85 protein-coding genes and 1 tRNA gene (2 of these 86 only partly in view) are annotated in these 115,343 nt (G+C 49.9%); 49 read left to right on the top strand and 37 right to left on the bottom strand.

Going from position 1 to position 115,343, the window contains the following annotated elements; all coding sequences use genetic code 11:
- The 6 genes in view from AC2YIT_RS04560 to AC2YIT_RS04585 are tightly spaced (at most 59 nt apart) and all read left to right on the top strand, a layout consistent with a single transcriptional unit that may run on beyond the window.
- On the top strand, nt 1–1,282 hold the 3' portion of the coding sequence (locus AC2YIT_RS04560; RefSeq protein WP_487278366.1) for a TonB-dependent receptor. It extends 944 nt beyond the left edge of the window; only the last 1,282 of its 2,226 coding nucleotides appear in the window; its start codon lies off the left edge, out of view; its stop codon occupies nt 1,280–1,282.
- Between the two features lie 7 nt (nt 1,283–1,289).
- The gene (locus AC2YIT_RS04565) at nt 1,290–1,859 is read left to right on the top strand and encodes a helix-turn-helix domain-containing protein (RefSeq protein ID WP_430841986.1); all 570 of its coding nucleotides are present in this window, start codon (nt 1,290–1,292) and stop codon (nt 1,857–1,859) included.
- A 59-nt stretch (nt 1,860–1,918) separates the two neighbouring features.
- The gene (locus AC2YIT_RS04570) at nt 1,919–2,155 is read left to right on the top strand and encodes a heavy metal-binding domain-containing protein (protein ID WP_487278367.1); all 237 of its coding nucleotides are present in this window, start codon (nt 1,919–1,921) and stop codon (nt 2,153–2,155) included.
- Nucleotides 2,156–2,175: 20 nt separating this feature from the next.
- Nucleotides 2,176–2,517, top strand: a complete 342-nt coding sequence (locus AC2YIT_RS04575; protein ID WP_487278368.1) for a heavy-metal-associated domain-containing protein — start codon at nt 2,176–2,178, stop codon at nt 2,515–2,517.
- Between the two features lie 18 nt (nt 2,518–2,535).
- Nucleotides 2,536–3,921, top strand: a complete 1,386-nt coding sequence (locus AC2YIT_RS04580; protein ID WP_487278369.1) for a hypothetical protein — start codon at nt 2,536–2,538, stop codon at nt 3,919–3,921.
- Between the two features lie 49 nt (nt 3,922–3,970).
- Entirely contained in the window at nt 3,971–4,711 is a 741-nt protein-coding gene (locus AC2YIT_RS04585; protein ID WP_487278370.1) for a class I SAM-dependent methyltransferase, read from the top strand.
- Here the strand turns inward: AC2YIT_RS04585 and AC2YIT_RS04590 are convergent, their stop codons facing one another.
- From AC2YIT_RS04590 to AC2YIT_RS04605, 4 genes are all read right to left on the bottom strand, one after another.
- A complete protein-coding gene (locus tag AC2YIT_RS04590) occupies nt 4,712–5,230 on the bottom strand; it encodes a DUF6691 family protein (protein WP_430841976.1) in 519 nt (172 codons plus the stop codon).
- Between the two features lie 12 nt (nt 5,231–5,242).
- Complete coding sequence (locus AC2YIT_RS04595; RefSeq protein WP_430841974.1) at nt 5,243–5,818, bottom strand: YeeE/YedE family protein; 576 nt, start codon at nt 5,816–5,818, stop codon at nt 5,243–5,245.
- Between the two features lie 108 nt (nt 5,819–5,926).
- Nucleotides 5,927–7,318 carry an MBL fold metallo-hydrolase gene (locus tag AC2YIT_RS04600; protein ID WP_487278371.1) on the bottom strand — a complete coding sequence of 464 codons (1,392 nt, stop codon included), beginning with the start codon at nt 7,316–7,318 and terminating at the stop codon, nt 5,927–5,929.
- Between the two features lie 318 nt (nt 7,319–7,636).
- Entirely contained in the window at nt 7,637–9,022 is a 1,386-nt protein-coding gene (locus AC2YIT_RS04605) for an MATE family efflux transporter (RefSeq protein ID WP_487278372.1), read from the bottom strand.
- 336 nt (nt 9,023–9,358) lie between these two features.
- On the opposite strand from AC2YIT_RS04605, the gene hflX reads away from it, so the two are divergent.
- The 10 genes from hflX (at nt 9,359) to AC2YIT_RS04655 (ending at nt 19,220) form a co-directional block, all read left to right on the top strand.
- On the top strand, nt 9,359–10,594 hold the full coding sequence (hflX, locus tag AC2YIT_RS04610; RefSeq protein ID WP_430841968.1) for a GTPase HflX: 1,236 nt from the start codon (nt 9,359–9,361) through the stop codon (nt 10,592–10,594).
- Nucleotides 10,595–10,705: 111 nt separating this feature from the next.
- A tRNA-Arg gene (locus tag AC2YIT_RS04615) sits at nt 10,706–10,780 on the top strand.
- A gap of 183 nt (nt 10,781–10,963) precedes the next feature.
- On the top strand, nt 10,964–12,148 hold the full coding sequence (locus tag AC2YIT_RS04620) for a site-specific integrase (RefSeq protein ID WP_487278373.1): 1,185 nt from the start codon (nt 10,964–10,966) through the stop codon (nt 12,146–12,148).
- A 13-nt stretch (nt 12,149–12,161) separates the two neighbouring features.
- Nucleotides 12,162–12,926 carry a hypothetical protein gene (locus AC2YIT_RS04625; protein ID WP_487278374.1) on the top strand — a complete coding sequence of 255 codons (765 nt, stop codon included), beginning with the start codon at nt 12,162–12,164 and terminating at the stop codon, nt 12,924–12,926.
- Between the two features lie 125 nt (nt 12,927–13,051).
- Entirely contained in the window at nt 13,052–13,297 is a 246-nt protein-coding gene (locus AC2YIT_RS04630; protein ID WP_487278490.1) for a helix-turn-helix domain-containing protein, read from the top strand.
- Nucleotides 13,298–13,459: 162 nt separating this feature from the next.
- Nucleotides 13,460–14,719, top strand: coding sequence for a tyrosine-type recombinase/integrase (locus AC2YIT_RS04635; RefSeq protein WP_487278375.1), 1,260 nt, complete (start codon nt 13,460–13,462; stop codon nt 14,717–14,719).
- A gap of 339 nt (nt 14,720–15,058) precedes the next feature.
- The gene (locus tag AC2YIT_RS04640) at nt 15,059–16,249 is read left to right on the top strand and encodes a VapE domain-containing protein (RefSeq protein ID WP_487278376.1); all 1,191 of its coding nucleotides are present in this window, start codon (nt 15,059–15,061) and stop codon (nt 16,247–16,249) included.
- Between the two features lie 337 nt (nt 16,250–16,586).
- Complete coding sequence (locus AC2YIT_RS04645; RefSeq protein ID WP_487278377.1) at nt 16,587–17,507, top strand: toprim domain-containing protein; 921 nt, start codon at nt 16,587–16,589, stop codon at nt 17,505–17,507.
- A gap of 283 nt (nt 17,508–17,790) precedes the next feature.
- The gene (locus tag AC2YIT_RS04650; RefSeq protein WP_487278378.1) at nt 17,791–18,867 is read left to right on the top strand and encodes an ATP-grasp domain-containing protein; all 1,077 of its coding nucleotides are present in this window, start codon (nt 17,791–17,793) and stop codon (nt 18,865–18,867) included.
- An 80-nt stretch (nt 18,868–18,947) separates the two neighbouring features.
- The gene (locus AC2YIT_RS04655; protein WP_487278379.1) at nt 18,948–19,220 is read left to right on the top strand and encodes a hypothetical protein; all 273 of its coding nucleotides are present in this window, start codon (nt 18,948–18,950) and stop codon (nt 19,218–19,220) included.
- 99 nt (nt 19,221–19,319) lie between these two features.
- Here the strand turns inward: AC2YIT_RS04655 and AC2YIT_RS04660 are convergent, their stop codons facing one another.
- Entirely contained in the window at nt 19,320–19,541 is a 222-nt protein-coding gene (locus AC2YIT_RS04660) for a hypothetical protein (protein WP_487278380.1), read from the bottom strand.
- A 365-nt stretch (nt 19,542–19,906) separates the two neighbouring features.
- On the opposite strand from AC2YIT_RS04660, the gene AC2YIT_RS04665 reads away from it, so the two are divergent.
- The gene (locus AC2YIT_RS04665) at nt 19,907–21,049 is read left to right on the top strand and encodes an AAA family ATPase (protein WP_487278381.1); all 1,143 of its coding nucleotides are present in this window, start codon (nt 19,907–19,909) and stop codon (nt 21,047–21,049) included.
- Nucleotides 21,036–23,273, top strand: coding sequence for a S8 family peptidase (locus tag AC2YIT_RS04670; RefSeq protein ID WP_487278382.1), 2,238 nt, complete (start codon nt 21,036–21,038; stop codon nt 23,271–23,273). The genes AC2YIT_RS04665 and AC2YIT_RS04670 overlap by 14 nt, the downstream gene beginning before the upstream one ends.
- A gap of 259 nt (nt 23,274–23,532) precedes the next feature.
- On the opposite strand, the gene AC2YIT_RS04675 is transcribed toward AC2YIT_RS04670, so the two are convergent.
- From AC2YIT_RS04675 to AC2YIT_RS04685, 3 genes are all read right to left on the bottom strand, one after another.
- Nucleotides 23,533–24,501 (bottom strand): Clp protease/crotonase-like domain-containing protein, encoded by a 969-nt coding sequence (locus AC2YIT_RS04675; RefSeq protein WP_487278383.1) that lies wholly within the window; start codon nt 24,499–24,501, stop codon nt 23,533–23,535.
- Nucleotides 24,502–24,626: 125 nt separating this feature from the next.
- Nucleotides 24,627–25,514 carry a hypothetical protein gene (locus AC2YIT_RS04680; protein ID WP_487278384.1) on the bottom strand — a complete coding sequence of 296 codons (888 nt, stop codon included), beginning with the start codon at nt 25,512–25,514 and terminating at the stop codon, nt 24,627–24,629.
- 316 nt (nt 25,515–25,830) lie between these two features.
- Nucleotides 25,831–26,256 carry a hypothetical protein gene (locus AC2YIT_RS04685; RefSeq protein WP_487278385.1) on the bottom strand — a complete coding sequence of 142 codons (426 nt, stop codon included), beginning with the start codon at nt 26,254–26,256 and terminating at the stop codon, nt 25,831–25,833.
- Nucleotides 26,257–27,328: 1,072 nt separating this feature from the next.
- Between AC2YIT_RS04685 and AC2YIT_RS04690 the strand changes: the two genes are divergently transcribed.
- Nucleotides 27,329–28,549, top strand: coding sequence for an inositol-3-phosphate synthase (locus AC2YIT_RS04690; RefSeq protein ID WP_487278386.1), 1,221 nt, complete (start codon nt 27,329–27,331; stop codon nt 28,547–28,549).
- A 41-nt stretch (nt 28,550–28,590) separates the two neighbouring features.
- On the opposite strand, the gene AC2YIT_RS04695 is transcribed toward AC2YIT_RS04690, so the two are convergent.
- Nucleotides 28,591–29,358, bottom strand: coding sequence for a DeoR/GlpR family DNA-binding transcription regulator (locus tag AC2YIT_RS04695; protein ID WP_430841964.1), 768 nt, complete (start codon nt 29,356–29,358; stop codon nt 28,591–28,593).
- Between the two features lie 400 nt (nt 29,359–29,758).
- Between AC2YIT_RS04695 and AC2YIT_RS04700 the strand changes: the two genes are divergently transcribed.
- The 10 genes from AC2YIT_RS04700 (at nt 29,759) to AC2YIT_RS04745 (ending at nt 44,785) form a co-directional block, all read left to right on the top strand.
- A complete protein-coding gene (locus AC2YIT_RS04700; RefSeq protein WP_487278387.1) occupies nt 29,759–32,932 on the top strand; it encodes a TonB-dependent receptor in 3,174 nt (1,057 codons plus the stop codon).
- A gap of 30 nt (nt 32,933–32,962) precedes the next feature.
- Nucleotides 32,963–34,219: an MFS transporter gene (locus AC2YIT_RS04705; RefSeq protein ID WP_487278388.1), complete on the top strand. Its 1,257-nt coding sequence runs from the start codon at nt 32,963–32,965 to the stop codon at nt 34,217–34,219.
- Nucleotides 34,220–34,524: 305 nt separating this feature from the next.
- A complete protein-coding gene (locus AC2YIT_RS04710; RefSeq protein ID WP_487278389.1) occupies nt 34,525–35,529 on the top strand; it encodes a 2-hydroxyacid dehydrogenase in 1,005 nt (334 codons plus the stop codon).
- Between the two features lie 10 nt (nt 35,530–35,539).
- Entirely contained in the window at nt 35,540–36,991 is a 1,452-nt protein-coding gene (locus AC2YIT_RS04715) for an FGGY-family carbohydrate kinase (RefSeq protein ID WP_487278390.1), read from the top strand.
- Between the two features lie 252 nt (nt 36,992–37,243).
- Complete coding sequence (locus tag AC2YIT_RS04720; protein WP_487278391.1) at nt 37,244–38,701, top strand: FGGY-family carbohydrate kinase; 1,458 nt, start codon at nt 37,244–37,246, stop codon at nt 38,699–38,701.
- A 2-nt stretch (nt 38,702–38,703) separates the two neighbouring features.
- Entirely contained in the window at nt 38,704–39,306 is a 603-nt protein-coding gene (locus AC2YIT_RS04725) for a histidine phosphatase family protein (RefSeq protein WP_487278392.1), read from the top strand.
- A gap of 13 nt (nt 39,307–39,319) precedes the next feature.
- The gene (locus AC2YIT_RS04730) at nt 39,320–40,258 is read left to right on the top strand and encodes a glycerophosphodiester phosphodiesterase family protein (protein ID WP_487278393.1); all 939 of its coding nucleotides are present in this window, start codon (nt 39,320–39,322) and stop codon (nt 40,256–40,258) included.
- A 185-nt stretch (nt 40,259–40,443) separates the two neighbouring features.
- The gene (locus AC2YIT_RS04735; RefSeq protein ID WP_430841946.1) at nt 40,444–40,797 is read left to right on the top strand and encodes a PadR family transcriptional regulator; all 354 of its coding nucleotides are present in this window, start codon (nt 40,444–40,446) and stop codon (nt 40,795–40,797) included.
- Nucleotides 40,798–40,800: 3 nt separating this feature from the next.
- A complete protein-coding gene (locus tag AC2YIT_RS04740; RefSeq protein ID WP_487278394.1) occupies nt 40,801–43,455 on the top strand; it encodes a permease prefix domain 2-containing transporter in 2,655 nt (884 codons plus the stop codon).
- Between the two features lie 133 nt (nt 43,456–43,588).
- A complete protein-coding gene (locus tag AC2YIT_RS04745) occupies nt 43,589–44,785 on the top strand; it encodes a L,D-transpeptidase family protein (RefSeq protein WP_487278395.1) in 1,197 nt (398 codons plus the stop codon).
- Here the strand turns inward: AC2YIT_RS04745 and AC2YIT_RS04750 are convergent.
- The 3 genes from AC2YIT_RS04750 to AC2YIT_RS04760 form a co-directional block, all read right to left on the bottom strand.
- On the bottom strand, nt 44,758–45,525 hold the full coding sequence (locus AC2YIT_RS04750; RefSeq protein WP_430841940.1) for a murein L,D-transpeptidase catalytic domain family protein: 768 nt from the start codon (nt 45,523–45,525) through the stop codon (nt 44,758–44,760). The genes AC2YIT_RS04745 and AC2YIT_RS04750 overlap by 28 nt on opposite strands.
- A gap of 240 nt (nt 45,526–45,765) precedes the next feature.
- Nucleotides 45,766–46,623 carry a prephenate dehydrogenase gene (locus tag AC2YIT_RS04755; RefSeq protein WP_487278396.1) on the bottom strand — a complete coding sequence of 286 codons (858 nt, stop codon included), beginning with the start codon at nt 46,621–46,623 and terminating at the stop codon, nt 45,766–45,768.
- Between the two features lie 27 nt (nt 46,624–46,650).
- Nucleotides 46,651–47,808 (bottom strand): pyridoxal phosphate-dependent aminotransferase, encoded by a 1,158-nt coding sequence (locus AC2YIT_RS04760; RefSeq protein WP_487278397.1) that lies wholly within the window; start codon nt 47,806–47,808, stop codon nt 46,651–46,653.
- Nucleotides 47,809–47,972: 164 nt separating this feature from the next.
- Here AC2YIT_RS04760 and modA point away from each other — a divergent pair, with 164 nt between their 5' ends.
- The 8 genes from modA to AC2YIT_RS04800 all read left to right on the top strand — a co-directional run bounded on the left by modA (nt 47,973) and on the right by AC2YIT_RS04800 (nt 64,437).
- Nucleotides 47,973–48,725: a molybdate ABC transporter substrate-binding protein gene (modA, locus tag AC2YIT_RS04765; RefSeq protein WP_430841934.1), complete on the top strand. Its 753-nt coding sequence runs from the start codon at nt 47,973–47,975 to the stop codon at nt 48,723–48,725.
- Between the two features lie 226 nt (nt 48,726–48,951).
- Nucleotides 48,952–49,626: a molybdate ABC transporter permease subunit gene (modB, locus tag AC2YIT_RS04770; RefSeq protein ID WP_430841932.1), complete on the top strand. Its 675-nt coding sequence runs from the start codon at nt 48,952–48,954 to the stop codon at nt 49,624–49,626.
- Complete coding sequence (locus AC2YIT_RS04775) at nt 49,607–50,500, top strand: sulfate/molybdate ABC transporter ATP-binding protein (protein ID WP_487278398.1); 894 nt, start codon at nt 49,607–49,609, stop codon at nt 50,498–50,500. Before modB ends, AC2YIT_RS04775 begins: the two co-directional genes overlap by 20 nt.
- A gap of 75 nt (nt 50,501–50,575) precedes the next feature.
- Nucleotides 50,576–51,253 carry an SGNH/GDSL hydrolase family protein gene (locus AC2YIT_RS04780; RefSeq protein WP_430841928.1) on the top strand — a complete coding sequence of 226 codons (678 nt, stop codon included), beginning with the start codon at nt 50,576–50,578 and terminating at the stop codon, nt 51,251–51,253.
- A gap of 196 nt (nt 51,254–51,449) precedes the next feature.
- The gene (locus AC2YIT_RS04785) at nt 51,450–55,469 is read left to right on the top strand and encodes a T9SS type A sorting domain-containing protein (RefSeq protein WP_487278399.1); all 4,020 of its coding nucleotides are present in this window, start codon (nt 51,450–51,452) and stop codon (nt 55,467–55,469) included.
- Nucleotides 55,470–55,618: 149 nt separating this feature from the next.
- Entirely contained in the window at nt 55,619–59,695 is a 4,077-nt protein-coding gene (locus tag AC2YIT_RS04790; RefSeq protein WP_430841924.1) for an FG-GAP-like repeat-containing protein, read from the top strand.
- Nucleotides 59,696–59,869: 174 nt separating this feature from the next.
- The gene (locus AC2YIT_RS04795; RefSeq protein ID WP_487278400.1) at nt 59,870–63,964 is read left to right on the top strand and encodes an FG-GAP-like repeat-containing protein; all 4,095 of its coding nucleotides are present in this window, start codon (nt 59,870–59,872) and stop codon (nt 63,962–63,964) included.
- Nucleotides 63,965–64,143: 179 nt separating this feature from the next.
- Nucleotides 64,144–64,437 carry a hypothetical protein gene (locus AC2YIT_RS04800; protein ID WP_487278401.1) on the top strand — a complete coding sequence of 98 codons (294 nt, stop codon included), beginning with the start codon at nt 64,144–64,146 and terminating at the stop codon, nt 64,435–64,437.
- On the opposite strand, the gene AC2YIT_RS04805 is transcribed toward AC2YIT_RS04800, so the two are convergent.
- Nucleotides 64,434–64,742, bottom strand: a complete 309-nt coding sequence (locus AC2YIT_RS04805; protein WP_487278402.1) for a hypothetical protein — start codon at nt 64,740–64,742, stop codon at nt 64,434–64,436. The two genes, AC2YIT_RS04800 and AC2YIT_RS04805, sit on opposite strands and share 4 nt — an antisense overlap.
- A gap of 96 nt (nt 64,743–64,838) precedes the next feature.
- On the opposite strand from AC2YIT_RS04805, the gene AC2YIT_RS04810 reads away from it, so the two are divergent.
- Both AC2YIT_RS04810 and AC2YIT_RS04815 read left to right on the top strand, forming a co-directional pair.
- The gene (locus AC2YIT_RS04810) at nt 64,839–68,264 is read left to right on the top strand and encodes an FG-GAP-like repeat-containing protein (RefSeq protein WP_487278403.1); all 3,426 of its coding nucleotides are present in this window, start codon (nt 64,839–64,841) and stop codon (nt 68,262–68,264) included.
- A gap of 175 nt (nt 68,265–68,439) precedes the next feature.
- A complete protein-coding gene (locus tag AC2YIT_RS04815; RefSeq protein WP_487278404.1) occupies nt 68,440–72,486 on the top strand; it encodes a T9SS type A sorting domain-containing protein in 4,047 nt (1,348 codons plus the stop codon).
- A 113-nt stretch (nt 72,487–72,599) separates the two neighbouring features.
- On the opposite strand, the gene AC2YIT_RS04820 is transcribed toward AC2YIT_RS04815, so the two are convergent.
- The 4 genes from AC2YIT_RS04820 to thrA form a co-directional block, all read right to left on the bottom strand.
- Nucleotides 72,600–73,499 (bottom strand): nucleotidyltransferase family protein, encoded by a 900-nt coding sequence (locus AC2YIT_RS04820; protein WP_487278405.1) that lies wholly within the window; start codon nt 73,497–73,499, stop codon nt 72,600–72,602.
- 135 nt (nt 73,500–73,634) lie between these two features.
- Nucleotides 73,635–73,961 (bottom strand): HesB/IscA family protein, encoded by a 327-nt coding sequence (locus AC2YIT_RS04825; protein WP_430841914.1) that lies wholly within the window; start codon nt 73,959–73,961, stop codon nt 73,635–73,637.
- Between the two features lie 370 nt (nt 73,962–74,331).
- On the bottom strand, nt 74,332–75,261 hold the full coding sequence (locus tag AC2YIT_RS04830) for a homoserine kinase (RefSeq protein WP_430841912.1): 930 nt from the start codon (nt 75,259–75,261) through the stop codon (nt 74,332–74,334).
- Nucleotides 75,262–75,277: 16 nt separating this feature from the next.
- Nucleotides 75,278–77,734, bottom strand: coding sequence for a bifunctional aspartate kinase/homoserine dehydrogenase I (gene thrA, locus AC2YIT_RS04835; RefSeq protein ID WP_487278406.1), 2,457 nt, complete (start codon nt 77,732–77,734; stop codon nt 75,278–75,280).
- A gap of 374 nt (nt 77,735–78,108) precedes the next feature.
- Here thrA and AC2YIT_RS04840 point away from each other — a divergent pair, with 374 nt between their 5' ends.
- Together AC2YIT_RS04840 and AC2YIT_RS04845 are read left to right on the top strand one after the other, a co-directional pair.
- Nucleotides 78,109–81,246, top strand: coding sequence for a SusC/RagA family TonB-linked outer membrane protein (locus AC2YIT_RS04840; RefSeq protein WP_430841908.1), 3,138 nt, complete (start codon nt 78,109–78,111; stop codon nt 81,244–81,246).
- 25 nt (nt 81,247–81,271) lie between these two features.
- Nucleotides 81,272–82,732 (top strand): SusD/RagB family nutrient-binding outer membrane lipoprotein, encoded by a 1,461-nt coding sequence (locus AC2YIT_RS04845; protein ID WP_487278407.1) that lies wholly within the window; start codon nt 81,272–81,274, stop codon nt 82,730–82,732.
- An 81-nt stretch (nt 82,733–82,813) separates the two neighbouring features.
- Here AC2YIT_RS04845 and AC2YIT_RS04850 read toward each other — a convergent pair whose 3' ends face one another.
- Nucleotides 82,814–83,578, bottom strand: a complete 765-nt coding sequence (locus AC2YIT_RS04850; RefSeq protein WP_430841904.1) for a hypothetical protein — start codon at nt 83,576–83,578, stop codon at nt 82,814–82,816.
- Nucleotides 83,579–83,788: 210 nt separating this feature from the next.
- Between AC2YIT_RS04850 and AC2YIT_RS04855 the strand changes: the two genes are divergently transcribed.
- Nucleotides 83,789–84,049 carry a hypothetical protein gene (locus AC2YIT_RS04855; protein ID WP_487278408.1) on the top strand — a complete coding sequence of 87 codons (261 nt, stop codon included), beginning with the start codon at nt 83,789–83,791 and terminating at the stop codon, nt 84,047–84,049.
- 4 nt (nt 84,050–84,053) lie between these two features.
- On the opposite strand, the gene AC2YIT_RS04860 is transcribed toward AC2YIT_RS04855, so the two are convergent.
- Nucleotides 84,054–87,005 carry an FAD-binding and (Fe-S)-binding domain-containing protein gene (locus tag AC2YIT_RS04860; protein ID WP_487278409.1) on the bottom strand — a complete coding sequence of 984 codons (2,952 nt, stop codon included), beginning with the start codon at nt 87,003–87,005 and terminating at the stop codon, nt 84,054–84,056.
- 186 nt (nt 87,006–87,191) lie between these two features.
- On the opposite strand from AC2YIT_RS04860, the gene AC2YIT_RS04865 reads away from it, so the two are divergent.
- A complete protein-coding gene (locus AC2YIT_RS04865; RefSeq protein ID WP_487278410.1) occupies nt 87,192–88,664 on the top strand; it encodes a TlpA family protein disulfide reductase in 1,473 nt (490 codons plus the stop codon).
- A gap of 149 nt (nt 88,665–88,813) precedes the next feature.
- Here the strand turns inward: AC2YIT_RS04865 and AC2YIT_RS04870 are convergent, their stop codons facing one another.
- Together AC2YIT_RS04870 and AC2YIT_RS04875 are read right to left on the bottom strand one after the other, a co-directional pair.
- A complete protein-coding gene (locus AC2YIT_RS04870; protein WP_430841898.1) occupies nt 88,814–90,073 on the bottom strand; it encodes a sensor histidine kinase in 1,260 nt (419 codons plus the stop codon).
- On the bottom strand, nt 90,070–90,747 hold the full coding sequence (locus AC2YIT_RS04875) for a response regulator transcription factor (RefSeq protein ID WP_487278411.1): 678 nt from the start codon (nt 90,745–90,747) through the stop codon (nt 90,070–90,072). Before AC2YIT_RS04875 ends, AC2YIT_RS04870 begins: the two co-directional genes overlap by 4 nt.
- A 156-nt stretch (nt 90,748–90,903) precedes the next feature.
- On the opposite strand from AC2YIT_RS04875, the gene AC2YIT_RS04880 reads away from it, so the two are divergent.
- The 4 genes from AC2YIT_RS04880 to AC2YIT_RS04895 all read left to right on the top strand — a co-directional run bounded on the left by AC2YIT_RS04880 (nt 90,904) and on the right by AC2YIT_RS04895 (nt 97,471).
- Nucleotides 90,904–92,358 (top strand): TolC family protein, encoded by a 1,455-nt coding sequence (locus AC2YIT_RS04880; protein WP_487278412.1) that lies wholly within the window; start codon nt 90,904–90,906, stop codon nt 92,356–92,358.
- A 118-nt stretch (nt 92,359–92,476) separates the two neighbouring features.
- Nucleotides 92,477–96,847, top strand: coding sequence for an efflux RND transporter permease subunit (locus AC2YIT_RS04885; RefSeq protein ID WP_487278413.1), 4,371 nt, complete (start codon nt 92,477–92,479; stop codon nt 96,845–96,847).
- A gap of 99 nt (nt 96,848–96,946) precedes the next feature.
- Nucleotides 96,947–97,240: a type II toxin-antitoxin system HigB family toxin gene (locus tag AC2YIT_RS04890; RefSeq protein ID WP_430841890.1), complete on the top strand. Its 294-nt coding sequence runs from the start codon at nt 96,947–96,949 to the stop codon at nt 97,238–97,240.
- A 3-nt stretch (nt 97,241–97,243) separates the two neighbouring features.
- Nucleotides 97,244–97,471, top strand: a complete 228-nt coding sequence (locus AC2YIT_RS04895; protein WP_430841888.1) for a hypothetical protein — start codon at nt 97,244–97,246, stop codon at nt 97,469–97,471.
- Between the two features lie 53 nt (nt 97,472–97,524).
- Here AC2YIT_RS04895 and AC2YIT_RS04900 read toward each other — a convergent pair whose 3' ends face one another.
- Together AC2YIT_RS04900 and AC2YIT_RS04905 are read right to left on the bottom strand one after the other, a co-directional pair.
- Nucleotides 97,525–98,100: a DUF4136 domain-containing protein gene (locus AC2YIT_RS04900; protein WP_487278414.1), complete on the bottom strand. Its 576-nt coding sequence runs from the start codon at nt 98,098–98,100 to the stop codon at nt 97,525–97,527.
- Between the two features lie 312 nt (nt 98,101–98,412).
- Entirely contained in the window at nt 98,413–99,780 is a 1,368-nt protein-coding gene (locus AC2YIT_RS04905; protein ID WP_487278415.1) for a Gfo/Idh/MocA family protein, read from the bottom strand.
- A gap of 160 nt (nt 99,781–99,940) precedes the next feature.
- On the opposite strand from AC2YIT_RS04905, the gene AC2YIT_RS04910 reads away from it, so the two are divergent.
- Together AC2YIT_RS04910 and AC2YIT_RS04915 are read left to right on the top strand one after the other, a co-directional pair.
- On the top strand, nt 99,941–100,384 hold the full coding sequence (locus tag AC2YIT_RS04910; RefSeq protein WP_430841882.1) for a DUF6934 family protein: 444 nt from the start codon (nt 99,941–99,943) through the stop codon (nt 100,382–100,384).
- Entirely contained in the window at nt 100,381–100,551 is a 171-nt protein-coding gene (locus tag AC2YIT_RS04915) for a hypothetical protein (protein ID WP_487278416.1), read from the top strand. Before AC2YIT_RS04910 ends, AC2YIT_RS04915 begins: the two co-directional genes overlap by 4 nt.
- Nucleotides 100,552–100,554: 3 nt before the next feature.
- On the opposite strand, the gene AC2YIT_RS04920 is transcribed toward AC2YIT_RS04915, so the two are convergent.
- The 14 genes from AC2YIT_RS04920 to AC2YIT_RS04985 all read right to left on the bottom strand — a co-directional run.
- On the bottom strand, nt 100,555–101,499 hold the full coding sequence (locus tag AC2YIT_RS04920; protein ID WP_487278417.1) for a sugar ABC transporter substrate-binding protein: 945 nt from the start codon (nt 101,497–101,499) through the stop codon (nt 100,555–100,557).
- A 98-nt stretch (nt 101,500–101,597) separates the two neighbouring features.
- Nucleotides 101,598–102,530, bottom strand: coding sequence for an ABC transporter permease (locus tag AC2YIT_RS04925; RefSeq protein ID WP_487278418.1), 933 nt, complete (start codon nt 102,528–102,530; stop codon nt 101,598–101,600).
- Nucleotides 102,531–102,669: 139 nt separating this feature from the next.
- Nucleotides 102,670–104,172 (bottom strand): sugar ABC transporter ATP-binding protein, encoded by a 1,503-nt coding sequence (locus tag AC2YIT_RS04930; RefSeq protein WP_487278419.1) that lies wholly within the window; start codon nt 104,170–104,172, stop codon nt 102,670–102,672.
- 81 nt (nt 104,173–104,253) lie between these two features.
- Complete coding sequence (locus AC2YIT_RS04935) at nt 104,254–105,414, bottom strand: Gfo/Idh/MocA family protein (RefSeq protein ID WP_223399946.1); 1,161 nt, start codon at nt 105,412–105,414, stop codon at nt 104,254–104,256.
- Nucleotides 105,415–105,556: 142 nt separating this feature from the next.
- Nucleotides 105,557–106,591, bottom strand: a complete 1,035-nt coding sequence (locus AC2YIT_RS04940) for a sugar phosphate isomerase/epimerase family protein (RefSeq protein WP_430841874.1) — start codon at nt 106,589–106,591, stop codon at nt 105,557–105,559.
- Nucleotides 106,592–106,698: 107 nt separating this feature from the next.
- Complete coding sequence (locus AC2YIT_RS04945; protein WP_430841872.1) at nt 106,699–107,913, bottom strand: hypothetical protein; 1,215 nt, start codon at nt 107,911–107,913, stop codon at nt 106,699–106,701.
- 114 nt (nt 107,914–108,027) lie between these two features.
- A complete protein-coding gene (locus tag AC2YIT_RS04950) occupies nt 108,028–109,113 on the bottom strand; it encodes an aldose 1-epimerase family protein (RefSeq protein ID WP_487278420.1) in 1,086 nt (361 codons plus the stop codon).
- 86 nt (nt 109,114–109,199) lie between these two features.
- A complete protein-coding gene (locus AC2YIT_RS04955) occupies nt 109,200–110,012 on the bottom strand; it encodes an alpha/beta fold hydrolase (RefSeq protein WP_487278421.1) in 813 nt (270 codons plus the stop codon).
- A 130-nt stretch (nt 110,013–110,142) separates the two neighbouring features.
- The gene (locus tag AC2YIT_RS04960; RefSeq protein WP_487278422.1) at nt 110,143–110,970 is read right to left on the bottom strand and encodes a sugar phosphate isomerase/epimerase family protein; all 828 of its coding nucleotides are present in this window, start codon (nt 110,968–110,970) and stop codon (nt 110,143–110,145) included.
- Nucleotides 110,971–110,998: 28 nt separating this feature from the next.
- Nucleotides 110,999–112,048, bottom strand: coding sequence for a ThuA domain-containing protein (locus AC2YIT_RS04965; protein WP_487278423.1), 1,050 nt, complete (start codon nt 112,046–112,048; stop codon nt 110,999–111,001).
- Between the two features lie 26 nt (nt 112,049–112,074).
- The gene (locus tag AC2YIT_RS04970; protein ID WP_487278424.1) at nt 112,075–112,926 is read right to left on the bottom strand and encodes a sugar phosphate isomerase/epimerase family protein; all 852 of its coding nucleotides are present in this window, start codon (nt 112,924–112,926) and stop codon (nt 112,075–112,077) included.
- A 94-nt stretch (nt 112,927–113,020) separates the two neighbouring features.
- Nucleotides 113,021–113,761 (bottom strand): 3-keto-disaccharide hydrolase, encoded by a 741-nt coding sequence (locus AC2YIT_RS04975; RefSeq protein WP_487278491.1) that lies wholly within the window; start codon nt 113,759–113,761, stop codon nt 113,021–113,023.
- 315 nt (nt 113,762–114,076) lie between these two features.
- Nucleotides 114,077–115,222 (bottom strand): glycoside hydrolase family 130 protein, encoded by a 1,146-nt coding sequence (locus tag AC2YIT_RS04980; RefSeq protein ID WP_487278425.1) that lies wholly within the window; start codon nt 115,220–115,222, stop codon nt 114,077–114,079.
- 102 nt (nt 115,223–115,324) lie between these two features.
- Nucleotides 115,325–115,343 carry the final stretch of a YceI family protein gene (locus AC2YIT_RS04985; protein WP_430843789.1) on the bottom strand. It continues 581 nt past the right edge of the window, so 19 of the gene's 600 nt are visible here — the last part of the coding sequence; its start codon lies off the right edge, out of view — the gene reads right to left on this strand; its stop codon occupies nt 115,325–115,327.

A 115,343-nucleotide genomic window follows, 5' to 3' on the forward strand; every position in this document is an offset into this window, starting at 1 on the left:
TGAAGACCGCCTGGGTGGCCAAAAGAGCTTCGAACGTGAAATGAAAGGCACTACCCAAGCCTATGGTTTCGGTGCCAAAGTGAACCGCTACGAGTTTTTCTCGAAAATTGCACGGTTGTTCCCCGAGCAGCCCTACAAAGGACTTGGCTTGATTCTGAATGCCTCTATTCATGATTCGAAATCCTATTTTGGACTAAATAACTATGATGGAACGCAAAAAACACTTTACGGAAACCTGATTTACCAATCGATTATTGGCAATACCAACCACTCCTACAAAACCGGTATCAGCTACATGCTCGATAATTATGATGAGGTTTACAAGGATATCCGTCTGAAACGGAATGAATCGGTGCCGGGCGCATTTTTTGAATACACTTATAATCACCTCGATAAATTTGTGATGGTAGCCGGCGGACGTGTGGATTTCCACAATCTTTATGGCACGCAATGGACGCCGCGGCTGCATTTGAAATACAACCTTACCGACCAGACGACTTTACGCGCATCAGCGGGCCGGGGGTTCCGGGTCTCAAATCCGCTGGCGGAGTACTATGGAAACCTCGTGAGCTCGCGCAATGTGATTTTCCGCGAAGCCATCCGCCCCGAAGTGTCGTGGAACTACGGTGCCAGTGTTACACAGGAGTTTAAAATCGGTGAAATGAGCGGGAATTTCATCATGGATTTCTACCGGACGGATTTTGAAAACCAACTCGTGGCAGATATGGAAGATCCTCGTTACATTCGCTTTTATAACCTTGAAGGAAAGGCTTATGCCAATAGCTTCCAGGCCGAAGCGAACCTGACGCCCGTCAAACGACTCGAACTGAAACTCGCATACCGCCTTTTCGACGTGAAACAAAGCATCCGCAATGTGTACGACGAGAATACTCTACAGCCGAGAATGATGGTGAGCCGCGACAGGGTACTTTTCAACGCCGGGTATGCCCTGCCTTACGACAAATGGAAATTCGACGCCACTGTGCAGTGGAACGGCAAAAAACGGATTCCCTACATGGGACACGTTCCCGACCACCACGTGCCGACAGACCTGACATCGACCTGGGCTCCATCGTTCTACAATTTCAACGCGCAAATCACACGTACATTCCCAAAATGGGATATTTACCTCGGTGGCGAAAACCTCGCTAATTTCCGTCAGAAAGACCCGATCATGGGTGCCAGCGAGCCATTCGGCCAGCATTTTGATGCGGGAATGGCCTGGGGGCCGGTTGTAGGGCGAATGATTTATGCAGGAATGCGTTATAAGATTATCAGATGATTTGACTATGAAGTTATATATCAAAAATATGGTGTGTGACCGCTGCAAGCGGGTGGTGCGGGAAGAACTGAACGGGCTGGGAATTGATTTGACTTTCGTCGAACTTGGCGAAGTGGAAACCGTAGCGGAGGTAAATACCGATAAGTTGCAACAGGTGAAAACGGTGCTGGAAGCGAATGGTTTCGAGTTGCTCGATGACCGCCGTCTGGCTCTGGTGGAGCATATCAAAACGCTCGTGATCGACGAGGTACAGAATTTGAAAGGTAACAAACCCGCTCAGATGAATTTTTCGGATTATCTGTCGGAAAAGATCGGCTATGAATATTCGTACCTGAGCAACCTGTTTTCTTCCGAAACCGGGCAGACGATCGAGCAATATATCATCGCCCAGAAAGTGGAAAAAGTAAAGGAATGGCTTTCCTACAACGAACTGACTTTAAGCGAAATAGCATGGCGTCTTTCGTACAGCAGCACGGCGCATTTGAGCAACCAGTTCAAAAAAGTGACCGGCATGACGCCCGGAGAGTTCAAAAAAGGCGCACTACAGCGTACTGCGCTCGACCAGGTGGGGAATTAATGATCGGTATCCAATTATTATAAAATATTCGCTATTAATTATTATTAAATTTCCATTATATGAACAAAATCATTGTTACCTCCCTGCTGTTCTTATCCGTTGCATGTTCGGGAAACAAATCTGAAAAAGAGGGCGCGGCTACCGAAACACACGCCGTGAGCGAGAAAAAGTATGCCTGCCCGATGAAATGCGAAGGTGAAAAGACGTATGCAGAGGCTGGCAAATGCCCGGTTTGCAAAATGGAGTTACAGGAAGTAGCACTGGCGGAAACCGATACAACAGCACATCAACACTGATTTTTTAAATTGACCAGATTATGAAAACGACCATTTTGAGCATTATTACCGCCCTGTTGCTGGGCCTGAATATCGCCTACGCCGATGGTACCAAAGAGGTGAAAATCAAGACTTCGGCCATTTGCGAAATGTGCAAGGCGCGCATTGAGCGCAACTTGGGCCTTTCCAAAGGCGTGAAAGAATCGAATCTCGATCTTTCCAGCAAGGTGATTACCGTGAAATATAACCCGGACAAAACCACCGCGGAGGCCATCAAGGCGACGATTAACAAAACCGGCTATGACGCCGACGAGCTACCAGCCAATCAGAAGGCACACGACAAGCTTCCGAACTGCTGCCGCAAAACTGCCGCAGCACATTAGTCACGAAATTACTTCGTCATGTTTCTCAACAAACTCATCTTATTGACGACAGCCGCCGGAATGGTGGCTGCCACAGTCCCTGCATTTGCTCAGCACGAACACCATCAAGAGCCTGCGAAAGACACTACCGGCCATGAAATGCACGATATGAAAAGCATGGATCATGCGCAAATGAGCCACGAGAGCTCATCACACATGACGCATAGCTTCTCATTGAGCCTGCCCATGACCCGCAATGGCTCCGGTACCGGCTGGCAGCCCGACGCCACGCCCATGTACGCCTACATGAAGCATGGGAGTAAATGGAATTACATGCTGCACGGAAGTATTTTCCTGCGGTATACCACCCAAAATTTCAATAACGACGGCAAAAGAGGTTCGGACTCAAAGTTCAGCGCCCCCAACTGGTTTATGGGAATGGCTCAGCGACAGGTAGGCAAAAACGGTTTGCTGAACCTCCGCGCGATGGTTTCTCTCGATCGACTCACCGACGGAGGCGCGGGCTACCCGCTGCTTTTCCAGACCGGCGAGAGCTGGAAAGGCGAGCCGCTTATCGACCGACAGCACCCGCACGACCTTATTTCGGAACTTTCTGTCGGTTATACCCAGCGGATCAATGATAAGGTCGACCTGACGATTTACGCGGGCTATCCCGGCGAGCCAGCGCTTGGCCCTACGGCGTTTATGCACCGGATGTCGGCATTCAACAACCCCGATGCGGTGCTCGGCCATCATTGGCAGGACGCTACGCATATTACATTTGGTGTGGTGACGGCGGGTGTCCGCTATGGTAAATTTAAACTCGAAGGCTCCTCATTTACCGGTCGCGAACCGAACGAAAACCGCTTTGACTTCGATAAGCCGCGCTTCAATTCTTACAGTTACCGGCTATTGTTCAACCCGTCAGCCAATTGGGCGTTACAGGCCTCCAGAGGTTTTATCAAAAGCCCCGAGCCGCGCGAGTCCGACGAGGATGTAGACCGCACGACCGCTTCGATACAGCACTCGGGTAATTTGGAAGGAAAAAACAGATGGATTTCCTCTACGCTTGTATGGGGTTTGAATGATGCCGGCGAACACCACAAGGAACATTCTGTTCTGGCTGAATCCAATCTGCAACTCGACAAATGGGCTCTTTATGGCCGCTATGAATGGGTGCAAAAAAGTGTCGGTGAGTTGGGGTTGGATACAATCTACGGCAGACAGGGGTTCGTAACCCTGCCAGTTTCCATGTTTTCTCTCGGTTTGAACCGGCAGATCGCCTCGTTCAGCAATACTTTATTGCAGGCCGGAGCTCAACTGAGCTTATACAAACCAGATCACCAGTTGGAGCCTTTTTATGGCAAAACGCCGCTTTCCGGGCAGGTGTACCTGCGCATAACTCCCGCGCTCATGCGTATGTGAGGGGGCTTTTTTAGTAGTTTTGGGTTTTAATTTAAACCAAAATACCGCCGTGGCCTGGTACCATACCTATTTCAAAGGACTCCCGCAACGCGCCTGGAAACTGAACCAGGACGAAGAATACACTGATTACGAGGTCGATTTCCTGCGGGATGTACTTGAAATAACGGCGGACAGCAAAGTACTCGACGTATTGGCCGGCTATGGAAGGCACGCTATTCCGCTCGCAGAGCAAGGCACGGCATTGACCTGTATCGATATTTCACAGGAATATTGTGAGGAATTACAGGACATCAGCAGTAAGCAGCAACTGCCGATAGAAGTCATTTGTGCGGATGTGTTGAACTACCAACTCCCCGAAGCCTCATTCGACGCCGCATATTGCTTTGGAAATAGTTTCAGCTTTTTCCCACGGGGAGATATGCAGCTATTTATCAACCAGATTGCCGCAGCATTAAAACCGGGCGCTCACATCGCGATCCACACCGAAAACCTCGCCGAAAGCATCTTGCCTAATTTCCAGACGCGCAACTGGATGCCGGTGCAGGACGACATTGTTTACCTGGCGGAAAACGAGTACCGTGCCGAAGGCAGCTACATTGAGGCTGAACAAACCTTCATTTCCGGCCCTGAGAAAGTGACTCACAGCGTCCGCCAGCACATTTACACCCTCGGCGAGCTTACTTATATGTTTGAACTGGCCGGACTACTCGTGGTAGGCACATTCAGCAACCTCGAAGCGGACCCGTTCATGCTAGGCGATGAGCAATTGTACCTTGTGGCGCGCAAGTAATCAATGCGGGAGCCGCGCGCGGACTAAACCGTAAATCCACGTTCCCGCAATGGCGCTCAGCAAAGTAATGGACACAGCCAGGTAACCTGCACCAATCTGCGCAAACAATGGCCCCGGACAAGCGCCGGTGATGGCCCAGCCGGTACCGAAAAGCACGCCGCCGTAAATCTGTCCTTTGTCAAACGTTTTGTCGGCGATGCTCACCATTTCGCCCGATAATGTTTTGATATTAAACTTCTTAATGAGCCAAATCGAAACGAGCCCGACCACAACCGCCGAGCCGATGACGCCATACATATGAAACGAATCCAGGCGGAACATTTCCTGAATGCGGAACCATGAAATGATCTCTGCTTTCAGAAAAACAATCCCGAAAATAATGCCTACGACCAGGTATTTCAGGTTCGCAGTAAAACCCTCGGCGGATTGCTGGCGGTTTGCGCCGTCGCACCCGTCGATTTTGATATTGTCGAAATCCCTATCGGCAGATTCTTCGAGGGACTGATGTATCTTTTCCATACTATTTCAAGTTTAACGAGCCAGATTGAGCAATAAAGGAAGGAGCAAATGTGTGCTGACAAACCCTCCGATCATAAAACTGACCGTGGCCACCAGCGAGGGCCATTGCAAATTCGAAAGCCCCATGATCGCATGTCCTGACGTGCAACCACCCGCATAACGCGTCCCGAAACCGACTAAGAACCCTCCTAACACAAAGAATATCAGGCCTTTCAAGGTAAATACATTGCTTAAAGCAAAAATATCCGTCGGCATCAGTCCCGAAAAATCCTGCACGCCCATAGCTGCCAGGCTCTGCCGTGTATCCTCGGTCACCACGATAGCATCGGGATTAGCCAGCCAGAAGTTTCCCACAAACCCGCCAACCACGATTCCCGCCACAAAAAACAGGTTCCACGCCTCTTTTCGCCAGTTGTATTTAAAAAACGGCAACCCCGCCGGTATCACCGCCGCGCAGATATGCCGAAACGACGACGATATGCCAAACGACTTATTCCCCAGCAGGAGCAACACCGGCACGGTAAGCCCGATCAGCGGCCCGGCAACGTACCACGGCCAGGGGGATTTGAGCAGTTCGATAATTTCCATGTTAATATATCGGATTAATATAGTATTTAAATATAAAAGAATTCCAATTACTTAACGTTTCCGGATCGCTTTGGATTTGCTTTTAATCTACAAATAATCAATCGAAAATCACGCCTCGGCGAGTACCGGCACGTTGGTTTTGACCACGGCACCGTAACCTCCTTCGATATTCACGACGTCGTCGACGCCGCGGGATTTCAGGATGGAGGCAGCGACCATCGAGCGGTAACCCCCTGCGCAGTGAATATGCAGTTTGCGATCTTTCGGAAATTCCGGCATGAGGTCATTAATGTAATCCAAAGGCAGATTCCGCGCTCCCTCGATATGCCCTGAAGCAAACTCATCCGGCTTGCGCACATCGATTACTTCCAGACTACCCGATTCAAAGCGCCTCGCAAATTCATCGGCACTGACCGATTCGACGGTGTCGATTTCTTTACCAGCCTGCTTCCAGCTCTCGAAACCGCCATTGAGATAGCCAATGGTATAGTCGTACCCTACCCGTGCAAGGCGTGTTACCACTTCTTCCTCTCTACCCGGTTCAGTGATGATCAACAATAATTGTTTCAAATCGGGGATCAATGCACCTACCCATGGGGCAAAACTGCCGTCGATGCCGATATTGATGGAATTGGGAATAAAACCCTTGGCAAAATCCGCCGGTTTGCGGGTATCGAGGATCAATGCCCCGGTATTGTTGGCTTTCGCTTCAAAAGCCTCCGGCGATAATCCCTGATGCCCGCGTTCGAGCACGTCGTCGATGCTTTCGTAGCCGTCACGGTTCATTTTGACGTTTTCCGGGAAATACTGAGGCGGCTCTGTGAGGCCGGCTGTTACTTCCTTAACGAATTCCTCTTTGGTCATGTCCGCGCGTAATGCATAATTGAATCGCTTCTGGTTGCCCAGCGTGTCGGACGTCTCCTTGCTCATATTTTTGCCGCAAGCCGAGCCTGCACCATGGGCAGGGTAAACGATCAAATCGTCCGGCAGCGGCATTATTTTCGAACGGAGGCTGTCGTACAGGATTCCAGCAAGGTCGTCCATCGTCAGATCGCCTTTTTGGGCTAGATCCGGACGACCTACGTCCCCTATGAACAGCGTATCCCCACTGAACAATGCCACCGGCTTGCCGGATTGATCGATAAGCAAATAGCTGGTCGATTCCATCGTATGCCCGGGCGTGTGCAATACCCGGATCACTACGTTACCCAGCTTGAATTCTTCACCGTCTCGGGCGATATAGGCTTTAAAACCGGTTTGCGCACCGGGACCATACACAATCTCCGCGCCGGTCTTTTCCGCCAGATCGATATGGCCGGAAACGAAGTCCGCATGAAAATGGGTTTCAAAAACATACCGGATTTTAGCACCGATTCTCTCGGCTTTCTGAATATAGGGCGCGACTTCGCGCAACGGATCGATCACCGCGGCTTCACCATTTGAAACAATAAAATAAGCGCCCTGCGCCAGGCATCCGGTATATATCTGTTCTATTTTCATGCTTTCCGCGGTTATGTGACGATTTGATTAGTGGTCAGGTGTTGTCAGGTTTGGTCAAGTCTAGTCAGGTAATTGTTAAGAGGGCCAGTTTTAACAGATTTATCGGCAACAGCCAAAACCTCGCAACTAATCATCACAACCCGTAACCATTCCTGACAGTTCCTGACCACACTTGACAACTACTGACAACACCTGACCACACCTGACCACCACTTCTCTACCTCCGCCGTACAAACACCAGACAATACCGCACCACGATCAGAAAACTCCTGACCAAGCCCAACACCATATGACTTCCCCGAATAATTCCAGGCATATTTATACTTTAACGACCTTCCATCCCCCAAGACGGAATCGCCAAATGCCCAGCATGGCCAGGACGGACTCCGCAATGGGTACCGCTGCAAAAACTCCAACCGGTCCGAAATCCAGGATAACGGCCAGTACATACGCAGTAGGGATTTGCACAGCCCAGAACGCGATCAGGTTCAGGACTGTCGGCGTTTTGGTGTCACCCGCGCCATTCAGCGACTGGATCACCACCATCCCATATGCGTAAAACCCATAACCCATACAAAGTACCCGTAATGCCAGCTTCCCCGTTTCCACTACATGCGGCTGGGAACTGAACAGGCTGATAATGTTCTCGGCGCCGACAAACATGACGACTGCAAGGACTCCCAGGAATATCAGGTTAAAAGAAGCGCATTTCCATACCGACGCTTCGGCGCGTTCCGGTTTCTCCGCTCCCAGATTCTGCCCCACCAGCGTTGCGGCTGCATTGGCTAATCCCCACGCCGGCAACAATGTGAACATGATCACACGAATAGCAATGGTATAACCCGCCACCACGTCACTGCCGAACTCGGAAAGAATGCGTGTCAGGAAAATCCAACTCGCGGAGCCGATCAGGAACTGAACCGTACCGCCGGTCGCAATTCTGACGATCGCCTGGATGGTTTCAGGGTTCGGTTTAAGGTCTTCCCAAAGCAAGCCCAACGCCTTTTTACCCTTGGTTAGTGAAAATAGCTGATACCCTACCCCAATGGTACGTCCTGTGGCTGTGGCCAACGCCGCACCTGTTACACCAAGCTCCGGGAATGGCCCGATACCGAAAATCAGGATTGGTCCGAGAAGCATATTGAACCCGTTGGCGATCATCAGCGAACGCATGGCCGTGGCTGCGGCACCCGCTCCGCGCAATGCGCCGCTCAAAGAGTAGAGCAATACCACCACGGGGCTGCTCAGGAACTGGATCCGGGCGAAATTGGTACCCGTTTCGATCACCTTATGATCGGCACCCATCATCCGGAGAATGTCGCCCGCCAGCAGGTAACCTGCCACAGCCGTCACCGACGAGATCGCCAATGAAATGAATATCACCTGTCCAACCGCATGCCGCGCCTGGTCCAGGTTTCCTTCCCCGGTGCGCCGGGCAATGGTAGCCGTAGCCGCCGTGCTAAGACCGATCGCGAGCGAGTACACCAGGGTAATCACGGATTCAGTAAGCCCGACCGTCGCGACAGCCTCAGTACTTACTTTTGAAACAAAGAAAATATCAACCACCGCGAACAGCGACTCCATGACCATTTCCAGGATCATGGGTACGGATAGCAAGAAAATGGCACGGTTGATGCTTCCTTCGGTAAAACTTTCTTCGGAGCCACGAATAGCCTCACGAAGCAGTGTAAACCACTTTTTCATGGATAATAAAAATTTGCAATAATGGATAAATAGAAATTGTGCGACCCGCAATGGGTCGTAAAAAAGTGCCTGTTAAAAGGCGGAGACTGAATTGTGGCTAGGCATTAGCCGAAGATGAGCACCAACATAGGCGTTAAGAATTTCGGCAAAGATACAAAAGTCTTTTCCGAATAATCAAACCAAAAAATGGATTTGTTAAATGCTAAATGTAATTTCACAAATTCCCGCGATGAACTTTTGCGATTGGCAAACCGTTGCAACTCTGCCCCTTTTCCGGCATTTGGGTATGCCATCGCAGGATTTTGAGCCGGAACAAAGACACAAAAACAACAGTGCATGATTGATAAGAAAAAATTATATTCGACAGCTGCCAAAAAGGAAACGGCCGTTCTGGTTGCTGTAAGCACCCAAAAGCAAAACGCCGAAAAGACAAAGGAATACCTGGAAGAACTCGCGTTCCTGGCCACTACGCTCGGCGTAGAGACCGTCCAGACTTTCACGCAAAACCTCGAACGAACCGATATCCGGACTTACACCGGAAAAGGAAAACTCGAAGAAATCCTGATCTACGTCACTGCCAACCCGGTGGACATGATCATTTACGATGACGATCTTACGCCTTCACAGGTCCGCAACCTCGAAGCTGTTTTCAAGGATATCAAGGTCATTGATCGCAGCTTGCTGATCCTCGCCATTTTCGCGATGCGCGCCCAGACAGCTCAGGCAAAATTGCAGGTGGAACTCGCGCAGTACCAATATATGTACCCGCGGCTAACCCGCATGTGGACGCACCTTAGCCGCCAGTCGGGTGCGGGCGTAGGTATGCGAGGTCCCGGTGAAACCGAGCTCGAAACCGACCGCCGGATCGTGAAAGACCGGATTGCATTCCTGAAAGAGAAGCTGGAAAAAGTGGATAAGCAAAGCGTTACCCGCCGTAAAGAACGCGACCGCCTTGTCCGCGTGGCCATTGTAGGTTACACCAACGTAGGTAAATCGACCTTGATGCGTAACCTCTCAAAAGCCGATGTCTTCGCCGAAAACAAACTCTTCGCGACCGTCGATTCAACTGTGCGGAAAGTGAACATGGAGAATATCCCTTTCCTGCTCACAGACACCGTCGGTTTTATCCGCAAATTGCCGACAACACTCATCGAGTCCTTCAAATCGACCCTCGACGAGGTACGCGAAGCGGATATTCTGATGCACGTCGTGGACATTTCGCACGCTTCATTCGAAGAACATCTGGATGTTGTAAACAAAACTCTCGAGGAAATCGGCGCAGCTAACAAACCTTCGATACTGGTTTTCAATAAAATAGACTTGTACAAACCGTCGTACAACGACGAGGATGAAGAAGAAGGCGAAGCGCCATCGACCCAGGACGTGCTCAACCAGCTGAAACGAAGCTACATCGCCGAAAAAGCCGATCACGTAGTTTTCATCTCGGCCCAGGAAAAGGAAAACATCGACGAATTGAAGCGGATGCTATTCTCCCTGGTGAAGGAAAAACACTTCTCCATTTATCCCAACTGGCTGGATCTCGGTTACACGCCAGTAGAAACAGAGGAATAATCATTTGTAATTCAAACGAATTTTTCTCAGTTTTGCACCCCGATTACCGCTAATTGGGCTCGATTCCCGTCGCGGTCACCAAAGTGAAATGTTACGTTCTTTATACATATTGACTGCGTAGTTCAACGGATAGAATAGGAGTTTCCTAAACTCTAGATATGGGTTCGATTCCCGTCGCGGTCACCAAGAATCCACAAGAACACGGCCAAAACCGTGTTCTTGTCGGTTTTAAACGGGTTCTGATGAAGATTAGAAAGTGAGGTTTGATAAGTTGTAGTTATGCTTGTTGAATTTCATGCTACCCGTTTGATACCAGCAATTAGAGACGCCTTTTGAAATAGGTTTGCGGCATATTAAATGCAACAAACGATGTTCAAAGATCAAATTGTAAGGTATAAAGTTATCTATGACAGGAAGAAACAGGCCGCTAAAAAAGGAAAAGCCGTGGTGCAGATCGAAGCTTACCAAAATGGGAACCGAAGTTACTTCTCCACAGGGATTTATCTCTCTCCTGATCAGTGGAATTCAAAGCGGCATGAGCCCAAAGACCCGTTTCAAGCTAAGCAGGTACGTGATGCAATTGCGTACTACGAGAAAATCGAAAGAGAAGTTAGACTTCACAATAGTGGACTATTTTCTCTTAAAGACTTCAAAGCAACCAGCTCGCCGAGCGAAGTTGTCCCCCCGGAGCCAAAGCAGACATTCAACGAATTTTTTGCCGCGCAAATAAAGTCGAGAGACAAGGAGTTGAAGTGGAACACCTACCGGCAACAGATCTCCTGCCTGAATATTCTGAATGAATTCGATGCGGCAATTTCATTCGAGGATCTGAAATACAGAACCATCGATGCCCTTCATCAATTCATGGTTAACAAGGGACACTGTAACAGTACATCAAACAAGCGACACAAGATCATCAGATCCTACATCGCAAAGGCGATTAAACTGGAAATGCTGGATAAGAACCCCTACGACAAGTTCAAGATTCCTGCGCCTGTTGTCAACAAACTCGCACTCCTCGGAAGTGAACTGCGAGCATTGGAAAACCTCACTTTTCCAGAGCCGCATGGAAGGCTAGAACGAGTTCGAGATATGTTCCTTTTTGCCACCTATACCGGGCTGAGATGGAGCGATGTTTTCAAGCTTACCCGGCAAAATCTGATCAAAACGGATAGCGGGATAGTGCTTAACATCAAGGCATCAAAAACAGAAAAGATGTTTCAACTTCCCCTCTGGTTAATGTTCGAAGGCAAAGGCGAAGCGCTTGTCCTTAAGCATTGGCCTTACCTCGAAACTGGGAAGGTTTTTCATAGTCTAAACAACGCTTTTGCCAACCGCGCATTAAAACGGCTTGCCGCCTTGGCTGGCATAAAGAAGCATCTACACTTTCATGTTTCGCGCCATACTGCGGGGACGATATTAGCCAGGACTGCCGGGGTTTTGACGGCAAAGGATGTGTTGCAGCATGCGACGCTCGCTACAACGATGGGATACCTGCACCTTTCTAACGCTGAGAGAAATAAATCACTTGAAAACGTCGAGAATTGGTATTGAATTTAGATTAGAAATGGAAGCAAAGCCAACAGCCAGAGGCCCTTATAAAAAACACAAGACAGGATACAAAATCTCTGTGAGTTACGAATTGTATTCAAGCAAAAAGCAAAATGGCAGCTTTGCAAATCCCCTATATGTCCGCGTAAGAGCAAAAAAGCAACAAAGCTACTTCAAGAGCCAAATTCCGTTTCTTTTTGCATCGACGGATGTCGAGAAAATTAGTCAAGACCCCCTTCTTGGCAGCCTAATTGAGCAGGAAATCGAGCTTATCAAAGGACACCTAGAAAATCACATTGAAGCATTTGGGGAATATTTTCTTATTAGCGATTGGTTAATTGACTTTAAGGAATTTTTGTCTGAGCGAACATTTCCAGACATCGTGGAAAACTATGTTAATCGGGCTTACCATGTAAATTTGATAAGCCAGAAACATATAGATCATGCCGCCTTTAAGCTTTTGATACCCAATAAATCAAAACTGACTGAATCCTTGGCGCTGGCGAAAATCTTGAAAGGTATTGGAGTCGAAGGCCTTGATCAAATTATTTCATGCATCTCTGCACTTTCCAGATTTTCTTCGTTCTTTTTAACTCACGTCGACAAGTGGATAAATCCGGAATTGAAGGCGATGCATGACTCTGGCAGGGCGCTTTTGGCAGATTTCCTTTTCTTCAATGAACATCTTGACAACAAAATCCGCGAATGCAGCATATCAAATGAAGAGCAAATAGCGTCTGATTTACAGATACTTAAAAATTTGCAAAATCTCGAAAAATAAAAAAGTGTTATCAATTATCAATTACTAACACTTTTTAGAAAACATTTTTGTACTATTGCATTGTCATTATGTAATCATAACAATGTAATATGTCACATCTACCCAAATCTTCGATCAACGCAGAAATGCAACTGCAAATCGACAATCTCACTCGCAGAGTCGATTATCTCGCCAGCAAAATCAAATCAAACAGCGACATCCCCAAAAAAGAGTGGTATCGCCCCACGGAGGCCTGTAAATTACTAGGGATTTCCCGCGCAAAATTTGAAGCTTACAAGCGGTCAGGCCTTTTCCCTACACATAAAGTTGGAGGATGCGTATATGTCGCCTCGTCTGATATTTCGGGCTTCTTTTCGAAAATGCTCCGGTAGCAGAAAAACGCTCTCACTTTCACGCCAATACTCATTTTCAGCGACTAAGCGCTAAAAATCCTTTATCCGTCAATTCTCTGAACAGCAAAAAAGCCCGCGTCCTGGCAGACATCGGGCTCAATATCTTCATGTCCAATTTCTCAAAACTAAACACTTATGATCATGGCAAAATTAGCAAAAATCCAAAGAATCCCCATTCCGCAACTTAATTCCGACTCAAAAGCGGCTGGTAGAGTTTCCGTTCTTTTTTGGCAGCATACTAGTAAAAGCACTGTGATTTATTGCAGGCTTACATATAGCGGCAAGCGTTACGATCGCTCAACCGGTTTGAAATGCACGAAAGGCGAGTTTGACACTCAGACACAGCGATTTACTAACAACCACGCTTTCAACACAATACTAGATGATATTGTAGCTCGCGTTCATTCAGCGCAGGCTGATTTCCGCTTAGCTGGCTGCTCAATTAAACTTGAAGAGCTGTGGATGCTGGCTAATGGCATCAGCCCTAAAAAACAGCAAAGCAACCTGCTACACTGCATCGATCGGTTTCACAAACAAAGAACCGAAGAATACGAACTCGGTCGAACCTCACTGGCCACGTTCAAGAAAATGGCTACTTGGAACAAGCTGATAAACTTATTCTCTGCTGAATTGTACGGGAAGGACGGGGAGATACAAGATGTTAAGCCGGCAGACGCACACCGCTTCTTGCTTTGGCTGCAAAAGCGGTTTAATCACTCCAATAACTATGCTTGCATGGTTGTTGAACATTTCAAGCGAATGCTCAATTTCGCCGTTGAAAATGAATGGATTGTCCGTAACCCATTCATGAATTACCGTCGCAAATTTGACAAACTACAAACGGAGCGTCTCACAGAATCAGAAGTTGACAAATTGCGAACGGCAGCAATTTTTGCTCCGGCAGTCAACCACGTCCGAACCGCGTTTATTTTTCAGTGCTACACTGGCTTACCCTACGCGGAATTGGTTCGTGTCTCCGAATCCAACATCATAGCCGAAGAAAAAACAGGGGCTGAATATCTAAAAATAGATCGTTCCAAGACAGGAACTGAGTCTATTATTCCCTTGACCATCGAAGCAAGAAACATCATTAACTCGTTTGCAGATCACCCCGTCAGAAGAGAGAAGGGGTTGCTAATACCCATGATCAGCAATCAGAAATACAACGTCCATTTAAAACAACTGGCTGGGTTGGTAGGCTTAAATAAAACACTCACATCACACGTCGCCCGCCGTACTGCTGCTACTCTCTTTTTGACGAAAGGAGCGCCCTTAGAGTCCGTTTCGGCAATGCTGGGGCATACGAATACGAAAACCACGCAGCGGCATTATTCAGTGACGCGACCGGAAAGAGTTATCAGAGACATCCAAGCCATCACCCCCCTATCAATGGTACCATAATGAAAAATAAGCGAACTATAATAGAAGCACTCAAGCTGCAAAATGACGTCTTGAAAACAAGGCTCGATACTCTACAATCGGAAAATGAATTATTCAAAACCCAGCATGCAAAGCTCTTAAACTTAGCCTCAGAGCAGTTCGCAACGGAGCTCTCCATGCTTAAAAAGCTGATTGAACTGGAAGCTGCCCTAAGCAAAGTGAAGTCGGAAAACGGGAAAAGGTAGTTTTCTCAAACTGATTCAATAACAATCATTTGGCCTGTGGGAGTCACTAACGTTCGGACGATACCGAGCCTTAATTCCTATTACCCATAAGACAGTAACACTTACATGCAGCAAGATGAATAACAATCACTTAACAAGGAATACCAGCGGAAGAAAGCCTCGGATACTAGAAATTCAAGAGTTTCTAAACTCGCGGTACGAGCTCCGCATCAACTGCGTAACTCAAAAAATAGAAAGCCGCCTCACAGGCACCAATGATTACTTCTCTCCTATCGACGAGAATAATTTAATCTATGAGCTATATGAATATGGCTTCACGAAATTCAAAGATGAGTTAAAAGCGCTTCTCGGTTCTTCAAGAATACAGCGCTTTGACCCTTTTAAGCACTATTTCGAGAAACTTCCGGCCTGGAAAGAGACTGACCCGGATTACATCGAAGAACTCGCGTCCTATGTTGAAACGGACAATCCGGACTGGTGGAAGCATATGTTTAAAATGCACCTCGTGCGCTGTGTAGCACAAGCAACCGGCGAATCGGGATTTAACAAGCAATGTCTGACTCTCGTTGGGAAGCAAAACGACGGCAAAACTAGATTCTTGGACTTTCTCATACCTCCCGCCTTGAAGGAATATGCTCGGAAAGGCTTCGATTTTGGTAAGAAAGAGGGGCTTATTGCATTAGTTCAAAACTTCATTATCAACCTGGACGAGCTCGCGTCCTTTGAAAAGAAAGAGCTCAATAATGAATTCAAATCCGTCCTATCCGAATCCACAATCCGATACACTCCTAAGTTTGCGAACTACGAGGCGACGTTCCAGCGACGTGCAAGCTTTGTAGCTTCTACCAACCAAGTTGAGTTTTTGACAGACGAGACCGGGAATGTTCGTTGGCTGCCGTTCATCGTGAACTCGATAAACCATGACAACGGAGGCTCGAACGGTTACTCAAAATTAGACATTAACAAGATATGGGCACAAGCATATGCCCTTTTCAAATCCGGCTTTAACCACCAATTGTCTAAGTCCGAAATACAACAGCAGGAGATAATCAACAAGAACTTTATAAAAGTTTCGGACGAAGTCGACATTATAAGCAGATACATGAAGCCCTCCCATAAAGGGGACATGAATGCCGAATTCAAGACCCCTACGCAGATAAGAGAATATCTTAACGGAAAGACTTCTATAAAGCTTTATACCAATCAGATAGGCCGAGCAATGACCATGCTTGGCTTTCAACGCGTCTCAGGATATACGGATCATAAAATGTCCGTGAAGGGATATTACATTCAAACACTACATTAAAAATTGGTTACCTGCTTACCTAAAAAATTTCAAATAACTAATAATCAATGAATTATATCGACAATTTTCAAGTAGGTAACCATTGTCTCTACTTACCTGCTTACCTGAAACACGGTATAGGTAGGCACGGCAAATTCAGGTAACCATAACTATTGCCTACCTACCTAAGAAATAATAATCTAACGATCTAAATGTCAATCCATTAAACACTTTCAAAATCGGCTTAGGTAAGCAGGTAACCATAATTTTAAATCTCTCGTCGTAAGTCGCGCATTACTGTCTGTGGCGTTCAGCAGTAAGTATACTTTTCCAAGTTTACCGCTAAAAGAAAAAGGACATGCTCATTGAAAAATCAAAAGAGGAATTGAAAGCCATACCGATTTGGGAATATCTCGGCTCATTAGGCTTCTTCCCCGTCCATCAGACAGGCCACGAACTTCAATACTTTTCCCCCATCAGGCAGGAGCAAACCCCGTCATTTTTCGTCAACCGCGTAAAAAATGTGTTTAACGACTTTGCAGGCGAAAGAGGTGACGTTATTCGGCTGGTGTGTCTATTGAAAAATATTGGGTATGTTGAAGCTTGCCAATATCTGTCAACCTGGAATGGCGAGGTAAGTGTTCAGGAATCGTTTGAAGCGCACGGCAAACAAACCGATCCCCAACCAAAATACAATCTCCTAGCGTCCGAAAGTCTAAGTCTAGTTAAAGTCATTAAGCTTGAAAGCCCCGCACTGATACGATACGCCGAAAGCAGATCCATTCCTTTTCTTTTAGCGGCTCGATATTGCTGCGAGGTACATTACCAAAACAAGGGCAAGCAATATTATGCATTAGGGTTCAAAAGCGACAAAGGTGGCTACGAGCTGCGCAACAAAATCGGAGGAAAGGATTTTAAATCTTGTATTGGCTCCAAAGCCACTACGTTGATCCGGGGAACCGATAGCAGTGCGTTGTCTTTATTCGAGGGCTTCTTTGATTTCCTATCAGCATTGGTCTACTACGATGTGCCCGAACCCAGGCACGACGTGCTAGTCCTAAATTCGACGGCCAATCTCAGCACCGCAAAGGAAATCCTTTCTAGTTATCAGAAAATATACACTTTCCTTGATCACGACGCCACGGGCAAAAAGGCCCTGCAACAGCTTGAAAAATGGAAATTTCCATTTCTTGATCGGGCGAGTGTCTACACGGGATTTACGGACTTTTCCGAAATGATCAGCTCGAAGCGCGAAGCACCCACCAACTCAACCAAATAAGTTACTGAAAATCAGCGAACTATGTCATTTTCAAAAAGTTGCACCTTTTTTGCCACGAATTCCCTAGCAAACATTTCAAAATCAAGCAATTACATTTTTTAAAGACATTTTTTAAGGCGAAAATCTCTCTCCTGATCCCGCCCTTTGACATTTTAGAAATTTCCAATTTAATAATTCCGAATATCTGTGACGACTCAAAAACCACCCTAGAAAAACCTGTCCTGTGCTTTTCCAACCTCCAAACCGAATTTTGACACATTCTTTAATTTAACACAACACACTAATGCGAATGCTCATCTTGTCCACCGGGACACCCTCTCGCCACCTTGTCGAAGCTCTCAAGGGGCATCAGTTTGAACGCCACAACCCCGGCGACCTCTATCTTTACGTATCCGAGAGCGTCAATGGGTATGACCGTATCTACAACGGCAAGGCCGATTTACCCACACCGGAGCGCCTTCATGTACGCGGCTTTGACGCCGTCATTAGTCGTATCGGTAGTAACCTCACCTTTGGCGCTACCATCTTGCAGCACATTACCGAGAATCTTGGGATCTATTGCCCGCAAAGCGCCCACGGCTTGCTCCTTGCGCAGGACAAAATGAAAACTGTCATGCGGTTAAGCGCCGAAAGCATTCGCGTCCCTCTCACTGTCTTTGCCCAGAAGGCTTCTCACGTCGACTTTATCATGAAGAAGCTGGGGGATTTACCTGTCATTGCCAAAGTACTCAAAGGCTCACAGGGGATGGGTGTCATGATTTGCAAGGACAAGGAGCAGACTAACACTACTCTTGAGTCCTTTTGGGGTCATGACATTGACATAATGCTTCAACGGTACATCGATACAGGCAGCAAGGATGTCAGAGCCATTGTTGTCGGCGATAAGGTTGTGGTGGCCATGGAACGAACAGGCAATAAAGACTTCAGAGCCAATATCTCGCAAGGCGGCTCCGGGACAAAGATCACGCTGACAACTGACCAAGAGAAAATGTGCGTTCAATCTGCCAAAGTGCTCGGGCTAGAATTTGCCGGTGTAGATATAATGACCGATAAAGAGGGCAAATCCTATGTAATAGAAGTGAACGGAAATCCCGGAACAAAAATCATAGACATCACTGGCCACAACTATTTTATTGACCTCGTGAAACACATCGAAAGCACAGTAAAATCTGGGCGAGCTTCTATAAACGTTAGTGGGGAGAAGCAAACAGCAGGCCTAATAACCACCCAAAATAATTTTTTAGTCGAATCTAAAAAATTATCACAACTTGAGGAATTACAGTTGAAAGAAGCGAAAGGTACGCTGAATTACAACGAGAGAGCTATGCTTATATTCCTCAAATTAAAAGAAGCCGTCTAATCCAAAATATCAGTGTGCGTATTCTAGACGAATACGCACACACGAGTTCTGATCACTACAAACACTAAACATAAATTACAATGAACAAATTTGTTGATGAATCGACGAGAACAAACGCGTGGGGAAATGACGATAGCGAATGGGGCTACACCCGTGGAATCGGCACCTACAAAAAGGGGAATTTTAAAAAAGTGAAGCAGCCCGATTCGGATGAACAAAAACCCAAAGTCGTATCAAGTATGACATGGATTGACTCTGAACGGTATCATGACGAAAATGGCGTCCTGCGGGTAAAAAGAGTAACTTACAAGTATGACGAAGATGGGAACAAGATCATCCTTCCGAACGAATAAGTAGGCCCAAGTAGCCTTACATTCTCGCCTTCCTGTTAAATACGACAAATCTAGTCCAGCTCACAGGAAGGCGAGATTTCAATGCCTATATGGATAAAGTCACACCTCTATATCCAATTCCCATTCGACGTTATATCTACCTTTCAAGATCGCGGGCACTCTCTCCGGCTCGTTGTGTTCTGTAAAAAGGTCGATAGCATCCATAAAAGATTGCTTTGTTTCCGCAACTGTCAAGCCCTCGCCCCAAATACCTGGGGCATTATTGCTATAAGCACCGTACAAATCTTTGCCTTTACTGATGGTTACTTTAATTGTTTCCATATTCGTCAGTGGATTTATTGAAATTAGATAGATTTCCTCTCCTCAATCATCTCAGGCAGAACTCTTTCCATAGAGATCCTTAATCTTTCATGCGCCTCTTTTGCCCTAAGATAGCAAACCAGCTACCTTATTCCGTCTCCCTCATAAGTGTAGTGACTTATGTCTTATCTAATCAACCTCTGGTCGTCGCTCGTAATGATTCTATGTGAGACTCCGCTCACACCAACCAAATGGAAGATATTCAAAATATTTACAACAAATTTCTTCCACATAAATATTGCATTTTATTTTAAAAAAGCAATATTTGCACACAAACGGAAGATAAGTAAGTTTTCCATATATAAATTCTTCCATTTTACTCAAAAATGAAAAAGGACCCATCGACCGAAAACCTATCCCAAGACTTCCTGCAGCTCGCAAAAACCGCATTAACCGGGAGAACCCAGGACATCCATTTAGTTATCCATCGGACCGCAAAAAAATTCAAATCCTTGCATCCCGATTTTACTAATGCATTAACTGACCTGCTTCATGAATCACCAACAAGAACCACGCCCTTACGTAAGCACACCGAAACGCCCTTGCCGGTAGATTTGGATTCCCGACTCCAGTTACTCCGTCTCGAAACCCCCTCCGGTGAGTCAGAACCAATTCTCGGAGAAGATATCAAAGAACATCTTTATCAAGTTATTGCCGAAAGAAAGAACATCAAAGCGTTATCGAAGCACGGCTTACACCCAACCAAATCGCTCTTACTTACTGGCCCTCCAGGCGTAGGCAAAACGATGGCCGCTAAGTGGATTGCTGCCAAACTTAACCGACCGGTCCTGATACTTGATTTGGCGGCGGTCATGAGCAGCTTTCTCGGGCGAACTGGCAATAACATACGATTTGTTCTAGACTATGCAAAAAATACCGAGTGCGTACTATTGCTGGACGAATTCGATTCAATTGCAAAACGAAGGGACGACCAAGGTGAGATTGGCGAATTGAAACGACTAGTCACTGTTTTACTGCAGGAAATCGACGATTGGCCCACTAGCGGACTTCTTGTCGCCGCGACAAATCACCCTGATTTGCTCGATCCCGCTATCTGGCGACGATTTGAAGTTGTTGTTACTTTCAAAAATCCCACTGAAGATCTTATTGAACAACAACTCACCGGATTACTTAACGGACACGTATCCAATGGCATGGAGTGGGCAAAAGTCCTTTCTCACATTTTCCAAGGTCACTCATTTAGCGATATAGAACGCGAGATCAATCAAACGAAAAAGTCGGCAGCAATAGAGGATGGCAAACTATCGGACAAGCTTGAATTATTGTTGGTAGGCGCCATTTCAAATCTAACCCATGATGAAAAGGTTCGCTTGGCAGCTCGTCTATATGACAGTGGTGTAATTTCTCAACGACGCGCGAGCGATCTAACCGGAATTGCTAGAGAAACTATTCGCAAAAATTCAAAAGGTTTAGCAAACAACGATCAGGTAAATTATGAAAAAGATTAACTTCCTTCTTGGGAAGGGCGAGCGCCTTACGGAAGATGTCAGAGTACCCAGTGGGCCTGTCAACAAGCAATCTCCCTACACATTCGAACAAGCCAAGGCCCGCCTACAGCCAATGCTTGAAGAAGTGATCGAGAAACTTGACGCTCTTCCAGATGAAGCGTGCCCAGGCGACTACGCCGTAGCAACACTAACTTTAAATCCAGAATATCTTGCCAAAAGCTACTATCCCGCAGAACTCTTACGCTCCGTGGGTTTAAATGCAATAGGTAGCAAACCGCGTCAAATTCTACCTGCGCAAAAAAGCGGGGGACGCACTCCACAAGAGACAACTACCACGGAACTATTTGTATACGGAAAAAGGCGTGCTTTTAGAAAATGGGTTAGGGAATTACCAAAATGGGACAATCAGCACGAAGCTGCTTCTCAGATAATTAAAATTGAGGAAATATCCTTTCCTGATGCTGAAGATAAAATCAAAAGCGTTTCAAATTCTAAAAAAACTGTCTTCGAGATAGTCCTACATATGAGCGAGGATGCATCTGAAAGATTTGCATTAGCAGCCTTCCGAGAGTATCTAAAATCGCTAGGAGTAAACCCCGATTTCCAAAGGCGTTTTTACGCTGGAAACCTTTGCTTTTTGGAAGTTGAAGCAGCAACGACCCTTGCAGACAAGATTGCACAATTTAGTTTGGTACGCGTAATGCGGCAAATGCCCGAACTGCGACTCTTGCGCCCAACGCTTAGATCGAATGCCCCCAAAAGCACGATAACAGCATTTCCCGGCGGCGGGCCCGTTGATCCTGGGATAAAAGTGGCCATTTTTGACGGTGGAATTCCGGAAGACCATCCGATTTGCGAATGGGCGACTCCATATGAATACCCTGATATGATGCCAGCTTCACCAGAATTGTTAGAACATGGCGTGGGCGTTACGTCTGCCTTTCTGTTTGGACATCTCGATCCTAAGAAACCAACACCTAGACCTTACGCATATGTAGACCATTACCGCGTATTGGATGACATGCCTGGCCAAGATCCATATGAATTGTATGAGGTTCTGGACAGAGTCAATGACATCCTTAAGACCAATAGCTATGATTTTATCAATTTAAGTTTAGGCCCAAGGCTACCTGTGGATGACGACGAAGTTCATGCGTGGACGGCAATACTAGATGAATATCTGAGTGACGGAGAAACGCTGACAACAATTGCCGTTGGCAATGATGGAGAAGGAGATCCGTCTATATTCGCAAATCGTGTCCAAGTACCATCGGATTGCGTCAATGCGATCGCGATCGGAGCCTGTGATGTCCCAGACGATAACTGGCAAAGAGCCTCGTACAGCTCAGTTGGCCCTGGAAGAAGCCCTGGCCTCGTCAAACCAGACCTTGTCGATTTTGGCGGATCAATTCAGCGGCCATTCCTGACCCTTAGTCCTCTTAATGGCAACGAGCTTATACCAACCGGCGGCACAAGCTTTGCAGCACCAAGCGTACTTAGGATGGGCGCTGGCGTAAGAGCTCATTTTGGCAACAATCTTAGTGCACTTGCAATTAGGACTCTCCTGGTACATTGTGCTGAACCGGGCGAATCATCCCCTTACGAAGTCGGATGGGGAAGAGCCCCAAGGGATCTAGACGACATTGTCATATGTGACGACAATGTAATGCGAGTAGTGTTCCAAGGCACCATTACAGCATCAAAATTTGTAAGAGCCCCGATCCCCATCCCAACAGGAACTCTTCCCGGCAAGGTAACGGTCGCAGCGACATTATGCTTTGCAACAATGGTCGATCCACATCATCCAGGCAATTACACGCGAAGCAGCTTAGAAGTCACATTTAGACCCGACAAGACAAAGAAAAAAATTGACGCCGACGGAAACGTCCCGATGCATGCCACTTCAAAAAGCTTTTTTGGGAAAGCCAGGAAACATTTTCAAACGGAAGATGAATTAAGAAAAGACGCTTGGAAATGGGAAAATTGCGTCCATGCCTCCCATACATTTATGGGGAAAACGTTAAACGAACCTGTTTTCGATATTCACTACAACGCAAGAAGCGAAGGCCACAATGAAACCGGACACCAGGAACTTCGTTATGCTCTGGTAGTGACCGTCGAAGCTCCAAAAGTCAAAGATCTTTACGATCAAGTCGTTCGAAGATATGCAACACAGTTGGAGCCGTTAAGGCCACTTGTAGATATTCCAGTTAAACTCAAATGATGCTTGATATATATTAGAACTCGTATCCGTATTAGAATCCGACGTCTGCCCCTTTTACGGCAATAGATGTAAACAAAAAAGCGCCCCTCAGAGACGCTTTTAAATGCCCTACGACTAGGACCGCTTTTTCATGATTTGAGAAACCCCCGATCGTTCTTGTATTTTCGAGTATATTTCCGATGTGTTCTTTGATTGGCTATGATTAATCGATCTGGAAATCTCCCTCTCGCGGTCTAACCCACCACGGGCTTGAGAACCGCTATTCTTGGTTAGCTCCGTTATTTGGTTCAGCGACGTCATGTTCATTAGATATTTGAGGTTCTAAATCTTGATCTGCAATTGCGTTGCCTTGTTCGGCTTCGACCTTCTCGTCAACACTTCTATTCTTAAAAAGTTCGGTGAGTGCAAATATACTTGGTTTGCCACTCTCCCTTCTAACAAGATGGGACAAATTTCGTTCCAGCTTCATTTCGTCATCATCAGCAAAGCGTACTGCTATAGTCCCTCTGAACACCTCTACAGCCTCTTCATAGTCTATAACGAACCCGTGCGATGTATATTCCCCTACAAGTCTGTTGATTAAAGCACTTGTATCTCCCTGTTTACCATTAAGCAGCCTTCGTCCATAATCATCGGCAATGCGTATTGCTCGATTTACCTCACCAAGCTTCAATGGGTCAATTTGGCCCGAAATTGGCGAGATAATGCCAATCGACAACTTGGAAGCGATTTCCGCTGCCGTACGTGTGGAGATTGTAAAACCGCTTTTCCGCTTTAGGCTCATAAAATTCTGCTCAAATGATTCATACAGCCTCTCATTTAGCGCATACAAGCTTTGAAGGTAACTAAGGCCAGAGGTATTTGTCAACTCGTCATCCTTAGTGAGTTGTATATCCAATGGACCTAGCTCTCCAAAATATGACATCACAATCTCATCTGACCCCAAGGCCATGAGCGTCCCAGTACTTTTACATGTCCCAAATATATAAAGCACAATCTTGGTATATCTCCGTTTCAAGTACCTCATTATGCGGAACCCAGCATCTGGGTCTCCGCCATAAGTGGTTAGTATCAGAGAACAACAGTCGCTAGATTTTTCTGATTTTTGAGCTTCCTCAATAAAGCTATCTGCTGAAAAATCAGAAATATCCGCTGAAAGTAAGAATATGTCAGTGGATCTATCCTGTGATATTTTTTGTACGATTTCTTTTAATTCGTCAATCTCCATTTTGAGGGCATTGTTTCATTAGCTAGTGTAAAGTATACGAAAGGTATTCACGATGCATAATGAACTTATTAAACGGTTAGCCTTAAAAAGTAACCGAAAGTGGTATCGCTACAATAAATGCTCGTTTATTCCTCAGGTGTCGTTCCCTCTTCAACTTCTTGGTCAGACGATACTGGGACATAGGTTACCGTCATGTTCTTAATTTGTGCGTAGGGAAGAATTAAAAGCTGTTGATCGATATTAGTGGAAAGATCCGATTTGTTATATGTTTCTCGTCCAACTACGACGTCGTGTGTTTCTTCTGATGATTTATGAGACCACTGCTTTTTTATAGTTTCACGTCTTCGTACACTCGTCAATACAATCCTATCCAAGTTATCGCCATTCTCAGTTAACTCATACTCAAAAAGAAATCCATCATAAATGATTGATTGCTCCTTGGTCTCGACGAGTGCATGTATCTGCACTAAGGGTGATTGACACTCTCCGAAACTACGCTTAAACTCTTGCGTATCTGCAAGTCGCCCAGAAAGCAAATAATACCAGTCGTTATTGAACTTGAAAATATTACTGCGAGTGTCTAGATTAAAGTGATACACTAGAAATCTTAACAAAGCTGCCCCAGCAACTGCTAAGAGCATGGCAAATGCCATATAAAAGGTATAGTTTATAAATTGAGCCCCTAGATTCTCCTGTTCCGCCAAGGAAAGGGCAGTATCTTTTGAGGGGGGTGATAGCAATTTATATAATAACGCATAATCAATATCTCTATAAAGCCACTCGACAATGGTAACGGCAAGAGCATGTATGAAAAAAGCAGGAAGTAGCGACGCTACAACCTGCTCCCACATAGACGCTCTTAAAAACTTGAATTTAATCTTGTTAGCATACTTATTCCCAAGCAATGCCGTGATGTCAGTCTTTGTAAAAATACCCTTAAAATAAGCTACCCGAAAAACAATGCCGGGGTAAATTAGCGAGATAATAATTACTGCACTAAAAATCAGGCTCATCTAAGTAACTTAGAGAATTGAATTTTTTTGACAGTAAATTTCTCACCAGTAGATGACCTAATCGTCACTTCTCCTTTATTTTTACTATCGAGGAAACTTCTTAGCTGGTCATTAGCTTGACGATCTCTCAACAGCCTTGCTGATACTTCAGAAATGGGACCTTTCATAGTGGCTAATGGTTGGTGGTCGGTGCTCATAGACATGGCCCATGAGCTTTTACAACTATAATACCTTGAAAACAAAATCCTTATCACCCAATCACCAAATTTACCGAAATAAGATATAACAACTACAAATTTTTGTTTTCAAGGATAAATTATCTACCCTGACCTATTACTCTTAGTAGAATTGCTCCACTATTTAGTGTGATGCGAACATCATATTCTATAATATTTTCAATATTTTGTTTTGATTTTTCAAGAATAAGACGAAGTTTCAATGAATCCATCTTATTCACACTAATTAGCTTGTTTAAGATAGCTGCTAGTTTACCGCTCTCGAAGCCAATTACCTTCAATCTTTCCTTAACCTCCAAAAAATCATAGAAACGCTCTTTAGCTGTCGAGTTCTTAGTAGTTCTATTCTTGCTCAAGTCCACTGCAATTGTTAAGCGTAGAGGAAGGGGGCGCTCTTGATGTATAATAGCATAAATTTCCCTCACCAACATCCCATTAAAAAAATCTCCATCAGTTGTGTCTGCAATATCTACAACACCATCCTTTATTAACTCTAACTTTCTCATAAACGAAAACTTACATATCAAGACCTTTCCTTATCTATCACAATTTCGTAAAGTCACCACCAGCTATCATTTACCTTACTGTAGAATAAGTCTGCTCGAGTAATCTGCAAACAGCTAAAACTGATATAACCTTTAGTATCTAATTTTGATACCGGTTCGATACCTTCGGAACCAGTTTAATATAGATACTTCTCTACCAACTCATTGCACATTCCCGTCGCGGTCACGAAAGCCAGGCATTATGTCTGGCTTTTTTGCAACATAGGTTGAGATTTTGTTTAGATCTGTCAAAATAAACATCACTAATCTGACCGAATAGAAAGAAAGCTGGAAGGCACCCCATCCACCAGCCAAACTCCATTCTCAGAAACAAGAAACTCGTACCCCGCCTCGCGCATCCCATCGTGTCAACTTCAAAAATCACCGGCTTTCCGTAGCGAGCGCCGACTTTTCGGGCGGTTTCAATATCCATCATCACCTTTCTCAGCTAAGCGATCTGGTCAATTGTGAAAGGACTGAGGAAATGAGGCTTCTTTCCCAACTTTCTCAAAACAAAGCCATTAACTTCCCCTGCCGCGACGTATTAAGATGCTTTAATACAACCAAGCTCCTAACCCCGGGATAATAAAACTTTTACCGGCACCCTTCTCGCGGCCTGAGGCCGGATCCTCTCCCGCGCGAAGGAACATTTAGAAACAGATAACAGATCGATAGCAAGTGCGTCGCATTGCAGGACGCTTCGCGGCTCGACCAAACGGTGTTTTGGGCGTACAACTGTATTGCCCGAGCAAGGGTACCTGTTTGTGAGCTATATGCGACACTATTTGTAGTTTTCAAATGCCACGGAGGCACGAAGGATCACGAAACGTATTCGTGTTCGCTTCGTGCCTCCGTGGCATTATCGATATATATAAAATCAAACATAAATTACGTAATGCAAACGTTTGCATAAATATCCAATTGCAGTTGCATTTTCAGCAATCAATGCTTTATTTTGACTCAAATTCAAGTATTTTATATTTATTAAAATATTTTAAAAATAATTTTTCATCATAAACTTAGATTATTGGAAATGTCAAATATTAACCAAAAGATAAAAGTGGCGATTGTGGGCATCGGAAACTGCGCCAGCTCGCTGGTACAGGGCGTTGAATATTATACCCGCTATTCAGAAAAAACTTCAGGGCTCATGGCTGATAATATCGGTGGCTACCGCGCCGAAAACATCGAGTTTGTCTGCGGCTTCGAGGTCGACGATCGCAAAATCGGGTTAAAATTGAAGGACGCCATTTTCACAAAACCCAATTGCGCGATCGAACTGTACACCGACATTACCACTGAAGCGCCGATTTACCGCTCGCCCGTACTCGACGGCGTTTCCCCGCAAATGCTCGCCTACCCTGCCGACAACCGTTTCGTAGTAAAAGAAGAACTGAAAGAAACCGACCTGCTCACGAGCGGCGAAAGTTATAATGAAGCATTAACGGCCACCATCCGCCAGGAAATCATTGCGCACCTGCGAGCGCACGAAGCCGAGGTGCTGATCAATTACCTGCCGGTGGGATCGCAGTTAGCAACGGAGTTTTATGCAGAAATCTGCCTCGAACTCGGCATTTCGCTGGTGAACTGTATTCCGGTATTTATCGCATCCGACCCGGAATGGGAACAGAAGTTCATTGATGCGGGCATCCCGCTGATCGGCGACGACATGCGAAGCCAGTTTGGGGCCAGTATATTGTCGCAAATGTTGCAGGAACTGGCCTTCGAGCGTGGCCACCACGTGAAAGCCCATATCCAGCGTAACGTAGGCGGCAACACCGACTTCCTGAATATGGAGGACAAAAACCGCCTGAAGTCGAAGAAAATCTCGAAAGAGAATGTGATCCGCGCTCAAAACGACATCCGCGGCATCTCTACGGCCGACAGCTTCCTCCACGCGGGTCCCTCGGAATACATCGCATTTTACGGCGATAACAAAGTAGCCAATTTCCGCCTGGAACTGGAGGGCTTTATGGGCTCGCCAGTGACGCTCGACGCACAACTTTCGGTACAGGATTCGCCCAACTCGGCAGGTGTAGTGATAGATGCTATACGTTATGTGTACGTCGCGCGCGAGATGGGGCTGGTAGGCGCATTACGCGGACCTTCGGCAGCAACGCAAAAGACCCCGCCGCAGCAAATGATGTTCGCCGATGCCACTTATGAATGCCATGCACTGGCCAAACGCGAACTCACTGCATCGACCAGGAAGCAGCTGAAACTAAGCTACGAGCTGGCCGACAAAATGGATTAAAGAGCAGACTTACTTTCGTAAACCCTTACTTTCCTAAACCCTTACCTTCCTGCGACCAGCACCTTTACGCCGCGGTCTTCCAGGGATTTGACGGCCTCGTCCGACACGCCGGCATCGGTCACGATGTACTGCACCTGGTCGAGGTCGCAAATTTTTCCGATCCCCCGTTTGCCAAACTTCGTATGATCGGCAAGCACTACCACAATCTGCGCGGTGCTGATCATCTTCTGATTCAGCCCGGCCTCCGTCAGGTTGCTGATCGACAGCCCAAAATCGAAGTCGATCCCGTCGACACCGATAAAAAGTACGCCGCATGAAATATGGTCGAGAATGTACTCGGCATAGGAACCGGCTACCGACGACGAGTTCTGGCGAATCAGCCCGCCTAGCTGCAACACTTCTACATTCGGCCGGTTACTGAGCTCCAATGTTACCTTCACGGCCGGCGTAATCACCGTAATCTGCTTCGTCGGGTACAGGCAGCGCGCCAGCTCAAACACGGTCGTACCCGATCCGATCATGATTGAATCAGTTTGCCTGATCAGCGTCAACGCTTCACGCGCAATGCTCTGCTTTTCATCGGCGTTGATAAATTCTTTCTCATTGATAGGCCGCTCCACGGCATAGGGATTATTGAGCGAACCTCCGCCGTGTGTCCTGAACAGTAAGTTCTTGTCTTCGAGGAGTTTCAGATCCTTCCGGATCGTCACGCCGGAAACCTGCATTTGCTCGGAGAGCTGCACGATACTCACCGTACCCGCCCTTTTCAGCTCCTGCAAAATGAATTGATGCCTTTCCGTAATAGTCATTTCGATACACTTTGAAAGCAAGTATAGCCATAGTTCCCCGAACACGGAAACCCGCTCACATACCCACTCCCAGCCATCTTGCCAGATTTATTTTTCAAATAGAAATAATACAAGGTAAAGCGTAAAAAGTGCCAGGATTACTACCCTGGGCAGGTATTATCATATTGTTAACATTCGAATTCCCAGGTTTCGTTTGCTTAAATAAACTTTAATTTTGTTTAAATAATTTAATTTCACTTTGTTTGTGTCGCTATTTGGCTATAATATTTCATGATTTTTATATCAATTATACCAAAAAGAACCTCGAAAGGCCTCCAAGGCGCCGGAGACCGATCGAAAAGTGAAATAAATTTTAACACATCATTATGAAAATGTAAAATTTAGATCTACTCAAACTCCCATGAAATCCCTTAACATTTATCTCGCAGCCTTCATGCTGCTGCTGGCGCTACTCTCGGGAGCGCACCGCGTGCACGCGCAGGCCACTGATGCCTCGATTACCGGCACGGTCAAGGACGCCACAAACAATGAACTGCTACCCGGCGCCACCATTACTATCCGCAATGACGCTACAGGCTTTGAAACGCATACCATTACCAATGCCAAAGGTGAATATGCTTTGCACCAGTTGCCTTTGGGTAAACCCTACTCGGTCAGCGCGTCGTTTGTGGGGCTCCAAACAGTGAAACAAACCGGCTATTCGCTCAATTATGGCGATAAACTGAATGTCGACATAATCCTTTCCGCTTCTGAAACTGCTTTGAAGGAGGTTGTTATTTCAGAAAAAGGGTTCGTCAAGGAAGTGCAGCAGGCGGGTGCATCTACCTCCATTACGGCGGCTCAGATCAAGAGCTTACCCAACGAAGGCCGCAATTTCACGCGCCTCAATAACCTGTCCCCCTTGCAGGGAGGCGATAATTTCAGTTTCGGAGGCCAGCGTGCTACCGGCGCGAATGTGACGATCGACGGGATGAACGCCAAGAACCAGTGGACTAACGGTACCGTTGCCGAAGGGCCTTACGCCATTTCCCTGGAAGCAATCCGCGAGTACAAGGTGATTACCAACGATTATGACGTTACCCAGGGCCGGCAATCGGGCGGGGCGATCAGCGCGGTGACCAAAAGCGGTACCAACAAACTGGAAGGCTCGGCATTTCTTTATTTCAGGAACAACACATTATCCAGCGGCTACGACATCCGTGGCGTGAAACGCGAACAGGATTTCAGCAATTATCAGTCAGGTTTCAGCCTTGGCGGGCCCTTGATTAAGGATAAACTGCATTTCTTCGTCGCCTACGACCGTCAGGACGCAAGCCAGCCGCTCGTGATCGCCGATATTAAAAGCGCCGACGACGAGCAACGCTACGGAATCCGGAAAGACACGCTCGACAAGCTGATCCGCATTGCTTCCGAGCTGTATGGATTAAAAGGGCAGCAATACGGCCAGTTCCCCCGCAAGACCACTACCAACACCGCGTTCGTGCGCCTCGACTGGCAGATCAACCAGAAGCACAAGTTGACGCTCCGGAGCAATACTACGCGCTATGTGTCACCCTTCAACGAAGGCGACAACTCGAATATCAACCTGCTGGAATCCTATAACAATTTCAAGGACATTTCGACCACCGCGATGGCCGCTTTGCGCTCGTCGCTCAATCCGAGGCTGACCAACGAGTTCAAGGTACAATATATGTATTCCTACAAACCAAAGACGCCGCAGAGCTACCTGCCGTTTTCGAACATCCCCCGAGCGATCGTTAATGTGACTTCTCCTTTCCCGACCGAGGCTAATCCGAATGCGACGCAAACCAAGTCGGTACAGTTCGGCGGGCAGCGTTTCAGCCCGGAATCCAACCGCATGAAGCAGGTGCATTTGAGCAATACTGCTTACTGGAATACCGATAAGGTTAATTTCACATTCGGTACCGATAATATGCTCACTTACATGGAAACTTACCTTTCCAGCGAGCAAAATGGTCGTTTCTTCTTCAACAGCCTCAGCGACCTGGCCGCATTGCGTCCGTACCGCTACGCACGCGAGGTACCGTTGAAAGGTGCACCGATCGTGGAACAAACCGTACTCGACATTTCCGCATTCGCGCAGGCTGAATATAACCCGATCCGCGACCTGAACCTTGTACTCGGCGTGCGCTACGACGCCACGGCATTCCTGACGAACGGAGATTACAATGCGACCGTCGACAAGACATTAGGCGTGCGGACGGACATTAAACCGCAGGATTGGAACAACATCCAGCCACGTTTCCAGGTAACCTGGGATATGGGCGGCCGCAAGAAGGATATTCTCAAAATCGGCGGGGGTATGTTCTCATCGCAACCGCATTACTACGCGCAAGTGAACAACATCCAGAACAGCGGCACCATGGTAGGTGCGATTGACGTCACCGGTGCAGCCGTTCCGAAACCCGATTTCAATGCCTATCGCAACGATCCGTCCACGATCCCCGGTATTCCGCAGGGCGTGAGCTACATTTCGACGATCAACGCGGTGAACAAGGATTTTCAGGTGCCAACTACGTACAAGGCCAACATTAACTACAACCACTTCTTCGGCGATCGTATCCGCGTGGGTCTGAATGCAATTGTGGGTCGCACGGTGCATAACTATGTGTATGTAGACCGCAACCTGGCCGATAACCCGGCATTCAGGCTCACCAATGAGGATAACCGCGGGGTATTCGTGCCAGCCGCAAGCATTTCTGCCAAAGGCGTGACCGACTGGCTGCAATCCCGCAAGACGGCGGATGTTGGCCGCGTGCTGGAGCTGATTTCTACCGGTAAGTCCAACCAGCTCACATTTGTAGCTGACGCGAGCATTCGCATTGGAAATGACGGGTATGTAAATGCGAGCTATACGATCAACTCGGCGAAGGATAACTCCTCCTACAACTGCTGTGTCGCCAATACCTCCACATTCCTGCCCGTAAAAGACGACCCGCGCAACCTGAACTACGGCTATTCCGACCAGCAGTTCCGCAACAAGCTTGTCATCAACGGCGCAGCACCATCCTGGAAAGGTTTCCAGCTCGGCGCAACGCTCATCGGCATCGGCGGCAGCCGGTATAGCTTCCTGGTAGGCGGCAATACCAGTTTGAATGGTGATTTTGTATTAACCAACGATCTGGCCTACGTATTTGATCCAAACAGTCCGAACACTCCCGAGAACATCCGCAAGGGCATCAGCGACCTGCTGAGCAATCCCGAAACCGACCAGAGCGTGAAGGACTATATCAATTCCAATATCGGGCAGGTAGCCAAGCGGAACGGCGGTTCCAACCCGTTCTACACCACTGTTGACCTGCGTCTGACCAAGGCATTCAGCATTGCCAAAGGCCATAACCTCGAATTTTCGGCCGATGCATTCAACTTCCTGAACATCCTGAACAAGGAATGGGGCCGCAACTACAACCGCGGCAACACCAACCTGCTCAACATTACCGGGTTCGACCAGGCGAAGCAGCAGTACAACTATTCGGTACAGAACATTGCCACCCGGCCGATCGGCGGAACGCCATGGCGCATTCAGCTGGGTGTGAGATATTCGTTTAACTGACCTTTTTCATATTCCTAAATCAATCCCACAATGACACCAACGACACCCTTTGACCGCATCGGATTGCCCAGGCACCTCGCCTGGGGCTATCTGGGCATCCTGATCTTCATGATGGGCGACGGCGTGGAGCAAGGCTGGCTCAGCCCCTACCTTCTAGACCGTGGCATGACGATCCAGCAATCCGCATCGCTCTTCACCGTGTACGGCATTACCATCGCCATTTCGTCGTGGTTTTCGGGCGTCCTCGCCGAAGGCTATGGGCCGCGTAAAGCCATGTTGATGGGCATTTTGCTTTACGTCGTCGGGACCGTCGGTTTTGTGGGACTGGGTATGGAATCGCTGAATTTCCCCGTTATGCTGCTCACTTATGCAGTCAGAGGGTTCGGGTACCCGTTGTTTGCCTATTCGTTTCTGGTTTGGATCACTTATCGCACGCCTGAGAACGCGCTTGGGCGTGCGGTGGGCTGGTTCTGGTTTGTATTTACGGGCGGCCTCAATGTGTTCGGCGCCTATTATTCAAGCTGGGCCATCGAGCGGATCGGCTACCAGAATACCCTTTGGAGCTCCATTTTCTGGGTTTCTGTCGGGGCATTTTTTGCATTGGTTTTGAATAAGGATCAATTCCACTCCACCGGCGAAGCGGCCGGCAAGGCCAAAGAACTTTTGAAAGGCTTTACCATTATCAGAGAAGAACCGAAAGTACTGATCGGCGGCATTGTACGCATTATCAACACCACGGCCCAATTTGCATTTCCGGTATTCCTGCCTACTTACATGGCCGAGCATGGGCTGTCTACCCAGGAATGGCTGTGGATATGGGGCACCATTTTTACGAGTAATATCATTTTTAACCTCATATTCGGCTTCGTCGGCGACCGGTTGGGCTGGCAAAACACCATTATGTGGTTCGGCGGCTTTGGTTGCGGCGTAAGCACCCTGCTCTTTTACTACTCGCCCGCGCTTTTCGACGGCAACTTCTGGCTGATCCTCATCCCAGGCATTCTCTGGGGTGGATTACTCGCCGGGTATGTGCCGCTCTCCGCATTGGTCCCCTCATTGGTAAAAGAAGAAAAAGGCGCCGCCATGGCCATTCTGAACCTCGGCGCGGGTCTCCCCGTATTCATTGGCCCGGCTATCGTCGGCCTGTTTATCGGCTCCATCGGCAGCGAAGGAGTTGCATGGACGCTTGCGGTTTTGTACTTCATCAGCGCCATTTTGACCCGGTTCATAACGCTGCCGCAGGCGAGCGCCGTGGAGGCGGAAATGGTCAGGAATGGTCAGGTATAGTCAAGTATGGTCATTTGTTGTCATTTGTGGTCAGAAGTTGTCATTTGTTGTCAAGTGTAGTGAGGATAGTCATTTGCTTCCAGATAGTCAGAATAGTTCTGGTTTTGAGAAGAATCAATCCATGACAACAAATGACAACCCTTGACAACACCTGACCAAACATGACAACAAATGACCATACTTGACAACAAATGACCACACTTGACAACACCTGGCCAAACATGACCACAAATGACAATACCTGACTACTTCCCCAACATAAATTAAATACCGTCAAACTTTAAAGAACCGTATCGACACCAAACATGAAAATCCTAATCACCGCCCCCTACCACGACAAGGCGCAGCAGGCGTTAAAAGAACAATTCGGAGAAATCATCTATAAGCCATGGAAATTACAGGAGCGCGCTTACAATGAGGACGAACTCATTGCACTACTGACTGAGACCGGAGCAGACGCCCTCATTACCGAGCACGATCACGTTACAGCTGCGGTAATCGAGGCGTTCCCGGATTTACAGTTTATCGGCGTTTGCCGCGGGACGCCCTCCAATGTGGCTGTGGCGACCGCTACGGCCAGAGGCATCCCGGTTTTCAATACTCCCGCACGTAATGCGCAGGCAGTGGCCGAAATGTTCATTGCCAACCTCATCAATCTCCTGCGTAACACGCTCGAAGGCATTGCCTGGCTCGAAGGCGAACACTGGGAGGCCGGCGCGCATACTTCCTATTTGCAGTTCAAGGGGAATGAAATTGCCGGAAAAACAATCGGAATGGTCGGTTTCGGAGCCGTAGGGCAAACTATCGCCAACCTTGTCAAGCATTTTCCGGCCGAAATCCTGTATTACGACCCGTTCTATACTTCCGATGACCCGGATTACAAAAAGGCCAGCCTGGAAGATGTTTTTCGGCTCAGCGACGTGGTATCGATCCATTTGCCTGTGACCAAGGAAACCGAGGGCATGATTGGGGAAGAGCTGATCGGGTTAATGAAAAAAGACGCCATTTTCGTCAACACGGCGCGCGCTGTGGTGGTGAAACGGGAGGCATTACTATCGGCCATCGAAAACAATGCAATCCGCGGTGCGATCCTCGACGTTTTCGACCACGAACCACCTGATGCACTGGATTATAGGCTCATCCACCATAAGAATGTACTCGCTACGCCGCATATCGCGGGGGCTACGTTTGAAGTGGAAGACCACCACGCCGACATTATGAACAAGGCGCTGCGCGGCTTTTATGTGGAAGGCAACCGGAACGTCCGCCAGTTGGTGAACCGCGAAGTATTGTCTGCCAAAACCCATTAATCCCCAAAAAATGACTTTGAAACAGGCATACCTCGTGGCCGATATCGGCACTGGCAATGTACGCGTAGCCATCGCCGACCCCGCCGGTACTATCCTCGGCGTGGCGAGCGGCAATATGCAATACCATAAGGACGAGCGTTACCCCGAATCCATATTTTTCGATCCAGACACGCTTTGGGAGCAAATAAAAAGTCTTGCGAAAACTGCATTAACCCAGGCCGGCATGGTGACCATCACGGCCATTACCGCCACCAGCCAGCGTGAGGGCATCGTAGCGCTCGACAAAAACGGCGCGTCGCTCATCGGCATGCCTAATATCGACCACCGCGGACGCGAATGGGAAAATATTATCCCCGACAAGCACGAAGTTTACATGCTGACAGGCCGTTACCCTACATCGCTTTTTTCGGCATTGAAGCTCGTCGGCGTCCGCGAACGCCGCCCCGGGCTTTGGCAGCAAGTGTCCACATTCGTCAGCATCAGTGATTGGGCGCAGTATATGTTCAGCGGAGTGCAGGGCTATGAGCATTCGCAAGCCTCGGAAACTTTGCTTTACGATGTTGCCCAGGGCGGATGGTCCCAACAACTTTGTGAAAAATACCGGCTCGACGCCTCACTCCTTCCGCCGCTCGTGCATTCCGGATCTGTTTTGGGTAAAATACAACCGGATATTGCAGCCGAACTCAGTATTTCGGAAGCCGCCGTGGTGGTAGTCGGTGGCTCGGATACCCAACTGGCGATCATGAGTCTCGAACCGTCCGTCGAGGATATTGTGATCGTTTCGGGCACCACCACGCCCATCATTAAAATAGCCGACCACTACATTACCGACGCTCAGGAACGCACCTGGACCAACCGGCATACCGACAATGCGAACTTCCTGCTCGAAGCCAACGCGGGCGTTACGGGCCTGAATTACCAGCGGCTGAAAGAAATCTTTTATCCCAATGAACCCTACGAACTGATCGAAACCGAGGTAGCAGCCATTCGCGATACGCATTGTATAGGCGCGCTGGGTTCACTGCTGGCGGGCGAGAAATCACCGCTGATCCGTGGAGGTTTTATTTTCAATACGCCTGTGTCGCACCAGCTCAGCCGGGCGCATTTCGTGTGGGCTACGCTTTGGGATATTGCTTGCAGCATTTCCGAGAACTATCATGTGCTTCGTGAAGTGACGCGCCATGAGCAGGATTATGTGTGGATGTGCGGCGGGGGTGTGCAAAGCAGACTGCTGCGGCAGTTTATCGCCAATTTATTAGGCAAAAAAGTGATGATACGCACCAATTACCGTCAGGCCTCGGTCTCGGGCGGGGTGGTTATCTGCAACAATGCGTTGAACATTCCGAACAATGCAGCGGAGACATTGGAAATTACCCGGCCAGAGGACGACAACATCTGCCGCGAATGGTACGACGAATGGAAAAGCGCTCGGAAAGCATTCAAATCATTGGCGAGAAATTAACGTCAATGATGAAAACGCGACACACATATTTTGGCGCGTACAATATTTCGGGAACGCGAATATTTTGGGAACGGTAATATTGCGGTGTCTACAAGTATTGCGGTGTCGGATATTACCAGGCATTCGCGCCAGGTGCAGCGCACCGCAATATTTGTAGACGGGCCGGACCGTGATTATGGTCGATACCACGCATCGCCATAATTTTATTGTAAATCATATATTTTATTGTCAATCAAAATATTGATCTGTTAAATGCATTCATATTTCATAGGAATCGACGTCGGGACGCAGGGGGTGCGGGTGGTAATGCTCGACGACACAGGCCGAACGGCAGGCAGCAGTGAAAAGGTGTTTCCGCTTACGCAGCATTCGCGCGAGGAACAATCACCGGCATTGTGGTGGGAATCGGTATTTACGTGCTTGCAAAATCTGCTGGTTTCTGTGCGCGAAGTGATCGATCTAAATGCTATCAAGGCTGTTTCGGTTACCTCCACATCCGGCACGGTGATCCCGCTCGATGCGCACGACGAGCCGCTTCATAATGCACTGATGTATTCCGACACCCGCCCTGCCGCGGAAGGAAAATACTGCCGCGAAATCGCCGAACGGTTTCACCCGCAAGGTTACACCGGCTTCAATGCATCCAGCGGCCTGTCGAAAATGGTGTGGTACTCAAACCATTTCACCGAAAAAGCAACGCGGATCAAAACCTGGATCCATGCGGCGGACTTCATTATCGGCAAACTCTGTGGCGACTATTCGGTAACCGATTATACCAATGCGCTGAAATCGGGCTTTGACGTAGGTGCGGGCGAATGGCCGGGTTACCTGACAGAGCATCTGCCGTTGCAGAAAGAATGGCTGCAAAAAGTTGTCCCGTCGGGCACGCAAATCGGTCGCTTACTCCCGGAGTTGAGCGAACAACTCGGCGTAGGGGCGATTCAGGTCATAGCCGGCATGACCGACGGCTGTGCGTCACAGGTGGCTTCCGGTGCAGTGCGACCGGGAGATTGGAATACCACCATAGGTACCACGCTCGTCGTGAAGGGCGTTACTACGCGGGAAGTACGCGATCCGGAAGGCCGGCTGTACAGCCACCGCCACCCCGAAGGCTACTGGATGCCCGGCGGGGCAGGCAATATCGGTGCCGACTGGGTTTCGGCAGGCTTCGCCGACGATCTCCCCGCATTGACCCACGCCGCCTCAGACCTCATTCCCACCGGCCTGATCGCCTATCCTTTGCTGCAACCAGGCGAACGATTCCCGTTCATCGCCCCTCAGGCAAGAGGTTTTACGCCCGAAAATGCTGACCGCCAGGCCACATTCGCCGCCAATATGGAAGGCGTGGCGTTCGTAGAGCGGTATGCGTACGAGATGATCGAAAGCCTCTCGGGCGAGAAGGTGAATGCCGTGTACACCGCCGGCGGCGGCAGCAACAGCGATGTGTGGCTTACCATTCGGGCGAATGTGCTCAACCGCCCCGTACACAAATGCGGTAATGTGACCGGCGCTGCAGGTGCTGCAATCGTTGCTGCCGCAGGCTCCTATTTCGGAACGCTTACCCAGGCGGCGCAGGCTATGACTCGCATTGAGAAGACGATCAGGCCCGAACCGGCGCTGGTAACTGCTTACACGCTGCAATACCGGAATTTTATCCAAACTTTAACCGAAAAAGGTTTTATAGCAGGGCCCGTGCCCGTAACCCATTGACCATGCTTCACGTATATCTGCTCCGCCATGGAGAAACATTCTGGAATGCCGACGGCAACCGCTACTGCGGCGCAACGGACATCGGATTGACCGAAAAAGGCCTCGAACAGGCGCATTTGGCAGCTTCATTGCTGAAAGGCATTGCATTCGACGCGGTGTACACATCTCCACTTCAACGCGCCCATCACACGGCTACCATTGCTTCGGGCAACTACCCGGGCATTACCGTCGACCAACGGCTGATTGAAGCCTCATTCGGCGAATGGGAAGGGAAAACGCGCGCCGAGTTCATCGCCGAAAATCCCGCGCTCTGGGACGCATGGGCGCGCGAGCCCGATTATGCACGCGCGGGCGGCACAGGCGAGACGGCCATCGAGATTGTGACACGCGTCGATAATTTTTTCAATGATATTTTACAAAAACATCCCGACGGGACCGTGCTTGTAGTGGCCCATAATGCGGTGAACCGGTTTTACATGGCCTGGAAATTAGGCATGCCGCTCAAAAACTACCGCCAGATTGTTCAGGAAAATTCTTCGGTAACGCTGTTTAGTCTCGATCCGCAAGGTGAATTCAGTCTTTTAAAACTCAACTGCCGCTCATAATTTTAAAATAATCATGAAAAAGAAACTCCTTAACCCGTTCATATTAACCGCATTGCTCGCCCTTGGCAACCATTTTGCAGGCTATGCGCAGAGCAAGCTCAATGTTCTGAAAATCAAGACTGCGAAGGATTTACACGCCTATTTTCAATTCACCGGCAACGACCCGATACTGATCGCCGGGCACCGCGGCGGGATGGTGAAGGGCTTCCCGGAAAACTCCATTGCCACTTTTGAAAATACATTGAAATACACCCCCGCATTCTTCGAAATCGATCCGCGATTGACCAAGGACAGCGTCATGGTGCTCATGCACGATGCCACGCTCGACCGCACCACCACGGGGACGGGCAAGCTATCGGACTACACTTATGAAGAACTCAAAAAATTCCGCCTCAAAGACGCCGAAGGCAATGTCACCGACTTCACAATCCCGACGCTTTCCGAGGTAATCGAATGGGCGCGCGGCAAAACCGTCCTCAACCTCGACCACAAGGATGTCCCCCTCGCTATGACCGCCGCATTGATCAAAAAGCACAAAGCCGACGCATTTGTGATGCTCACCGTACACAGCGCCGCCGAAATGCAATACTATTTAACTCAAAACAGGAACCACACCTTCTCGGCATTCGTCCGGAATATGAAGGAATACGAAGATTACGAAAAAGCCGGTGTACCCTTCACCCAGATGATCGCCTACATAGGCCCGCACGTAAAGCCGGAGAACAAGGAGTTATATGCATTATTGAACAAAAAAGGCACTATGTGCATGATTTCAGCTGCGTCGTCCTATGACAAACTGGAAACCGCCGAAGAGCGTAAAGCCGCTTACCTGGCCATCGCGAAAGACGGGGCGTCTATTCTGGAATCGGATTTACCGATCGAAGCGGCGGAGGCTGTGAAGGAATATGCGCAGAAGAATAGCCCGAAGCAGAAGTTTTTTGGGAAGAAGTAGCGGGCAGATGCCCCCTCAGACTACTTTATCACTTTAAATCCACCGTGCAACATCGGACGAGCCTCGTTCAAAAACGAACAGGGCTTTTGTCATAAAATAGCCTTAATTCTACTCAAACGGCATTTTCAACACCTGGCAAGATATTTTACATACCGAAATAGATATAATCAATCCGGACACATCCTATGAGACGAAGCGATTTGGGTGAATTTGAAGAAATCGTATTACTGGCCGTGGCAGCACTGGCGCCGGGGGCCTACTCAGTGAGTATTGCCGAAGAGCTCGAAAGCGAAACCGGGCAGACGGTGAGCACCGGGGCAGTACATGCCGCATTGCAGCGGCTCGAACAAAAGGGCTACCTTAGCTCTTACCTCGGCGAAGCTACACAGGAACGCGGCGGACGGCGCAAGCGGCTGTTTAGCATTACGGCCTATGGCGGCAAGGTCCTCCACGAAGCCCGCACCGTGCGGAACAGCCTCTGGAACCGCATTACCCCTTCCGAATTGTCTAAAATGGGCCTCGATTTTTCAAACAGCTGAGCCATGCAACCACTCCCTCCCCGCTGGCTCGATAAGCTGGCTACCCGCATTTGTGCCCCGCACTTGCGCGAAGAACTCCTCGGTGACCTGCACGAGCGTTATGCCTTGCGCCACCGCCGCGCAGGCGCGCATAAAGCCAATTTCTTCTTCCTCCGCGAAGTGGTTGCACTGCTCCGCCCCTCCATTATGAAGCGAAAACCGTCGCCGTATGGCTCGCCATCGGTTTTCAACCGCGATATGCTGGGTAATTATTTCAAAATCGGCTCGCGGGTATTGATGAAAAACAGGGGCTATTCGCTGATCCATTTGACGGGACTTTCCATTGGATTGTGGGCCTGTATGATGGTGGCTACCGTGGTGATCGATAGCCTCTCGTACGACCGGCAGTGGAGCAGGAAAGATGATATTTACAGGATTGTGAGTGTAGATAAAATGGGCGGCGGGTTGTCTGAACGGCATATTTCGTCCCCCTCGTACCTTGCGCCCGCATTGCAGAAAATGTACGCTGAAGTAGAGTCCTGGTCGTCCGTTGAATCCTATCGGCCTCATTTTAAGATACGTCCAGAGGATAACGACGGCATAGAAACCAATATGCTGACGGTAGACACGATGGCGAATAAGATGTTGGGCATTAAACTTGTTGCCGGCAGCCTCGAACGCACTACGCAAAACCGATGGAGTTTGCTCGTCACGCGATCGTATGCAGCCAGGCTACTCCCGGGTCAGAACCCGATAGGCCGGATTATCCACGAAATCCCGACGCTCCATTCGGAGTCCACACCTTATGAAATCACTGGCCTGATCGAAGACCTGCCTTACAACAGCCATCTCCGCACGGACGTGATCCGGCTGAAACGAACTAAGGTGGAACCGCTGACAAATAATGGTATAATTATGTTCGAGCAAAATTACCTGTTGCTCAAACCCGGCACAGATGTGAAAGCATTTACCCGGAAAGTCAACACGTGGTATGCCCGCTTTACTAAAACAGACCAGCGACAGTTCGAATTCCAACCTTTAAAGGACATCTACCTCCGTTCCGATTTCGCGGAGGGGCAAAATGTCAGGGCAAGCATCCGGACGATCTATATCTTCGCGGGCGTTGCATTATTGCTGCTCTTCATCGCCTGCGTCAATTTTGTCAATCTCAGTACGGCCAAAGCATTTGTACGGGTGAAGGAAGCCGGTGTACGGAAAGTACTCAGCGGATCGCGGACGCAGCTCGTCTTGCAGCTTTTGACTGAAACCTTGCTATTATTCGGCATTTCCATCGGCATTGCGGTATTTGCATACTTCTTCACATTGCGCCCGGTCGAAAACTTTCTCGGGCATCGGTTGGTACTCACGTTTACCTCCGATATCCCGATGGCGGGAGGCGCATTGCTGATGTTCCTCCTCACCGCATTGCTCACGGGCCTTTATCCCGCCTGGATAATCTCGGGTTTTAAACCGGCCAACACATTACGCGGCATATTCACAGCGTCGTGGGGGCAAACGGGGATTCGCAAAACACTCGTCGTAGCGCAATTCTCCATTTCGATTATTGTATTGCTCGCTACCATCGTGGTCTGGCAGCAATTCGATCTGATGAAAAATAAAGAGCTCGGCTATGACAAGAACAACTTGATCGGCATCGAGCAGATTTCCTGGAATGGTAAAGGCGAAGCATTCAAGAACGAACTGCAAAGGATACCGGGAGTCATTCGCAGCAGTCTGAGCCTGTGGATGCCCACAGAGGGCGCAGGTTATATGCAGCGCGAGGTCCCCGACCCGGCCCACGCCGGCCGCCGGCTGCGGATCTGGTACATTGCCGGTGATGTGGATTTACCCGCGACTTTGGGATTAAAATTGGTCAAGGGACGCATGTTCAGCAACGGTTTCGCCGATGCACTTAATGCCGATTCCCTACGGGAAAAGGATTTTGTAAAATTTGAAACGGCGCAGATGAACCAGAATTCGCTGATAACTGCCTCAGCCGCTAAAATGCTCGGTATCAAACAGCTGGATGTGCAGGCCGAAAACGTAGAGACGGTACCTGTGGGAATTGTCGGCGATTTCCATAACGAATCGCTTTACGAACCGATGAAGCCAACGCTTATTCTCGCGCAAAAGGCGCCGCAATATGCCGGTATGCTCATCCGCATTGAGCCCGGGACCGAAATACAGGTCGCGGCAGGCATACGAAGGCTCTGGAAACAGTTTTTCCCGGAGAAATTGCTACGTATCAACAACATAGCCGAAAAGCTCAGCCAGCAATATGAATCCGAATCCAAACTCCACCAGCTCTTCCTGTTTTTCAGCGGGCTTACAATGTTCCTTTCGGCGTTAGGCATTTTCGGATTGGTGGTACAGGCCGCCGAACAGCGCGCGAAGGAAGTAGGCATTCGCAAGGTACTGGGCGCGTCGGTGGCCGGTATTGTGGGATTGATCTCAAAAGATTTTGTCAAACTGGTGATCATAGCCATCGTGGTAGCGTCGCCGCTGGCGTGGTATGCGCTGCAAAAATGGCTGGAAAACTATCCTTACCGGACAACGATCCATTGGTGGGTATTCGTCGTGACAGGTTTTGCGGCACTGGCTGTAACAATCGGCACGGTGAGCTTCCAGGCCATCCGCGCCGCGACGGCGGATCCGGTCCGCAGCCTTCGCAACGAATAATCGATTTAGGGAATTAAAGTACAGCCATGCCACTTTAATTCCCCATTTTTAAGCTGCGGGCAGATTGTCCATGCCCTTTTTCAGTTAGCATGACAATTGCATGTTATCTTGCAGCACCAAATCATCGTTCGTAATGCAAATGCTGTCCGCTCTGGGCAAAGCCCGCTATATACCCCTCCTGATACTTTTTACCCTCGCCATCATGCAGTCGTGCCGGAAGAATCCGCAGGACATGACCGACCAGGAGCTGGCAGAGGCGATCAGCAGTAAGGATATTTACCAGGAACTCCTTTCGCAGGCAGGTGAAGCGGGGATCAATACCCAAAAATTTGAAACAAAGGACACTACTGCGCCGGTTTTCGCGCTTCTGGAAGAAATAGCGTTCGGCCACAAGCCTACTATCCGGTTTACCCAGAAGAGAATGAGGGCGGATACCGCATTGATCCGCAATGCAGCCGAAGAACTCGCCAAAGGCCAATCGGTGGAAAAGGTAATGGAACAGCTGGAACCCGTTTTCCCGGTTTACCACAACCTGAAAATCCATTACGACCGGCTGCTCAAGTCGAACAAAAAGGACAGCGCAGCGTATGTTGCACAGACCCTAAATGCCTACCGCTGGATTCGCCGGCAAATCCAGGGCGCTCCGCGGTTTGTGATGGTGAATATCCGGGGCGCTTACCTGACGGCCATGGATTCCGCGGGCAAGAATGTGCTCACCATGCGCACCGTAGTAGGCAAGCGCGACACGCCCACGCCTACGATCGACACCTACGCGACGAGCATTGTGACGCACCCGTATTGGAATGTACCCAAAAGCATTGCGATCAAGGAAATTTTTCCGAAAGCCGCCGCAGATCCCGAATATCTGACCCGCAACCGCATTCAGGTGATTGGGAAGGACGGCCAGGCTATTAACCCAGAGGAACTGGAATGGGGCGAGCTCACCGCCGACAAATTCCCCTACCGCTTTCGCCAGGAAACAGGCGAGGATAATTCATTAGGCTTGTTAAAAGTAGAGATCAAAAACCCGTTAGCCATTTACCTGCACGATACCAATGCGCGGTACCTGTTCAAAAGCAACCAGCGCTGGCGCAGCCACGGATGTGTACGCGTGCAAAAACCGACGGATCTGGCCAATTATATGGCAGGTACCCAGCTGCTCGACAGCGATTTCATGACCGAGCCCGACAGCGTTTCGCACCCGCCGAAATGGCACAAACTGAAAGTGCGCGTACCGGTGTTTCTGCTGTATTTGCCGGCAGACTGTAATGAGAAAGGAGATCTGATGTATTTCCCGGACGTTTACAAACGCGAGGCACCCAATGCCTGAACTTCGGAAATAGCCTCCATTCCGGCGAGTAACGAGGACTTTTCGAGATAATGCTGGTCACCGGAGTAAATAAACAACCCCGCACCATTATACAGCATATTGATCAGCTTTTTGGAATCGGCGATCGAAACCGCGGGGCAACCTAGGCTGCGCCCGAGACGGCCGGTGTTTTTGATAAATGCCTCGCTCACATAATCAGCGCCGTGCATGACGATTGCACGTTCCAATGCACGGTCGTTAATGCCTTTTTCGAGGCCTTCGAGTTTTAATGACAATCCGTGTTTGCCCTGGTACGTGCCTAAGGTTTTGTAAAAACCCAAACTGGATTGGTAGGAAGAATTGGCATTCGAAAAATGCTCGGCAAACTCGTTGCCCGAGTTTCGTCCGTGCGCCACGTAGGTGTTGTAAAGCACCTTCTTTTTCAACAGGTCGATCACATACAACCGCTTGTTACGCGATGACTGTGTAAAATCACAGATCGCCATGATCGGGTTATCGAGTTTGATTTTTTGAAAACCAAACCATGCACAGTAGAATGCACGCTCCGACAAACCCTGCTTTTTCAGCCCCAGCGAGTCGTACAATGAAATCCATTCGGAACGGGTAACAACCGAGTCGGTTTTCGCGACCGGCGTTTTTTTAGTGGTAGAAATATGGGAAACTGAGTCGGCCCGGTGCACACCCAATGAAATGCCTGCTGCTATCAACACCGCTGCCCAAACCCCATGCGCTTTTGTCATTTCCTATTGTTTTATTGAGACTATATGCTTCAAAATCAATCAAGGAGGCGCCGTTAAACGACCCCACCTTAACAGCCCAAAAAGCGCAAATGGTTCCGAAAAATTTCAGAACCATTTACAATGCACTAATAATCAGTCAATTACAAACAACAATTCCTAACCACACCTGACCATTCCTGACAACACATGACAATTCCTGACAACACATGACCATACTTGACAAAACATGACCAGGCCTGACTACTTCTTTTCAATCCCCGCCAAAACCCGCCCTATGTCATTTGCCCGGACCATATAAGAGAGGCTGGCATCCAGATCGCGCTCATCGATCGCGTCCTTGAATTTTTTCAGGAGCTCGATGTAATCGCCCAGTGCCTTGGAGACATTCTTTTTGTTCTGGTCAAAAATAGGCGCCCACATTTGCGGAGAGCTTTTCGCCAGACGCACTGTCGAAGAAAAACCGGTACTCGCCATATCGAAGATCGCGCGCTCGTCGCGCTCCTTATCGAGGACGGTCATACCCAATGCAAAAGAGCTGATATGGCTCAAATGCGACACGTACGCCAAATGCAGATCGTGCTCCACCGGCTTCATATAATGGATCTTCATGCCCACATCCCGCAGGAAGGTTTCCACCAGGCCCAATGAATCGGGGTTGCTCTTTTCCTTGTCGCAGATGATCACGTTTTTATCGATCAAAAGCTCCCTGAATGCCGCGCCCGGCCCCGAGTTTTCGGTACCTGCCATCGGGTGCGCCGCGACGAACTGGCCCCGTTTCGGGTGCTTATCTGCCAGTTTGCAGATCAGCTCCTTGGTAGAACCCAGATCCATGATCGTCCGGCCGTCGGGCAGGTGATCGAGCATATAGGGCAATAACTTGGTAATGACGTCCACGGGCGTGGCGAGCACGTTCAGCTCCGATACTTGCAATGCTTCGTCGAGCGTCAGTATCTCGTCCACGATCCCTTTCGCCAATGCTATTTTCTGATTGACCGACGAATTGTCCACCCCCACGAATTTCACATGCGGGTATTTTTCGCGCAATCCCAGGGCAAACGACCCGCCGAGCAGGCCTACCCCTATGATACTGATGATCATTACTTTAAATTTAAATATCCTGAAATATTACCCTTTAATCCGCTCCACTGCCTGCCAGATTCTTTCCTTTGGCAAGCACAATGACAAACGGATGTATCGCTGGCCTTTCGGACCAAAGATGAAGCCCGGCGCGATGAAAACGTGCTTGTCAACCAGCAGGCTGTTCACGAGCGCTTCCGCCGACTCCGTGGAATCGGGCAGCTTGCCCCAAAGGAACATGCCCTCCTGCTTGTGGTCCCACGTGCAGCCGAGCGTGCGCAGAAGCGCTTCCGAAGCTTCCAGGCGCCCCTGGTACACTGCATTCCGCTCCGCGTGCCATTCTGCCGGGTTGCCCAATGCTTTCGCACCGGCCTCCTGCATCGCAAAAAACATCCCCGAATCGACGTTGCTCTTGATCGTCAGCACCGCGCTAATGTACTCCTTCGAGCCCGAAAGCCAGCCCAAACGCCAGCCCGCCATATTATGCGACTTGCTCATCGAGTTCAGCTCGATAGCCACCTCTTTGGCCCCTTCCACGGAAAGCAGGCTGATCGGCGCTTTTTTGTTCAGGATCAAGCTGTAAGGATTATCATGACAAAGCAATATCCGGTGCTTTTTCGCAAATGCAACCGCCTCTTCGAACAACTCCTGCGTAGCGGGCGCGCCCGTAGGCATATGCGGGTAGTTGAGCCACATGATCTTCGTTTTGGGCGTCACGAGGCTTTCCATCGCATTCCAGTCGGGCTGCCAGCCGTGGTCTTCGCGCAGCGGATATTCCTTCACGACCGCACCGACCATCTGGCTTACGGCGCGGTAGGCCGGGTAACCCAGCTCGGGTACCAGCACCTCGTCGCCGGGGTCCAGGAATGTCAACGATATGTGGGTAATACCCTCTTTGGAACCAATGAGCGGTAATATTTCAGTATTCGGATCGAGTGTTACGCCATAGGTACGATAATAAAAATCTGCAACTGATTTTCTGAAAGCAGGGGTGCCTGTATAAGGCTGATAACCATGTGCCTGCGGTTGATAGGCAGCGGTTGTCAATGCTTCCAGCGTTTCTACTGAGGGCATCATATCCGGGTTTCCGATCCCGAGATTGATGACGTCATGCCCTTCGGCAATCAGTTTGCGCACTTCGGCCAGCTTCACCGAAAAGTAGTATTCCGATGTCTGCCTGGTGCGCTGTGCAGTTTCTATGATCATTATAATGATTAAATTGTGCTTTTAGCCCTTGGCTATCAGCGGTTCAAACGTCCGTCCGGAACAGCCCGGCGAAACGGGGCGCAATTTACGACAATTTCCCGAGGGGACGCTCCACGGAGGCTGCAAGCGGCTATTATTGCAAAACAATATTTCTAAATTGCGGCATGAACAAACTACGTATCCTCATCCTTTTTGCTGCATTGCTGGCTGGTTGCTCCAAACCGTCGGAAAAAATCGTCGTCGCTACCGCTGCCAACGTGCAATATGTGATGAAGGAAATCCAGCAGGAATTCGAGAAGGAATCCGGCAAAAAGATCGAGATCGTGGTCGCCTCTTCCGGCAAACTCACGACGCAGATCCGTGAAGGGGCGCCATTCGACGTATTCGTTTCCGCCGACACCAAATACCCTGAAGAAATTTTCAAAAACGGCGGCTCCGACCTGAAACCGGAAATTTACGCCACCGGCGCATTGGTACTCTGGTCGAAAGACATCCCCGAAGTCGACCTCAAACCGGAAATATTAGCCACCGAGAAAGTCAAAAAAATAGCCGTTCCCAACCCTAAAACCGCACCCTACGGCGAAGCAGCTGTGCAGGCCTTAAAGACATTGAAACTCTACGAACAAACCGAAAGGAAACTCGTATACGGCGAAAGCATCGCGCAAACAGCCCAATACATTACCACAGGCTCTGTGGAAGCAGGTTTCAATGCATTATCCATTGTGCTATCGCCGGAAATGAAGGACAAAGGGCATTATATCATTGTAGATTCAAGCTTGTACAAACCTATTCAGCAAGCGGCTATTCTATTAAAACACAGCGAAGATTCTCCTAAAAAAGCGTCGAGCGAACAATTTTATCAATTCCTTTATTCCGCAAAGGCAAAAGCGATTTTCAAACGGTATGGTTACCAATAATAGTCAGGTATTGTCAAGTGTAGTCAGGAGTTGTCATTTGTAGTCAGGTGTAGTCAAGTGTAGTCAAGTGTAGTCATTCGTGGTCAGGTGTAGTCAAGTGCTGTCATTGATAGTCTGGATTAGTCATGAAACACACATACAACAACATCTGACAACACTTGACAACTCCTGACAAAACTTGACCACACCTGACCATTCACTCATTCAATCATTCAATCATTCAAAATTGGATCCCCAACCACTCCTGCTAACCTTCAAACTAGCCAGCATCACTTCAATTTTGCTGCTGGCAATCGCGTTGCCGATCGCCTACTGGCTGGTTTTCGGGAAGTTTAAAGGCCGGGGCCTCGTGGAGGCGCTGATCGGCATGCCGCTCGTGCTGCCGCCATCGGTGATCGGGTTTTACCTGTTGCTGGCATTCAGCCCGTCGCATTGGTTTGGGGCAATGGTCGAGGAATATCTGGGGTTAAGGCTCGTCTTTTCGTTTCCGGGGCTTGTGATTGCCTCCATTCTGTACAGCCTGCCATTCATGATTTACCCGATCCGCGCGGGCCTGCAGTCGCTGCCGCCTTCGTTGCGGGAGGCATCTTACACGCTGGGCAAAAGCGAATGGCAGACGTTCACGAAAGTACTCCTGCCCAATTGCAAACCGGCCATACTCACGGCATTTGTACTCACATTTGCCCATACGGTCGGCGAGTTCGGCGTGGTACTGATGATCGGCGGTAATATCCCCGGAGTGACCAAAGTGGCGTCCGTAGCGATTTACAATGAGGTGGAAGCCCTGAATTACCCCGCCGCCAATGCTTACGCGATGGTGCTTTTTGCGATCACTTTCGTTATTTTGCTGCTGGTCTATTCCATTAATAACCGACTGCTCCGTGTCCAACAAACTGCTTGACGTCCATATCCGGCATACTTTGCACACCGCGCACGGCATCTTACCGATGGAAGTGGATTTTGCGTTACCGGTCAACAGCATTCTCGCTCTCACCGGGCCCTCGGGTGCAGGAAAAACGACCTTGTTACGGCAAATCGCCGGGTTGGCCATGCCGCAAGCCGGCCGTATTGCTTTTGGTGAAAAACCATGGCTGGACACGGCAGCCCGCGTTCACGTTCCAGCCCAGCAACGGCATATCGGCTTCGTTTTTCAAGATTATGCATTGTTCCCGCATATGACCGTGATGCAAAATCTTGAATTTGCATTGCCCAAGAACCATGATAGCGCGTTGATCGGGCATTTGCTCGACATGGCCGGCCTTACCCAGCTCACCAACCGGAAACCTCACCAGCTCTCAGGTGGGCAGCAGCAACGCGTTGCCCTCGCCCGCGCCCTCGTACGCGAGCCGGAGCTGCTCTTAATGGACGAGCCTTTTGCCGCCCTCGACCCGGATATGCAACTGCAATTGCAGGATTTATTACTCAAACTCCACCGCGAGCGGCCATTTGCCGTCATCCTGGTAACCCACGATATCGGGGAAATTTTCCGTCTCGCCGATCAGGTGGCAGTCATGGAAACCGGCAGGTTGGCCCGTTTCGGAACACCCGCAGAAGTGTATCTGACCGAGCCGGCCCCCTTGAACGGTATGCTATTGCATGGGGAGGTCCTTACCTGCGAGCGCGTGGGCGATGCGCTGGTCGTACATGCGTGGGTCGACAACCGGGTTCGCAAACTCAACTTGCCGCTCCATTTGGAAACGCAGTTGGATCCGGGGCGGAGTTTCACGATCCACTACGCCCCGGATCCTGCCGGAATACGCCTCATAGACCCTTAATTCGCTCACAAATGCCGTAGGGTAACTTTTCAAGTGCATCGTCTTTTTCCCAAAATCCATACTTAACACTAAACCATGAAAGTATTTTTTAAACTGCTGCAAATTGCCATTATCTCGCTTCCGTTACTTGCCATGCGTGCCGACAAGCCCATTCGCGTCGTATTCTTCGGCGATTCCATTACCCAGGCAGGCGTGAGCCCTACCGGCTATATCACCAAAGTAGGCGAAATGTTGAAATCAAAGGGCCAGGACAGCGAATATGAGCTGATCGGCGCCGGAATCGGTGGAAATAAAGTATATGACCTCTATTTAAGGCTCGAAGACGACGTGCTGGCCAAAAAGCCGGATGTGGTATTCATTTACGTGGGTATCAACGACGTCTGGCACAAAGCCTCCTCAGGGACCGGTACCGACCCCGACAAATACGTGAAGTTCTATGAGGCGTTGATCAAAAAACTGAAAGCGCAGAACATTCGTGTGATCGTGTGTACACCTACCGTGATCGGGGAGCGCAATGATAATTCCAACCAGCAGGACGGTGATTTGAACCAGTATTCGAAACTGATCCGCGAAATCGCGACGCGCAACAACCTGCAACTGCTCGACCTGCGCAAGCATTTCCAGGACTACCTGGCCAAAAACAATCCTGAAAACAAGGAAAAAGGCATTCTAACGACTGACCGCGTGCATTTGACGGAGGCGGGCAACCAGTTCCTGGCAGAGAAAATGCTGGAAGCATTGGTACAGAAATAAAATTTGCATTTCCATTAGCGAAGAGAATCCCGGGCGTTCGGCTGCGGGATTTTCTTTTTTGGGAGCCGAAATAACCGTTTGATAACCACTAGCGTTCCTTGAACATTGCTTTCGGAAAGAGTTGGAGATAAGTACAAAATTGAAAACCGGGTAGGCCGCCCTGTTTTACACTTCACCTTATCCCCAATTTTATCCTATGAAACGACACCTCCTGCCGTTATTGATCGCGGCGTCAGTCATTCTCCTGTTTGCCTACGTTTATTTCAACTGTTTTCTCCCAGACCATTTCACCCTATCTGCCGCCAGCGTTTATGATTCAGGCCAGGCACCCTCTGCCAGAAATGCCGATATCCTCATTCCACCCGGTATTGGAGAGGCCATTGCCTCACGCGAGTACCACATTACGTACGACCGCACGAAGCACATGCTCCAAAGCCCCAACCGAAAGCAGAACCTGCGGGCATATTATCGGCCCGGAAGTCTCAGCATTCAAAACCGGGTCGATTCCGCTGGTCATAAGTTCTCTTTTACATTAAAAAATGAAGGTATTCTGGCCGACGGCGGCCTGATTGGCCGGTCCGATCCTGCGGCTCAGCCCGAAATACTGGGGAACAAGCTGCTGATCCGGCACGCAAAATTCGACGAAGAATTTGTCAACAATGAAGATGGCATAAGGCAGAATTTCATCGTTCACGAGGCACCCGCAGGTACGAAGGAATTAAAGGTAAACCTTGCCGTCAAAGGCCTGCAAATTCGGAACGGTGCCGAAAACGAATTGCTGTTTTTTGCCCAAAATAATAAAACCACTCCCAGGCTCATTTACCGCGACCTCAAATGCTGGGATGCCCGTAACAAGCCGCTTACTGCGCATCTGACCGGCCAGGGGCAGCAAATTGTGATCGCCGTGGACGTACGCGGCGCCGCCTATCCGGTAACGATCGACCCGATTGTCGTGAATGGTAGCCCTGGCAATGCGGATGCCCTGCTGGAATCGGATCAGGCCGATGCATTGATGGGTTTTTCCGTAGCTTCCGCTGGTGATGTAAATGGCGACGGTTTTTCCGATGTCCTTGCCGGCGCACCGCATTATGACAACGGGGAGGACAACGAGGGCGTCGTATTGCTCTATTACGGCTCCGCCAACGGGCTTAATCCTGCACCCACGCTTTTTGAAAGCAATCAGGCACATGCTGAAATGGGTTATTCGGTTTCAAGTGCAGGGGATATTAATGCGGATGGTTTCAGTGACATCGCGCTGGGGGCCCCTTTTTATGACAACGGGCAATCTAATGAAGGAGCGGTGTTCGTTCACCTGGGATCTTCCAAAGGGATAAAGCCAAATCCCGTTGTCATACTGGAGGGAGATCAGTTCGGAGCGCAGTTCGGCATTGCTGTTGCACTGGCCGGCGACATCAATAACGATAATTACAGCGATTTAATAGTGGGAACCAACGAATTCGATCAGGGGCAATTGAACGAAGGTGCCGCATTTGTTTACTATGGCTCCGCGGCGGGCATTAATCCTGTGACAGTAACTATCCTGCAAATGAACCAGCCGGTCTCCGGAATGGGCACCTCAGTGGCGGGTGCCGGGGATATCAATGCCGACGGTTTCGGCGATGTGCTTGTCGGTGCGCCGTTTTACGATCAGGGGGAATCCGATGAAGGTGCCGCGTTTGTTTACCTGGGTAGCCCGCAAGGAGCATCATTGGTCCCAACCATGATACAGGGCAACCAGGCCAACGCGCACCTGGGCACCTCGCTGGCTTCCGCAGGCGACCTCAATGGCGACACGTTTTCCGATATTATCATCGGTGCACCGCATTACGATAAAATGTATCCCGACCAGGGGCTGGTCAAAATCTACCTCGGCGCCGCTGGTGGTGTCATTTCCAACACTTCGATAGCTCTCTTAGGACAGCAAATGGACGAGGGATTTGGCCGTGCAGTTGCCTGCGTGGGCGATGTGCAAGCCGATGGTTACGCCGACATCCTGATTGCGAGCCGGATGCGGGGCAAAACCCTGCTCAATGAAGGGGTGGTAACGCTCTTTTCCGGAATTCAGGCCGGTGTGGATAAAAAGCCTGTATCCGTTTTCAAAAGTGGCCAAGCCAACGCTTATCTGGGCCAGTCTCTCGCGAGTGCAGGCGACATCGACGGCGATGGTTTCAGCGACATTGTCATCGGCGCCCATCTCTATGATCACGGAGAGAATAATGAAGGGGCCATCATGGTATGGCACGGTGGCGCATTCCGTCCGGACACTGCCAGCGCAACGGCCCTGCATTCGGTTCAACCGGAATCGCAGTTCGGATATGCGGTATCTGGTGCGGGTGACGTCGATGGTGATGGCTACGACGACATTCTCGTCGGCGCACCGTATTATGACAATGGCCAACCCGAAGAAGGCGCAGCGTTTCTATTTAAAGGAACGTCCAACGGCATCAGCAAAACAGCTGTAAACATGCTCGAAGCCGACCAGTCCGACGCCGGTTTCGGCACATCAGTTTCCGCCGCCGGCGATGTGAATGGTGACGGTTTTGGCGACATTATTATCGGTGCCATGCATTACGATGAAGACGAGGACGAAGAAGGCGCAGCGTTCGTATACCTGGGTTCCCTCTCCGGCCTCAACCCCGTCCCCATCAAACTGGAAAGTAACAAGACCGGAGCCTGGTTTGGATGTGCCGTCGCCCACGCCGGCGACCTCGATAACGACGGCTTTTCCGAAATCATTATTGGCGCGATGAACTACTCCAATGGCCAGTCAGAAGAAGGCGCGCTCTACATATTCCCCGGTTCGCCCAACGGCCCCGATCCCGCGGGGATGAAGATCATCGAAAGCGACCTGGAAGATGCACGGCTCGGCAATGCGGTAGCTCACGCAGGCGATCTGAATGGCGACGGCACCGACGACCTCATTGCAGGTGCATACAGCGTCGGTTCTTACGACGCAGGCGCGATCTTTATCGGGTATGGAAAGGCAAACGCCTTGGATTCGATTTCAATGGATTGCATCAAAGGGACGCAGGATCAGGCGCATTTCGGCTGGGATGTATCCGGCGCAGGCGATGTGAATGGGGATGGCTATTCTGACCTGATCATCGGAGCGCACGGCTATGATAATGGCGATGGCGCCGCGCACATTTACTATGGCTCGCCGGCTGGGATAACCGCCGGAAACGTCACGCATTTGTATGCACATGAAACGGGCATGGCCGCAGCCATGGGCGAGTCCGTCGCGGGCACGGGCGATCTCGATGGCGATGGATACGGCGATGTCATCGTCGGTGAGCCCTGGTTCATCGATGAAAACACCTCGGTGCTAACCGGCATGGCGCTGATCTACTACGGATCACCGGCAGGGATCGACACAAGCCCCCAACGCATTCAGGGCAATGCCAACGACACTTATGATTTCTTCGGCTGGTCGGTAGCAGCAGCCGGCGACGTGAATGCAGATGGGTTTGGTGACCTGATCGCCGGCTCGCCCAATTTCAGCACCGGCCAGACCGACGCGGACGCCGCGTTTGTTTATTATGGAAACAATGGCCGGGGCTTGCGCAACAACATCCGCCTCTACAATTCGGACCTGACCACATCAATGAATTACCAGCAGCACAACAAAACTGATTTTGGTATCGGATTGGCTGCCAGATCATTCCTGGGTGCAAATAAAGGAAAACTGGTGTGGGAGACGGTTGCAAACGGGAACAGTTTCTCGACCGGTGCCAATGGCCGGATCGCCAATAGTACATTCTGCAATGGATCTCAAAAAGGATATTACAACCTGACAGGCGCCGAGCTCAAAAGTGTGGTGTATAAATCAGGCCCCGGAACGAGCTTGAGGGCCCGAATTAGGTATAATGCCGCCCTTGCATTGACAGGGCAGATTTATGGCCCCTGGCGATACCTTAACGGACCTGCGACCGGCGCAACCAGTGCACCGGCACCGCTGATTTCCGCGAACGCATCTCAAGAAACCGCTATTGCATACGTATATCCAAATCCGGCAGCACTCGCATTGCACATTCGAAGCGAAAAAAGTGTGCCTATTGCCGAATCGTCGCTACTCACGACCAACGGCTCGGTGGTCCGAAAGTGGATAAATGATTTTGAGAAACTGGACATCGGGGGAATTCCTTCCGGCCGGTATACCCTCTGCATTCGTTACACCGATGCTACCGCGAGCACCCATTCCATTGTGCTGCACTAATTATCTGGCGGCGACTTTCCAGAGACTACCGAACCACGGGCTAAGCGGTTTTCACCTGAGAATAATCGTTTAACCTTTTTAATTCCCGCACTCACAAAATTTGGGCGCGGGAATATTACCGTAATCCAAAACTATCAATACACACGAGTATGAAAAAGATTTATCAACGGGCCATGGCCGTTGCCCTGGCCGGAACGACTCTCCTCGGAGCAGGGTTGTGGCACCAACACCACCGAATGAGCCCGACCCCTGCCAAACAAGTAACGAAAAACGCCGACACATTACCGACAGGCGTTTCCGAAGCAACGCTGGCAAACATCCGCAGCTCGCTGGAAAAGCAGGAATACCACATTTCCTACGATGAGCAAAAGAAGAAGCTGCAAAGCCCCAACCGCCGGAACAACATCCGGGCCTACTACGAGCCGGGCAAACTCACCGTCCAGACGCGCGTCGACACCACCGGACAGGGCTTTAAAATGGAATTGGTGAATGAAGGCATCTTCGCCGACGGCAAGCTGCTTTATGCCCCTGAAATGGCCGCAAAGGCAGAGCATCACGAAAACAAAGTCCAGATCAATCACAGCGCATTCACGGAGGAGTTTATCAACAACGAAGACGGCGTCCGCCAGAATTTCATCATCGAAAACGCTCCCGAAGGCACACGGCAATTGCAGGTCAGAATGAATGCCAAAGGCCTTAAAGTGGAACAGAGCCCCGGTAACGCGCTGCGCTTCTATTCCGAAACAGCCAAAGGCGAAACCCGCAATGAACTTGTGTACAGTGACCTCAAATGCTGGGACGCTAACAAGAAGCCGTTGAATGCGACACTGGCTTATGCGGACAATCGCATTCAGATCAGCGTGGACGTTGCAGGTGCCGACTATCCCGTCACCATTGACCCGATTATTGCCAATGGTACGCCGCAGAATGCCAACAAGGTAATCCAGATAGATCAGAGCTACATGCACCTAGGCTTCTCCGTATCCAGTGCCGGGGATGTAAATGGAGATGGTTACAGCGATGTGATCGTCGGTGCGCCGGATTATGACAAGGGGCAAAATAACGAAGGGGCCGCATTTGTGTACAAAGGCGACCCGTCGGGGTTAACCCTGACAGCCGTTACGCTGGAATGTAACCAGGCTGATGCTAAAATGGGGTATTCTGTGGCGAGTGCTGGCGATTTTAATGGCGATGGATTTAGTGATGTGATTGTAGGAATACCGTACTATGATGAGGATGCTATCGACCAAGGGCGAGCAAATCTCTATCTTGGTTCCGCTACATTTTTTAGTTCGTCAATCACGGCCTATGATTTTGGTAACGATCACGCGGGGGCTTTACTGGGAATTAATGTAGCAACCGCTGGTGACATTAATGGTGATGGTTTTAGCGATGTCTTGATCGGTGCCACGCAAGATTCCAATGGGCAAAGTAAGGAAGGAACAGTGGCCGTATGCAAAGGCAGCGCCAATGGAAATCTACATTCCGCAGTTACCCTTCTCGAAGCCAACCAGGCCAATGCCCAATTCGGCTACTCCATCGCCCCCGCAGGCGACATCGATGCGGACGGATACAGCGATATCATCGTAGGCGCGCGCTGGTATACCAATGGACAAGGACAGGATGCGGAAGGTGCGGCCTTCATCTATCGTGGAGGGAGCAACGGTCTTCAGGGAAACCCGACAGTCATAGAAGGTAACCAATACAATGCCGCCATGGGCAACAAAGTGAGCTCGGCCGGCGATGTGAATGGGGACGGGTACAGTGATGTGCTGATCAGCGCTTATTTGTACGATCAAAATGTTGCGAACCAGAAAGACCATGGAATTGTCAATCTGTACCTTGGATCTTCAACCGGCATTAGCTCACAACAGCCGCCATCCAGAACCTTTTTCGGCAAGGACAACGACCATATGGGCTCCTCGATTGCCTGTGCAGGTGACGTAAATGGGGACGGCTATTCTGACATTCTTCTTGGCGCAGAATACTACGATAACGGTCAGTTCAATGAAGGTGGTGTGTTCGTCTATTATGGATCGAAAGGCAATGTGGGAATAGTGGGTGATCCGGTCGCTACGATGGAAAGCAACCAGGGCGATGGCTGGTTCGGCACCGCCGTTGCCAGCGCCGGGGACGTGAATGGGGATGGGTATAGTGATATTCTGATTGGCTGCTACACATTTGACAATGGGCAGAAGGATGAAGGGCATGTATTTGTGTACCATGGCGGTGCGGAAGGGATTGGTAAAAAGGATGCGTTAACAATCACGAACGGCAAGCCGAATGCCCAAATGGGCCTTTCCATAGCGAGTGCAGGTGACGTTAATGCGGATGGCTATGACGACGTTGTCGTGGGGGCACCCTATTTTGATGATGGGCAGGCTAGCGAAGGAGCAGCATTTGTCTATTACGGATCTGTCGACGGATTAATTACCAATACCTATCACCTGTTGCAAAAAGATCAGGCGAACTCTTTCTTTGGCGGCTCCGTTGCAGGCGCAGGAGATACCAATGGAGACGGCTTTGATGACGTCCTCATTGGTGCCAAGGAATATACCATTGGAGAAAGTAATGAAGGGATAGTGTTTTTGTACTTTGGCACAGCATCGGGTATCGATATGAACGTACAACCCAAGGCACTGCAAATGAATAAAGCCGATTCGGATTTTGGTTACGCAGTCGCTGGTGCGGGAGACATCAATCGTGACGGATATGCCGATATTATCATTGGTTCTCCCACCTATATCGCGCAAGGCATAGCTTTGGTTTGCTTCGGAGGAGTCAACGGGCCAGCAAATCAAGTCACCCTTACCGGATTTACCAACACTCATTTTGGTGAAGCAGTGTCCTCGGCAGGTGATGTCAACGGAGATGGGTACGGCGACGTGATCGTAGGTGCCTGGGGTGCAGCGATCGGAGAACAGGGAGAAGGCGCTGCCTACATTTATCACGGAGCATCTTCGGGTCTTGACGCGACTTACGACAAACGTCTGGAAGGTAACCAAGTCGATGCTAATTTCGGCTATTCAGTTGCTTCCGCTGGAGATGTGAATGCGGATGGATATAGTGATGTGATCGTGGGAGCCCGCTATTATGACAAGGGCGAATCCAATGAAGGTGCCGCGATTGTCTATTATGGAACAATCGGAGGTATCAATGACGTCAGCCCTGCGCCCACTTATCTGGAAGCAAACGTCACTGGGGCCTATTTCGGATGGTCGGTCAACAGCGCGGGAGATGTAAATGGGGACGGATACAGTGATGTGATTGTGGGCGCTCCCAGTTTCTCCGTCGGTCAAAGTAATGAGGGAAATGTATTTGTTTACCATGGCTCCCCCAATGGGGTTAAAACAGCCAGTTCATTCAGTAATGAAAGTAATACCGCCGGTAACTTTCTGGGCAAAGCGGTTACGGGAGCCGGTGATGTCAACGGCGATGGGTATAGTGATGTTCTTGTGGGAGCAAATGGCTACAATAACGGACAAGCAGCTGATGCAGGAGCGGCCTTCTTTTATTATGGTAACAATGGCAAAGGATTGCGGAATAATGTACGGCTCTATAATGCTGGCACATCAACTCCAATCAACCACAATAATTTCAACGCCCCGGATTTCAATATCGGGCTATTTATGAAATCATTTTTAGGAGGTGGCAACAAAAATGCTTCGTTTATGAGAGAAGTGAAGGGGGCAGGTACAGCATTTTCAAAAACAGGAAGCAATCCAATCACCAATAGTACGAGTTACTCGCACTTCTCGGATTATGTAAATCTTTCAGCAACGGGGGACCAGTATATACCTTTACAGGACAAAGTAGGAATTTCCACCAAACTCCGCGCACGCGTACGTTACTCGTCCGTGCTCGCCATCACCGGCCAGAGGTACGGCCCGTGGCGCTACGTACAACGCCAGCTCGCAGGCTACAACAATGCCCCGGTACCGGAAGAAGCAATGGCGGAAACGATCAAACGGAAAGCAGAACCGAAAATCGAAACTTCCGTTTCCCTTTTCCCGAACCCGGCTTCGGATCGCCTGTCCATTCAGGCAACGGATCCTTCCGATATCCGGGCGACTCGGCTTTATAATACTAGCGGAACACCCGTTTTCCAATCGCAGCGATACGAAAAAGACATCGACGTAAGCAAACTGCCCGGTGGCGTTTATATCCTCATGCTCAACCGGGCCAGCGGCACACCTACATCGCACCGGGTATTGATCCGGCGATAAGCCCCTCCCCCAACGCCTCCCCCGTGCCGTGGGGAGGCGTTTTACTTTCCATACCGGCTAATCACTCTCATTTGCCCGGCGGCTAAACGGTTTGAAATCCGCTTCGAAGTATCGGTAAAATTTATGCCGGCATTTTGCCCGTAACCGATTGTTTCACTTAAAGGATTTCTGACTATGAAAAGTCGTTACATGCCCATTCTGTACGTAGGAATGGTTTTCGCAGCATTTGCTGCCGGTTTTCACTCCTTGGACCGTCTCAACCGGGCGGTACCACGGAACCCCGTTAAAGCACGGCCAACCTCTAATTTACCAGCTGAGGTTCCCGAAACAACCCTATCGGACATTCGAAATGCGCTCGAGAAACAGGAGTACCACATTTCCTTCGATCCGCAAAAAAAGAAACTGCAAAGCCCCAACCGACGGAACAACATCCGCGCCTACTACGAACCGGGGAAGCTGACCGTCCAGACCCGCGTCGACACTATCGGAGACGGCTTCAAAATGGAATTGGTGAACGAAGGCATATTCGCCGACGGCAAGCTACTTTATACCCCCGAAATGGCCGCAAAGGCAGAGCACCACGAAAACAAAGTCCAGATCAATCACAGCGCATTCACGGAGGAGTTTATCAACAACGAAGACGGCGTCCGCCAGAATTTCATCATCGAAAACGCCCCGCAGGACACCCGGCAATTGCAGGTCAGAATGAACGCCAAAGGCCTGAAAGTGGAACAGAGCCCCGGTAACGCGCTGCGCTTCTTTTCCGAAACAGCCAAAGGCGAAACCCGCAATGAACTTGTGTACAGCGACCTCAAATGCTGGGACGCCAACAAAAAACCGTTGAATGCTACCTTGGCATTTGCGGACAACCGCATTCAGATCAGCGTGGATGTGGCTAATGCGGCTTACCCGGTCACCATTGACCCGATCATCGCCAATGGTACGCCGCAGAATGCCAACAAGGTGCTTGAAATCAATCAGACCTCTATGCACCTGGGCTTCTCCGTATCCAGTGCCGGGGATGTAAATGGAGATGGTTACAGCGATGTGATCGTCGGTGCGCCGGATTATGACAAGGGGCAAAATAACGAAGGGGCCGCATTTGTGTACAAAGGCGACCCGTCGGGGTTGACCCTGACAGCCGTTACGCTGGAAGCCAACCAGGCTGATGCTAAAATGGGATACTCCGTGGCGAGTGCGGGGGATTTCAACGGCGATGGGTTTAGTGATGTGCTGGTAGGGATTCCGTACTACGATGCAAATGCTGTCGACGAAGGACGGGCAAACCTTTATCTGGGATCCGGCACATTTTTTACTTCCGCCATCACCTCTTATGGCTTTGGGAACGGCCATGCCGGCGCTCTTATGGGGATCTCGGTAGCCACAGCAGGGGATGTCGATGGTGACGGATTCAGCGACGTTCTGATCGGCGCAAGTCAGGACTCCGACGGGGAAAGCAAGGAAGGAACTGCAAATCTTTGTTTAGGCAACGCAAATAGCAATTTATTTTCAAAAAAAGTCCCGATTCAAATTGACCAGCCCAACGCCATGTTTGGCTACTCAGTCGCTTCTGCAGGCGACGTAGACGCGGATGGTTATAGCGACATCATCATTGGTGCCCGCTATTATACCAATGGCCAGGGACAGGACGCAGAGGGGGCTGCCTTCATCTTCCGTGGGGGCAGTGGCGTTCTTCAAAGTAATCCGACAATCATAGAAGGCAACCAATACAATGCCGCCATGGGGAACAAGGTAAGCTCGGCTGGAGATGTGAATGGGGATGGATATAGTGATGTGCTGATTAGTGCTTATTTGTATGATGGATTTTATAATGGCCAGTTCAGTAGAGTTGATGCAGGCGTAGTGTATCTGCATCTCGGTTCCTCAACCGGCATTAATACGCAGCCATCTAGCACCTTTACGGGCGAATCTAATGATCACATGGGCTCCTCTATTGCTTGCGCGGGCGATGTAAATGGTGACGGTTATTCCGATATCCTTCTTGGTGCCGAGTACTACGATTACGGTCAGTTTAACGAAGGCGCAGTGTTTGTATACCATGGATCCAAGGATGGAATCCCTAGTTGGGCTTCTCCTGTTTCTCGTTTGGAAAGCAACCAAATCGACGGCTGGTTCGGCACCGCCGTCGCCAGCGCCGGTGATGTGAACGGGGATGGGTACAGTGATATCCTGGTGGGTTGCTATACTTTTGACAACGGTCAGACGGACGAAGGGCATGTGTTTGTTTACCATGGCGGAGCGGAAGGTATTGGTACGAATGGATCGGTAACGCTTTCAGGCAGCGTTACCGATGCCTTGATAGGTTACTCCGTTGCGAGTGCCGGAGACGTAAATAGCGATGGCTTCGATGATGTGATTGTCGGTGCACCGGAGTTTGATTTCAATGGAACAACTGGCGGAGCTGCCTTGGTGTATTATGGATCGATGGATGGGATTCAGCTTGGGAATCAGATCATGTTGAGCAAAAATCAGCCCGACAGCTACTTTGGAACATCTGTAGCCGGGGCTGGCGATATCAATGGTGATGGATATGGTGATATTCTTGTGGGCGCCGATAATTATACCAATGGCCAGACGAGCGAAGGGGCCGCTTTCATATACTTTGGCTCAAATACAGGGATCAATCCCGCATCAGTCAAACAATTGGAGGGCAATATACCGCAACGCGATTTTGGATGTGCAGTTTCAGGTGCGGGCGATCTCAATCGGGATGGTTATGCCGACATCATCATCGGGGACGATGCGTATTCAGCCGGGGAAGGAGGCGAAGGTGCTATACACATCTATTATGGCTCTACCAGCGGCCCTGTCAATGATGCAATTATTGAGTCCAACGTACTATATGCACATATGGGCAACTCCGTTTCTTGTGCCGGCGATGTGAATGGAGACGGATATAGCGACATTGTTGTAGGGGCTTCCGGCTACGACAGTTACAAAGGTGCAGTCTACGTCTTCCATGGCTCCGATCAGGGAATATCGAGTAATAATCCCAAAATTCTGCTGGGTAATCAAATAGGTGCTCAAATGGGCAGGTCCGTTTCAGGAGCCGGGGATGTCAACGGAGATGGATTTAGCGACATTGTAGTAGGGGCACCTTATTTTGACAAACCGGAGGTTGATGAAGGAACTGTCATAGTGTACTACGGCTCATCAAATGGAATTAGTGATGTTAGCCCGGCACCTATTACCCTTGAACAGAATCTCGCAGGTGGCGGATTCGGATTCTCGGTTAAAGGCGCAGGGGACGTGAATGGTGACGGGTACAGCGATATTGTTGCCGGTGCCGCCGATTTTGAAAATGTCGCTGCGATGATTAAAGGAAAAGCATTTGTCTTTCATGGATCGCCCGTAGGGATCAAACCAATAGCAGCATTTAGCGTCGAAAGTAATCAGGATAATGCAAAACTGGGAACCTCCGTTTCCGGCGCAGGAGACGTCAATGGCGACGGGTACAGTGACATTATCGTAGGCGCCCCGCATGCCAACTACAACCAGACTAACGATGTCGGCAGCGCGACGGTTTATTATGGCAACAACGGCAAAGGCCTGAAAAACAACGTTCGGCTATTCAATAGTGATCTGGTAACGCCTCTCAATCACAGCCAATTCAGCCAACAGAATTTTGTAGGCACCTTATCCGCCAAGTCATTTATTGGAAGAAACAAGGGCAAATTCGTCTGGGAAACCATGGGACCGGGCATACCTTTTTCGAAAGTGGGAAACAATCCGATCACAACGAGCAATCAATCGACCGGAGCTTCTGGTAATTTCACCATCATGTCGGGTCTCGCCACCGTAATGGGAGCCTCCATTACCAAAACCGGCGTCGCTACAAAGCTCCGCGTACGCGTACGCTATTCGCCTGTGCTTGCGATCACGGGCCAGATGTATGGTCCTTGGCGGTACCTACAATCCCAATTGGCAGGCTACAACAATGCACCCGTGCCGGAAGAAGCCACAGCCGAAAACACCAACCGGAAGAAAATGGAGGTCGGTAAGGAAGATCCGGGGCTTTCCATCGTCCCCTACCCCAACCCTGTTTCTGACAAGCTGTTCATCAAGGCAGGAAACATGGATCAGATTCGTTCGGTCCGGCTCCTCACACCGACAGGAAGGCTGATTCATCAATCCCAAAATCCGTCGGCGGAAATGGATGTAAGAAACCTGGAACCAGGAATGTATGTGCTCCTTGTCACGCGACGGGATGGTTCACAGAGCTCTCATAAGGTAATTGTAAAAAAATAAATACTCCCGCACTCCCCGAAAGGCGGCGCTTCTCGAACCCGACGAAGGCCGCCTTTCGCCTTAAAATCATTGCTTCATCCATTCGGCTAAACGGATTCGGTAACAGCTTGCCATAAGCGTAAAATTTGACCCGGCATTTGCTAGTACCCAATTTTTTTTAACATAACATCTATTTTAACATGAAACACACTTACAAGTCCATGCTCTTCGCAGCGATGGCCCTGGCGGCAGGAGCCGCGGGTTACTTAGGCATTCATTCCGGGGATGGATTACGGCACCCGCAGGTTCCGGCAGAGCAAACTTCCGGCACCAGCCACGGACAAGTTGCAGGCTTATCGCAGGCAAACATTGAAGGTATCAAAGAAATGATCGCCCGGCAGGAGTACCACATTTCGTATGATGAGGTAACGAATTCCCTCCAAAGTCCGAACCGCATGCAGAACCTTCGGGCGTACTACAAACCGGGAAACTAACCGTACAAAACCGCGTAGATTCGGCCGGGCACAATTTCAGGCTGCACCTGATCAATGAAGGGATTTATGCCGACGGAAGGAAGCTCTTCTCGCCACAATCCGACGCAACCCCGACGAACACCGAAAACAAGCTGCTCATCGACCACAAAGGATTTACCGAAGAGTTTATCAACACCGAAGACGGCGTTCGTCAAAATTTTACTGTTAAAACTGCCCCTGAAAACACGGCCAGCATACAGGTAAGACTCTCTGCCAGAGGCCTCAAAGCAAAGAACGGCGGCAAAAACGAAATCCAATTTTACCATGAGAATGCAAAAGGTGACTTCGAAAACTACTTGTCGTACAGTGATCTGTATTGCTGGGACGCCAACAAAAAACCGCTGGCGGCAACCCTTGCGTACATGAATGACCGTGTAGAAATCAACGTATCGGTAGAAGGAGCCGCGTATCCTGTCACGATCGACCCGATTGTAGCAAATGGTAATCCGAATAATGTCAACAAAACGCTGGAATCAGAGCAGAGCTATGCATGGCTGGGCTATTCTGTCGCCAGCGCAGGGGATGTGAACAAGGACGGGTACAGCGATATCATCGTGGGAGCACCTAAATACGACTGGAATGGTGAGGATGCCGGTGCCGCATTTGTCTTTCCGGGATCGGTTACAGGCGTTACCCTCAGCGCGCAAAGACTCAACCGGAACCAGCCATTTGCGCAAATGGGTTTTTCGGTTTCCAGCGCAGGTGATGTGAACAAAGATGGATACAGCGACGTGATCGTAGGATCTCCTTATTGGGAAGATAGTCCTGCCCAAAATAACGAGGGAGCTGCGTTTCTCTATTTCGGTGGAGCTCCCAACGCACAGAACGCGCCTACTGGTATTAATGCAGGTGTTTATGTAACGCTACAATCGGATCAGCCCGAAGCCAATTTTGGTGTTTCGGTTGCGCTGGCTGGGGACGTTAATGCCGACGGTTGGAGCGACTTCATGGTAGGTGCGCATATGTATGACAAGGATCAGACCAATGAAGGGGTGGCATTTCTCTATTATGGCGCTAACAATCCATCAGGTTATGATTCTCAAAAAACAGAAATACTTGAATCCAACCAGGCTGATGCCATGTTCGGTTATTCGCTTGCCGGTGCCGGGGATATCAATGCAGATGGCGCCAGCGATATTGTAATCGGAGCAAGGCTTTATGATATCAATGCAAACAAAACCAATGAAGGTGCTGCATTCATGTTCAAAGGCAATATCAATTCCACGCCTGTGTCGGCATCACAGCCGCAGGTGATCCTCATGTCCCAAATCGCTACTCCTCAGGCCGACGCCCGTTTTGGTCACACTGTGTCCACAGCCGGAGATGTAAATGGCGATGGTTATGCCGACATTGCCATCGGAGCCTATTATTTTGATGGCGGACTGAGCAATGAGGGCGCTGTATACATCCATTACGGCAATGCAAACGGCGTGAACAATGTGGCCGACAAGGTAATTGAAGGCGAGCAATTTGGTGCCGAGTTTGGCTGGTCGGTTGCGAGTGCCGGCGATGTGAACGGTGATGGCTATGGTGACCTACTGGTAGGCGCCCGGTATTTCGACAATGGGCACCTTAATGAAGGAGGTGCATTTGTGTACCACGGCTCTGCAAACGGTCTGAATACGACCGCAGCAAGTACGATAGAAAGTAATCAGGGCGATGCCTGGCTTGGATTCGCCGTGTCCTCGGCAGGTGACGTAAACGGGGATGGTTACAGCGATATTCTCATTGGCAGTTACGCATTTGATCATGGGCAAACGGACGAAGGGCAGGTGTTTGTATATCATGGCAGTGCGGGAACAATTGGAGCGACACCGAGAGGAGTGTCGAATGGCACTGCATCAGGCGCGCTACTTGGCTCTTCTATTGCCATAATTGGTGATTACAATGGTGATGGGCTGGATGATATAGTGGCTGGCGCACCTAACTTCGATGGCGGGCAGGTAGCAGAAGGAGCGGTATTCCTTTCATTCGGAGATGCAACCACCGGAACAAACTCGATGGTTAAATTGGAATCCAACCAATTGAATGCGAAGTTGGGATGCTCCGTGGCTGGTGCCGGTGACCACAACGGCGACGGGTTTGACGACCTCCTTATAGGCGCGACCGGAGGTACATTTGGTGGAAACACCGGAGTGGCATACGTTTACAACGGTAATGCGCAAGGTACTCTCTCGGCCGGTACTACACTTTATGCTGTTTCGAATAAACTGTTCGGTACGAGCGTCGGCAGCGGGGATATTAACCGGGATGGTTTTACAGATATTATCGTGAGCGCTCCCATTGTCACAAACGGCTTGAAGTCAGAAACAGGTCTGATCGCCGTTTATCCCGGATCCGGTAATGGTGTGACCAATGCGAATTATACCACCATTTATGGACCCAGCGCCGGGACAAAACTGGGAAGCAGCTTAGCTACCGCGGATGTAAACGGCGACGGATTCATGGATATCATTGCCGGGGCTGGATTGTCAAGTGGAGGCGAGGGATCTTTTTATGTATGGCATCGCGGTGCAGGCGGTATCCCGACTGGTACGCTATCGAACTTTCAACTTAAATCCAATACTCCGAATGCAGGTTACGGAGCCTCCATTTCTGCGGCCGGTGATGTCAACGGCGACGGTTTCGGCGACATTATAGTCGGCGCACCTGGCGTCTCCAACGGCCAAAGCAATGAAGGTATTGCAAGAATCTACTATGGGTCGTTGAATGGAATCACATCAGCTTCAAACACCTTGATTGAAGTTAACCAGGCGGAGGCTGCATTTGGCACATCGGTTGCCGGCGCGGGGGATGTGAATGGCGACGGATATGATGACGTGATTGTCGGAGCGCCGTACTATGACGATGCCGTAGCCAATGGCGGAGGTGTCTGGATTTTCCACGGAGCGCAAAATGGCTTGAACACCACAAGCAGCTATTCATTGAAAGGGGAACAGGTGGAAGATCATTTTGGACAGGCCGTTTCCGGTGGAGGAGATTTGAATGGCGATGGGTACAGCGATGTGGTGGTGGGTATACCCGGCTCAGATCAAAGTGGGATGACAAATAATGGAGCTGCGAGGGCCTATTTTGGCAATGATGGCTATGCGGGAAAAAATAAGAGGAACAGCATCCGGTTATATAACACTAATCTCACCCCAATGACTTACAGTCAATCGACGCAGGGTTCGGTCGTCGTAGGCATTTACCCTACATCTTTCCTTGGCCGTAACAATGGTCGACTCGCTTGGAATTATGTTCAAAATGGAACCAGTTTCTCAAAAGTTTCTAATAATCCAATCACCTATAGTACAATCACCGACGGTGCACAAAACTCATTTGGCACATTGCAAGGTATTGAGTTCAAAACTGGTATCACAAAACTATGGACAGTAACAAGAATGCGTGTGCGGTTTAAATATGAACTTTCTACCGCATTGACAGGTCAGGTATATGGGCCCTGGCGTACAGTCCCTGAGTATTTGCTGTACTTGCCAATCGGAAGCGTACCTGAACTAGCTAGCGAAGGAGTCGAAAAAGCAGTGATCCAGGATACTAGACCCGAATACCAAGATCTCGTCTCCGTATATCCTAACCCCGTATCCGACCGCCTCTTTATCCGGTCTACCAACATGGATCAGCTAGCATCGCTCCAACTGATCTCAACGAACGGAACGATGGCATTCACATCCGCCAGGCCGCAAAGCGAAGTAGATGTAAGACACCTCGCAGCCGGATCATACATCCTGGTAATCCACCGCAAGGACGGCTCTAAAACCTCTCACAAGGTTTTGATCAAAAAATAATAGTGCGACTTAGATTTGAAATGCTTCCCGGAAATTCCGGGGAGCATTTTTTATTTCCGAAGGGTCAATGGTTTCTAACCGATCGGACATCGCTTTCTGATTTCGAGCCCGCTCATTATTAATTTGTAAGCTCGATCGGAACAAATACCTCTTCAAATCAAAACCGGACAAGCTTATGAAAAAGCACTACGCTACTATCATTGGAAGTACGGCCGCAATTGCGGCTATTGCAATAATTCTAGTTCTTGCTTCGCTGATCAGTAATCGAGAGGAGCAAACCTTCTCCATTCAACCGGATATGTCAAAGATTTCTTTGAAAAATGATACGACAGGTAGCGCATTAACCAGCATCCAGAATGAAATTGCGAAACGAGAGTATCACATTACCTTCGATTCAACTCATCATGCACTCCAAAGTCCGAACCGACAGCACAACCTTAGGGCCTACTACCGTCCTGGCAAGCTTGCCATTCAGAACCGCATTGACTCCGCAGGCCAAAACTTCCGGATGGAGCTGGTTAATGAAGGAATCTATGCCGACGGATCCCTCATCGCCAAAGCAGAACCGGACGCTGTTTCCCACAACAGTAATGACACGCTGACAATCACACACCAGGGCTTCGCCGAAGAATTCATTAATAATCAGGCGGGTATCCGGCAAAACTTCATAATCACCCGGGTGCCCGCCCATACGCAGCAATTGTCCGTGCGCCTGTCGGTTCGTGGCTTGCATGCACGGCAGCGGGACGACAGTAATTTAATACTATATTCTAATGACGGCGGTAAGAGAACCGATCGCCTCACATACAGCGACTTGAAATGCTGGGATGCAGATGGCAAACCCCTTGCCGCCGACATGACACTTTCGGGACGGCAAATTGAAATCAACGTCGACGTGACCAATGCAGCCTACCCCGTCACTATCGACCCGATCATCGCCAACGGCAGCCCGGCCAACGCCGATAAGACACTGGAAATCAACCAAAGCTATGCATGGCTGGGCTTTTCGGTTTCTACTGCCGGTGATGTCAACGGCGATGGGTACAGCGACGTACTCGTAGGCGCGCCTAAATACGATAACGGACAAGCTGACGAAGGCGCGGCTTTCCTCTATCCCGGAACTGCCGGCGGCATCAGCCTCGCCGCGACCGTCTTGGAATGCAACCAGGCCAATGCACAAATGGGCTACTCGGTGAGTAATGCAGGAGATATCAATAAAGACGGTTTCTCCGACATTATGGTGGGACTACCGTATTACGATGCATCTGTATCCAATGAGAGTGTGGTGATGATCTACAAGGGTTCCGCAAACGGGCTAGTCACCAACAGCCCTTACGTTCTCAAGCTCGACCAGGCAGAGGCTAACCTGGGCATTTCCGTGGCCATGGCGGGCGATGTCAATGGTGATGGCTACTCGGATATGCTGGCCGGTGCCCATCAATTTGACAACGGCCAGTCCAATGAGGGGGTTGGCGTTCTCATACTTGGCGCTCCGAATGGCTTAGGATTAGTAACGTTCCTGGAATGCAACCAACCCAACGCCATGATGGGCTTTGCCGTGGCCAGCGCTGGCGATGTGGATGGCGACGGGTTCAGCGATGTAATGGCCGGAGCGCGGCTTTACAGCAATGGGCAAGCCCTGGAAGGCGCGGCATTTGTTTTCAAAGGCTCGGCAAATGGGCTGATAACCGCTAATCCGACGGTTATTGAAAGTAATCAGGTGGACGCCCGGCTCGGGCATGCGCTCTCGTCCGCAGGTGACGTGAACGGGGACGGATTCAGTGACATCGCCCTCGGTGCCTACCAATTCGACAACGGCAGCACAAACGAAGGAGCCGTCATGATTTACTATGGTTCCGCCATCGGCATTAATAGCGTTCCATCGCTAACATTGGAAAGCGATCAGACTGAGGCACAATTCGGTATCTCAGTTGCTTGCGCGGGCGATGTGAATGCGGACGGCTACGCAGATTTGATAATAGGTTCCCGATACTATGACAAAGGTCAGGCAAATGAAGGGGCCGCATTCATTTATCAGAGCTCCCCGGCCGGGTTGAATCCCGTGCCTGTATCTGTTCTTGAAAGCAATCAGGCCGACGCATGGTTGGGCAGCGCGGTAGCGTCAGCCGGTGACGTGAACGGAGATGGATTTAGCGATGTACTGGTTGGGAGTTATGCTTTTGATCATGGACAGACAGATGAAGGAAGTGTGTTTGCCTGGTATGGTCGAAGTACAGGGATTGATAGCGGCGAACCTCAATTAATTTATTCGACACAGCCCAATTCTGAATTTGGATTCGCTGTCTCGGACGCTGGTGACGTGAATAGAGATGGATTTGGAGACATTATTATTGGAGCACCACTTTTCGACAATGGGCAATCAGATGAAGGGGCTGCTTTTTTATACTATGGGAATGCAATCGGTTTGACAGCTCCAGTAGTCATTGAAAGTGATCAAGAAAATGCGGAATTAGGCAAGTCTGTTGCTAAGGCCGGAGATGTCAATGGAGACGGATTCGATGACTTGATCATAGGTGCCGTATATTATTCAAATAATGAACTTTATGAAGGAGTAGCATTCGTCTTTTACGGTTCGTTGTCAGGAGTCGACAAAAACTCAAAGTCAATTCTTGAAATTAACCAAGCTAACGCCTGGTTTGGCAGATCTGTTGACGGGGCGGGGGATGTGAACGGAGATGGTTATGACGATGTAATCGTTGGGGCTACGGAATACGACAATAATGAAGAAAACGAAGGTGCGGGATTCCTCTATTATGGATCACAGACCGGTATAAATCCTATTCCCGTCAAAGTACTCGAAATAAATAGGAGCGCTGCGCATATGGGATATGCCGTGTCTGGGGCAGGCGACGTTGACGGAGATGGATTCGATGATATCTTAATAGGAGCACCGTTGTTTACAAATCAACAGAACAATGAAGGGGCTGCTCTTCTCTACTATGGCTCAGCAGCAGGGCTGAAAGTTAATCCAATTGTCATTGAAGGAGATCAAATAGACGCAAACATTGGCTATGCGGTTTCAACTGCCGGGGACATCAATGGGGATGGTTTTGCCGATATCCTTATAGGTGCTCCACTTTTTACAATAAGCCAAAACAGTGAAGGAGCTGTTTTTGTGTACTATGGCTCAACGACCGGGGTGTCTATTGCCACAAAAACAACTATCTCGGTAAATCAATTGGCTTATATAGGTTCGTCGGTTTCGTGTGCCGGAGATGTAAATGACGATGGTTATAGTGATATCGTACTTGGGGCAATTCATTATCAAACTTCCAAAATTCTTGGTGGGGCAGCCATTGTGTATTACGGATCTGCCAATGGAGTTTCGCAGGAAAAAACCATCATTACTAGCGACACTGACTTTTCAGAAATGGGTCAGTCAGTTTCAGGCGCAGGTGATATTAATGGTGATGGTGTGAGTGATTTGATAGTCGGGGCTCCGTACTACGGCAATGGGGCCACTAACTTGTTTTACGGCAACGCCACATTAGGCTCCCGTAACAACCTCCGCCTCTACAACACCGACCTCTCCACCCCCATCAACCACACCCAATTCGCCCAAACAAACTTCGGCGCGGGCCTCTTTGTCAAATCCTTCACAGGCAGAAACAAAGGCAAGCTGGTATGGGAAACCAAACCGACAGGGCAGGGCTTTTCCAAAGGCAGCAATAACCGCATTACCAACAGTACCCAATCCACCGCTTCGCAAAATACCTACGCGAATCTGGGAACGACTGGCTTCGAGCTGAAAAATGTGATCGACAAGCAAGGGCCGGGTACCAAGGTACGGGTGCGTGTCAAATATGACCCTGTTTTGGCATTGACCGGGCAATCCTACGGGCCGTGGCGGTATTTACCGGCCTATCTGATGGGAAATAGTACTGCGTCGGTGCCGGAGGAAAAAGGAGGTAATTTATCAGAAACTATCGAAAAGAAAGCAATCCGTTTGGAGGAGGGGAAAGCATCGGAAGTAGCCAAGATTTATCCCAACCCTGTTTCCAGCCGATTGAATATCGATCTCAAAGACAAAGACCAGGTGCAAAGTTTGAGAATCCTCACAGCAACAGGATCGGTGATGTATCAATCAAACGAGCTTCGATCATTTGTAGATGTGAGCAAACTCCCCGAAGGCGCTTACTTCCTGATCATTACGAAAACGGACGGCTCCCATACCACCCGTCAAATACTGATACGCAGATAATACATAAGAACTTCATAAATAAGGTTTAGATGTAATGCAAAAGGCGTCCGCGAAATTCGCGGACGCCTTTTAGTTAAATGCTTGCTGTTTCAAAAGAGACTTATCAGAATGCATTACTCCCACAATTTCGAAGGATAAGCCCCTGCCTCGTGTAATGCATTCAGTGAAGCCTGTACCGATGGCTTGTCTTCAGGATAAGTAACCCCGAACCAGTCCGAAGCGATACGGAATACGCGGCAATCGCCCAGGCCGCTTTTGATGATGTGCGTCATCACGGTCGGGATGTAGAATTCGGCTTTCGGAGTGTTGATATTTTCGCGGGCGTATTTTTCGAAAAGGTCCTTAGTGATCGGGAACATCGAGGGTTTAAAGCCCCAGAAGTTCATCGATACCGGTGTTTCAGGTGCCAACTCGGTACGTGTTTCACCTTCTTCGAAATAAATTACACCGTTTTCTTCAAATATTTTGGTACGTTCCACCACGGATTCGAGGTTGTGATCCTCGCGCTCCACGCATACACCACGTGAGACGGTACCGTTTTCGGAAAGCGTGCGTTTCAGCTCGTAACCGATCATAGCATGCTGCTTGTCGTTGGTGTCCGTTTGCAGGAATCTGGCCATGGTTTCAAATGCATCGCGGCCATAGAAATCGTCGGCATTGATCACGGCAAATGGCGTGTCGGTTTGCTCCCAGGCGCATAGGGTGGCGTGGCCGGTTCCCCATGGTTTGGTACGCTCGACAGTCCCTAGGTCTTCGGGAACGTAGGATTGAACGCCCTGAATCGCGAAGTCGAAGTCGATCTTACCTTTGAGTTTAGGGGCAAAAATTGCTTCGGCGCTGTCCTTGATCTCCTGGCGTACGATGAATACTACTTTTCCAAAACCTGCGCGAATGGCGTCGTATAAAGAATAATCGATGATGGTTTCTCCGTTGGGACCGAACTGGTCGAGCTGCTTGATACCTCCGTACCTGCTACCGATGCCGGCAGCCAAAATCAAAAGAGTTGGTTTCATTCAAATGGATTTAAACGTTCCTTTAATGCGGTGTGTAAAAGACGGTTCAAAATAAACCCATTCAAAACGATAAAAAAAACGCGCTCCGGGTTTCGGAGCGCGTTTTTCCAAAATAAAATATTTTAATAATTTTAATTATACCGCGAAGCTCTCGCCGCATCCGCACGTGCGGGTGGCATTGGGATTGATGAACTGGAATCCTTTCCCGTTCAACCCGTCGGTGAAATCAAGGGTCGTTCCGGCCAGATATAGAAGGCTCTTTTTGTCTACGATAATTTTCACTCCTTTATCCTCGAAGACCATATCGTTCGGCTTCGACTCGGAGTTGAATTCGAGGTTATATGTGAGACCCGAACAACCACCGCCCAACACGCCTACACGAATCTGATAATCGTCTTCAAAACCGTCAGCCTTGCGGAGTTCTACAATCTTATTTTTGGCTGAATCGCTTACCGTAACCATTTTTCTAATGTTTTTATTACCTGTCCAAATTAACGTTTTAACCGAACCTGAAAGTTCAAATTCTGGCCGAAAACACGTAATTCACCCCTAGTCATTACTCGGAGCAGGTCGTGATTTCAGAAAAAATCGCGTAGCGATGTAATATCGGTAGTCAGAAGGTTGTACCCTATTTATCTAAATCCCGTCAGGGATGCCACAACAGATGCCCTGCGGTCCCTGATAATGCCTTGCTGTTACATGCCCAAGGGCATTTCGAGACATTGTAAAGCCTCCATTTTGCTACCAATATTTCATGCCTAACCGCATTTCTCACTACTCGCACGCTCTTTCCGACGCCCCATTCACTCATTCCCCGTTCCACGGCGGATCATTACAATATCACCGCCCCGCCCTGGTTAATGCCTGAAACGTGCACGGCCGATTCAATCCCTGCACTCGCAAACCGCTCCTGCATGGCCTTACCGGCATTTTTCGCGTTCTCAATTCCCCGGCTCAATGCAAACATCGACGGCCCGGCGCCTGAAATACTGCATCCCAGCGCCCCATTGGAGATAGCGGCCTGTTTTACTTCTTTGAACTCCGGAATCAGGATCGAACGAACGGGCTCGATGATCACATCTACCATCGAGCGACTGACCAGATCATAATCCGCTTTCATAAGGCCCGCTACCAGACCCGCCACATTGCCCATTTGAGCGATTGTATTTTTCAAAGAAACTTCATTCCGTAAAATGAAGCGGGCATCTTTGGTATTGATCTCGATATCGGGATGCACGAGCGTGCAATAAAGGTCGTCCGGCACCGGGATCGTGAAGATATCCAATGGGTTATAACTGCGGATCACGACAAAACCGCCCAAAAGCGACGGCCCCACATTATCCGCATGCGCCGAACCGGAAGCAATGCGCTCGCCTTCCATCGCGAACGGCAACAATTCTTTACGGCTCAACGGATTACCCAGTAATTCGTTCATTGCCACCACACCCGCCACCGCGCTCGCCGCGCTGGACCCCATTCCGCTGCCGAGCGGCATATTTTTACGCAAAACCACTTCGCAGCCAAGGTCTGTGATACCCAGATGTTTCAGCAGGGCAAGCATCACCACGGTCACAGAATTCTTCTCCGCCTGACGCGGCAACCGACCTTCATCACCCGTAATGTCGGTAATAACAATCCCCGGCTCGTCCCGCTTGGTCAACTCAACGGTATCTCCCGGCTCCTGGATAGCAAACCCGAAAATATCAAACCCACACGACACATTAGCGACTGTCGCCGGCGCAAAAGCTTTTACTGAATTCACTGTAAGTGGTTGTTTTCTATCCCAAATAGCTACTGATACTCATGATATCCGCGAACACGCCGGATGCGGTCACCTCGGCGCCGGCCCCCGGGCCTTTGATCACGAGCGGGCGATCCTTATAACGTTCCGTAGTGAAGGACACGATGTTGTCGCTGCCCGAAAGCGTGTAAAACGGATGCGAGGCGTCTACGGTTTTGAGCTCGATGGTGGCTTTGCCGTTTTCAAGCGTCGCGATGTAGCGAAGTTTTTCGCCGTTCGCTTCCGCCGCTGCCTGCATATCTGCGAAATACGCGTTCGAGATTTCCAGTTCCCCGAAAAATGCATCCACAGTGGGCGCGTTCAGGCAGTTCGCGGGCAGGATTTGCGAAATTTTCACTTCTTCCGGTTCCAATGCCACCCCTACTTCCCGCGAAAGGATCAGGATTTTACGGCCTACGTCGGCACCGCTGAGGTCGTCGCGCGGGTCGGGCTCGGTGAAACCTTTGGCTTTGGCTTCTCTTACGACATCCACAAAGCGGTTGTCGCCGCCGAAATTGTTGAATATATAGGATAGCGTTCCCGAAAGGATCGCCTCGATTTTCAGGAATTTGTCGCCGCTCGCCATCAATCCCTGAATGGTATTGATGATCGGCAGACCTGCGCCTACGTTGGTTTCGTACAGGAACTTCACGCCGCGCTGCAATGCGGTGCGCTGCAATGCAATGTACTCCGAATAGCTGCCCGAGTTGGCCACTTTATTGGGCGTCACGACGCTGATACTCGCGTCGAGCAGCATATGGTAGTACTGCACAATGTCCTTGTCGGAAGTACAATCCACAAAAACGCTATTCGGCAGGTTGAGCTCGATCATGCGCTGCACGAATGCGGGCAGGCTCGTTTTTACGCCCTCATCCATTACACGGTCGCGCCAGTTTTCAGGCTTGATACCGTCCGGATCGAGGAGCATTTTTTTGGTATTGGATAAACCGGCGATATTCAGGTTCAGCAACTTTTCTTCGCGCAGATACTGGGTCTGGTTGCGTATTTGCTCGATCAGCGTGCCGCCGATTAACCCTACCCCCACAATAAACAAGTTCAGCGAGCGCGTTTCCGATTGGAAGAATACGCCGTGAATCGCGTTCAGCGCTTTGGAAAGATCGCTTTTGGAGATCACCACTGAAATATTGAGCTCCGAAGAACCTTGCGCGGTGGCAACCACATTGATACCGTTTTTACCCAAAGCCGAGAACAGCTTGCCCGAAATACCGGTGTTCTTCTTCATTCCCTCGCCCACAATCGCAACGATCGACAGGTTTTTCTCCACGGAAATCCCATCGATATGCCCCAGACCGATCTCTGTCGCGAATTCTTTTTCGAGTACGTCGATCGCCTTTTGCGCATTCTTCGGATCAATAGAGAAGCAGATCGAATGCTCCGATGACGCCTGCGAAATGAGGATCACGCTGATCGCATTGTTGGATAGTGCGGTAAACAAACGCCCGGAAATACCGGCGACGCCGATCATCCCGCTGCCTTGAATATTCACGAGCGCGATTTCGTCGATCGACGAGATCCCGGTGATCACATACTCCTTACCGTTAGCGGATTTTTGAACATAAGTTCCTTCAAAATCGGTATTGAAAGTATTGAGCACTTTCAGCGTAATATTCTTCGCAAATGCCGGCTGCAGGCTCGGCGGGTAAATCACCTTCGCACCGAAATGCGACAGTTCCATCGCTTCCGCGTAGGAAATGGACGGGATCGTAAATGCATTCGCGACTTTGCGCGGATCGGCGGTCATCATACCGTCGACGTCCGTCCAGATTTCGATCGAATCGGCTTCCAGCGCGGCGCCCAGGATGGATGCCGTATAATCGGAGCCGCCCCGGCCGAGTGTTGTAGTAACGCCCTCGGCAGTGGATGCGATGAAACCCGTGACACATTGCAGCGCCGGGCTTTTCGCGAAATGCTCTAATATTAAATGATTGGTAACTTCAAAATTGACATCACCCATGCCATAAGTAGCATTGGTGCGGATCACCTGGCGCGCGTCGCAGAATTCGGCGGCTACGCCTTTACTTTTGAGGATTTCGGTAATGACCAGCGTAGAGAGGCGTTCGCCGAAACTCATAATGAGGTCGAGGGTGCGTTCCGACAGCTCACGGATCCAGGAGACACCCCGGAGAATGTCTTCCAGCTCATTGAAAAGGCCGCGCACAGCCGCAAATGTGCTACTCTGGTTTTTCACGGGAATCAGCCCGCGCACGACCGCGAAATGCCTTTCTTCCACGCCTTTCAAAAATTCGACATATTCCGTATTGCCGGCGGCTGCCATTTTCCCGATTTCGATGAGCCTGTTCGTGACCCCACCCATGGCAGAAAAAACGACCGTGATACGCTCGCCTTTTGACAGATTTTCTTCGAGGATACTGATTACCGTTTTGATACTGTCGACCGATCCGACAGAGGTGCCGCCAAATTTAAGAACCTTCATTTAAAGCTATATTCGAAATATGCGAATGTGAACGGCGCAGGGCCGCTCATTTTGAACAGAATGCAAATATAGCAATTCAAACGCCGCTTACTTTCAATAATACCCCTAAATGCAGGTGGTTCTGGCGAATTAACCCGACTGCCGGAAGCGCCCATCATCGGTATACCTCACCCTCAGCCAGTTGCCGACGGGTGTAACTTCATATAAACATCTCTTTTAAAAATATTAAATTTTAAATAAAATCATTTTCATCACGGAATATTTCATTAAAACATTTTTTCTCAATCAGATATTTTTTGAAATTAATTAAAAATAGAAGATTATTCTGTTTTAATCAGATTACCTAACTGTTTCACTCCATTACTTAATCAATTATGAAGAAAGTCTTTACATTGGGCTTCTTATGCGCCTTACTGTTCCTCAGCGGAGCTGGTTTTGCGCAAGACCTGAGCATCAAAGGCAAAGTGCAGTCGGCCGACGGGTACCTTCCCGGTGCCAGCATCCTCATCAAGGGCACCAGCCGCGGCAGCACCACGGATACCAACGGCGACTTCACCCTCAGTGCGCCGGCCAATGCGACCCTCGTTATTTCGTTTATCGGTTACAAAACATTGGAAATCCCCGTCGGCTCGAAAACCGTCTTAGACATTACGCTCGAAAACGACGCGACGCAGTTTAACGAGATCGTCGTAACGGCCCTCGGTATTGCCCGTGAGAAGAAGGCCCTGGGCTACGCGGTGCAGGAGGTGAGCGGGAAAACGCTCACACAGGCGAGAGAGACCAACCTCGTCAACTCGCTTTCGGGCCGGTTGGCAGGGGTGCAGGTGACCAATTCCAATGGCGCACCGGGCTCTTCGTCTCGGATGATCATTCGCGGGGCGAGCTCCATCGGCAGCAATAACCAGCCGCTGTTCGTCGTGGACGGCGTACCGGTGGATAACAGTAATTTCGGCTCGGGGACGGGTATCGATTACGGCAATGCCGCCGCAGCGATTAACCCGGACGACGTGGAATCGATCAACGTTCTGAAAGGACCCAGTGCGGCGGCGCTTTACGGCTCGCGCGGGGCTAATGGCGTTGTGTTGATCACAACCAAAAGCGGCAAAGGCACGAAGGGAATCGGAGTTTCTTTTAATTCCAACACGGCATTCGAATCGCCATTCCGCCTTCCGAAATGGCAGAATGAATACGGCCAGGGCGCAAAAGGACTGTTTTCATATGTGGACGGAACCGGCGCGGGGGTGAACGACGGCGTGGATGAAAGCTGGGGACCGAAACTTGACGGCCGGTTGTTGCCGCAATTCGACTCGCCCATTGCTGCAGACGGTACCCGCACGCCTACGCCGTGGGTAGCGCATCCCGATAATGTCGACAAATTCTTCGAAACCGGCCGGACGCTCACCAACAACGTGGCCATTACCGGCGCGAACGACAAAGGAGATTTCCGCCTTTCATTCACCGACCTCGACCAGACAGGCATTTTGCCTAATACCAATTACAAAAGAAGAACAGTTTCATTGAACGCAGGCTGGAATCTTACTAAAAAGCTGAGTATTCGCGCCACTGGCAATTATGTGAACGACGGCAGCGACAACCGGAACAATTTCGGGTTGTACTTCATCTGGTTTGGCCGCCAGGTAGATATGGATAAGCTGAAAGACTACCACAAGCCGGGCAGCATTTATCAATACAACTGGAACGACAATTACTGGACCAACCCCTATTACCTGCTTAATGAGAGCACGCGAGCCAACGAACGCGACAGGTTGTACGGAAATATGTCGGCAACTTACAAGTTTACCGACTGGCTGAGCCTCACAGCACGAACCGGTACCGACTTCTACGAGGATCGTCGCAAGACCAAAACTGCCGCTCGCCAGGCAAAAATCGGGGCATCGGCTTTATATGACGCTTATAATGAGGAGCAAATATTCGTGCGCGAATCTAACTCCGATTTTCTTTTGAATGCGACGCACAAGTTTGGCGAGTTTGATATCGCGGCTAATATCGGCGGTAACCACCGCACCAACTATGCGCAGCGCAACTACATGGGTGCGACCGAGCTCGCGATCCCACGTGTGTACAACCTGGGTAACTCTCGCCAGCGCCCGGTTACGGAAAACAGCTTTATCCGGAAAAGTGTGAACAGTCTTTACGCTTCGGCCAACCTCGGTTTCCGCAACTACCTGTTCGTGGACCTCACTGCCCGCAACGACTGGTCGAGCTCCCTGCCGAGCGACAATCGCTCCTATTTCTACCCTTCCGCGGCTGTAAGTGCAATCATTACCGACATTTTCGACGTAAAATCTGCGGTGTTATCGTTTGCGAAACTTCGTGCAGGCTGGGCGCGCGTGGGTAACGATACCGACCCGTACCGTTTGGCAAGTACTTATAAATACGAAAACCCTTGGGGCAGCACGCCGAGCCTTTCGGAAAACAATGCACTGCTGAATGCCAACCTGAAACCCGAGCTTACCTCTTCCTATGAGATCGGAACGGATATTCGTTTGTGGCAAAACCGCATTGGCCTGGACATTACTTACTATAAAAAGGTCTCTTCCAACCAGATCCTCGATGTAAACATTTCCAATGCAACCGGTTACCTGTCGAAACTGCTGAATGCGGGTAAAATCGAGAACCAGGGTATTGAAATCCAATTGACGGCTTCGCCCGTTAAGACCGAGGCTTTTGAATGGCAAGTAGGTTTAAACTGGGCACGGAACAAGAACAAAGTCGTTTCGCTAGCCAACAACCTTACCACCTATCAGCTGAACACCAGCTATAACCCACTGACGCAGACTACCTCTACCAACAGCTTCCGTGGGCTTTCGGTGGAAGCGCGCGTGGGCCAGCCTTATGGTACTTTCTTCGGAAAGGGCTTCCTGCGCGCCCCGGATGGTCAGATCGTTTACGATGCGCAGGGTTACCCGATGCTCGAATCGTCGAGCCGCGTGCTGGGTAACTTCACACCCGACTGGATTGGCGGCTTCTCGAACACGTTCCGTTACAAAAACCTCTCATTGAGCACATTGATCGACGTAAAACATGGTGGCGACATCTTCTCGCAGTCCATCAACATCGGTCGCTACACAGGGGTATTAGCCGAAACCACCCTGGGACGCGAAGACGGCATTATCGGGCAAGGCGTAGTGAATAAAGGTACTGCTGCAGCGCCTGAATATGTTCCGAACGAAAAACGCATCAGCTCCGAAGAGTACCATCACAAATATTACCTGCTGACCAACAACGAGAATACCATTTTCGACGCGAGCTATGTGAAGCTGCGCGAAGTGAAGCTGACTTACATGCTTTCGGGGCAGGTGTTCAAGAAACTGCCGTTCCGCGACATTGCGATTTCGGTTGTAGGCCGCAACCTGGCGCTACTGAAAAGCAACCTGCCGCACATCGATCCTGAAACAAGCTACTATAACGACGGTAACTTGCAAGGCATCGAAAACGGGCAGATCCCGACGACCAGAACGGTTGGTTTCAATATCAGCTTCAACCTGTAAGCCATTATCCTAACTGATTACAAGCATGAAAAGCATCATACGTTCACTCAAATCCAAAACTTTGCTCGCCGCATCCATCGTTTGCCTTTCGGCATGCACGGGTGATTTCGACGAAGTCAATACCAACAACAACAGTGCTGCGACCGGTACGGCGGACCTTTTCCTCCCACACGGCATCCAGAGCGCGGTCGACCTTTACTGGGGCGGCTCTATCGGACAGGACATCGGCGACGGCTTCTCGCAGCACTGGGCGCGCATTCAGTACACCGATATCGACCAGTACACTGTTTCGGCGGACGTTTACAATACCGGCTGGCAAACACTTTACATCGAATCCCTGGCGGATTTTCAACGCATCATGAAAATCTCCGAAGAGTCGGGCAATACCAACTACAAGGCCGTTGCGATGATTATGCGCTCCTGGGCATTCATGTTGCTGACCGATATATACGGCGACATTCCCTACACCGACGCATTACAGGGCCTGGACGACAAGCTTTTGCCCAAATACGACGCGCAAAAGAACGTGTATGCCGGCATTGTAGCCGAGTTGAAAACAGCCAACGACCTGATCGACATTAATGACAAAAGTAAGGCGATTGCCGGCGATATTCTCTTTAATGGCAACCTTACCAAATGGAAGAAATTTGCCAACTCGCTGAGCCTGCGCGTGCTTGCTCGGATGATCGATAAGGCCGACGCACCCATCGATGTAAAATCGGAAGTTACCCGCATTCTCAATGACCCGACAAAATACCCCGTGATGGAGTCGGTGGCTGACAATATCCAGCTCAACTACCTCGACGCGACGAATAACAACAATCCTGTGAACCAGAACCGCAAAACACGCGACGACCACCGCGTGAGCGCCACTTTGGTGACCAAGCTAGCGGCATTGAATGACGGTCGCCTGGCCGTTTATGCCAACAAACCTGCGGATGGAGGTGATTACAAGGGTGTTCCAAACGGGCTGTCATCGTCCGACGCGAATGCATTAGGCCTATCCAAAACCTCGAAAGTAGGCGATTACTTCGTGGCTGCGACCGCTCCGGGTGTGATCATGAGCTATGCCGAACTGCTATTCCTCAAAGCGGAATTCGCCTACAAAGGCATTGCAGCAGCAGGTACCGCTTCTAAAAACTATGCGGACGGCATTACTGCCTCATTTGCGCAATATAAATTGACCGTTCTCGAAGCCTACCTTACAGCCAACGCGCTGAAAACGGGCTCAGAAGCATTTACCCAGATCATGGAGCAGAAATGGATCGCGCTCTTTGGCCAGGGTGTAGAAGCCTGGACCGAGTTCCGCCGAACCGGCATTCCTGCCCTTTCCCCTCCTGTTTTGAATACCAATGGCAACGTCATTCCAACGCGGCTGTCTTATCCTGGTTCCGAGGAATCGCTGAACTACGAGAATTTCTCAGCGGCCCTTACCGCCCAGGGAGGCAAGAATGACATGAAAATGAAGCTTTGGTTTGCAAAATAGTGCATATCCAAACCTGTTAAAAAAGCAAAACGGGTCGATGCGTGCGGCATCCGACCCGTTTTCTTTTAGTATCTGGTATGGTTAAAATGAAATCCCCAATCCCGCACCGATATTCGCAACCCCAACAAACCGCTTTTCGTTAATCGGAATACCTACTTCCGGATAGTTACCCACGCGCACATTCACGGCTACGTTTTTCAGCTCGGCTTCGGTCGCGAGGAAATCGCCCGACAGGTGGAAATACAATGGCCCGGCAATCGGCAAACGCAAGCTTGCACCGGCACCTACACCGAAACCGCTGGTAGAAGCGGGGCTCAAATGCACGAGTATCTGGTTTTCACCGGATTGGAAAGTGCCGGTCATATCCACGGTAGGCGAGGTTACTTGTACATAACCTCCCTGCACATGCCCTTCCAGTTGCACCCTATTGAAATTGAGGAAAATTGCAGGCCCTGCCATGATCGCATTGAACTTCCAGCGCGACACGCGCGTGTCCCACGTATGAGAGCTGGTTTCGTTGATAAAACCTTTGATTTCTTCCACGCGGAGGTCCGCAATGTCCACGATCGGCTGAGGGCGCGTCGTGTTCTTGTTCATACTTCCTGAAAACTTCAACCCAAACCAGCGTGCGATGCGAAAATCATAATTCACCTGACCATAATATCCTGAGCCCGTCAGACCCGCAAAAGGGTCGTTCAGTTTTTCCCTGGCAAGCTCCCCTACCGGCAAGCTGTACCCGGCAGTAACCGAAAAGAAGGACCGGTTATCGTTTTGTGCCTGTGCATCGAGTTGCGTAAATAGGAAAAGTGCAAAAATAAGGATAGAGAAACGTTGGCTGATTTTCATGAATATGGCTGGTTTGTGAGAAGAACTAGTACGTGAAACGAAATTTCCAGCTAAGGTAACATGAAACATCCCCGATTTATTACATTTTAGTTTCACGACTTAGTTTGGGGAAATTTTATCAACACAATGTTATATAAATCGCTCGAAAAGTGCCGAATCCGCGCTGGTATGGAAATGGTAAGGGTTATTTCAAACTAAATCATTCAACCCATGAACAGGCAAGAAACAGATAAGGAAGCAAGGGCCACCAAGAACGTGAAGAACGCCTGGAAGTGGATCGTCGGCATCGGTATCGTTCTTTCGCTGATCGCCTGGTTTGGCGGCTTCTTTAACCACGACAGAAACCTGTCAGGACAGGCTGATAACCCGGCCGACCAGGGCACAACCGCTGTCGACAGCATTGCTTCCGATACCGCCGGTACGCCATTGCGTTCGGATACGGTTTATGAGCACGTGCGCGGTACGCAATAGGGTGCTACTTGATCAGTGCGTCGTATAAAATCTCGACAGGGTGCATGACTTTGCGTCCTGTGCCATCCTTGATCTGATGGCGGCAACTCGTCCCGGCAGCTGCGATGATCACATCCTCGGGCTGCTGCCGGACAGTTGGGAACAGCACCAACTCCCCGATCTGCATCGATACATCGAAATGCTCTTCCTCATAGCCGAACGAACCCGCCATTCCGCAGCAACCCGACGGAATCAGCTGAACATGATAATTTTCCGGCAACTGCAATGCTTTTTTAGAAGCCGTTAACGTCGAAAGTGCTTTCTGATGGCAATGTCCATGCAGCTTGATTAATTGATTTTTACCGACAAATGCAGTTTTCTGAATGCGTTTCGCATCAATCTCACGGGCGATAAATTCCTCAAAGAGCAGTGCATTCTCCGCGATTTTCTGCGCATTGCCTCTTTCTTTTTCCCCTACCAGGTCCACATATTCATCACGGAATGACAAGATCGCCGAGGGCTCAATGCCCACCAACGGAGCGTCGTAAGTGATTTTATCTTTCAGCAAAGCCACATTCCGGATCGCCAGTTTCTGTGCTTCTTTCACAAAACCTTTGGACAAATACGAACGCCCCGATTCCACATGTTCGGGGATAATGACCTCATAACCCAGCTTTTCGAGCATTAATACGGCCTTTTTACCAACCTCAGCATCATTGTAATTGGTAAACTCATCGCAAAACAGATATACCCTGCGCGAATGCGGCGGGACCGCCGGCCTATTCCGCTGATGCTTTTCCCACCAGCTTTTCAATGTCTCTCTGTCCAGCTTCGGCATCGACCTTTCAGGATGGAAACCGACCATTTTATTAGCGATCCTCCGCAATGCCGGCGTCCCGAATATACCGTTGAATGCCCAGGGAGCGATCGAGGCCAGTTTCATTTGCCTTGAAAATCCGGCGATCAGCTTGCTGCGCATCGGCACGCCGTGGCTTTCATAGTATTGCTGCGTGAATTCGGCCTTCATTTTGCCAATGTCTACGCTCGAAGGGCATTCCGATTTACAACCTTTGCAGGACAAGCAAAGGTCGAGTACCTCTTTCACCATTTCCTGGCTCGTTGCCGGAGCCGTTTCCGGTGTGAAATACTGCCGCAGAATGTTCGCCCGGGCACGCGTGGTGTCGCGCTCGCTGCGCGTGGCCATGTAACTCGGGCACATGGTTCCGCCGGTGAGTTCGGTTTTACGACAATCGCCCGAGCCGCTGCATTTTTCAGCGAGGCGAAGAATGCCTTCTTGTCTTGAAAAGTCAAATATGGTCTCGATTTGCGGATTCGGCTTATCCTGCCCGTAGCGCAGGAATTCGTTCATCGGCGGCGTGTCCACGATTTTATTGGCATTGAAAACACCATTGGGATCCCAGATCCGCTTCACCTGCCTGAACATTTCATACACATCCTCACCCATCATGTAAGGAATGAACTCCCCGCGCAAGCGGCCATCGCCATGTTCTCCCGACAATGCGCCGTTGTATTTTTTCACGAGTACAGCGGTATCGGCCAGCACATCACGGAATTGCTGTTTTCCCTCGCTCGTTTTCAGGTTAATCATCGGCTCCACGTGCAGTTCGCCCGCGCCCGCATGGGCGTAGTACGATGCGTGCAAGCCGTGTTTTTCCAGTAGTACCTCCAATTCTTCAATATAAGCGGGCAAATCTTCTACGGCTACCGCGCAGTCTTCGATCAGATTCACCGGCTGTGTGTCGCCCGGCAGGTTCCGTATTAGTCCGAGACCGGCCTTACGGATATCCCAGGCCTTGTTGGCATCGTCCCCGAACAACAACGGATAGGCATATCCGAGGTTTTCCGATTGCAATTGCGCAATTAATGCGGACGCTTTTCGCTCTACTTCCTCTTTAGCAATGCCCCAGAACTCCACCATCAGCATCGCCGCAGGGTCGCCTTGCATAAAAAACCGGTTTTGGGAATACACATTATGGTTTTTGGTAAAATCCATAATGTATTTGTCGACGAGTTCGGAGGCCTTCGGATCATACTGCATGGCTACGCGGTTCGCGTGCAGCGCTTCCGCGAGCGAGCCCGTATGTACACACACGACGCCCACGGCCGCGGGAGGAGCATCGACCAACGCAAGTTTAGCCTCGGTAACGAAGCATAATGTCCCCTCGGAACCAGCAATGAGGTTACAGAGGTTGATATTCCCTTTTTCAAAATTCCTGACCAAGGCGTCCAGCGCATAACCGGAGTTACGGCGGGTGACGGTCGGTTTTGGAAATTGTTTTTTGATTAAGTCCTGGTCAATAGGATTGGATATGAGCCCGAACATGCCTGCCAGAATCGATTGCAGACGCTGGCCTTTGACTTGTTTCTCACGAATTTCACGCGTAAAATCAGCGATGGATTGCTCATTGAAAATCGCTTCGGAACCATCCGAAAGCAACACCTTTACTTCCAGCAAATGGTCGCGCGTGGCGCCCCAGGTGATGGAATGCAGCCCGCACGAGTTGTTCCCGATCATCCCGCCGATCATCGCGCGACTGGCCGTGGAAGTTTCCGGGCCAAAAAGCAGGCCATAGGGTGCAAGGTGTTTGTTCAGATCGTCACGGATCACGCCCGGCTGCACGCGTACCCATTTTTCGTCCGGGTTTACCTCGATAATCTTCCGGAAATGCTTCGAAATATCGACCACAATACCTTTTCCTACCACCTGCCCGGCCAGCGAGGTTCCGGCTGCGCGGGGAATCAATGTTACTTTATTGTTTTGGGCAAAGTCGATCAGCGAACGGATATCCTCCACGGTTTTCGGCAAAGCTACCGCTACCGGCATTTCCTGGTAGACCGATGCATCCGTAGCGTAAACCGTGCGCTGGGCAGTGTGTAAAGTGGAATTATCAAAATACAACTCTCCCTCGAATCGGGCGCGGAGCGTGTTGAACTGGAATTGTGAAACGCGGGTCATAGGAACAATCGATAATCAAAGCGCGAATTTACGGTAGTTGGCCTATTAATGCTTTGAAAAACTGCATGAATGTGCCCGCGACCTACGCTGAATAAGCCGCCGGAGCAGATACCGCCCTGAGTTACGTATATTGGCACAATTTTTACGCCTTCTGTTTTGGGTAAAACAGTTTTTCCTTTCGAACCGATGAAACACATAAACATTCTGATCCTCACACTATTCTGCCTGACCGCATTAGCCCGGGCTGCTTACGCGCAAAATACCGCCAATATTACGGTCACAACGACCAAACAGGCCCCTGTGACCGTTACGCTGGTGCTCGAAGATGTACATTTTCACCCCAATCTGGGCACAGGCCTTGCCGACGCGAAGCTCGACGCAGTGGCCTCGGTAAACTTTGCGGACAAAACGACTGAAAAAACGGTCATTCAGCTCAATGAGCCCAAAATGATGCGCTTGCAATACAGCGGTAACGGTGTAAACAAGACCTGGATGCTCTTTCTGCAACCCGGCGACGACCTCACGATCAACTTCGCCGACAAGGCCGACGTGACTTTCGCAGGCAAGAATGCCGGTTATCAGACATTTTTGAAAAACTATTTTCTGGAAAACCAATACCAGTACCTGCCGGTTTTTGGCTATAAACCTTCACAAATCGACAATAAAAGCGTCGTGCAACAAAGCGACAGCCTGAAAAAAGTGAGGCTTGATGCGTTTGAGAAATTCAAAATGGCGAATCCGGTGGTACCTGCATTCGAAGCATATGTGCTGGCTACCACCGCAACCGAGCCATCACTGACCCGCCAGCTGATTCAGGAGAAAATCATGCGTCGCAATCGGGCAGCGAAACTCGACGCCACGCAGCGTAAGGAACTTGAAGATTTCACATTGACCGACTTCAAAATCCAGCCCGACGACGCACTGCTCAGTCAGGCTTACCGTGACGAGCTCCGCAACTGGGCGCTCATTCCCTCGACCCGTAAATATCCGCTCGAATCGGAAACACGCTATGAAATCAGCCCGGATGCGTTGAAGGATGTATATGCATTCAGCAAGGAAAAGCTGGCTAATTATCCGAAACAGAAAGAATACCTGGCTACCTACTGGCTCAACTACGCGGCGACGGCTATTCCGGGCATCGAAACCGCCAAAGCACTGCTGGCAGACTACAAAACGACATTCCCGCAATCGCCTCACACCGAATACATTTCCAAGCTGATCCAGACCAAAGAATCGTTACAACCGGGCGCCGCCGTCCCGGACATTACCCTGCTCAATACCGACAGCGCCGCGGTAACGGTTTCCTCACTGCAAGGCAAGCCGGTTCTGATGGTATTCTCATTCAGCATCGGACAGCACGAGCCGGGATTGAAGGTTTTAGAAGATAAATATGCCGATAAGGTTACGTTCGCCTACATTTCTGTTGCGACGGGCATCCCGCTTTCTACCTGGAAGCAATATGTAAAGGCGCGTCCAACCGCAAAGCATTTTTGGGCTTCGGATGAAAACATCGAGGTTTTGAAAGAGAAATACGGCATCGATATCCGGTATCCGTTCCTGGTGATCGATGGTGCGGGTAAGATCGTGAACCGCTGGATTCCACAGGAGTTTCCGAACAATAAGACCCTGGAAGCCGAGTTACAGAAAGTAGCAAAATAATGTAAAGCGAAGCTGTGCTGAACAAGCTGGCGCGAAGCTGCGCTTCGTGCCTACCATTCGCAGGCCTCCGGCCGGTCAGACATCCAACATTGTGCAAAAGTCGGCCAGAGGCCTCCACATAGCGTGTGCGAAGCAGGAGCTTCGCACCATCATCCTGTGATTTTGATCGAATGTATCGGCTCCTCGTACTGATACGAAATCCGCAGTTCGCAGTTATCACAAATCTCCTTCACGATCGCCAGTCCGAGCCCCAGCGAATCCGCCCCCGTCGATTCCTTCTTGAACCGCTCGAACAACCGCTCCGGCTCGCTCTTCAACGGATTCCCGGTGTTACTCACCTGCACATAGTCGGAACCCGATTCCAGCCGCAGCTCTCCGCCAGTATAGTTGTGCCGGATTGCATTATTGATCAGGTTCGTAAGCAGAATATCCGCCAGTGCAGGCGACATTACTTTTCTGAAATTTCCTGTCGATTGCAATGAAACGCGGATCTCTTTATGCTGTAAGATATCTTCAAAATCTTTCAACTTATTCAATGCCAGCCCGGAAAGATCCAGCTCTTCCTGCTCGGTAAACTGCTGGTTTTCAATTTTAGCCAACAACAAAAGCCCCTGGTTAAGTCGCGACATCCGTCGTGCGGCATGGTAAATCTCTTCAATCCAGTAAGTATGGTTTTCGCCCAAATCCTTCGATTGGATAAACTGCTCCACCCGCGCATTGATCAGCGCGAGCGGCGTCTGGATTTCGTGGGAAGCATTTTCGGTGAACTCGCGGAGGCTGCGATAGTCGTGCTGCATTTTCGACGCCATCTTCTCCATCACATCCCCCAGCTCGTTAAATTCGGTAATTTCGCTTCGCACGGTTTCCAGCGGCTTGTTTTTCGTCCAGTCGAAATCCTTGATCCTGGCCAATGAATCGTAAAAAGGCTTCCACAGCTTGCCCGACAAAACGCGGTGAAAAAGGAAAGTGCTGACCAATAGCAACCCCAAAAACGCGATCATCGCTGCCGAAATGGCTTCAATCAGCTTGTAGGATTCGATCATCGACTTCCTGATCGCCACGCGGTAGGGCGAGCCGCCGATTAATGTATAAAATGTAAGCTGGCGGAACGGATCGGCGGTTTCGTCGTAGCGGTTGCTGATGAGCGTGTCCGTGAATGCAACTTTGTTGTCAAATTTACCGAACACCGGTACCACTTCAATTTTATTTTCGACAAAGTAAGAATTGTTGCTCCAAGTGTCGTTGCTGCGGACATAGGCTTCAAAATCCTGCTTTTCGACCATCAGCCGGCTCTCCACCTCGTCGTAGATCATGAATTTGATGATCCAGAAAAAAGCAATCCCCACTGCCACATAAATCAGCAGCGAGGCGAGCAGGTAAATGCGGCTGGCTTTTTCGAGCAGTTTCAAGGTGCTGTGAATTTGTATCCTATCCCGTAAATCGATTGAATGTAATCTTTTCCGCCCTTTTCAACGATCTTCCGGCGAAGGTTTTTGATATGAGAATAAACCATATCGAGCGAATCGGCCGAATCCATATTGTCGCCCCAGAGATGTTCCGCAATGGATTCCTTGGTCAACGCCACGTCGATATTGGAAAGAAAATAGAGCAGCAGATCGTACTCCTTTTTAGATAATGTGGTTTCAATATCTTTGATAAAAACCTTTCGGGCAGGCAAGTTAACCCGGATATCCTTCCAGGTCATATCATTACTCCCACCAAAATTCCTGCGCCGGATCAGCGATTTCACCCGGGCATTCAATTCCGAAAGGTGAAAAGGTTTGGTCATGTAATCGTCCGAACCTATTTCCAATCCTTTCAGCTTGTCTTCCAGCGTGTTGCGCGCCGAAATAATGATAATACCTGTTGCGGCGGCGATTTTTTTCAAGGTCTGGATAATGTCGAAGCCATTGCCGTCCGGCAACGTCAGGTCCACAATCGTGCAATCGTACTGATACAAGCTGATTTTCTCATCGGCCTGCCAGAATGTGTTGGCGACCTCGCAAATGAACCCTTCGCGGGAAAGGTAATCGGTGATACTTTCTGCCAGCCCTTTTTCGTCCTCGACAACTAAAATTTTCATTCCTCTTTCAAAAGATACTTTGCAAAAATACACCCTGAAGTTGGAAACATTTAGGAAGTATAATCGGGTAATAAACAGCCCCTTGCAGGGTTCCATTTCCCAAATGTTTCCAGAATTGAGCTCTAATTTCGGCTAAAAATATCTTTAACCCGAATTATGAAGCACTCCCAGTATCATTCGGTTTCCCGCTTTTTTCCGCCGGGAAACGCGCATTCTCCGGCGCACCGGAACTTCAAAATCAAAAACCGGTGGCTTGCATTCTTCTTTGTCGCCTTCGCTTGTATGCAGGCGAACGCGCAGCAAATCAAACTGCACGAAGCATTGGAACAGGGCAAAGGCAATTTTCCGTTCCTGAAAGCCAAACAGGCCGAAATACACGCCGCCGAAAGCCGGATCAAGTCCGTCAAAACCGATTACCTGCCCGCATTTATTGTGCAAGACCAATATACCTACGCCACCAGCAACAGCGTGGCCGGAGCGTTCCTGCCCAACGAGGGTAGCGCATTGTCGCCGTCCGGTGGTATCCGCCCCGAAAACATTTACACGGCCACATTCGGCAGCTTCACCACGGCGCTGGTCGATTGGAAGGTCTTCAATTTTGGAAAAGTGAATGCCAATGTCAATGCCGCCAAAGCAGATCTGGCCCGCAGCCAGGCGGATTATGAAAACGAGCTTTTCCAGCATCAGGTCAAAATCATCGATGCCTATCTGCTGCTTTTGATTAACCAGAAACTGGTAGATGCCCAGCGGCAGAACCTGGAAAGGGCCTCGGTTTTCAAACGCGTTACCGACGCTGCCGTAAGTTCTGGAATGCGCCCGGGCGTCGACAGCTCATTGGCTGCCGCGGAATATGCCAAAGCACAATTGCTGTTACTGGAAAGTCAGCGATCGGAAAAGGCGCAGCGACTCCGGTTTTCGGAGCTGACCGGCGAACTCCGCGATAGCATTCAGGTGGATACCATGAGTTTTTACTCGCAATTGCCTGCGGTCTCCGAAATCGGATCATTCTTGAAAAACCCCGCATTAAAATTCTCCCAAGCCCAAATCGACGCCTCGCTGGCGCGTAGCCTGGCCGTTAAACGCTCCTATTTGCCCTCTGTTTCACTCGTGGGTGCAGGCTGGGGACGTGGTTCGGGCGTTTCAAACAAGGATGATTCCTTCCGCACCGACTTCGGCAGCGGCGTCAAATACCAGGTTTACAACTACCTCGTAGGCGTTTCGACCCGCTGGAACCTCACCAACATTTTCAAGGTCAGAAACGATTACCATGCCGAGCAATTCCAGGTCGAGCGCTTCAAGTCATTATACCAAACCCAGCAGCTGCAACTCGACCGCCAGACGCGCGAATCTGAAATCCAGTTCCAGCTCTCGCTCGCGCAGGCGCGCCTCACACCCGTGCAGCTCGCGGCCGCGCGTACGGCATTCAATCAGGCCGAGGCCCGGTACCAGAGTGGTCTGACCGACCTTTTCACATTGGCACAGAGCGTAAATGCATTGAACCGTGCCGAAGTGGACAAGTTTGTCACCAACGGCAATGCATGGCGCTCGCTGTTACTCAAAGCCGCCGCTGCAGGTGACCTAAGTATGTTCCTAAATCAAATAGCCCAATGACATGCAAACTGTCATGCTGAGCGTACCGGGCCGCCGGACGGTCGAAACATCTCGCACGACGCCATCCTACAAAATGCTTCGAGTGCGCTCAGCATGACAAAATATAAATCTGAACATTATGTATCAACTCATCAGAACTGCCCTCCGACAGCCCATTTCCATTGTGGTAGTCGTGATAGGCATCCTATTCTTCTCGATTCTGTCGATACGGAGCATTCCCGTCGACATTTTTCCCAACCTCGATTTGCCGACCATTTACGTGGTGCAGCCCTACGGAGGTATGGCTCCTGACCAGATGGATGGCTTCATTGCCACCCGCTACCAGGACCACTTCCTGTACGTGTCGGGTATCCGTGATGTGGACGTGAAAACGATCCAGGGGTTATCATTGATCAAACTTTCGTTCTATCCCGGTACCGACATGGCGCAGGCCGCTGCGGAGGTCGCCAACAACGTCTCCCGCGCGAAGGCCTACATGCCCGAAGGTACCGTACCGCCGCAGGTGGTCCGCTTTGATGCCAGCTCAGTGCCGATCGGACAAATGGTATTCGAAAGCGCCTCCCGGTCGCTGAACGAAATCCAGGATTTCGCGTCCTCCCGCGTTCGTCCCATGTTCAGCCGCATCGAAGGGGTTTCCAGCCCACCGCCATTTGGCGGTAACCAGCGCACGATCGTCGTGCGCGTCGATCCCGAGCGCATTAGAAGCTACCATCTGACACCAGAGGAGGTCATCAAATCCATTATTGCCAACAACCAGCCTTCGCCGGCGGGTAACATTCGCATGGGTGACAAGACTTTGATGACACCCGTCAACTCACTGATTAAGAAACCGGAAGATTTTCTGAATATTCCTATCCGCGTTGGAGCCGGGCCTACCGTGTTCATCCGCGATGTGGGGGTGGTGGAAGACGGTGCCGATGTGACCGTGAGTTATGCATTAATCAATGGCCGCCGGGCGGTTTATATTCCTGTTGTTAAAAAATCCGATGCTTCGACGCTCGATGTGGTGAACAATATCCGCGCTGCATTGCCTCAGTTACGCAACGCGGTGCCGGAGGACGTGAAAATTTCCTATGAATTCGACCAGTCGGTGTATGTGACCAACTCATTGAAAAGCCTCATTACCGAGGGGATTCTCGGTGCGTTGCTGACAGGCTTGATGGTGCTCCTTTTCCTCAGAGACTGGCGCAGCGTGATTATCGTCATTGTGACTATTCCTATTTCGATTCTTTCGGCGGTGATATTGATGAATTTGTTTGGGCAAACCATCAACATCATGACATTGAGCGGCTTGGCACTGGCTATCGGTGTACTCGTAGACCAGGCAACAGTGACCATTGAAAACATTCACCAGCACCAGGAAATGGGCAAACCGAAGGAGCAGGCTATTTGGGACGCGTGTAAGGAAATTGCATTCCCCGAGTTTCTGATTTTGCTCGCAATCCTGGCCGTTTTCGCACCGTCGTTTGTCATGAGCGGTATTCCAAGATCTATGTTTTTGCCGCTTTCACTGGCCGTGGGTTTCGCGATGATCGCTTCGTTCTTGCTTTCACAGACATTGGTACCTGTGCTTTCCAACTGGCTTTTGAAAGATCATCCGCACCACGAGGCACCTACTTTGGCATTGGATAACCAGGAGATTGAGGATGTGATCGAAGAAGGAGCGCACCCTTCGCTGCCACCTACCGGTTTCGAAAAATTTAAATTGAAATACCTGAATGTTCTCGGCGGCATTATGGGCAAGCGCCTGATCGTTCCGGTGTACCTCGTCGGTAGCATTGCATTGATTATCGGCGGATTTTTCCTCATTGGCACGGATATTCTGCCGAAAGCGAACAGCCACCAGTTCCAGATGCGCATGCGGGTACCCGATGGCACACGTGTGGAGCGCACGGAAGAGGCTACGTTGAAGGTGCTGAACCTGATTAAATCGGAAGTTGGCAAAGAAAATGTCGAAATATCCTCGGCCTATGTGGGCACTGTGCCTTCCAGCTATGGTACTTCCAACATTTTCGTGTTCAATAGCGGCCCGCATGAGGCGGTCTTGCAGGTTTCTTTGAAAGAAGAGTTTCCCGTGAGGATGGATGCCCTGAAAGAAAAGCTGCGCGCAAGAATAGCCAAAGAAATTCCAAATCTGGCCATTTCATTCGAACCCATCGAACTAGTCGACAAAATCATGAGCCAGGGCGCATCGACGCCGATCGAGGTAAGCGTAGCCGCCAAGGATGTGGAAGAAGCCGGAAGGTTTGCGCGTAAGATTCAAAAGGAAATGCAGCAGATTGCATTCCTCCGCGATGTACAGATTGCCCAGCCATTGGAATACCCGATCCTGGACGTAAAAATCGACCGCGAACGCGCCGGACAATTGGGCATTACCTCTACGCAGGTAGCGCGCTCGATGGTCGCAGCGACGTCTTCCAGCCGTTTTACCGACAAAAACCTCTGGCTCGACGATGCCAAAGGCCTTGCCTACCAGGTCCAGGTGCAGATTCCGGAATACCAGATGACCTCCGTGGAAGACATCGGCACTATTCCTTTGAAAACCGGCGTCAGCAACCCACTGCTCGCTGACGTGGCTACTTTTTCTGAAAAAACAGCACCCGGGGAATACGACCGCGCCGGCCCGAACCGGCTCGTAACCGTCACGGCCAATATCCACAAAAAGGATCTCGGTGCAGCCACTACCGCCGTTCAAAAGGCAATCAAGAATGCAGGCGAGCCGCCACGCGGGGTAATTGTAGAACTGAAAGGGCAAACCGAACTGCTTACTGAAACATTGAGCAGCTTGCAAACGGGTTTGTTAATCGCGGTTGTGATTATGTTCCTCTTGTTGGCGGCTACTTACCAGTCGTTCAAACTATCGCTGGTCGTACTTTCCACTATCCCTGCGGTAGTTGTAGGCTCCATCGGCCTGCTCCTGCTTACCGGTGCGACGCTGAACCTGCAATCCTACATGGGTCTGATCATGTCCGTGGGAGTATCGGTAGCGAATGCGATTTTGATGGTAACCAATGCTGAAAACCTGCGGCTCAAATTGCAGGACGCGCACAAAGCGGTAACCCTCGCAGCCGGTAGCCGGATCCGCCCCATCCTGATGACGAGTATTGCGATGATCGCCGGGATGATCCCGATGGCATCGGGCCTCGGCGAAGGCGGTGACCAGATCGCGCCGCTCGGGCAGGCGGTAATCGGGGGGCTGATCGCCTCTACGTTAGCGTCACTCCTCATTTTACCGGCCGTGTTCACATTGGTGCAGCGCAAAGCGTCCGTCAATTCGGTATCTCTCGACCCCGAGGATCCCGAAAGCAATTTTTTCCGTAAAAAACTCCAAACATCCGTTTCCATGAATACCTTGAAATCCATTCTGATACTGATCACGGTCGCCGCAGGAATGAGCGCGTGCAGCAGCACTGCCGAAACGAGCGACAGCCATGAAGCCAAAACTACGGAGCATGCCGCCAAAGAGCCCGCTGCCGTCGAACTCGCTTACGTCAAAAGCATGAAACCAGCTAAGCAGATTGCGTTGCCAGGCGAATTGAAGCCATGGAACAAGGTGAGCATTCATCCTAAGGTGAAAGGTTTTGTCAAAACAGTAAATGTCGACCGGGGTACGGTTGTCAGAAAAGGCCAGGTATTGGCCATACTGGAAGCGCCGGAAGTGATCTCGGAATTAAGCCAGGCCAAGGCTCAACTGATCGCCGCGGAAGCCGCATTACAGCAAACCACCACGCGGTACCAGGCCAGCGCATTGACATATAGCCGTCTCCAAAAAACCAACCGCACCGAAGGGGCCGTGTCGCTCCATGAACTGGACCTCGCCAAAGCGCGTGCCGCTGCCGACAGCTCCGCTATGGCCGTAGCCCAAGGCAATGTACAAGCCGCGAAATCATTCATGGAAACAAAAACAGAACTTTCCCGCTACCTGACTGTGACTGCGCCATTCGACGGCATTATTACCGAACGGAACATCAGTCCGGGAGCGCTTGTGGGCCCGGGCGAGGGCGGTGCGAAGCCGTTATTTATCCTGGAAGACAACACAAAACTGCGTCTGACGCTTGCAATCCCTGAAAACATGTCGAGTGCCATCCCGAATAAAGGCGAAGTAAGTTTTACGGTTTCGGCGAGCCCTGAAAAGGTTTACAAGGCCGTTTACGCCCGCAGCTCTCGTACGTTGTCCGAAGAAAACCGCTCGATGATGACTGAGTTCGACGTCAACAACCGCTCGAACGAGCTGAAAGCCGGCATGTACGCACAAGTGCAACTCAGCACCGAGCGCACCGGCAATACGCTTTTCGTTCCCACGACCGCGGTCGTCAATTCCAGTGAACAAGTCTTCGTCATCCGCGACAAAGGTAAAAAAGCGGAATGGGTGCCTGTGAAACGCGGTGTCGTGGTCGATACGCTCGTTGAAGTATTCGGTGATCTGCACGATGGCGATGCGATTGTGAAGAAGGCATCTGAGGAGTATCGTAACGGGCAGGACTTGTAAGCTATAACCGTAACATCAGCCGTTCGTTCATTAGAGCGGAGAAGTGGTCCTATTGACAACTTTTCCGCTCTATTTTTGTTTAAAAATGCACACCATTTCATGAATGTGATCAGTTTCAGAAAATTGAAAGAATTTTACGAAATTCATGCTGATTCAAAACCTTATCTGACCTCCTGGTTCAAAACCGTCAGGAAGGCGCACTGGAACGATTTAAATGCTTTGAAAGCAGATTTCAAAAGTGCGGATCTGATCGCAGACAACAGGGTTATTTTCAATGTAAAGGGTAGTCGGTACAGAATGGTAACCCGCATTAGCTTTGAACATAAACGAATTATGATCAAATGGCTGGGAACGCACGCAGAATACGACAGGATTAACGCGAAGACAATTTAGGAGATGGTAGATGTAAAACTGATCGAGACCGAGGAAGAATATAACGAGGCCTTGGCGCGCCTTGATGTGTTATTTGATGCGCCTGTCGGTAGTCAGGAAGCCAAGGAAGCCGAAGTGCTCGCATTGCTGGTCAACCAGTACGAAGAGGTACATTACCCGATCGAAGAACCATCGCCCGAGGACTATGCGAGGATTCGGATGGAGGAATCGGGCCTGAGAGACGATACATAGCCATAAAAAATGCCGGACGTAAGCCCGGCATTTTTTGCTATTTCCCTTTAAAATCACTTCCTGCTATAAGTGTCCAGCGTTGCTTGCGGGAAGGAGCGAAGGATGTCCGCCATGGTGTTTTTGATCATCGTGTTCTGGTCCTCCTTCTTGGTTGGCGCCTTCACTTTGCCGGAAGCCCAGCCTTGCCAGATCATTCTTTCAGTGGATTTCTGATAGATATTGAGGATAAAGCGGCTTTCCTGGTAGTTATAGGTCGAGATGTTGTTACCCCCGCCATACCACCACATGTAAGGCGAATACATGTTGTTGGAACGCACTTGCTGGCGATCCTTCACGTCCGTCATAAACCGCACCACAATTTCGGGGTTTTGCTGATCCAGTTTATAGCCTTTGGCTTCCATCACTTCCACAACGGCATCGCCCAGCCGGCGCCTGTTCAATTCGCTACCCAGCAGCGGGTCCTGCTCCATATTATGCTCGGCCTCCACTTTGAAGGTTTTGAATTGTTTCAGGTTCACTGAGGAGTCGTAATCGTAACTCACTTGAAGGGCATTGCTGCATGCCATCATGAATACACCCGCCACAACCGCCATACCTGCGGATTTTATCAACTTCACTATGGTTTTCATTGTGTTTTAACGTTTGGTTATTGTTATGCTATTCTGACAGTTTCAGAGGGTAAATGGTTTAAATACCTGTGAAACATCTATTAAACTTATAAACAAATAAAACTGATATATCGATCGGTAAAATTCCTTGTTTCAAGACGTTTCAAACGTTTGCATGGCCCATAGTTCATTCTTTTAACCTTACTTGTAAAAACATGTTTCTGTTGCAGTTCACGCAAGGGAAAGTATGACCAAAAACAAAAACGCGCCCGGATTTTGCCGGACGCGATGTACTGGGAATATATAAGGGACCACGAACTTTCAAGACCTATCCTAGACGTGTTTATAGTCAGGATGTTTGTAGGGAGCCCGGTAGGTGCGGGCCAGCAACGCATTAGCCTCTCTATCTCCCACAATTTCGCGTTTTATTGGGTCATAAACAATCGAACGGCCCGTTTTCATCGAAAGATTTGCTAAAATACAGCTTGCCGTCGATATATGCCCTTCCTCAATGTCCGCAACAGGTCGGCCATTGTTATCGATCGCCGCAAGGAAGTCCAGCATGTGAAGGCGTGTCGCGGGTGCCGCATTCAGTTCGATCTTGTCTTCTTTGAGGTCTTCGGGATATTTTTCCTTTTCATAAACGACATCCTTGTGAATCTTCTCGCCCTTGCCTTGCGGAATGAAATCGTAAGCCATGGTACTTGCCCAGAGCGTTCCCTTTTCGCCGTAAAGTGTAAATGACCAGGGATAATCGGGATTGTTCGGTGTGCCCCACGTACGGTGCTGCCAAACGCAATTCAAGCCGTCGTATTCGAAAATCGCTGATTGTGTGTCCGATATATTAGACTTACCTTCCTTCTGCACATAAATACCACCTGTCGACGTGATTTTTTTCGGCCAGCCTAGTTTCAGCATCCAGCGCACCGTGTCGAACATATGCACACACATATCGCCGGTAATACCGTTGCCGTATTCCATGAACGTCCTCCACCAGCGAACATGTGGCGAGCCGTCGTACGGGCGCAGGGGCGCGGGGCCGGTCCATTTTTCATAATCCAGATAACCCGGAACCGCTTCCACCGGCGGGTTGCCATTAGCCCTCATGTGGTAATAGCAGCACATCTCCACATGCGAAATCTTGCCCAACAAACCTGCATCGACGATATTCTTCTTAGCGTCGATCAAATGCGGCGTACTTTTGCGTTGCGTTCCTACCTGTACTACTTTTTTATATTTACGCGCCGCGGCTACCATCGCCTCCCCCTCCATAACATCCACGCTGATCGGCTTCTGCACGTATACGTGCGCGCCGGCTTTCACTGCGTCGATCATTTGCAAGGCGTGCCAATGGTCGGGTGTGCCTATCAGTACAATATCCAGTTCATTTTCCGCAAGCATTTTCTGGTAGTCGCCATACAATTTCGGCGTCTTGCCCGATTTCTGCCGCTGGCTAACCAGCTTACCCGCTTCGTTCAATTGATTTTTATCCACATCGCAAAGCGCAATCACTTCCACGGGCGCAACCTGAATCAATCTGAAAAGATCACTTTTACCATACCAACCTGTACCAATTAACCCTACGCGCCATGTTTTGGCGGGGTTGATCAGGTCCATTCCCTGCGCTCCGAAAGTGGAAAGTGCCAGTGCTGCCGTGGCCCCATGGAGGAAACTACGGCGGTTGATATTGAAAGTATTCATTCGTGATTTTGATTGGTTTTAGGAAAACTGGCAAATGCCATATGGGGATAAAAGGGCGGGAAGCGTGGCGTTTTACTTTTAAGGACAGATTATTTTACATTTGCCGAGCCTACTACTCAACTTCCTGCATTCGATATGGTACCCGCTATCTCCCGATTGTATGGATTTGGAATTTTATCCGTTTTACGCCGACGATGATCGGCTTTATTTTAGATTTTTGAGTGTTAGTCCTGAGCGGACGATCCGGAAGGCAATCATTTTTACTCCTTTATCAGCACACAGAATTTTCAACCTGGCACTTGTCGATGTGCTTCCGGATGGAAGTTTTTGCGACCAGACGATTAGTAATAATGGCGACCTTGAAAAGATTATGGCAACCGTTATTCAGTGTGTTGCACAATTTTTCGAATGCTACACTCAGGCCGACATTTATTTACAGGCCAATACCCCGGCCAAAAACCGACTGTACCGGATCATCATTTCAAGAGAACTTTCAAGAATCAAAAAGTATTACGAAATTTATGGGATAAATGATTCAGTGACAGAACCATTTCAGACAGGAAGAGAATATCATCACTATATCATCAAATTAAGAGGCATATGAAAATCAAAGAAATGTCCATCAAAGAAATGTCCATCAAAGAAAGCAGGGAAAAGCTGTTCGCCGATCCAAAGTTCCAGGCTTTTCTCAAGGTCAAAATTGACGCCGCGGAGAAATTCCTGGCAACTGCCGATTTGAGTGCAATGCGTAAAAATGTCAAAAAGGAGTAATTGTTACTTCAAAAACGCCCCCACATTCTCCTTCGTCACCAGCTGAAACGGAATAAGTACCTCCTTCTCAAAAGCCTCTTTCTTAGCCGCTTTCACTGCCGTTTCAATGGCCCTTCCACCCTGCTCCCTGGCATTCTGGAAAACAGTGGCATCCAATGTTCCTTTCTTCACAGCCTGTAATGCATCGGGAATAGCGTCTACGCTTACAACCAGCACTTTACCTTTTAAACCAGCTGCTTCCAGCGCTTTCACGGCGCCCATGCCCATTTCATCGTTTTGCGCAAAAATGGCGTTGATTTTATCACCGTAAGATTGGATCCAGTTTTCGGTAAGGGACATGCCCTTTGCCCGGTCCCATTCGCCGGTTTGTTCAGCAAGCAGTTTGAGACCAGGATTGGCTTTCAGGATTTCTTTGGCGCCATTGTCCCGCCGGATTTGCGCGGCCTGGCCCATGAAGCCGTGCATCATCAGCACGTTGCCTTTGCCGCCTAGCTTTTCGGCAATGTATTTCATCGCTATGCGCGCCGACTCGGTGTCGTCCGAGCCTACAAATGCGGTCGGTTTGGCAGAAGTTTCGGAGTTGACGTTAATAATGGGAATCTTCGCGTCCATGGCCAGTTTGACTGCCGGTGAACTGGCTTCCACCTCGCAGGGATTCATGATGATCGCGTCCACGCCCTGACCAATAAAGCTCTCCACCTGTTCCACTTGCTTCAAAGCCGAACGTTCGGCGTCCACGGTAATCAGCTCGACGCCCATTTCCCTGGCCTTTGCTTCCATGGCATCGCTCACATTCACGATAAACTCATTTTGCATACTCAGCATGGTAGCACCGATTACGAGCTTATCGCTGCCGCCTTCGCCGGATGCTTTGTCTGATGATTGATTATTACAGCCCGCGAGTAAAGCAGCGGCGATAAGTGTGGTAAAAATTGTGTTACATTTCATAAAGCTATCGGCATTCGGCTGTCGGCCGTCGAAATATATTTCAGTATATCAAAATCAATTCCCCTCCTCCATTCTCCTTCCCCCCTTTCCTCCCCTAGTCAATCCTTCTTCCCAACCCCATCCAGTACCACCGCGCCGATGATAATCATCCCCATTACTACCTGCTGATAATAGGAAGTGACATTCAGCAAATCGAGACTGTTACTGATCACCCCGATCAACAATGCACCGATCAATGTGCCGGTCATGGTTCCGGTGCCGCCCGAGGTGCTGGTACCACCGATAATCGCAGCGGCAATCGCGTCGAGTTCGAATCCGGCGCCAGCGTTAGGTTGCCCGGTGGTAATACGTGACGTGAGCAAGATGCCACCCAATGCAGAAAGCAACCCGCAAATGGTATATACCCACATTTTGACACGCCTTACACGTATGCCCGACGCCCGCGCGGCAGGCTCATTGCCTCCGACCGCATACATGTAGCGTCCGAGAATGGTTTTATTCAGCACTACCGAGCAGATTGCAAATGCGACCAGCAAAATGATAATAGGGAACGGAATACCGGCAATACTCCCACCGCCAATGAAATTGAACTCGTCTGAAAGGTTTGAAACGGGCCGTCCTTTGCTGAGGATCAATGCCAACCCGCGCCCGATGGTCATCGTTCCCAGGGTGACGATGAATGGCGGCACTTTGCTTTTGGTAATCACCAAGCCGTTGAACGCGCCCATAGCCGAACCCACCCCCAGACCAACCAGCAATGGTACCACCAACGGATAGGTATCAGGATGTGCAAAACTCGCGGCCGCAACGCCTGTTACCGCCACCATGGAGCCCAGCGAAAGATCTATGCCGCCTGTTATGATCACAAAAGTGACGCCAAATGCGAGCAATGCATTGATGGACACTTGATTACCAATAATCAGCAAGTTCGAAACGGTAAAAAATTTCGGCGTACTCAACGCCAGCACGACGCATATCAATGCAAATGCGAAAAAGATACCGTATTGGCCTAGTTTGGAGAATCTGTTCATATTATACTTCGGCTGTCGGCTTTCGGCAGTCGAACCTTTTAATTGATGTATTAAATTGCACCCCCATATTCGGCCGACAGCCGACAGCCGACAGCCGACAGCCGACAGCCGACAGCCGACAGCCGACAGCCGACAGCCGCTACGCCACCGCATACTTCATGATCAACTCCTGTGTCGCCTCTGCCCTGGAAAGCAACGCGGTTTGTTTGCCTTTCGATAATACCAGTATCCGGTCGCTGAGTCCCAGGATTTCGGGCAGTTCCGACGATATCATGATCACCGCCATACCCCGATCGGCCAGGCTGCGGATCAGTTTATAAATTTCGAATTTCGCCCCAACGTCGACGCCCCGCGTCGGTTCGTCGAGGATAATGATTTCGGGCGACGCGAGCAATACTTTGCCAATGACGACTTTCTGCTGGTTTCCCCCACTCAAATACGTTACGTGCTGACCGGTTCCGGCCGTTTTGATCTTTAAATCGGCGATCATTTTTGTAGTGACCGATTGCTCGCTGTGTGTGTCAATAAAACCGCCTTTGCGGTGATTGTTCATGCTCGAAAGCGTGATGTTGTCCTTGACCGACATTCTTGGAATAAACCCTAACCCTTTCCTGTCCTCACTCACATACCCGATTCCCCGATCGATCGCCTCACGTGGCGCACGCGCGCGAAGCGGCGATTCTTTCATTGTAATTTCTCCCTCATCCCATTCATCCAGCCCAAATATCGCCCGGGCTATCTCCGTCCTACCCGCTCCCATTAACCCTGCAAGCCCCAGTATTTCACCGGATTTTACATTGAAACTGATATTGGAGAACTTACCCGCTTTCCCCAGATTCCGCACTGAAAGTACTTCCCGCCCAACAGGCTGCATCGCTTCCGGGAACATCTGATCAATTTCCCGGCCCACCATCATGGTAATCAAAGCGTTTTGATCCAGTTCGGCGGCACTTTTGGTACCAATGTATTTCCCATCCCGGAGCACGGTAATGGTGTCCGAGATCCGGAATATCTCGTCCATTTTGTGGGAAATGTAGATCATACTGACGCCCTCAGCCTTCAAATCGCGGATGATCTGGAACAATGTCTCCACCTCCTTATCCGAAATCGCCGAAGTCGGTTCGTCCATGATGATCACTTTGGCATTATTCGAAATAGCCTTCGCAATCTCGACCATTTGCATTTGCGCCACGCTAAGATCTTTCATTTTTGCCTTTGGGGCGATGTTGACGCCTATCCGGTCCAACAATGCGGCCGCCTGCCGGTTGATTTCCGAATCATTCAGCCAACCCGAAAGGATCCCGCTTTTCCCCGAAACTTCCCTTTCCCTTCCCAGGAATATATTCTGCGCCACGGTCAGTTCAGGAATGATAAGGATTTCCTGGTGGATCATGGAAATGCCTTTTTTCAAGGTTTCATTCACATGGCTCCCGATCAGGTTCTCGTTTTCAAGCAAAACTTCACCGGAATCGGGCGCAACAAGACCGATCAATATTTTCATGAAGGTCGATTTCCCTGCACCATTCTCCCCCATCAAGGCATGTACTTCACCCTTTTTCAGGTCAAAATGAATGTTGTCCAGCGCTTTGACGCCAGAGAACGACTTGGAAATCTCCTTAACCCTCAGAATATAATCGGACATAGCAGTATCGAAACTGAGGCTTTAACCTCACCCGCTATGCAGGAACCGGTTAAAGCCTCAGATTATGAATGCATTATTGGATTAACCTTCCCAATGTACGCCGGTATCCTTCCAGCTTTTGGAAGCCGCCGATTCCAGTACTGCTTCACACACTTTCTGTGTTTCGTAAGCGTCGCGGAACGTCGGTGAGCAAGGTTTGCCGGTTTGCAGGCTTTCGAAGAAATCGGCCGCCTGGTGTACAAACGAATGCTCGTAGCCGATGCTGGTACCGGGGATCCACCAACGCTTCATATACGGTTGGTCGCCGTCGGTCACCAGGATCGAACGCCATCCGCGTACGATCGACTGATCGTCGTGATCGAAGTATTCGAGGCGGTTCATATCATGCAAATCCCAACGAATGGAAGCATGCTCGCCATTGATTTCAAAAGTATAAAGCGCCTTGTGACCGCGCGCATAACGCGTAGATTCGAACAAGCCCAGCGAGCCGTTGTCGAAATGGCAGTGGAAAATACAAGCGTCGTCGATACCCACCTTTTGTACTTCGCCGGTACCAGCGTGCTTGCGTTCTTTGATGAATGTCTCAGCCACGGCCGACACATCCTTGATACCACCGTTGATCCACATCGCGGTGTCGATACAGTGCGCGAGCAAGTCGCCGGTAACGCCGGAGCCTGCTGCGTCCACATCAAGGCGCCAGGTAGCGGTACCACCTTGCGGTACGTCCGGGCTGATCGTCCAGTCTTGGAGGAAGTTGGCACGATAATGGAAAATGCGGCCCAGTTTACCTGAATCCACGATTTGTTTAGCCAAAGTCACAGCTGGCACGCGGCGGTAGTTATACCAAACCGTGTTTTTAACACCAGCAGCCTCAATGGCATCCACCATTGTTTTCGCTTCTGCCAATGTACGTGCCAAAGGTTTTTCGCAAAGGATCATTTTGCCCTTGGCAGCAGCAGCCAATGCGATTTCGGCGTGCGTATCGTTTGGTGTACAAATGTCCACCGCGTCGATATCGTCGCGCTCGATGATTTTGCGCCAGTCGGTTTCGTACGATTCGTAGCCCCATTGCTCGGCGAAGGCCTTCACTTTCTCCTCGTTACGGGAACAAACAGCCGCCAGCACGGGGCGGTATTCTAGCTCAGGGAAGAAATCCCCGATTCTTTTATAACCATTGGTATGCGTGCGGCCCATCAAACCGGAACCGATCAGGGCGACGCGAATTTGTTTTTTTTCTGACATTTTGTTGAATGCTTTAGGCTGTAAGCTATAAGCTTTAAGCCTTAGGTTTTGGAATATTTTCGAAAGAGCTTTAAGCTGTAAGCCATATGCATTAAGCACAATTAAGCAAAGTATACGGCCTATTGCTTAAAGCTTACAGCCTCTACGCCTGCCACCCATGCGCGTTCCGCACTTTCACGAGCGCGGCGAGGATGTCGTTCCAGGTTTGCTGCTTGTACATTACCTCGTTCGGGAACATACAACCGTCCCAGCAGATGTGGCGGAATGCTTTGGTGAGCTCGCCTTTTTCATCGCGAAGCCAGAAGCCTGCGTGATGTACGATGTCAAGCTTGCCATTTGGGTCGGTAGCCAGGCAGTGGCGGCCGGTCTTATCGTGTGAGCCCGTTCCGTGAACGGTTCCGTCGTTTTGTGCTACGTGGAAATCGATGGTCCACGGACGCAGCGCGGCAGTCATTTTCTTGAATGCTTCATCCAAAGTAGCGCGGTCGCTCCATTGGAAATCTGCTGGCAGAATGCGGTCTTCCGGCGCATTGTAGCCTAACAGATAAAGGAATGTGTGCGACATATCCGCCTGAAAACCCACATTTGGTCGGTCTGTCGCTTCGAGCGTGTCGATCATCGCTTTCCAGCTATGCATGCCGCCCCAGCAGATCTCACCTTCGGCAGCCAGTCGTTCGCCGAAATCAGCCGCTACATCAGCGGCGCGTCTGAAAGTTTCTGCGATTTGCTTGGTATTGCCTTTCGGGTCAGCCGACCATGCTTCCGGCGATGCGGCCGAGTCGATACGGATCACACCGCCATGACGAATGCCGGCGTCGCGCAATTGCTTGCCGAACTCACATGCCTTGCGCACTTGTTCCACAAATGTGTCACGCGCATCCTTGCTGCCCATTGCGGAACCAGCCCAAACGTTTGCTACCAGGCTACCCGCTTCGAGGTTATATCCCGCCAGCTTGTCGGCCAGTCGCTTGCCGCCGTCCGCGCTGTTCAGATATTCACCGATATGCTCGTCGAAAAGACCGATATCGACACCGTCGAATTTCACACCGTCCACTTCCGCAGCGGCTGTCTTTTCCAGCAATGTATCAAAAGGAATAATAGGCTCTGAGTCAGAACCTTTGCCCACGATACCAGGCCATGTGGCATTGTGGAGCTTAGGGAAATTATTTTCAGGCATGGTTTGAGGAATTTATGGTTAATGACTTCGGCTGTCAGCTGTCGGCTATCGGCTCCAAAAGAGAAAAACCAAATGCTGACAGCCGACGGCCGAAAGCCGAAGTACATTTACAATACCAAATCAGGATTACCCGGACCGAAGTGTTTTAAAATCACGATCGGGTCATTGCTCGACGGGTTGGTGATCGTTACACCTTCGATTGCAGCGGATTCACTTACGAAATATTCGTCGTTGGTCAGCTGTCCGTAGCGGATCAATGCAGGGGTTTCGATGTCCCACACGCCGAACTTGCCGTGGCCTTGCATCACAATCATTCCGTATGCAGCTGCGTCTTTGATGGTAACTGTCTGTCCCGGAAAAACGGTTAGTTCCTTTGCGCTGTAAGCCTCGCTTTTATAGCAAATCCAATTTTCACTATATCCTTCTTTCGCCATCGCAGCGACGTCTTTCACCGGTTTCGGGCGCATGAAATGCTTTTCCATCAAATTAGGATTCACGTTCAAATCCCAGTCGATCACTTCCATCAGCAGATCATAATCGCCAATTCTGTCTTTCGGTGTTCCTTTCCAAAGTAACTCTTCCGGAATAACCGCCTCATTGACCAGCGATTGATACATCGCAAAAATATCGGATGCTTTTTGAGGCTCATAAGTACACAAGCTGCCCGGTGCATGCAACATGCCAGGAGGGATATCCCAGCCTGTTCCCGGCTCCAGACGGAACGCCTGGGAGTAATTGGTAATTTTATTGTCGCCCTTGGTGAAGTTCATCAGACACTCTTTGATCTGCTCTTTGGTGGTGCCGGGTGCGATACCGATGAATGTGTAGGGAAAATCGCCACCGTGGTTGTTCAATTGAGGCGGGAAATAGTAGGCTTCCGGCTTTCCATTCTGGCCCACCATAGCGGCGTGCTCATCGCGGTGGTGAATATGATGCGGAAGCGGCCCCATATTGTCAAAAAACTTGGAGTACATAGGCCAGCTCTTGTATTGATCCCAAAGTCTGTCGCCTATAATCCGGCCTTTCAGCTCTGCTACTGCGTCCCGCAATGTCACCTTTTGAACCCCTGATTCATCTTCCAAAACGATCTGACTCAAACCTTCATTTTCGCCTGTAAGCGGCCCATTTTCCGCAGGAGTTGTGGACGACAACCAACGCTCATCGATCCCACCACGCTCTCCACCCAGCACGTAATAATCGTCGGGGTGCAATTTGATCCTGCGTCCGGGAACGCAAAACGAACGCGGCACCCAGGTCGGTGCCAAACGCAAAATTCCCTTCCCCTGCTCCAACGCCTTCTCAGCTATACTTGAAAGTCCCATTGTTTTTGTATTAAAGAATTGGTTTTGGTTATAAATATGGCGGTGCGTTGCACCGGTTATTTTCGCATTTATCCAATTACCCTCGCGAATCGGATATTCTGAAATGTCGTTTTTCTACGACACGTTCACCTTCAATTCAAATTCCTCAATTTCCTCCTTCGCGGTCAATACGCTCAGTTCGAGGTCATATTCTTTGGTTTCCTCTGGTTGGAGAAAAATCAACGTCCCGTCTTCCCTAGCCTTCGCCTGGCCCGACAACGGGTGCGTACTCGGCTCGATGCCGGTCACATATTCACCCCTGCCCCAATGCTGCCAGTTAGCCAGCCAGGGGAGTTGTTCTTTTTTGAATTTCAATGCGACGGCCAGCCCGAGCTTCTCATTATGCAGCCCACAAATGCTATCGCCGAAAATATCCGCGTCCACGTCGATCAAGGCTACTTCCTCTCCGCTCCCAAGGTGGCTTTCCAGCGGTGCAGGCACCTTTTTGAATGCATTCCCTTCCTTGAAAATTTGTGCATTCTCTTCAAAGCGCGGCCGCCATTGGCCGTTCCACAGGATGTCTGTCCCCTCGTCCACAATCGGCCAACCGAAATTGAAATGGTACAGCAGCATATGCGGTGCCTCAGTATTGGCTTTATTAATCACCTCGTCATGAATGCGCAGCTTTGCCTCGCCTAATGTGGCCGAAATGGTCCGTTTCAACTCCAAACTCGGACCAAATGGACGCGTTTCACGTACGATACCGGTAATGCTCATCTCATATTTGCCCGTGCGCAGGTCTGGTTGGATAATCGAAATGATTTCCGCAGGCTGGTTACCGATCAACCCATGCAAACCGCGGTCTCCGAAGCTGTCAGACTCGGGCCCACCTGCATGCGAGAGGCCGCAGGTAGTAAGCAAGCCTCCGCCGAATGTCCGGAGCCAGTCGATGCCTTTGTCCGAGAATGGCTGCGGATAGGTAACGCCACCGTGGCTGATCCACGCCAGGCTATGCTCGTTGTAAAAAGCCTCAGCAATATCCATCGCCCGGTCTATCACGACCTTGAAGCGCAAGCCACCGCCCGTGTTGATCCACGCAATGCGGGTACCGCGCCCGGCGCCATTGTCCAGCACCGAAGTTTCAATGCCTCCCACCTGAACGTGGTTCGACACTTTGGTTTTCCAGTCTTGCCCAGTACCTTTCGAATTGCCGGTCTCCATTATATCTTAATTAAACTCGTAATTGTCTAAACTTGAGAAAGGCGCAAAATGCCTTATTTTAATAGTTTAACTTCTAAAATGCGGGGTCAGGCCACCGTAACGGCGGCAAGCCAGTTTCTCACGCGGGCATTGAAATCCTCCGTATTTTCAAAATGGAATGCGTGGCCGAGCTTGTCGTACAGAAACAACTCTGCACCGGGAATACCGTTGGCGACCTCTTCGGCCATCCATACCGGCGTAAAGATATCCTCCTTGCCACCGATCACCAATGTAGGCGCATTGATCTTGCCTAAATCCGGCAACGCATTATGGTTAATGCAAGCAACAGCCTGCCCTTCCAATCCGTGCAACGGCTGTGGAAACGGATTGAAAGCGTCGATCCGGCGGCCGTTTTCTAGGTCATCATGCTGTTTCGCATCGTCCCACGACGATTTCGAAAAGATCAGCAATTGAATGTACAAGCTGAATTCCTCCGGCCTGAAACGGGCCTTGGCATTCATAATATGCTGAAAAAGACCTTTGGCATAGTTGTCACAACGCGCCCAGGGGCACATCAGCACGAGCGATTTTACCTTTTTCGGATGCCGGATCGCCAATTGCTGCGCAATAGTACTGCCCATAGAGCAGCCGACGACATTGACATTCTCCAAACCCAGCGAATCCAGCAACCCGGCATAGTCGTCCGCCATTTGCTCGGTCGAGTACGGGCCGGCAGGCTTGTCGGTAAGCCCCACGCCGCGGTTATCGCCGATAATGCACCGGAAATGATGTTTCCAATCGGCCACATGCACATTCCATACTGCTCCCGGCGCAGTAATGCCCATAATAAGGAGCAATGGCTCGCCGGAACCGCGTTCTTCATAGTAAAAGTTGATACCGTTGGTCTTGATAGTAGGCATATTGTTATGGCTGTCGGCTTTCGGCCGTCGGCTTTCTATAATGTTGATTTTAAACAAAAAACAAAAGTCTGGCTGCCGAGAGCCGACAGCCGAAGTTATTAGCCGACTGCCGATAGCCGAAAGCCGAAGTTCACTTCAGTGCCGGCACCAACTCCTCCTGAATCCACTTCCCGTCGTGCAATGTTACGAAATCCGGATCTTCGAGGGCTTCTTCGCCTTCGTCTTCGCAGATGATCCAGCCTTTATAGTTAATGTCTTTAAGCCACTGGGTTACGCCGAGCAGGTCTACCTTACCTTTACCCATCAATGTAAACTCAGGATTGCCGTCCCAATCTTTGTAATGCACGTGGTTGATCAGCGACTGGTATTCCTTCATTTTCGATAACGGATCCATCCCGCCGTTGATAATGTGACCTACATCGGGCGTCCAGCCGGTTACCGATGCGTCCAGACCTTCGAGTACGATTTTGTAATCCTCCTCGGTGCGGATAATGGAGGTATGTGGGGAATTCGGGTGGTAACTGCAAGGTACGCCTTTGTCGGCAGCGCGACGCGACACGGTGTTGACGATATCCACGAGGCGTTTTTGACGTTCTTCGATATTGTGTCGGCCAGTTGGGATTTGTACCGTATTGAGCACAGCTCCCGGGAAGCGTTGCAGCACCCGAATGGCGTGGTCTGCTACCTCTCGTTCACGTTCGGTTTCTTCGGCTTCGTTCCAGTCCAGTGCGAGCGCCAATGCAGCGAGTTCGATCCCTTGTTCTTTGAGTTTGGCTTCGAGCAGGTCCGGATCCTGAAGATCGCCCATCCAGGTGAAAATCGGTTGGATTCCGGTAAAACCTGCTTTCGCGATGACTTCAATCATGTGTCCTAACCGGCCCTGGTGTGTTTGGCCGCTGTTGCTCATGAACCAGGTGTATACCTCTGATCCAAAGCGAAATGGAAGTTGCTGAGACATTAAAAGTTTATTTTCAATTATTTAAAAATCACTTCGACTTCTTCTTCACTACCTCGCCCGGCATGATCAGCGAATCCCAGCCTGCCAGATCGGAAGGCTTTACATTTGCCTTATACCCATCGAAATTGAATGTGGTTGGCTTGTAGGGACCGACAAACGCAATGTCGTTGTTCGGTTTAATCGCGCTTTCAAGCCCCAAACCCCAGAACATTGCATTCACGACCATTCTTCTGAAACCCTCATTTAACAGATCTTCGGAAGCACCATGTGTAGTGGTGAACGCGCGGCCCTTTTTGCCGCCTTCCATCTGATAATCGCGGATCCAGGCAACCGGCAGTAATTCTTTCGTCGGATCAGCTGGCGAATCGGCCGTCATGCCATTCAATACCTGCCCTTTTGCCAGCACCTTTCCTTTCGGAGCAGCCGTATAGCCGCCCGATTGCACCCACATATCCTTCACACCCCGCATAATCGGGTGGTTTTTCTGCGCCTCGTCGATGATGATTTTCGAAGACTGCTTGTGGTTTGTTCCGTAGTGCGATACCCAGGTTTCCCCCAGGATATATTCCCCAAAACCATCTTTCCAGGCTGTTTTAGGGCCGTTGTAGTTCCAGGTATAATGCTCCCATTTCGGATCATTTTTGATTTCAAATGCGTGGGTCGAAGTCCGGAACGCCACGATAGGCCCGCCGCGCTTGAGGTACTTCTCGAAATGCTGCATTTCCTTGTCTTCAAAATGCGCGAAACGCATGAATAGTACCATCAGATCTGCTTTGTCGAGCACGTCCAGGCCTTTTACGTTCGAACTGCCCGGGAGAATGTAGCCGTTTTCATCGAGCGCGTACACGACCGTACACGTGAACCCGTAGCGTTTGGCCATAATGCGCGCCAGCGCAGGAAGCGATTCTTCACCTCGGTACTCGTGGTCTGTGGCAATAAAAACGATATTTTTACCTACACCGGGGCCTTTATCCCCCTTGTACACGACCCGGTGTTTCGCAGGGTCGTCCTGTGCCTTGGAGGCGAAGGTCACCAGTGCAATGCCGAGCGCCAGCATTGATTTCAAAAGATTTTTCATAAACCCGTACTGAAAAGGTGGTTTAATCAGAGCCCGTGTTTCAGGCCCATTTCGCGGATAAATTTGTAGCCGTTTTCAGCAATATCCCACGGCTCGTTGAACTCCCGCCAAACGCCGATGGCATTGGCAAAACCAGGGTCGTTACGCGAAAATGCCTCGATCGTCAGCCAGCCCTCGTATTTAATAGCCGCCAATGCCGCGAATGCATCGTCCCACTTCACCTGGCCCGTTCCCGGCGTACCGCGGTCGTTCTCACTGATGTGCACGTGCTCGAGCACTGGAGCGATGGTCTGCAATGCGCCCAGGTAGCTTTTCTCCTCAATATTGGAATGGTGCGTGTCAAACATCGCACGCACATTCGGATGATCGGCGGCTTTTACGAGTTTGAGCAGTTGCTCCATGGTATTGCACAGGTAACATTCGAAACGGTTAAGTGCTTCCAGTGCAAACGTAATGTTCGCCTGCGCGGCATAATCCGCTGCCGCATTCAATACTTCCCCGGCTAGTGCGTATTCACGGTCCTCTGCCGGGCGGTTCACGAAAACCGTGTGCGCTGAATGGAACGGCCCGCAAATGACCTTCGAATTGAGATCATAAGCACGGTCCACAGCCCATTTGATTTTGTCCAGAGCCCTTCCACGCACTTCGGCAGAATCGTGTACCGGGTTTTCGTCGGCACCCACTGTCATCACCGCCGTGGTTTCGAGGCCAAGATCTTTCACAAAACTGCCCATTCGCTGATAAGCTGCGGCTTCCTGAGGGCCTAAATAGAACTCGACACCGTCGTATCCAATCGTTTTCAGTCTTTCGATGATCGGAAACAAGTCATCCGAAACTGCCGCCGTCCAGGCCAGCACATTAAATCCAATTTTATTCATTGTTAAGGCTTTACGCTTTAAGCCCCAGGCTATAAGCTTGGCATTAAAGATTTTGTATTAAGCCGACGGCCGACAGCCGACAGCCGATGTTAAATTAATACTGTTTGATGCGCAGGTCTTTGTATTCCACTTTCATAGGCGGACCTACGTGTACCTGTACTCCTAAAAGGCCTTTTTTAGCGCCATTTACCGTGTCGTTGTCGGTAACATCGCTCATCAGGACGCCATTGATGTAGTGTTGCAGGTGATTTCCCTTCACAACGAGGTGGAAAGTGTTCCAGTCTTCACTTTTGATCAATGTCTTCAAAGAATCGGAAGAACCGAGCGAGCCTACCACTTCCAAACCCGTCCAGGCGTTCCTGGACACATTCTTGCGGATGGCTTCCGGTGTTTTTTCGCCGGTATATTCTTTAATAACCGTTTTCTGACCGCGGTAGGCCAGTGTGGTACGCTTGCGTTCTTCGTAATTCTGGCCGGTATAGGCATTTTTACCGTCGATATCAGCCTGGTAGCCCTTCAATGCGAAAGGGACGTCGGTGAGTTGCTCGCTACGGTAGTTGATACCCGAATTACCGGCTGTCGCGATCTTGAAGGAACCTTTCAGCTCAAAATCAGCAGGTTCTCCACCACGCCAGATAATGAATGAGTTGGTTTTCAGGAGTGTTTCAGGGGTGATTTCGCCTACGAGCGAACCATTTTCAACGCGCCAGTATTTCGGATCGCCATCCCAGCCTTTAAGTGTTTTTCCGTCGAAGATGGATTTAAAGCCCTTTTCACTTTTTTGGGCCAAAGTATCGACCTGGCTGGTGAGGGTCATCACGGCGGCCATGAGCATTCCGGCCTTGATAAATCTGAAACTCATTTTGATCGCATTTATAGGTTTAGTGACTCCTGAACAACTGGTTTCCCTTATTGTAAGGGCTATTGGGATATTAACTCCCTCTTAAAAAAGCAGAAATTAATATCCAAAAATTCCTAAAAATATCTGATGCACTATCCTGTACTAACCTGCTTGGCGCGGTTGACGCGAAGCTATGGCTTCGTGCCAACCATATTGCAGAGCTCATGCTCTGCTCTGCACGATGATCGCCGTTCCGACCGGCCGGAGGCCTGCGAATAGTGGGTACGAAGCCGGAGCTTCGCACCAGCGTTATGGCAACGGGTCGCCAGGAGTTTTCGCTGCGGGATCATATATTGCCACTCCTACGCGTGAATCGGCGCAGCCGTAGTAGAGCAGCCATTTTTTCTTATGGTACACCATTCCTTCGATGAAAACGGTTCCTGCTACATATTGCCCACTCTTTTCAAACGGCTCCATCGGACGGAAGAAAGGCGTATCGAGGCGCGCCAGGACTTTGGTAGGGTCATTTTTATCAAATAAAACCTGGCCGGCACAATAGCTGTTGGGCGTAAAACGCTTGTCGCCGTCTTCGCCTTTATCATTCTTCCCATTGTAAAGTAATACGATGCCGTTGTCCGTCAGGATCGCCGGAGGGCCGCATTCGGTGAGGTCGCTATCGAAATAGCCCTTTCTAGGCGAAATGAGGTTCACGAGATCCCCCTTGCTGTCCACCACGGGCTCCCAGTTAATGAGGTCCGTAGAAGTAGCGACATTCACATTGGCTTCTCCGAAATAGAGCCAGTATTTTCCGTTGATTTTGGCGATCACCTGCCGGTCTCCCACGAGTTTGGTCACAATAGAGCCCGATTTCGTCCAGATATTATTGAATTTGCCTTGGTATGCTTCCCTGAACACCGGGCCGTATTTTTCCCATCTGAGCAGATCGCGGGAAGTGGCAACTCCCAGGCGTGCTTTGTCTTTGTTCCATTGTGTGTAGACGACCACATAAAGGCCGTCTTCCGTAACTGCCACGCGCGGGTCCTCGCAACCGCCAGGCCACTCGTTGACTTTCTGGCTATCTTCCGCGGGAAAAAGCACAGGTTCTTTCCTTCGCTTGAAATGGATTCCATCCTCGCTCTCGGCATAGCCCAGGCGCGAGGTCCGCATGCCGATCGCCTTACCGGCTTTGTCTTCGGCGCGGTACAGCACCACGATCTTACCATTTTTTATGGTCGCTGCAGGGTTGAAGGTATCGTTCGATTCCCAATCGACCCGGCGCTTGTTCATCGGGCAGAAAAACCGGGAAGTACTGTCGGGGGAAATGACCGGGTTCACGCCGGCGGGCCGTTTAAAGCCACCGAACGCCCATTCGGGCAGTTTGTTTTCAGTTTGGGCAAATACCTGTCCGGTAAACATCGATGTGCATATAGCGAGGCCCGCGATGAAATTTTTCATAGATTTTCTATCAGTTATCAAATCACATTTGCCAAATATAGATCAAAAAAAATCCGGTCTGATCGCTCAAACCGGATTTTATATCTGTTAAATATTCGCTGATTATTTGTTCGCCACCAGG

This window comes from Dyadobacter sp. SRI_021 (genome assembly GCF_057586235.1).

Bases quoted from the DNA above. Each gene is read 5' to 3' on its own strand.
- AC2YIT_RS04625 (WP_487278374.1), top strand. From the start codon at position 12,162: ATGGAAGCAAAGCCAACAGCCAGAGGCCCTTATAAAAAACACAAGACA.
- AC2YIT_RS04900 (WP_487278414.1), bottom strand. From the start codon at position 98,100: ATGAAAACCATAGTGAAGTTGATAAAATCCGCAGGTATGGCGGTTGTG.
- AC2YIT_RS04800 (WP_487278401.1), top strand. From the start codon at position 64,144: ATGAAACACACTTACAAGTCCATGCTCTTCGCAGCGATGGCCCTGGCG.
- AC2YIT_RS04700 (WP_487278387.1), top strand. From the start codon at position 29,759: ATGAAATCCCTTAACATTTATCTCGCAGCCTTCATGCTGCTGCTGGCG.
- AC2YIT_RS04875 (WP_487278411.1), bottom strand. From the start codon at position 90,747: ATGAAAATTTTAGTTGTCGAGGACGAAAAAGGGCTGGCAGAAAGTATC.
- AC2YIT_RS04950 (WP_487278420.1), bottom strand. From the start codon at position 109,113: ATGGAGACCGGCAATTCGAAAGGTACTGGGCAAGACTGGAAAACCAAA.
- AC2YIT_RS04565 (WP_430841986.1), top strand. From the start codon at position 1,290: ATGAAGTTATATATCAAAAATATGGTGTGTGACCGCTGCAAGCGGGTG.
- AC2YIT_RS04970 (WP_487278424.1), bottom strand. From the start codon at position 112,926: ATGAATAAAATTGGATTTAATGTGCTGGCCTGGACGGCGGCAGTTTCG.
- AC2YIT_RS04880 (WP_487278412.1), top strand. From the start codon at position 90,904: ATGAAGCACTCCCAGTATCATTCGGTTTCCCGCTTTTTTCCGCCGGGA.
- modA (WP_430841934.1), top strand. From the start codon at position 47,973: ATGAACAAACTACGTATCCTCATCCTTTTTGCTGCATTGCTGGCTGGT.
- AC2YIT_RS04795 (WP_487278400.1), top strand. From the start codon at position 59,870: ATGAAAAGTCGTTACATGCCCATTCTGTACGTAGGAATGGTTTTCGCA.
- AC2YIT_RS04785 (WP_487278399.1), top strand. From the start codon at position 51,450: ATGAAACGACACCTCCTGCCGTTATTGATCGCGGCGTCAGTCATTCTC.
- AC2YIT_RS04710 (WP_487278389.1), top strand. From the start codon at position 34,525: ATGAAAATCCTAATCACCGCCCCCTACCACGACAAGGCGCAGCAGGCG.
- AC2YIT_RS04600 (WP_487278371.1), bottom strand. From the start codon at position 7,318: ATGAAAATAGAACAGATATATACCGGATGCCTGGCGCAGGGCGCTTAT.
- AC2YIT_RS04755 (WP_487278396.1), bottom strand. From the start codon at position 46,623: ATGATCATCAGTATCATAGGGGTAGGCCTGCTCGGCGGGTCGTTTGCC.
- AC2YIT_RS04935 (WP_223399946.1), bottom strand. From the start codon at position 105,414: ATGTCAGAAAAAAAACAAATTCGCGTCGCCCTGATCGGTTCCGGTTTG.
- AC2YIT_RS04630 (WP_487278490.1), top strand. From the start codon at position 13,052: ATGCAACTGCAAATCGACAATCTCACTCGCAGAGTCGATTATCTCGCC.
- AC2YIT_RS04730 (WP_487278393.1), top strand. From the start codon at position 39,320: ATGAAAAAGAAACTCCTTAACCCGTTCATATTAACCGCATTGCTCGCC.
- AC2YIT_RS04760 (WP_487278397.1), bottom strand. From the start codon at position 47,808: ATGATCATAGAAACTGCACAGCGCACCAGGCAGACATCGGAATACTAC.
- AC2YIT_RS04645 (WP_487278377.1), top strand. From the start codon at position 16,587: ATGCTCATTGAAAAATCAAAAGAGGAATTGAAAGCCATACCGATTTGG.
- AC2YIT_RS04890 (WP_430841890.1), top strand. From the start codon at position 96,947: ATGAATGTGATCAGTTTCAGAAAATTGAAAGAATTTTACGAAATTCAT.
- AC2YIT_RS04790 (WP_430841924.1), top strand. From the start codon at position 55,619: ATGAAAAAGATTTATCAACGGGCCATGGCCGTTGCCCTGGCCGGAACG.
- AC2YIT_RS04850 (WP_430841904.1), bottom strand. From the start codon at position 83,578: ATGAAAATCAGCCAACGTTTCTCTATCCTTATTTTTGCACTTTTCCTA.
- AC2YIT_RS04690 (WP_487278386.1), top strand. From the start codon at position 27,329: ATGTCAAATATTAACCAAAAGATAAAAGTGGCGATTGTGGGCATCGGA.
- AC2YIT_RS04825 (WP_430841914.1), bottom strand. From the start codon at position 73,961: ATGGTTACGGTAAGCGATTCAGCCAAAAATAAGATTGTAGAACTCCGC.
- AC2YIT_RS04620 (WP_487278373.1), top strand. From the start codon at position 10,964: ATGTTCAAAGATCAAATTGTAAGGTATAAAGTTATCTATGACAGGAAG.
- AC2YIT_RS04640 (WP_487278376.1), top strand. From the start codon at position 15,059: ATGAATAACAATCACTTAACAAGGAATACCAGCGGAAGAAAGCCTCGG.
- AC2YIT_RS04675 (WP_487278383.1), bottom strand. From the start codon at position 24,501: ATGGAGATTGACGAATTAAAAGAAATCGTACAAAAAATATCACAGGAT.
- AC2YIT_RS04740 (WP_487278394.1), top strand. From the start codon at position 40,801: ATGCAACCACTCCCTCCCCGCTGGCTCGATAAGCTGGCTACCCGCATT.
- AC2YIT_RS04945 (WP_430841872.1), bottom strand. From the start codon at position 107,913: ATGGGACTTTCAAGTATAGCTGAGAAGGCGTTGGAGCAGGGGAAGGGA.
- AC2YIT_RS04745 (WP_487278395.1), top strand. From the start codon at position 43,589: ATGCAAATGCTGTCCGCTCTGGGCAAAGCCCGCTATATACCCCTCCTG.
- AC2YIT_RS04680 (WP_487278384.1), bottom strand. From the start codon at position 25,514: ATGAGCCTGATTTTTAGTGCAGTAATTATTATCTCGCTAATTTACCCC.
- AC2YIT_RS04705 (WP_487278388.1), top strand. From the start codon at position 32,963: ATGACACCAACGACACCCTTTGACCGCATCGGATTGCCCAGGCACCTC.
- AC2YIT_RS04655 (WP_487278379.1), top strand. From the start codon at position 18,948: ATGAACAAATTTGTTGATGAATCGACGAGAACAAACGCGTGGGGAAAT.
- AC2YIT_RS04975 (WP_487278491.1), bottom strand. From the start codon at position 113,761: ATGCTCATGGCCGCCGTGATGACCCTCACCAGCCAGGTCGATACTTTG.
- AC2YIT_RS04905 (WP_487278415.1), bottom strand. From the start codon at position 99,780: ATGAATACTTTCAATATCAACCGCCGTAGTTTCCTCCATGGGGCCACG.
- AC2YIT_RS04805 (WP_487278402.1), bottom strand. From the start codon at position 64,742: ATGGTAAAATTGGATTTCGTTTTTGCCGCCGTTCTTTGCTTTGAGGCC.
- AC2YIT_RS04925 (WP_487278418.1), bottom strand. From the start codon at position 102,530: ATGAACAGATTCTCCAAACTAGGCCAATACGGTATCTTTTTCGCATTT.
- AC2YIT_RS04685 (WP_487278385.1), bottom strand. From the start codon at position 26,256: ATGAGAAAGTTAGAGTTAATAAAGGATGGTGTTGTAGATATTGCAGAC.
- AC2YIT_RS04845 (WP_487278407.1), top strand. From the start codon at position 81,272: ATGAAAAGCATCATACGTTCACTCAAATCCAAAACTTTGCTCGCCGCA.
- AC2YIT_RS04895 (WP_430841888.1), top strand. From the start codon at position 97,244: ATGGTAGATGTAAAACTGATCGAGACCGAGGAAGAATATAACGAGGCC.
- AC2YIT_RS04650 (WP_487278378.1), top strand. From the start codon at position 17,791: ATGCGAATGCTCATCTTGTCCACCGGGACACCCTCTCGCCACCTTGTC.
- AC2YIT_RS04955 (WP_487278421.1), bottom strand. From the start codon at position 110,012: ATGCCTACTATCAAGACCAACGGTATCAACTTTTACTATGAAGAACGC.
- AC2YIT_RS04840 (WP_430841908.1), top strand. From the start codon at position 78,109: ATGAAGAAAGTCTTTACATTGGGCTTCTTATGCGCCTTACTGTTCCTC.
- AC2YIT_RS04605 (WP_487278372.1), bottom strand. From the start codon at position 9,022: ATGAAAAAGTGGTTTACACTGCTTCGTGAGGCTATTCGTGGCTCCGAA.
- AC2YIT_RS04855 (WP_487278408.1), top strand. From the start codon at position 83,789: ATGAACAGGCAAGAAACAGATAAGGAAGCAAGGGCCACCAAGAACGTG.
- AC2YIT_RS04815 (WP_487278404.1), top strand. From the start codon at position 68,440: ATGAAAAAGCACTACGCTACTATCATTGGAAGTACGGCCGCAATTGCG.
- AC2YIT_RS04965 (WP_487278423.1), bottom strand. From the start codon at position 112,048: ATGAAAAATCTTTTGAAATCAATGCTGGCGCTCGGCATTGCACTGGTG.
- AC2YIT_RS04735 (WP_430841946.1), top strand. From the start codon at position 40,444: ATGAGACGAAGCGATTTGGGTGAATTTGAAGAAATCGTATTACTGGCC.
- AC2YIT_RS04725 (WP_487278392.1), top strand. From the start codon at position 38,704: ATGCTTCACGTATATCTGCTCCGCCATGGAGAAACATTCTGGAATGCC.
- AC2YIT_RS04940 (WP_430841874.1), bottom strand. From the start codon at position 106,591: ATGCCTGAAAATAATTTCCCTAAGCTCCACAATGCCACATGGCCTGGT.
- AC2YIT_RS04670 (WP_487278382.1), top strand. From the start codon at position 21,036: ATGAAAAAGATTAACTTCCTTCTTGGGAAGGGCGAGCGCCTTACGGAA.
- AC2YIT_RS04885 (WP_487278413.1), top strand. From the start codon at position 92,477: ATGTATCAACTCATCAGAACTGCCCTCCGACAGCCCATTTCCATTGTG.
- AC2YIT_RS04570 (WP_487278367.1), top strand. From the start codon at position 1,919: ATGAACAAAATCATTGTTACCTCCCTGCTGTTCTTATCCGTTGCATGT.
- AC2YIT_RS04750 (WP_430841940.1), bottom strand. From the start codon at position 45,525: ATGACAAAAGCGCATGGGGTTTGGGCAGCGGTGTTGATAGCAGCAGGC.
- AC2YIT_RS04810 (WP_487278403.1), top strand. From the start codon at position 64,839: ATGAATGACCGTGTAGAAATCAACGTATCGGTAGAAGGAGCCGCGTAT.
- AC2YIT_RS04715 (WP_487278390.1), top strand. From the start codon at position 35,540: ATGACTTTGAAACAGGCATACCTCGTGGCCGATATCGGCACTGGCAAT.
- AC2YIT_RS04590 (WP_430841976.1), bottom strand. From the start codon at position 5,230: ATGGAAAAGATACATCAGTCCCTCGAAGAATCTGCCGATAGGGATTTC.
- AC2YIT_RS04960 (WP_487278422.1), bottom strand. From the start codon at position 110,970: ATGTCTCAGCAACTTCCATTTCGCTTTGGATCAGAGGTATACACCTGG.
- AC2YIT_RS04575 (WP_487278368.1), top strand. From the start codon at position 2,176: ATGAAAACGACCATTTTGAGCATTATTACCGCCCTGTTGCTGGGCCTG.
- AC2YIT_RS04660 (WP_487278380.1), bottom strand. From the start codon at position 19,541: ATGGAAACAATTAAAGTAACCATCAGTAAAGGCAAAGATTTGTACGGT.
- hflX (WP_430841968.1), top strand. From the start codon at position 9,359: ATGATTGATAAGAAAAAATTATATTCGACAGCTGCCAAAAAGGAAACG.
- thrA (WP_487278406.1), bottom strand. From the start codon at position 77,734: ATGAAGGTTCTTAAATTTGGCGGCACCTCTGTCGGATCGGTCGACAGT.
- AC2YIT_RS04915 (WP_487278416.1), top strand. From the start codon at position 100,381: ATGAAAATCAAAGAAATGTCCATCAAAGAAATGTCCATCAAAGAAAGC.
- AC2YIT_RS04930 (WP_487278419.1), bottom strand. From the start codon at position 104,172: ATGTCCGATTATATTCTGAGGGTTAAGGAGATTTCCAAGTCGTTCTCT.
- AC2YIT_RS04780 (WP_430841928.1), top strand. From the start codon at position 50,576: ATGAAAGTATTTTTTAAACTGCTGCAAATTGCCATTATCTCGCTTCCG.
- AC2YIT_RS04595 (WP_430841974.1), bottom strand. From the start codon at position 5,818: ATGGAAATTATCGAACTGCTCAAATCCCCCTGGCCGTGGTACGTTGCC.
- AC2YIT_RS04920 (WP_487278417.1), bottom strand. From the start codon at position 101,499: ATGAAATGTAACACAATTTTTACCACACTTATCGCCGCTGCTTTACTC.
- AC2YIT_RS04580 (WP_487278369.1), top strand. From the start codon at position 2,536: ATGTTTCTCAACAAACTCATCTTATTGACGACAGCCGCCGGAATGGTG.
- AC2YIT_RS04820 (WP_487278405.1), bottom strand. From the start codon at position 73,499: ATGAAACCAACTCTTTTGATTTTGGCTGCCGGCATCGGTAGCAGGTAC.
- AC2YIT_RS04910 (WP_430841882.1), top strand. From the start codon at position 99,941: ATGGATTTGGAATTTTATCCGTTTTACGCCGACGATGATCGGCTTTAT.
- AC2YIT_RS04635 (WP_487278375.1), top strand. From the start codon at position 13,460: ATGGCAAAATTAGCAAAAATCCAAAGAATCCCCATTCCGCAACTTAAT.
- AC2YIT_RS04720 (WP_487278391.1), top strand. From the start codon at position 37,244: ATGCATTCATATTTCATAGGAATCGACGTCGGGACGCAGGGGGTGCGG.
- AC2YIT_RS04980 (WP_487278425.1), bottom strand. From the start codon at position 115,222: ATGAAAAATTTCATCGCGGGCCTCGCTATATGCACATCGATGTTTACC.
- AC2YIT_RS04860 (WP_487278409.1), bottom strand. From the start codon at position 87,005: ATGACCCGCGTTTCACAATTCCAGTTCAACACGCTCCGCGCCCGATTC.
- AC2YIT_RS04665 (WP_487278381.1), top strand. From the start codon at position 19,907: ATGAAAAAGGACCCATCGACCGAAAACCTATCCCAAGACTTCCTGCAG.
- AC2YIT_RS04865 (WP_487278410.1), top strand. From the start codon at position 87,192: ATGAAACACATAAACATTCTGATCCTCACACTATTCTGCCTGACCGCA.
- AC2YIT_RS04695 (WP_430841964.1), bottom strand. From the start codon at position 29,358: ATGACTATTACGGAAAGGCATCAATTCATTTTGCAGGAGCTGAAAAGG.